The sequence below is a fragment of the Micromonospora antibiotica genome, assembly GCF_017599305.1.
Classification (GTDB): domain Bacteria; phylum Actinomycetota; class Actinomycetes; order Mycobacteriales; family Micromonosporaceae; genus Micromonospora; species Micromonospora antibiotica.
This window is the reverse complement of the sequence record NZ_JAGFWR010000002.1, coordinates 113,653-228,995: the sequence shown is the minus strand read 5'-3', so window position 1 is coordinate 228,995 and position 115,343 is coordinate 113,653. Positions and strand designations below refer to the sequence as shown.

Here is a 115,343-nt window from a genome sequence, read left to right as displayed (position 1 = left end):
GTGCCGACGGCGGAGAGCAACTCGTGGTCGATGCCCCGCCAGCCGGCCAGGGCGGTCTCGTGCAGCCAGGACCGGGCTGCGGCGCGGGCGGGGGAGGGGTCACCCGCTGCGCCGGTCGGGGTCCACGGGGCCCGGTGCCGCCCGAGGGCGGTGTCGAGCTGGTCGAGCAGGGCGTCGTGGGCCGCGCCGAGCAGGGCCGACCGCGCCCCGGCCAGCGCGGCCAGGTGTTCCTGCCCGACCGACCCGGCGGTCACCTTGCCGACCGCCTCGGCCACCCGTTCGCCCAGCGGGGTGCCCACCACCGCGTCGGCCAGGGCGGTCAACGCGGCGGCGTCCTGCTCGCCGACCCGGGCGAAGCCCCGCAGCAGGGCGTCGTCGAATCCGGCGACCACGTCGTCGGCGTCGGTCAGCCCGGTGGGGGTGCCGTCGCGCAGCTGCGCCAGTTGCGTGCCGAGCATCAGCGACCCGCCCCGGTCGACGGGAACCAGTGCAGCTCGGGCAGCACGGTCGTGCTGGCCGGGAGCTCCAGGTAGGCCAGGTGGCGCAGGAAGCGGCTGAACACCACCGCGGCCGAGGTCGGCTCGTGCCGGGCGTCGAGCCGGGACAGCAGCTCGACGCCGGTCTGCGTGCCCTCACCCGCGTCGACCCGCAGGTAGCGGGCCACCCGGTCGACGCCGTACTGGAGCACGGCCTCGTCGGCGAGGGACTCCAGGTGCTTGCAGGGTGCGCCGCGCAGCCCGCCGCAGGGCCGGTTGTTGTTGGTGCTGCAGTGGTAGGCGTGGCTGCCGGCGGTCACCGAGGAGACGTAGACCCGCTCGATGTCGGATCCGCTGGACACCACCCCCTGCAACCGCCCGTCGGCCAGCTCGACGAAGGGCACCTTGGCCAGTTTGCGGGGCCGGGCCGGCGGCACCACCGCCAGCACGCTCCGCCGCCGCGCGGCCCCGTCAGTGTCCGTCACCGCACGTCCTCCCACCCGCCGCAACACGGCGTCGACCATGGTTGATGGCGTGCGCCGGCCGGGGCCGGCGTCGCCGTGACCACAAGATCATGGGTCACGGGTACGACAGTTCCCGGGGTTCCGACCACCCGGCGCGAAGCGGCATCCGACCCTCCCGGACGAGCCCGGGCCGGTGGTCGGCATCCGGGCCGGCCGCGGTGCCACCGGCGTGCACCCGCGTCGCGCACCCCCATCGCCACGGGCGTATCTGGAATGCTGCTCCCATGCCTGCCTTCCCGCCCACCTTCGCCGACCAGGTGGTCGCCCAGCCGCTCCGGGCCCAGTTCGAGGCGTTCCTTGACGAGCACCGCGGCGCGCTCGACAGGTGCCTGGACGGGTTGACCGAGGAACAGGCGCGGCGGTCGTTGGTGGCCTCCCCGACCACGCTGCTGGGTCTGGTGAAGCACGCGACATTCGTGGAGAGGGTCTGGTTCGACGAGGCCGTCACGGGCCGGTCGCGCGCCGAGCTCGGCATCCCCGCGACGTCGGATGAGTCGTTCGTCCTCGCCGACGACGACACGATCGCCACCGTGCGGCAGGCCCACCGGGCGGCCTGCGCCGCGTCGCGGCGGGCGACGGCCACGCTGGGTCTGGACGACATCCTGTCCGGGCACCGGCGGGGCCCGTTCCCCCTGCGGTGGGTGTACCTGCACGTGCTGCGGGAGTTGGCCCAGCACTGCGGGCACGCGGACATCCTGCGCGAGCAGCTCCTCGACGGCTAGCCCACGGGGTCGGTCCGCCCTCGGGGCACCCGCGCCCACCGGAGCGGGATGCGACGCCACCTGACCGTGGGGCGGTGCTAGCGGTCCCGGTTGCGGGGGTGCCGCTTGGCCGCGCGCTCGTTGCCGTGCTTGTAGTTGCCGGTGAGGCGGGCCATCAGCTCCTGCGGATCGTCGCTGTCCACGTCGACCAGGAACCGGGCTGCGGCGGCGCCGCGGAGCACCGAGGCGGGGCGGCCGTGGTGCAGCACTTCCACGTCCCCGTTCTTGCGGAGACGATAGGTGAATCCCTCGGGGGTGCCGGACATCGCCCCATCGTCCTCAAGGACCGGCCCGTACGCGACCGGATTAGTTGCTTCGAAGCGTCGTGGCCTCTATCACCGTCAGGTGGGGTCGGGCCACCGACCGCGACCCGGGATCGACATGTCCTCGCTGTCGACGACCGCCCGCGCCCCGGACCCGTCAGTCGTAGTACTGGACCAGGCAGAACTCGTTACCCTCCGGGTCGGCCATGACCGCGACCACACCCTGCTCGTGGTTGTGCCGCTCACCGGTGTACCTACCGCCGAGGTCGATGACCGTGGCCATGGCCTCGCCGACGTGGTCGACGGCGATGTCGAGGTGGAGCCGTACCTTGCCCGTCGGCGGCTCCGGCACCGGCTGGAACACCAGCCGTGGCTGTGGGTCACCCCGTTCGCCGAGGTAGACCCAGCCCTCCTGCGCCGGGCCGGGTTCCCGCCCGAGCAGGGCGCCCCAGAACCGGGCCACCCGCTCGGGGTCGAGGCAGTCGATCGTGACGCCGGACCAGACGTTCGCCATCTGCTGATCATGGCAGAACGCCGGTCGGCCATCCGGTCACATCACTGCCCGCCGGGCTGGCGGGTCGGTCCCGGTCAGTCGTCGCAGGTCGCCCTCGCCGGTCGACGTGGTCCCTTTCGCCGGTCTACGTGTCCCTCGCGCCGGTGCGTCGGGACAGCTCACGCCTGCCCCACCACCTGGCCGTGCCGGTGGGCGTGACCGCCCGGGTGGTCGCCGAGCAGATGGCGCGGGGGAGCGCGAACCCCGAAGCTCCTAGACCTCCAACCGCAGCCCGGCCCACCGGCCGCGCCACCCCTTGGCCGTCACGCGCTCGCGTACCTTCGCGTGGCCTGCGGGGTGGTCGAAGGCCGGTGAGGGGCGGACCACCATGCCGACCAGGTCGGCCACGCCGTGGCAGCACACCAGGTGGACCGAGTCACCCCGCAGGGTGACCGCGACGCAGGTGGCCGTCTCGGGCCAGCGCGAAATCGCGTCCAGAGTGCCGAGGTAGGGGCCGTCGCCGGTGCGCAGGTGCATCCGTGCCTGGTTGCGGATCTCCCACGGCACCCCGGGCAGGAGCGTCGCGGCCCGGGCCTCGGCGCGGGCGTCCGCGCGGGGGTCCCGCTCCTGCGGGTCGAAGTAGGCGACGTCCACGTCGCGCGGCGGCAGGGCCGGCAGCTCGCTGATCGCGTCCCAGACCCGGTTGCGGACGAAGCCGGCACCGATCCACCAGTCCGGCAGGCCGAGGCCGGCCGTGGCCCGGAGGACTCTCATCGCCTCCGGGTCGGACTCGATGAGCCCCACCACGTCCTGTGCGCATGACCATCCCGGGGAGCCTAGGGCGGCGCCCACCCGGCCGGGGTCACCGCGGGTCATCGCCGAAGGCCGCCGCGAGCGCCGTCGTGATCAGGTCGGCCAGGTCGGTGCGCCCGTCGTCCTGTGCCCACCGCACCAACGCGGTGTGCATGACGGCCAGGCAGGCGCTGGCCGCCGCCGTGGCGCGGAAGGCCGCATCGGGATCGGTGGCCTCGTCCCCGAGCCCGTCCACGATGGCCTGTTGCAGCAGGTGGTGGTTGTCCAGGTGTCGGGCGCGCAGGGCGGGCGTCGAGATCATCAGCCGGAGGCGGGCCAGCAGGAACCGGTCGTCACCGGCGGTGAGCGTACGTGCCGACTCGACGAGCGCGGTGCCGATCCGGCGTACGAGGGGCTGCCCGGCCGGTGTCGCGGCGATGCGTTCGGCGACCAGTGGCCCGTTCTGGTCGGCCAGCACGAGATCCTCCTTGGTCGGGAAGTGCCGGTAGACAGTCATCGGGGACACCCCTGCTGCCGCCGCGACGTCGTTCACCGTCGTGCCGTCGTAGCCGCGCCGGCCGAACAACCGCACCGCGTGCGCCTGGATCATGCGCTGCGTCTCGGCCCGTCGCTGGTCCCGCAGGGTGGAGTGCCGCTCATTCACGTGGTAGACACTACCGCAGCGATAGTGACTACCAAGTGGGGAGTGGCTCACACATGAGTGACCTGAGCGGCAGGACGGCTCTGGTGACCGGGGCGTCGCGGGGCATCGGACAGGCGATCGCGGTCCGGCTGGCCGCGCGGGGAGCGGCCGTCATCGCGCACTACGGCACCGACGAGGACGGCGCGCGGGAGACGGTCGACCGGATCGGGCGCGACGGCGGCACGGCGTACGCCGTCGGCGCGGAACTCGGCGTGGACGGCGATGTCGAGACGCTGTTCGCCGGGGTGGTGGCGAGCCTGGCCGGCCGGCCACTGGACATCCTCGTCAACAACGCGGCGGCACCGCCCGCCGGCCCGCTCGGCGGCACCACCCGGGCCGCCTTCGACCGGCTGTTCGCGGTCAACGTCCGCGCGCCGTACTTCATCATCGAACGGGCGTTGCCACTGCTGCGCGACGGCGGCCGGATCATCACGATCTCGTCCGTGGCGACCCGGATGGCCAACCCCGGGCAGACGTCGTTCGCCATGACCAAGGGGGCGGTGGAGACGATGACCCTGGCCCTGGCCAACCAGCTCGGGGCCCGGGGCGTCACGGTGAACGCGGTCGCGCCGGGTGCCACCCGGACCGCGACCAACGCACCGGCCTTCGCCGCACCGGGCCTGACCGAGCTGATCACCTCGATGACGGCCCTCGACCGGCTGGGCGCTCCCGGTGACGTCGCCGACGTGGTCGCGTTCCTCGCCTCCGACGCCGCACGCTGGGTCACCGGGCAGGTCCTCGACGCCAGCGGCGGCCTCTTCCTGGGCCCGCGCGCCTGACCACCGCGCGGTCCCGGTGCGCCCGCATCCCCGACCCACCGCGCGACCACGATGCGCCCGCGTTCCTGACCACCGTGGCGGTCGCGGCACTGCCCGTGTGCCTCACCACCGCGCGGTCGTGGCCCGCCCGCCAGCCGGTTCAGGCCGGGACGGGATGGTCCGCCTCGAACCGCTCCCGGGTGAGGAACGCCAGTTGGGCCCGCTTGTCGGGCATGTCGATCTCGTCGGCGAAGGTGAACCCCTCCCGTTGCAGCCGCAGCAGCGCGAACCGGTTGCGCACGTCGGGCTCGACCACGATCCGCAGTCGGGTGGGATCGCGGAACAGGAACCGGGCCAGCGCCGGGCCGATCGCGTCGGTGAGCCCGCGCGGCGGTCGGCGGCCCGGGGCGAGCAGCAGGTGCATCCCGATGTCGCCGGGACGGACCCGGTAGCGCTCCCCGACCGGGTCGGCCTCCGGCTGGTAGGTCTGGAACAGGCCCACCGGCGTGCCGTCCAACCCGATCAGGTACGCGTGGTGGGTGCTCAGGCCGTCGACGTACGTGTAGACCTCGCGTACCTCCTCGACGGTGTACGACCCCATCCCCCAGAACGTAGCGCGGGGCTCGGTCACCCAGCCGTGCAGCAGCGTGGCGTGGGCGGCCGGGTCGACCACGGTGAGGCTCAACTCACCGAAGCCGGGGATCTGCTCCTGGTAGGTCACGGGGTCCTCGTCTCGGGGTGCGGGGTGAGGGTGAGGGTGTGCCAGTCGGTGCCGACGGGGATCAGCCCACCGGTGGCCCACAGCGGCAACTGGTCGGCGAAGTGCGGGTCGTCGGGGCGGCCCGAGACACCGAAGGGGACGATCCAGCGGCTCGCCGCCCGGTCGGTGAGGTCCCACACGTACCGGGCGACCGGCCCGCGCCAGCACGCGTCGGAGACCCCCGGCACGCTGGAGGTGGACAGCACGCAGTTGGTGTCGCCACCGAGCGCGGTGCCGTCACGCATCGCGGCCACCCGGTCGGCGACCACCTCGGACACCCCGAGGTGCAGCGGGTGCAGCAGGTGCCGCCGCCCCCAGGGGCCGGGTGGGTCGCCGGCCGCGACCTCCTCCAGCGCGGCGACGGCGAGCGGTTCGACCGCACCGCCGAGGCGGGGCAGCCCGGCGACGACCCCTTCCACGGCGTGCCCGATCCGGGCCAGCGGGTCGGTCCACGGGGCGAAGAGCGGGTCGTAGCCGCCGGGGGAGTGCAACGGGGCCAGGGCGGGGTGCGCGGACAGGTGCCGGACCAGCGCGGCCCGCCAGGCGGCGAACGCCCCGGCGTCGGTGCTGTCGGCGGCCATCCGACCGTCCCAGCCGGTCAGCCGGTCGCGCAGCCGTCGGGCCGGCCCACTGAGTGGCCCCGGGTCGAGCCGGGCGAGCAGGCCCCGCAGCACCGTCGACCCGAGCAGCGTGTCGGTGTGGACGGTGGGCTCGGCGACGCCGTCGGCGAGCAGTTCACCGATCCGGTGGGCCCGGTGCGGCGGGGCGAAGTCGACGCCGAGGTGGGCGGTGTCGTCGCGGCGGTCGTTGGCGCAGACCACCGGCCCGCCGACCTCGACGGGCTTGGCCGTGGCGTGGTCGCCGCGCCACCGGTAGCGGGGCTCCCAGCCGGGCACCGGTTCCCGTCGGCACCGGTCGTCGCGCTGCGGCACCAGGCCGGCGACGAGTTGGAGCACCGTGCCGTGCCGGTCGGCGACGAGCACGCTGTTGACCGGTTCGACCCAGCCACGCAGCGCGTCGGCGACGTCGTCGGCGGTGCGGGCCCGCAGCAGCGGCAGCAGCGCCTCGAAGCCGAGGCTCTCCGTCACCCGGGCCGGGGTGCGCAGGCTGAGCGCCTCCCCGGTGTGCCGGTCGTGGTCGACCACCGGCCCGCGCGGGGTCTCGATCACCTCGACGGTCTCGGTCGCGCCGCCGCGTACCTCGATCCGCTCGACGTGCCGGTGGGCCGGCACCCAGCCGTCGGCGTCGCGGACCACCACCCGGTCGCCGTCGCGGCGCAGCTGTTCGCGGTAGAGGTCCTGGTAGTCGGCCATCGCGTTGGTGACCGCCCAGGCGACGTCACCGGCGTGGCCGAAGTGTGGCAGCCCCGGCACGCCGGGGAAGGCCAGCCCGACCACGTCGAACTCGGGGCAGGCCAGCCGGATCTGCTGGTAGATGCCGGGCAGTTCGAGCAGCCGGTGCGGATCACCGGCGATGACCGGCCCGCGACCGGTCGTCGGGTCGGCGGGCAGCGCCCAGGCGTTGCTGCCGGAGCCGCCGGGCCCCTCGACGGCGAACAGCTCGCGGGCGTGCGGGCCGAGGGTGGCGGCGACGTGGGCGTGCCACAGCTTCTGCGGGAAGGTGCCGAACAGGATGTGCTGGACCAGGAAGACGCCCAGCGGCGTCCAGGGTCGCCACCGGCCGGGGGTGCCGCCGGTGGCGGCGAACTCCGGGGCCGCCGCCGCGCCGGCCGGCAACGCGTCGTTGACCCCGTCGGCGTACGCGGTGACCCAGCGCCGGGCGGCCGGGGTGAGCCGGTCGAAGCAGCGTCGGGCGGTGTCGTCGAGGCGGGCCCGCCGGGCGAACCGGTCCCAGTCGAGTTCGGTGGGGCCGACGTGGGCGGCGAGTCGGCCCTCGGCCCGCCAGCGTTCGACCTCGAGCTGCCAGGCCCGGTCGGTGGCGGCCACCCGGCCCTGCCATCGGGCCAGCTCGTCGGCGGTGTCGGCCCACAGGTGCGGTACGCCCCACCGGTCGCGGTGCACGCCGCTGGTCGGACGGTCGCCCGGCGGCGTGCCGGTCCCACTCTCCACAGGACTCCTCGTTTAAGTTACCCTCGCCTAACTTAGGCGGACCTTACCTGGAGGGCGTGTGAAACGGAACTGGGAGGCCCTGGTGCTCAAGGCCATGGGCGGCCGGGACTTCCGGCTGACCGTGCGGGGCACCGAGTCGGTCGGCGGGCACTACCAGCGTCTGCTGATGGACGACGGCGGTCTGCTGGCGGCGGGCAAGGTGCACCCCACCATGTGGATCCGGCTCTGGTTCGACGACGCCGGCCGGGCGCACCAGCGGGCGTACACGCTGGTCGACCCGGAGCCCGAGGCCGGCCGGTTCACCCTGGAGTTCGCCCTGCACGACGGGTGCGCGGCCCGGTGGGCGAGTACCGCGCAGGTCGGTGACACCATCGTCGCCACCCTCCAGGGCAGCGCCTTCGCCCTGCCCGACCCGGCACCCGCCCACCTCTACCTGGTCGGTGACGCCGCTTCGCTGCCGGCGGTGAACAGCCTGCTAGACGCCGCGCCCGACACCCCCGCCACGATCTGGTTGGAGTACGCCCACGACGGGGAGCGGGCGCTGGCCCTGCGTACCCGTGAACAGCACCGGGTCACCTGGGTGCCGCGCGGCGACGACGGGCAGCAACTCGTCGACACCGTCCGCGACGCGCTCCCGGCCGCGCCGGACGCCCACTACTGGGTGGCCTGCGAGGCGGCCACCACCCGTGCCCTCACCAAGCACGTGCGGCGCACCCTCGGGGTGGGCAAGCAGCAGCTGACCTCGCTGGGCTACTGGAGCGCCCGGTGAAGGGACGGCTCGGCACGCTCACCGCGCTCTACGTCACGCAGTACCTCGGCATCGGGTTCATCACCGTCGGACTGACCGCCATCCTGCGCGACGGCGGCACCTCGCTGGACACCCTGGCGTTGCTGCAGTTCGTCGGCCTGGTCTGGCCGTTGAAGTTCCTCTGGGCCCCGCTGCTCGACAGGTACGGCTCCCGCCGGCACGGGCACTACCGGTCCTGGCTGCTGCCGTTGCAGGCGGGCCTGGTGCTGAGCCTGCTGGCGCTGCTGCCGTTCGCCGATCCGACCCGGCAGCTCGGCCCGGTGGTGGCGATCTGCGCGGCCTACGTCTTCCTCTCCGCCACCCAGGACATCGCCGTCGACGCGGTCGCCGTCCGGGTGCTGTCCGAGGGGACCCGGGGGGCCGGCAACGGCATCCAGGTCGCCGCGAGTTACCTGGGCAACCTGCTCGGCGGGGGCGCGTGCGTGCTGGTCTACGACCGGTACGGCTGGGTGCCGGCGATCGGGCTGCTGGCCGCGCTGACCGCCGTCGGGCTGGTGGTGGTGTGGCGGCTGCGGGAACCGGAGCGGGTCGCCCGGGTGGCCGGTGCCGGGCAGGCGTACCGGGCGTTGCTGTCGGTGTTCGGGCAGCCCGGCTGCCGCTGGTGGACCTTCGGCGTGGTGCCGCTGGTCTACACCGGAGCCGGCGCGGCCTATGCCCTGGTCACCCCGGCGCTGGTCGACGCGGGCTGGTCGCTGGCCCGCATCGGCGTGGTCACCGGCGTGGTGATCAGCGCCCCGGCGATCGTGGCGGGCCTGCTCGCCGGGGTCGGCGTCGACCGGTTCGGCCGGGGTCGGCTGCTCGTCGTCGGGGGAGCGGCCCTCGCGGTCTCCACGGCGCTGCTGCTGCCCCTGATGAACGGGCGGGCCCCGCTGGGGACGACGGTCGCCGCCCTGTGCTGCTTCATGGCGGCGTACACCGTGGCCAACGTGGTGCTCTACGTGGTCAACATGGACTACTCGCGGCCGGAGACCGGGGGGACCGACTTCACCGTCCTGTCGTCGTTCGGGTTGGTCTGTTCGTTCGTCGCGGCCTCGATCGGCCTCGCCGCGGCCGACCGGGTCGGCTATCCCGCCGTGGCGGTCGCCTCGGTCGTGCTGGTCGCCCTCGGCGTGGTGGTGGGGTTGGGTCACCAGCGTCGGTTCCGGGTCGCGCCGACCCGGACGGCCGAGCCGGCGGCGCAGTCGGTCGGGGTGCCCGGCTGACCCTCCACCCGGCTGCCCCCCGTCGCCTGCCGGCCGATCCGCCCTCCGCCCTCCGGCGGGTGTCGGCGTTGACAAGAGGTTAGGTTAGGGTAGCCTAACTCGCGAGATCAACTGGGCCGCCGGGACGACCTGCCCCTGCCCCACCGTCCCTGCCAGTGCGCCCGTCACCGACCGTCGAGGACTGCCCATGAGCCTGCCCGGATCCACCGTCGAGGCCCCCGTGACCGGGACGCACCCCCTCCCGCCCCGCGCCCACCTGCTCAACGCCGGCACCGTCGCGGACTACCGACGGGCCGTCACCCAGGGCATCGAACGGGTGGCCGCCCGGGTGACCGAAGTGGACCGACCCGCCACCGGCGTCACCCCCGACGAGTTGGCCCCCCGGATCGCCGGCATCGACCTGGACCGGCCGCTCGGCGACACCACCGCCGCCCTCGACGAACTGCACGACGTCTACCTGCGTGACGCCGTCTACTTCCACCACCCGCGCTACCTGGCCCACCTCAACTGCCCGGTGGTCATCCCCGCCCTGCTCGGCGAGGCGGTGCTCAGCGCGGTCAACTCGTCCCTGGACACCTGGGACCAGAGCGCCGGCGGCACCCTGATCGAACGCCGGCTGATCGACTGGACCGCCGAGCGGATCGGCCTCGGCCCGGCCGCCGACGGCGTCTTCACCAGCGGCGGCACCCAGTCCAACCTGCACGCGTTGCTGCTCGCCCGGGAGGAGGCGTACGCCCGGATCGTCGGCGGCGGCACCGACCGGCCCAGCCGGCCCGAGGTGCTGTCCCGGCTGCGGATCATCACCTCCACCGCCGGGCACTTCAGCGTCCAGAAAGCCGCCAAGCTGCTCGGGCTCGGCGCCGACGCGGTGCTCACCGTCGCCACCGACGCCGGCCGACGGATGCGCACCGACGAACTCGCCGAGACCCTCGACCGGTGCCGCCGCGACGGCCAGACCGTGCTGGCCGTGGTCGCCACCGCCGGCACCACCGACTTCGGCACCATCGACCCGCTGGACCGGATCGCCGAGATCTGCACCGCCGCCGGGGTCTGGCTGCACGTCGACGCCGCGTACGGCTGCGGGCTGCTGGTCTCGCCGACCCGGCGGCACCTGCTCGCCGGCATCGAACGGGCCGACTCGGTCACCGTGGACTACCACAAGTCGTTCTTCCAGCCGGTCAGCTCCAGCGCCCTGCTCGTGCGCGACCGGCGGGTGCTGCGCCACGCCACCTGGCACGCCGACTACCTCAACCCGGCCCGGATGGCCGAGCGGCGCATCCCCAACCAGGTCGACAAGAGCCTGCAGACCACCCGCCGCTTCGACGCCCTCAAGCTCTGGCTCACCCTGCGCATCATGGGCGCGGACGCGGTCGGCGCGCTCTTCGACGAGGTGGTCGACCTCGCCGCCGCCGCCTGGCGGCTGCTCGCCGACGACCCCCGCTTCGAGGTGGTCACCCGCTCACAACTGAGCACTGTGGTGTTCCGCTACCTGCCGCCGGGCGCCGGCCGCGACGTCGTCGACGACGCCAACCTGTACGCCCGCGAGGCGCTGGCCGCCTCCGGCACGGCCCTCGTCGCCGGCACCAAGGTCGACGGCGCCCACCACCTCAAAATCACCCTGCTCAACCCCGAGACCACCCTCGACGACATCGCCCACGTGCTCGACCTGATCGCCGAACACGCCGGCTGGTACGCCCGCACCCGGGCCACCGCCGAGCTGTCCAGCCCCGTCGGCTGACCACCCGCCCTGGAGAAAACCCCTGTGTCGACCCACGACTTCATCGCCATCGGGCTGGGCCCGTACAACCTCGGGCTGGCCTGCCTGACCGCGCCGCTCGACGACCTCGACGGCCTGTTCCTCGAAGCCCGCGACGAGTTCGACTGGCACCCCGGCATGCTGCTGGACGCCACCCGGTTGCAGACGCCGTTCATCGCCGACCTGGTCACCCTGGCCGACCCGACCTCGCCGTACTCCTTCCTCAACTACCTGAAGGAATCCGGGCGGCTCTACCCGTTCTACATCCGGGAGAGTTTCTTCCCGCTGCGCCACGAGTACAACGACTACTGCCGGTGGGCCGCCGCGAAACTGCCCTCGGTCCGTTTCGGTCACCGGGTCACCTCCGTGGAGTACAACCCCGCCGACGACCGGTACGTGGTGCACGCCGTGGTCGACGGCGAACGGGTCACCCACCGGGCCCGGCACCTGGTGCTCGGCACCGGCACCCCGCCGCACGTCCCGGACGCCTGCCGGGGCCTCGGCGGCGACGTCATCCACAACTCCCGCTACCGGGAACACCGGGCGGCGTTGCGTACCAAGCGCAGCATCACCGTCGTCGGCAGCGGGCAGAGCGCCGCCGAGATCTACCATGACCTGCTCACCGACCTCGGCACCCACGGCTACCAGCTCAACTGGGTCACCCGGTCGCCGCGCTTCTTCCCCCTCGAATACACCAAACTCACCCTGGAGATGACCTCACCGGACTACGTGGACTACTTCCACGCCCTGCCCGAGGAGACCCGCTACCGGCTGGAGGGCACCCAGAAGAACCTGTTCAAGGGGATCAACGCCGACCTGATCAACGACATCTTCGACCTGCTCTACGCCCACCGGGTGCACGGGCCGGTGCCGACCCGGCTGCTGACCAACACCGAACTCACCAGCGCCCGGTACGACGAGACCACCGGGACCTACACCCTCGGGCTGCGCAACATCGAACAGGAGCACGACCTGACCCTCGACACCGAGGGGCTGGTGCTGGCGACCGGCTACCACTACCGGCTGCCGGAGTTCCTCGCCCCGATCCACGACCGGCTGCGCTGGGACTCCCACGGCCGGTTCGACGTGGCCCGTAACTACAGCATCGACCACACCGGCCGGAGGGTGTTCCTCCAGAACGCCGGCACCCACACCCACAGCATCACCTCACCCGACCTGGGCATGGGCCCGTACCGCAACTCCTGGATCATCCGGGAGCTGACCGGGCGCGAGCACTACCCGATCGAGCAGCGGATCGCCTTCCAGGAGTTCGGCGTTCCGGCCGGCGGCGCCTCGTGACCCCCGTCGTCCACCACCGGCACGACCCCGCGCTCGGTGGGTTCGCGTTGCGCACCCTCGACCCGGAGGGCGACGCCGCGCTGCTGCACGGTTGGGTGACCCACCCGAAGTCGGCGTTCTGGCTGATGCAGGACGCCGACGTCGACCGGGTCGCCCGGGAGTACCGGGGCATCGCCGACCACCCGCACCACGACGCGTACCTCGGGCTGTGGCGTGGCGACCCGGCGTTCCTCGCCGAACGCTACGACCCGGCCCGGGTCGAACTGGTCGGCCTCTACCCCGCGCAGCCCGGCGACGTCGGCATGCACTTCCTCTGCGCCCCCACCGACCAGCCGGTGCACGGCTTCACCCGGGCCGTCATCACCACCGTCCTGGACTGGCTCTTCGCCGACCCGGCCACCCGACGGGTCGTCGTCGAACCCGACGTGCGCAACACCGCCGTGCACGCCCTCAACGCCGCCGTCGGGTTCACCGTCGTCGGTCCGATCCGCAAACCGGAGAAGGACGCCCTGCTCAGCGTCTGCACCCGCGACCAGTTCCTGGCCGCCACCCGAGGAGACCTGCCCGCGTGAACCCCGCCGCCGCCGTGGCCCACCTGACCCCCGCCACCTGGGCCCGCGCCAACCGGCTGCTGGTCGCCAAGGCGCTTGCCGAGTTCACCCACGAACGCCTGATCGAGCCCGCCGCCACCGGGGACGGCCGGTGGGCCGTCCGCACCGACGACGGCACGGTCGAGTACCGCTTCACCGCCCGCCGCTTCGCCCTCGACCACTGGCAGGTCGACCCGGACAGCATCATCCGGCGACGCGGCGACGAGGACCTGCCGCCCGACGCCGTCGACCTCTGCCTCGAACTGCGCGGCGCGCTCGGCCTCACCGACCAGGTGCTCCCCGTCTACCTGGAGGAGATCACCTCCACCCTGGCCGGCACCGCGTTCAAGCTGGACCGGCCGGCGGTGGGCGCGGCCGAACTGGCCCGCGCCGACTTCCAGGCCATCGAGACCGGTATGACCGAGGGCCACCCGTGCTTCGTGGCCAACAACGGCCGGATCGGCTTCGGCGTGCACGAATACCACGCGTACGCCCCGGAGACCGGCCGGCCGGTGCGGTTGGTCTGGGTCGCCGCGCACCGCGACCACGCCACCTTCAGCAGCGCCGCCGACCTCGACTACCCGACCCTGCTGCGCACCGAACTCGGCCCGGACACCCTGGCCCGGTTCACCACCACCCTGACCGACGCCGGCCTCGACCCCGACGACTACCTGCTCATCCCGGTGCACCCGTGGCAGTGGTGGAACCGGCTCGCCGTCACCTTCGCCGGTGAGGTCGCCCGGCAGCGCCTGGTCTGCCTCGGCGAGGCCCCCGACGAGTACCTGCCGCAGCAGTCCATCCGCACCTTCTTCAACGTCACCGACCCGCAGCGGCACTACGTCAAGACCGCGTTGTCCGTGCTGAACATGGGCTTCCTGCGGGGCCTGTCGGCCGCCTACATGGAGGCCACCCCGACGATCAACGACTGGCTCGTCGACCTGGTCACCGGCGACCCGGTGCTCGCCGGCACCGGACTGACCGTCATCCGGGAGCGGGCCGCCGTCGGCTACCGCCATCCGCAGTACGAGGCGGCCACCGACCGCTACTCGCCGTACCGCAAGATGCTGGCGGCGCTGTGGCGGGAGAGCCCGGTGCCCGGCCTGGCCCCCGGCCGGCGGCTGTCCACCATGGCCGCCCTGCTGCACACCGACCGCGACGGAGGGTCGCTGGCCGCTGCCCTGATCGCCGAGTCCGGCCTGCCCCCACGGGAGTGGCTGCGTCGCTACCTCGACGCCTACCTGGTGCCGCTGCTGCACAGCTTCTACGCCCACCGGCTGGCCTTCATGCCGCACGGCGAGAACGTGATCCTGGTGCTGCACGACGGCGCGGTCGAGCGGGTGATCTTCAAGGACATCGCCGAGGAGATCGTGGTGATGGACCCCGACGTCGACCTGCCACCGCTGGTGCAGCGGGTCCGTGCCGCCATCCCCGACGACGAGCAGCTGCTGACCATCTTCACCGACGTCTTCGACTGCTTCTTCCGCCACCTCAACGCCGTGCTGGCCGGGGCCGGGGTGCTCGACGAGGACGACTTCTGGCGCACCGTCGCCGACTGCGTGACCGACTACGCCGCCCGGGTGCCGCACCTGGCCGACCGGCTGCGCCGGCACGACCTGTTCGCCCCGGAGTTCACCCTGTCCTGCCTCAACCGGCTGCAACTGCGCAACAACCAGCAGATGGTCGACCTCGCCGACCCGTCGGCGGCCCTCCAGTTCGCCGGCACCCTGAGCAACCCGCTCGCCCGGCACGCCCCGCCCCGATGAGCACCGCGCTGTCCGCCGCGCGGCCCGGCCCGGCGACCCCGTTGCGATCCCGATGGCTGATCCTGGCGGTGCTCTGCCTCGCCCAGTTGACCGTGGTGCTCGACAACACGGTGCTCACCGTGGCGGTGCCGGTGCTCACCACCGAACTGGACGCCAGCACCACCGACATCCAGTGGATGATCAACGCGTATGCGCTGGTGCAGTGCGGGCTGCTGCTCACCGCCGGCAGCGCCGCCGACCGCTACGGCCGCCGCCGGATGCTCGTCGCCGGCCTGGTGCTGTTCGGCGTCGGTTCGCTGGCCGCCGGGCTGGCCCGCTCCGGCGACCAGCTGATCGCCGCCCGCGCCGGCATGGGCGTCGGCGGGGCACTGCTGGTCACCGCCACCCTCGCCGTCGCCATGCAGGTCTTCGACGGGGCCGAACGCTCCCGGGCGATCGGCCTCTGGGCGGCCACCAGTGCCCTCGGGTACGCCGCCGGACCGCCCATCGGCGGGATCATCCTCGCCCACCTGCCGTGGGGGGCGATCTTTCTGGTCAACGTGCCCATCGTGCTGCTCTGCCTGGTGGCCGGTCTCGCGCTGGTGCCGGAGTCCCGCGACCCGGTGGGTGGGCGGCCCGACGTCGGTGGGGTGCTGCTGTCCACCGCCGGCCTCACCGGCGTGGTCTGGGCGATCATCGACGGTCCCGAGCGTGGCTGGACGGCACCGGCGGTGCTCGTCGCGGCCGGCGGCGGGGTGCTGCTGCTGGCCACGTTCGTCTGGTGGGAACGGCGGATCACCGCACCCATGCTGGACATGCACTTCTTCACCGACCGCCGGTTCGTCGGCGCGGTCACCGGGGTCGTCCTGATCACCTTCGGGTCCACCGGCGCGCTGTTCCTGCTCACCCAGGACCTCCAGTTCGTCCGCGGCTACCCGGCCTGGGAGGCGGGGCTGCGGATGGTGCCGTTCGCGCTGTCCATCGTGCTGCTCAACCTCGGTGGGGTCGCCACCCGGCTGATCCGCCGGCTCGGGGTGCCCGGGGCCATCGCGCTGGGCATGGTGCTGCTCTCCGCCGGCCTGACCCTGATCACCCACGTGCGCACCGACGGCTACGGCGTGCTGCTGACCGGGTTGCTGGTGATGGGCTTCGGCTGCGCCCTGGCCAACCCCGCGATCGTCGAGGCGGTGATGAGCGCCATCCCGCCGTCGAAGGCCGGCGTCGGCGCGGGGATCGACGGCACCATGGCCGAGGTGGGGGGCAGCCTCGGCATCGCCGTGCTCGGGGCGGTGCTCAACGCCCGGTTCGCCGCGCTCGCGCCGGTCGCGGTGGCCGGCGTCGGATCGTACCCGGCCGCGCTGGCCGCCGCCGCAGACGACACCGAACGCGCGCAGGTGACCGACGCCTTCTCGTCGGCGCTGGTCACCGGGCAGACCGCCGGGGCGGTGGCGGTGCTCGCCGGAGGGCTGCTCGCCGCCGGGCTGCTGCGCCGCGCCGAACGCACCCGCTGAGCGTGTCCGCCGTCGGGCGCACCCGCCGAGCACGCCTGCCGGGTGTCGCGGCAGCTCAGCGGGCCGCCCGGCTGCCGGTTTCCGCCCCGCTCAGCGGGCCGCCCCGCTGCCTACCGGCCAGGCGGCCGGGATTCGTTCCAGCAGCCCACCGGCGAACACGTCGCGCAACCCGAGCGGCTTGAGGTGGACGTACCCGATGTGGCAGTCGCAGAGCGCGGCGTCGCAGGCCCGGGGCTTCAGGGCGGCCCGCCACGACCCGTCGTAGAGGTTGCCGATCGGCGTGGGCCGGAAGTGGCAGCGGCGCACCGTGCCGTCACCCGCGACGGAGATCGCCGTCTCCCCGGCGTGGCAGGGCCGGTCGAGCGACGGGTGCGGACGGACGCTCCAGCCAAACAGCGGGTCCAGCGCCGTCCAGGCCGCCTCCTGGTCGGCGGGGTAGTGGTGCCCGTCGGCCGCGTTGACCCACAGGTACACCTCCGGGGGCAGGGCGGCCCGTAGCGCCCGCGCCTCGGCCAGGTGCTCGGGCAGGCCGACCACCCCCACCGAGTAGCGCACGCCCAGCTCGGACAGCCGGGCGCAGCGGGCGAGGAACCGGTCCCGGGCGACCTGCCCCGGGTGGTACGTCGTCCACAGTGCCGCCGTGGCCCGGTCGGCGTCGGCCAGCCAGTCCACCCGGGCGGCCAGGTTGGTCTGGATGACCACCCGGTCGACGTGCGGCAGGTGCGACAGCGCCACCATGGCGTCGCGGTACCAGCTGCGGGTAAGCCCCTCGCCCCACGGGGTGAACAGCACCGACAGCCGCCGGTCGGTGGTGGCCGCCACCCAGCCGGTGAACCGGTCCAGCGCCGCCCGGTCGGCGCGCAGCAGCTCCGGCGGGTCGACCCGCTTGGCGAACGGGCAGTACGGGCAGTCGTAGTTGCAGCTCGCCAACGGCCCCCGGTAGAGCACCGCCAGCTCCGCCCCGACGTCGGCGGCCCCGGCCCCGGAACACCCCGGCTGCGCCGCCCGGGACGTGACAGGGCGCAGCGGCAGCGCCGCCCGGGGCGTGACGGGGTGCAGCGGCTGCGCCGCCCGGGGCGTGACGGGGTGTGGCAACGACGGCGGCCGGCCGGTCACCGGGGCACGTACCCGGTCATCGCCTGCTGGACCCGGGCGGAGGTCAGCCACGGGCCGACCGCGTCGGAGCGGGCCAACCCGGCCGGGGTGAGCCGCAGCCCGTCGGCGCTGGCCCACCCCCGGGCGACCAGGTGCCCCAGCTCGGGGAAGTCCTCGCCCGGCGGCCGGCCGAACCGGGCGGTGTAGGCCGCCGCGTCGACCCCCTCGGCGCGCAGCAGCGACTTGAGCAGCCACCGGCGGCGCTGCTCGGCGCCGTCGAGGGCGAAACCGAACTCGGCGTGGCGGAAGTCGTCGGCGGGGCGGGCCAGGTAGTCGTCCAGCACCAACCGGACCTGCGACACGGAGACCGCGTAGTCGAACGAGTAGTGCAGCGCGGTGGTGTAGGAGCGCGCCCCGCACCCGAGGCCCACCATGCCGTCGTCCTGGCAGCAGTAGTCCGGCCCGTCCGGGGCGGGCACGTCGGCGCGGCGGAACTGCCGCATCGACTCCTGCCGGTAGCCGGCCGCGCCGAGGACCTGCACCGCCTGCTCGTAGAGGGCCAGCCGGTGGGTGTCCCAGTCGGCCCGGCCGTGCGCCCGCCGACCCAGCCCGGTCAACGGCCGCACGTACAGCGGGTAGAGGTACAGCTCCTCCGGCCGCCAGGCCAGCGCCGCGTCCAGGCTCTCCTGCCAGGTCGCCGCCGTCTGCCCGTCGATGCCGTAGATCAGGTCGATGTTGAGCACGGGGACCGCCGCGGCCCGGATCGCGCCGAGCGCCGTCTCCACCTCCGCGCGCCGCTGCGGCCGGCCGGCGGCCCGCGCCTCGACGTCGAGGAAGCTCTGCACGCCGATGCTCACCCGGTGCACCCCGTGCGCCGCCAGCACCGCCAGCCGCTCCGGCGTCGCGGTGGCCGGCGAGGTCTCCACCCCCAGCGGTACGCCCGGCAGCCGCGCCCCGGAGGTGCCGGTGACGATGTCGAACAGGTCGGTCAGCTCGTCGGCGGTCAGGTAGGTGGGGGTGCCCCCGCCGAACGCCACCCGGGCGTACCCGGCGTCGTCGCCGAGCGCGTCGGCGACCCGTTCCGCCTGCCGGCGCAGTTGCCGCAGGTAGGCCGTCACCTGCTCCTGCGGGGCGTTGGCCCGGGTGAACAGGTTGCAGAAGCCGCAGCGCATCTCGCAGAACGGCAGGTGCACATAGAGGAACAACGCGTCGCGGGCCTCGGCCCGCCACACGTCGGCCAGCAGCGGCCGGGGCCGCAACGCCCGGTAGGAGGTCTTGTGCGGGTACGCGTAGAGGTACTGCTGGTACGGCGAGCCGTCGAGGCCCGTGTCGGTGCTGGTCACCATTCCCCCGGTCGCAGAGTGAAGTGGGCGTACGGCACGGTCCACACCACGTTGTGGCCGACCCGGTGGCCGGTGTGCCCGTCCTCGCCGTACGCGGTGCCGTGGTCGGAACAGATGATCGTGAACACCGGCCGCCCCCGCCCGGTGAGCAGGGCGAACAGCCGGTCGACCCGGGAGTCGACGTACTCCAGGGCAGCGGCGTGACTGTCCCGGCTGTCGTGTGCCGCGCCGGGCAGGTGGTGCCGGTTGGGTTGGTGCAGGGCGGCGACGTTGAGGAAGGTGAACACCGGCCGGTCGGCGGGCTGGCCGGGCAGCACCTCGGCCAGCCGGTCGAGCTGCGCGTCCAGGCAGGTGGGGGAGGTGACCCCGAACGCCGGCTCCCAGTGCGCCTCGGCGAACAGGCCGGGCAGCACCGACCCGAGCGGGCTGCGCCGGTTGAAGAAGCCCACCCCGCCCAGGCAGAGCGTGTGGTAACCCGCCCCGGCCAGCGCGGTCGGCAGGTCGGGGGCGTCGAAGACCCAGGTGTCGGCCCCGGCGGTCTCGCTGCCCGGGAACGCCGCCGCGTACAGCCGCTCGTGCCGACCCGGCCCCACCGGGGTGGGCAGGAAGCCGGCGAAGAAGGCGTGGTGCGCGGCGTAGGTGAAGCTGGCGGGGGAGTGCCGCCGCTCCCACCGCCCGCCCGGCAACACCCGGGCCAGCCGGGGTGTCCGACCGGCTTCGGCCATCTCGTCGGCCACGTCGAAACGCAGTGTGTCCAGGGTGACCAGGCAGATGTCGTGACTGCCGATCAGCGTGCGCATCCGACCTCCTCCCGTCGCGTCGTCGCCGGCCCGCCGGCCGTCGGGCGGGCCGACCCGGTCGCCGTGCCGGCCACCGCGTCGCGCCCCGTCGCCGCCGTGCCGTCTCCGGGCGGGCGGGCCGGCGCTGTCGCCCGCCACCGGTCCCACCGGCCGCTGGTCAGCGCGTGCACCTGCTCGGCGTAGGTGTCCCGACCGTCGGCCAGCACGCCGGGCAGCAGGTCGCCGAACGCGTTGACCTCGGCGACCGCGTGCCGCCGCCAGCCCACCAGGAACATCAGGTCGACCCCGACATGCAGTGACCGGGGGAAACACGCCGCCGCCCGCTCGCAGGTCCGCATCGCCGCCGCCCAGGACTCCGGGCCGGCCGCGACCCGCAGCGCGTCCAGGTCGCCGCGCGCGTTGCCCAGGTGCAGGTTGGTCAGCGGGCCCCGGGCGGCCCGGACCACCGCGTGGGTGGGCCGGCCGGCGACCACCACCACCCGCAGGTCGACCACCCGGTCGGCCAGCCCGGCCTTGGGTAGCCACTGCTCCACGTGCAGGCCTTCCGGCGCGAGCCGGTCGACCAGTGCCGCGATGGTCGCCTCGTCGTCGTAGCGGCGCAGCCGCAGCGAGTTGAACAGCCCGTCCGGGGTGATCTCGATCGGGGTGACCGCCTGCACCCGGCGCGGCCCGACGGCGAGCGCGAGCACCCCGGCCGCCGACGAGCCGTGTGCCGGCTTGACGAACACCCGGTGCCAGCCGGCCGCCGTCATCGCCGCCCGCAACTGCGGGTAGCCGCCGACCGGCGGGAGCGCCGACGGCACCGGCACGCCGGCGGCCGACAGCAGCGCGTGGCAGCGGCGCTTGTCGCACAGCACCGCCACGTCGTCGGGGTGGTTGAGCAGCGTCGCGCCCCCGGCGGCCACCCGGCCCATTCCGGCCACCAGCCCGGCGTACGTGTCGGCGAGGCCGATCAGCTCCCCGTGCCGGGCGGGGGTGGCCGCGCCGCGCAGCAGCCGGTCCACCTCCGCGTCCTCGCCGGGGGAGTCGACCCGGACCAGGGCGTCGGCGTCCGGCGGGGCCGCCCCGGTGAGCACCCGCGCCCAGGGCAGCACCGCCGGGTCGGGCAACCCCGCCTCGCGTACGGCCCGCCGGAGCAGCGCGACCCGCCGGTTGTCGGGGTTGCCCACCACGGTCAGTCGCATGTCACTCCGACACCGCCGTGTAGCGGTAGGTCTCCCCGTCGTCCTCGTCGGCTTCCTGCGGTTCGGAGACGTCCACCTCGACGTCGGGCAACGCGGCGACGACCCGGTCGGCGGCCTCCTCCGACAGGTAGTGGTGGTGCAGGTCGAGCGCGGACAGGTGGGTGAGGGGCTGCCCGGCGAGCAGTGCGGCGAGCCCGTCGTCGGACAGGGTGCCCAGCGACAGGTCGAGCCGCTCCAACCGGGGCACCACGGCGGCGGTGGCGAGCGCGGCGGCCAACTCGTCGGTGATCACGGAGTTGCGCAGCCCGAGCCGGCGCAGCGCCGGGAAGAGCTTGCCGGCCAGCAACGCGTCCAGGTCGGCCACGGTGGTGTCCCCGCCGTAGTCGTCGGTGCCCAGCCACAGGTCCAGGTGGTGCAGTGCGGGCAGCTGCGAGCCGAGCACCGCGGCGACGAACTCCCGGGGCAGCCCGCCGCTCTGTACGGACAGCGTCCGCAGCCGGTCGTGGCGCACCGGGGAGAAGCTGAAGTCCTCGCCGCCGCGTACCCGCAGCACCTCCAGCTGCGGGTACGCGGTCAGCAACGGGCTGACGTCGCCGACCCGCATCCAGGAGACCTCGCACTCCTCGGTGACCATGTCGCCGAGGAACAGGGCCCGCAGCCGGGGCAGCCGGGGGGCCGCCGCGCAGAGCTGGGCGATCGGGGCGTGGTGGAACGCCGCGTATCCCCAGGCCCCGACGACCATCGCCTCGGCCTGGTCACCGACCTGCTCGACGAACCTGTCGAACCGGTCCCGGAACTGTTCCGACAGGGTGTCCTGCCGGGTGTTGCCGTCGAAGTGCCAGTCGGCGACCCGCCAGCAGACCGGGCCGTCCACGGTGGGCAGCGGACCGTCGGCGGGGAACTCGACCACCGGCCGGCCGGCGAACGTCTGCGCGTGGGAACCGAACGTCATCGCCGCTCACTCCCCGACCGCGGTGAACCGGTAGACGGTGCCGTGGTACTCGTCGGGCGTCTGCGGGTCGTCCAGGTCGACCTGGACACCGGGCAGCGCGTCGGTCAGCCGCTGTGCGACCTCGGGGGAGAGGAAGTGGTGGTGCAGGTCGAGGCGGCGCAGGTGGGTCAGCGGCTGCCCGGCCAGCAGCGCCTCGGCGCCGGGGTCGGTGAGCACGCCCATCGACAGGTCGAGCACCTCCAGCCGGGCCACCACCGGGGCGGTGGCCACCGCCCGCGCGACGTGGTCGGCGAACTCGGCGTTGCAGACCGCCAGGTGCCGCAGCGCGGGCAGCCGGTCGCCGGCCAGGATCGCGGCCAGGTCGTCGACGCCGGTGTCGCCGCCGTAGTCCTGCCGGCCGAGCCACAGGTCGAGCCGGTGCAGGGCGGGCAGGTCGCTGTCGCCCACCGCCCGGGTCACCTCGGCCGGCAGGCCGCCGGTCTGGAAGCCCAGTTCCCGCAGCCCGGTGTGGCGTACCGGTTGCAGGGTCAGCTCGTTGGCCCCGCGCACCCACAGCGTCTCCAGCTGCGGGTAGGCGGTGAGCAGCGGGGTGAGGTCACCGTGGGTGAGCCAGGAGATCTCGCACTGCTCGCTGACCAGGTCGGCCAGGAACACCGCGCGCAGGGCGGTCCAGTCCTTCGCGGCGTCGGCCAGCAGGTCGACCGGCAGGGCCCGCTCGTATGCCGAGCCCCACTCGCCGATCACCAGGGCGTGGACCGCCTCGCCGGGCACCTCCGCCCGCAGCGCCGCGACCAGGCCGGCGAACTCCTCCGGCTCGGCCTCGAAGTCCTCGACCTCCAGCCGCCAGGCGACGGCCGACGGGTCGTCGGGCAGGGTCATCCCCGGTGTGAAGGGGAACACCGGCATTCCGGCGAACGACGACATGTGCGAACGGATCACGCCTACCTCCGGCTCGACTGGTGTGACAGCGGCGCGACCGTAACAGGCCCGACCGACAGGATGATCAGCACCGGATGACCGAACGGGCCCGCGCCCACCGGGAGTGCCCGGTCGGTGACGCTTTACAGCGGAGGTCGGGTATGCAAGGCTCATGTGAGCGCTCCCACGGCGGTCCGTGTTCGGATACCCCGGGGAGTTCGCTCGTGAGAAATCGCACCCGGCGGGCGGCGTCGATCGTCGCCACCGCCGTCACCACCACCCTCGTCGCCGGTGTCGTCACCGCCGTCTCGGCGCAGGCCGCCGCCGGCTGTCAGGTCACCTACCAGGTCGGTGCCCAGTGGACCGGTGGCTTCACCGCCGCCATCTCGATCAAAAACCTGGGTGACCCCGTCAACGGCTGGCGGCTCGGCTGGACCTTCCCCGCCGGGCAGACCATCACCAGCGCGTGGGGCTTCACCGCCAGCCCGGCCAGCGGCGCCGTCGTCGCCACCAACCTCGACTACAACGCCGCCATCGGCACCGGTGGCGTGGTGGACGTCGGGTTCAACGGCACCTGGACCGGCAGCAACCCCGACCCCGCCGGCTTCACGCTCAACGGCACGGCCTGCACCGGGACGACCACCCCCACCACCGCCGCGCCGACCACCCCGCCACCGCCGACCACCCCGCCCCCGACGACGCCGCCCCCCACTACCCCGCCTCCGCCGACCACCCCACCGCCGACCACGCCTCCGCCGACCAGCGGGACGCCGACGGTCGCCTCGGACGGCACCGGCAGGTACCGCACGGTGCAGGCCGCCATCGACGCGGTGCCGGCGAACAGTTCCAGCCGGACCACGATCACCATCAAGCCCGGCACCTACCGCGAGGTCGTCCGGGTGGCCTCGAACAAGACCAACGTCACCCTGCGGGGCCTCGGCTCGGCGCCGTCGAACGTGGTGCTCGTCTACAACAACTCCGCCGGCACCCGTAAGCCGGACGGCACCACCTACGGCACCTTCAACAGCGCGAGCATGTTCGTCGACGGGGCGAACTTCGTCGCCGAGAACCTGACCATCGCCAACGACTTCGTGGAGAACTCCTCGGGCGTCGACCAGCAGGCGGTGGCGCTGCACCTGAACGCCGACCGGGCGGTGCTGCGCAACGTCCGGCTCCTCGGTGACCAGGACACCTTCCTGGTCAACGACAAGACCCGCGCGTACGTGGTCGGCTCCTACGTGGAGGGCACCGTCGACTTTATTTTCGGCGGCGGCACGATCGTCGTCGACAGCAGCTCGATCTACGAGAAGCGGTCGACCGGTGGACCGATCACCGCCGCCCGGACGCCGGCCAGCAAGACGTACGGGATGCTGATCTACCGGTCGACGATCACCGGGGCGACGAACAACACCACCCAGCTCGGTCGCCCGTGGGGGCCGGACGCCCAGGTCCTCTACCGCGAGTCGACGCTCAGCGCGACCCTGAAGACCGCCCAGCCCTGGATCGACATGTCCGGCAACGTGTGGCAGAACGCGCGGTTCCGCGAGTACCGCAACACCGGGCCCGGTGCCGGCACCAACGGCAACCGTCCCCAGCTCAGCGACGCCCAGGCGGCCACCTACACGCCGCAGCGCTACCTGGCCGGCAGCGACGGCTGGAACCCGATGTGAGCGTCCGGCCGACGGCGGACGAACCTTACCCGGGGTGACCCCGGTCCCCGCGTCGGAACCGACGCGGGGACCGGGACGGTCCGCGCGGCAGTGGCAGGGCCTGGCTGACGACGTAGTCGACGATGCCGGCCCGCACCCACAGCAGCACCTGCGCGGCGATTATCCGGTCGGTGGGCAGCGCGGTGCGCGGCAGCAGCGCCGCGCCGGTCAGCAGGCCGGCGGCCAGGACCGGGGGCACGGTGAGCGCCAGGACGTCGCGCGCCCGCAGCTGCGGCGACGAGTACAGGCGCAGGCCCAGGTAGCAGCAGCGTACGGCGAGATAGCAGCCCACGAACCACGGCGGCGTGTCGATCCCGCCGGGTGGGTCCTGGAACGCCTCCCGGGTGGTGACGGCGAGCGCGAACATCACCGGGGTGGTGGCCAGCAGGGTGAGCCGGGCGATGCCGTAGTTGGCGCGTACCCGGTTGCCGAGCCAGGCGAACAGCGACCAGGACCGCAAGCCCCCCGATGCGGGTGATGGCGACGCAGGGTGAGCCCGCCGCGCCCAAGGGTGCAATGTTTTGCGGATCATTGCCGGCAGATGTCGAAAACTCTGCCGCAAGGCCTTGCAAAACCTTTCATCGATGCCGCATCGTCTTCTCCACCGGACGGCCGTCCCACCGCCCAGCGCCTCTTCGACCCCCGGAAGTAGGTCCACTCCCGATGTCCGCACCCCGCGTTTTCCGGGGAACCCGTCTGCGACGGGGCCTCCTCGCCCTCGCTGTCACCGCCTCCTCCCTCGCCGCGCTGAGCGCGCTGCCGGCCACCGCCCCCGCGACCGCCGCCGTAGCCCTCAACGACAGCGAGGTCACCGCCAACCTCTGGGAATGGAACTGGCGCTCCGTCGCCGCCGCGTGCACCGACCACCTCGGTCCGGCCGGCTACGGCGCGGTGCAGGTCGCCCCGCCGCAGGAGTCGGTCAGCCTGCCGAGCAGCGCCGACGGCGTCCACCCCTGGTACGAGGTGTACCAGCCGGTCTCCTACCGGCTGGAGAGCCGCTTCGGCACCCGGCAGCAGTTCGCCGACATGGTCACCACCTGCCACAACGCCGGCGTGCGGGTGTACGTCGACGCGGTGGTCAACCACATGGCCGGCGCCAACAACCCCGAGTCGGTCGTCGGGTACGCCGGCACCGACTTCTCCGGCCCCGGCTACAGCTTCCCGGCCGTGCCCTACGGCACCGGCGACTTCCACCGCCCGGGTGACAACTGCCCGACCTCCGGTGCGATCAACGACTGGAACAACGAGGCCCAGGTGACCAGCTGCGAGCTGCTGTCCCTGACCGACCTCTACACCGAGAAGGACAGCGTCCGTACCAAGGTCGCCGGCTTCCTCAACGACCTGGTCGGCCTCGGGGTCGACGGGTTCCGGGTGGACGCGGTCAAGCACGTCAAGAAGGACGACTTCGCCGCGATCCTCGGCAAGGTGCGCAACACCACCGCCGAGAACAAGCGCCCGTACGTCGCCCAGGAGATCTTCGACGGGGCCAGCAACGACGCCCTCAAGGCCCGCGCCTTCACCGGCAACGGCGACGTGCTCGACTTCGGGTACGCCAAGGGCCTGAAGTCGGCGTTCCAGGGCTCGATCGCCAACCTGGCCAACGTCGGCAGCTGGAACCTCGACGCGCCGAGCGCCAACGTGTTCGCCATGGTCACCAACCACGACCTGGAGCGCGACGGGGTGGTGCTGTCCTACCGCGACGGCAGCGACTACGTCCTGGCCAACTACTTCGCGCTGGCCTACCCGCACGGCAAGCCGTCGGTCTACGACAGCTTCACCTGGTCCAACCGCAACCAGTCGCCGCCCGCCGACGGCAACGGCTACGTCACCGACACCGTCTGCGGCAACAGCTGGAACTGCCTGACCCGGTCCACCGGGATCAAGGGCATGGTCGGCTGGGCGAACACCGCGAAGTCGGTCAAGACCGTCTCCGACTTCACCGTGGTCAACAGCAACGTCATCGGCTTCCACCGGGGCGACCGGGCCTGGATCGGGATCAACGACTCCGGTTCCGCCAGCACCGCCACCTTCACCACCGGCCTGGCCGACGGGTCGTACTGCGACGTGATCTCCGGGGCGCGCGGCGGGTCCGGCTGCACCGGCACGACGGTGACCGTCAGCGGTGGCCGGGCCACCGTGCAGATCCCCGCCAACGGCGCGGTGGCGCTGCACGTCAACGCGAAGAGCGGCCCGGCGACCACGCCCACCGCCACCCCGACGCCCACGGCCAGCGCCACGCCGACGCCGACCGCGCCGGCCGGCACGGTTGCCACCACCTTCACCGTCACCGCGTCCCTCGCCGGTGGGCAGGACGCCTACGTCGTCGGCAGTGTGCCGGCGTTGGGTTCGTGGGCCCCGGCCGCCGCGGTCAAGCTGACCGCGCTGGGCGGGGGGACCTACCGGGCGGTGGTCAACCTGCCGGCGGCCACGGCGGTGGAGTTCAAGTTCCTCAAGAAGACCACGGCCGGCGTGGTGAACTGGGAGTCGGGGAGCAACCGGACGTTGACCACGCCGGGCAGCGGCACCGCGTCGGTCACCGACACCTTCCGGGGCGACCCGGCCGGCACGCAGGGGGCGTCGTTCACGGTCAACGCCACCACCTCGTACGGGCAGAACGTCTTCGTGGTGGGCAGTGTCGCGGCGCTGGGCTCGTGGAACCCGGCGAACGCGGTGGCGCTCTCCTCGGCGGCGTACCCGCTGTGGCGGGCCACGGTCGCCCTGCCGGCGAACACGACGTTCGAGTACAAGTACCTGAAGAAGAACCCCGACGGCACGGTGACCTGGGAGTCCGGGGGCAACCGCAGCGCCACCGTCGGGTCGACCGGCTCGTGGAGCGCCACCGACACCTGGCGGTGACGCCGGGCGGGTGCGGCGGCCGGTCCCCTTCCCGGGGGTCGGCCGCCGCGCCGTCGGTGCCGGGGCACCGGCGCGGCGTCGATGGCGGTGGGGGCGGGCATCTCAGTTTGACGAATGTCGATGCGTGCTCGTATCGTCCGGGAAAGCGCTTTCTCTGAGCCGCCGCCCCGTCCGCCCACCGTCGGAGGTACGCCTCATGCGACCGTCCCGCCAGCGTCGGCTGGCCCTGCTGCTCGCCGCGGTGCTCGTGCCCGTGGTCGCCCTCCTGGTCGGACCGGTCACCACCGCCTCCGCCGCCACCGCGTTCAGCGACGACTTCACCGACGGCGACACCGTCGGCTGGTCGAAGTCGGGTGGCACCTGGACGGTCGTCACCGACGGCTCCCCGGCCGTCCGCCAGTCCAACGCCGGCAGCGAGAACGCCCGGCTCTTCGCCGGCAGCAGCGGCTGGACCGACTACCTCGTCCAGGCCAGGGTGAAACCGCTCAGCCTCGGCACCGGCGGCCAGGTCGGCCTGCTGGCCCGCGCGTCCGGGTCGACGCGCTACTACCGGCTGGCGCTGCTGCCCGGCAACCAGGTGCAGTTGCAGGCGGTGAACGGCGGCGCGGTCACCGTGCTGGCCGGCATCGTCCACCCCGTGACCACCGGCACCTGGCACACCCTCGTCGTCGAGGTCGTCGGCAGCACCGTGCGGGGCCGGGTCGACGGGGTCTTCGTCGGCGAGGTCACCAGCTCGCTGAGCGGAGCCGGCCGGATCGGGCTGCAGACCGCGTCCGCGTCGGCGTCCTTCGACGACGTCCTGGTCAGGGACAACGACGTCCCGCCGACCACCCCGCCGGCCCCCACCCACACCCCGCCGCCGAGCCCGACCACACCCCCGGTGACCCCGCCGGCCACCACCCCGCCGCCGTCGACCCCGCCGCCCGGGACCGTGGTGCTGGTGGTCGCCACCGACGGTGACGACGCCAACCCCGGGACGCTGGCCCGGCCGTTGCGCACCATCCAGCGCGCGCACGACCTGGCCGAGCCCGGCACCACCATCGCGGTACGCGGCGGCACCTACGCGCCGACCAGCACCATCAAGATCCTCAAGGACGGTACGTCGTCCCAACCGATCACCCTGACGAACTACCAGGGTGAGAAGGTGGTCATCGACGGTGAGAACATGCCGTACACGCCGGGCGCGGTGGGTTCCAGCATCCCCCGGGCCGACCGGGGCGCGCTGCACGTCGAGGCCGACTGGTGGCGGTTCGTCGGCCTGGAGATCGTCCATGGCCCGTACGGCATCTTCGGCGTCGACACCAACTACGGCAGGTACGAGCGCCTGGTCACCCGGGACAACTACGAGTCCGGGCTGCACCTGCAGGGCGCGTCCAGCGGCAACCGGATCATCAACCTGGACAGTTACGGCAACCGGGACCCCCGCAAGAACGGCGAGAGCGCCGACGGGCTGGCCATCAAGGAGGGCTCGGGCCTCGACAACCGGGTGAGCGGTGCGCGGCTGTGGCGCAACTCCGACGACGGGTTCGACGCCTGGCTGTTCCAGTCGCCGATCCTGATCGAGGACAGCGTCGCCTACGACAACGGCTACAACTACTGGAACCTGCCCGACTACGCAGGAGACGGCAACGGCTTCAAGCACGGCGGCGGCAACGACCCGCGCCCCGCCGTCGACCACGTCACCCGCAACAGCATGGCCTGGGGCAACTCGGCGGGCGGCTTCATCGACAACGGCAACCCCGGCACGCTGTTGTTCGACCGCAACACCGCGTGGCGCAACGGTAAGGCCGGCTTCGACGTGTCCCGTTCCACCTCCCAACTGCACCGTAACCTGGCGGTCGGCAACACCCCCGACGTGTCGCCCGGCTCCTCGACCGGGGCTGACAACTCCTGGAACCTCGGCGGCGACTGGCCACTGGTCAGCACCGACCCGACCACGATCACCGGTCCCCGGGCCGCCGACGGGTCCATCCCGCGGTCGAACTTCCTGCGCCCGGCCAACGGTGTCGACGTGGGTGCCCGGCTCTGAGCCACCCGACCCGGTCGTGCTCCCGCCCGCACCGGCGGGAGCACGACCGACCCGTCCGGGCGGACCGGCCCGCCGGCCCCGACCGGTGTGGTCGGGGCCGGCCGGGCGGCGCGGCGTCGCCCGACGGGGACTCAGCGGCCCTGGAGGCTGCGGACGTTGTCGCCGAACGTCCAGCCCTTGGACCCGTCCCAGTTCACCGACCAGGTCATCAGCCCCTTCAGGCCACCCCGGTAGGTGTTCCACGCCTGCGCCACCGAGGCCGGCGCGAGGTAGCCGCCGCCGGCGCCGGGCTGCGCGGGCAGGCCGGGGACCTGCTTGTCGTACGGGACGCGGATGGTGGTGCCCTGGATGACCAGGCCGGCGTTGAGGCAGTCGGTCTGGGCGGTGAAGCCGGCAACCGTCCCCGCGGGGTACGAGTCACCGGCGCAGCCGTACATGCTGCCGTTGTAGTACTGCATGTTGAGCCACCAGAGCCGCCCGTTGTCGACGTACCGCTTGATGACCGGCAGGTACGCGCCCCAGATGGAGCCGTAGGTGACGCTGCCGCCGGTGACGTACGCGGTCTCCGGTGCCATGGTCAGGCCGAAGCCGGCCGGCATCTGGGCCAGCACGCCGTCGATGATGCGGATCAGGTTGGCCTGCGAGGTGGACGGCCGGGTGATGTCGCCGCTGCCGGTCAGCCCGGTCTCGATGTCGATGTCGATGCCGTCGAAGTGGTACCGCTTGAGGATCGGCACGACGGTGGCGACGAACCGGTCGGCGACGGCGGCCGAGCCGAGGTCGATGCCGGCGGTGGCGCCGCCGATCGACAGCAGCACGGTCAGCCCGGCGGCCTTGGCCTGGCACATCTCGGTCGGGGTGGGCACCCGGACGGTGGCGTCCATGCCGTCCTCCCAGAGCACCGTGCCGTCGGCGCGGATCACCGGGAAGGCGGCGGTGACCACGTTGTAGCCGTGCCCGGTGATCCGGGGGTCGGTGATCGGGATCCAGCCCAGCGGCGGGTGGACACCGTTGGCCGCGCCGTCCCAGTTCTCCCAGTAGCCCTGGAGCACCTTGCCGGTCGGCCGGGGCTTCAGCGCACAGCCCGTGCCGTCGGGCGGCGGTGTCGACGTGCCGGGGGTGGCGGTGGGCGTGGGTGTCGGAGGACGGGTGGGCGTGACGCTCGGCGTGGGTGTCGGGGTGGGTGGGCGGGTGGGCGTGGCGGTGGGTGTCGGCGACGCGGTGGGGGAGGGGGTGCCGGTGCAGACGCCCAGGTCACGCCAGAGCGCCGGGACGGCGGCCGGGTTCCAGCCGGCACCGGCCGGCGGGGTGTGGGTCACCAGCGACTCGTAGAGGCGGCCGAGGTAGCTGACCCGGGTGCCGGCCGGGTAGGTGACGCCCTCGGACCAGGCCGGTGCGGAGCAGGCCGCCATGGTGGCGGCGTTGCCCGTTGCCGTGGTCGGCGCGGCGAAGCCGTTCGCGGTGGGCAGTGCGGCGGCGAGCACCACCGCCCCGGCCAGGATGGCCGTCGTCCCCGGTCGAAGTCGCATGGCATACCTCCTCGTCGATGGCGGGGAGGCTAGCAGTTAACTTTATTAAATGTAAATGCCTGCGCGTAGGTGCGCCGCCCGGCAGGGGTGGGGTCGGGCGGCGCACCCGGTCGACGTTGCGGTCGTAGCCGACCACCTCCTGACCGGCGGCCCTACGGGACCGGGCGGGCGGTGCCGTCGGGCAGCGGGGCGGGTCGCGGGGAGGGGCCGCCGTCAGGGGACCGGGTTCCAGCCGTCCGTGCCGGCCAGGTACCGCTGCGGGGTGTAGGTCGACGCCTGCGCGTCGGTCAACTGTGGCCGGTCGACGGTGACCGTCGACCCGGGACCGTCGTTGCGGTACTCGAAGAACCGGGCGTCACGCCAGGAGAAGCCGGACATGTCGCTCCACGGGGAGTCCTTCACGTGCGCACCGAGCACGCTGTCGCGGAACACCACCTGCCCGATCGCGTTGACGTCCCCGCTCGGGTGCCACGGCCGGCCCAGGTGCACGCTCTGCGCCGCCGCCGAGTCGGTGGTCAGCGTGCAGTCGGTGAAGAGCAGCCCGTACGGGTTGCCGATCATGGTGGACGGTGCGGTGACGTACCCGTTGTTGCTCGTCGAGCCCCGGCTGAGCGATCGGATCTCGCAGCGGTCGAAGACCCCGGTGCCCCGGCCGAAGACGAAGTCGACGTCACCCTCGACGTAGCAGTCCCGGAAGTACGCCCGGCCGACAGCGTCGACGGAGGCGCTGTTGTGGTAGAGCGTGTCCTGGTTGCCGAGGAACCGCACGTCGTCGAAGACCAGCCGGTCGGCCCGGGTCAGCACGGCCACCGCCTGCTCGGCGCTGTAGTCGTGCGCCGCCTCGTCGAAGTCGTTGGCGAAGGTCAGGTGCCGGGCGGTGAAGTCGTTGCCGTCGATGGTCACCGAGGCACTGCCCGACGTGCCGTACGTGCCACCGCCCGGCTTCGGGGTGCCCGAGGCGTTGTCATAGACGATCACCACGTCCCGGGCGTCCCCGGTCGACCCGACGAACGACACGTACGGCTTGGCCGCCGGGACCGTCACCGTCTCCCGGTAGGTGCCCGGCCGGATGGTGATGGTGTACCGGCTCGCGTTGCCCACCGGCACCGCGTCCACCGCCGCCTGCACGCTGGTGAAGTCCCCGCTGCCGTCCCGGGCGACCACCGAGGACCCCTCGGCCGGCCCGGTGGGCGTGGGCGTCGGGCCGGTGGGCGGCGGGGTGTCCGACGGGGTGGTGGTGGGGGTGCCGCCGGGGGCCGGCGTCGCGCCGGTCGGGGTGGTCGTGGGGCTCGGTGGCGCACTGGTCGGGGCGGGTTCGCCCCGGGTCACCAGCACGTCGTCGAAGCGGGCGGTGGCGTTGCCGGTCTGCACGCCGATCCGGCCGGTCGAGGTCAGGGTGCCGGTGCCGGTGCCGACCGCGACGCCGTCGACCCAGCCGCTTACCACCGTCCCGGCGACCTCGATCCGCAGGGTGTGCCAGCCGCCCGCCGTCACCGGGTGGGACACCGTGCCCAACGGGGTGACCCGGCCGCTGCGTACCGCCTCCAGCCGGACCTGATCGCCGGCCGACAGGGCGAGCCGGTAGTAGCTGGTCGCGCCGCTGGCGCGGGCCAGCAGCGCGACCATGCCGTTGCCGGGCAGGGCCAGCGGCTTCACCCGGGCCTGCACGACCTGGTCGGACCACGACGCGCTGCCGGCGAACAGCCGGGCGTCGCCGGTGTCGGCCCTGGCCTGCTGCAACGCCGGGCTGTCGTCGGCGGCCACCGACCAGGTGCCGCCGGACCTCGACCAGCCGGCGAGGTCGCCGTCGGTGAAGTCGTCGCCGAACAGGGTGGCGGCGTGGGCGACCTGCGCACCGCCGAGCGGGGTGAGGCAGAGCAGCGCGGTGGCGAGCGCCGCGACGGCGACGGCGAGCGGGCGGCGGTTTCTGCGCATGGCGGATGAACCTCCGGGGACGGGGTGGAGGCGGGCAACGGTGCGTGAAAGCGCTTTCCTGCCGCACCGTAACCCCGCCCACACACGACTGTCAATGCGCTTGGGGCTGGGGGAGAGGTGCTGTCCAGGGCCCGCACGCTCCTGCTGGGAGGTCTTCCTCAGCCCGCGCCGAGGGTGGCGGCGAGGCGGACGAGGCTCGCCGGGGCGGCGGGCTCCCGGGCGACCCGGGCGAGCACGTCCCGGCCCGCCGGCCGGTGGCGGATCTCGGCGGGGGCGATCCGGTCCGCGTCGACCAGGACCCGGCCGGCGCTGACCGGGTCCGCACCCTGGAGGTAGGCGCGGGCCGCGTCGACCAGGTGCGCGGCGCGGTGCTCGACGGGTAGCCACCGCCAGCCGTCGCACCGGGTGACCTCCTTGTGCCGGGTCACCGCGCCGTGGGTGTCGCCCAGTTCGATAGCGGCGGCGGCTCGCGCCACCGCCACCGCGGTCGGCCCGAAGCCGGTCCGGTGGTGGTCCTGCCCGTCGCCGACGGGGGCGGCCAGGGCGGCGGCCTCGTCGAGCAGGTCGACCGCCGCCGCGTCGTCCCCGTGGCTGGCGGCAGCCATGGCCGCCTGGAGGAGCAGCGTGCCGCACAGCGACAGCTCCGCAGGTGCGCCGCCCTCGATCTCCGGCGGGGCGATCCGGTACGCGGCAGCCAACATGGCCGACTTCGCGACCCGGGCCTGATCGGAGGCGCGCAGCACCTGGCCGAGCTGCACCGCTGCGGCGGCGACCAGGGCCGGGTCACCGGCGGCGGCGCTCATCGCCCGGTCCACCGCCAGCCAGGCCAGGTCCGGTACGGCCAGTTTGACAAGCAGCGATGCGGTGATCCGGTATGTCTCCACAAGTGCCGCCCGACCCGCCGGATCCGCCGCGTGGCTGCGCTCGACGTCGGCCAGCAGCTCAGGCAGCAGAGCTGCCAGGTCGGGGTACCGGGCATGCTGGAAGGTCGTCCAGGCGTGGGCGACCTGCCTTGCCGCCTGGCCGACGGGCGGCACCGGCCGCCCGCCCGTCGGTCGGGCCAGGGGAATGTCGTACCGGGACAGGGCCACCCGGATCCGCGCGACGTCCGCCGCTCGCCCGGTCACCTCGGCCGGCTGTACGTCCCGACCGAGCAGCACCGCCGGATCGATCCGCAGCACGGCGGCGATCTCCTGGAGCGTCGACATCTTGTCCAGGGTGCGGACACCCCGCTCCACCTTGTCCACCCAGCTCTTCGACTTGCCCAGCCGGTCGGCGAACACCTGCTGCGACAGGTTGCGCCGCCCCCGCCAGTACGCCACCCGCCGACCCACCGGCAACACCTCGCTACTGTCCACGCCGCCACCGCCGGTCGGGCACCGCCCGGGTAGTCTCCTCGGCCGGTATCCGTTCGGCCTCGGCCTGCGCGAGAAGCCGCTGCTTCGCCGCCTCGTGTTCGGCCGCCTGGATCTGCTCGCCCCGACTCGCCGCCGGCTCGTCACCCTGGTCCCGCATCCCCACCTCCGCTGGCAGGGGCGTGGCGGCATGTCTGTGGAGGGACATCCCGCCGCGCCCGACGTTGGTGACCGACATCGACGAGTAGGTCACCGGACCACAGGTTGGCGTGACCAAGGGTAATCAAACAGGTGCGAATAGTACGATCTGATGACGGCGTGTCACTGACTCGGACGGGATGTACCAGTCAGCGTGCACAACCCATCAGGTCGGCCAGCTCCGCCAACTCGTCCGTCATCGCTCGACGGCGACCGGTGGCGATCGATTCCACGATGTCCCGTGCGTACCGCTGCTGCCGTAGCCAGGTGGGTGCGGTGTCCCGCAACTGCGTCAGCACCGCCGTCGCCTTCCCGTACCGCCGCAGGTGGGCATAGGCCCAGGCCAGGTCGAGCCGGTGCCGCCGCCAGGCCGAGGTGCTGATGGTGGGCGCGGGCGGCACCAACGCCGACAGTTCCAGCACCCGGCCCGCGTCTCCCGCCACGGCCGCCGCCTCCGCCCGCTGCATCTGCACCTTGGCGGTGTCGAAGCCTCCCACCAGCATCAGGTGATCCGATGCCGGCACCCGGTCACCGATCCGAGTTGCGGCGGCAGCGGCGACGCCGATCAGGTCCGCCGCCTCCTCCGGCCGGTTGTCCCTGGCCTGTGCGGCGGCGGCGCTCAGTAGCAGCCATCCCCAGCCGGCCAGTTCGGCCGGTGCGGCTCGGGACAGTCGCGGCTCGACCTCGTCGGCGGTCGCCACCGCCAACTCGGCCGACTCGCCGATACGCCCCTGGCGCATCAGCAGCCAGCACATCGTCCGGATGACGGTGGCCGCCACCACCCGGTCCCCGGACCGCTGCGCGGCGTCGAGCGCTCCCGACAACGCGGTCTGCGCCAGATCGTCGGCCCGCAACTGGATCAGGAGTCCACCCGCCACGTGCTGGGTGCGGGCCAGCAGGTCGTACGCGGCATCCTGCCGCTCGTTGCCCGCAAGACCGACGGCGGCACGCACGTTCACCAGCAACGGCGGTACCACCCGCAGCGCGACCGCGTAGTCACCGGCGTTGTAGACCCGATCGGCGGCGTGCAGGTTCCGTCGTAGCGTGTCGAGGTCGGGCGGTTCGTCCGTCGGTAGCACGAGGGGAGCGCCGTCGATCCCCCGTACCGGGGCCACCACGCGGCGGATCTCCGCCAGCGACAACTGCCGGTGACCCGGTTCGCCCCGCGCGGCGGCCTGTGACGCGTCACCCAGCAGCGCGGACGTCGACACCTCCAGGGCGCGGGCGAGCGCATGCAGTGTGTCGAGGCGGGCCGTCCCCCGGCTGCCCTGCTCCAGCTTCCTGATCACCTCAACGCTGACGCCCGACCGCTCGGCAAGCTGCTCCTGGGTCAGCCTCGACTCACGACGGATCTCCGCGAGCCGCTCACCCACCGTCGGTACGGTCATACCCTCTCCCGCCCACGCCACGGGCAGCCACCAGCCGCGTGCGGCGGCTGCCACTTCGGACGGTACACCCAGCGTTGAGCGCAGGAAGTTTCCGGTCGACTACCCCCCGAATTGACCCGACGGGTATGGCGACCTGGTGGTCAGTCCTCGGTCTGGGGGCCGAGCAGGCGGATCTCCTCGATGTCCAACGTCGCCTGCACCTCCCGCAGCACGCTGTCGTCGATCTCGTTGTTGTCGCGCAACCGGGTCACCTCGCGGCGCTTGTGTTCCAGCACCCCCAGCCGCAGCCGGGTGTCCAACTCCTGGGCCCGGTCGGCCTCCGGCCCACCACCGGTCTCCGTCACCAGGTCCAGGTGCCGCTGGTAGTCGGCGCGCAACCGGTCCACGGCCGCCGCGTCGACGGCGAGGTCGGCGGCGACGTCCGGCAGTGCCGCCAACGCCACCTCGGTGGTCCGGCGACGGGCGTGCCGGACCTCGTCGCCACGCGCCTCGTCGCCGCGCAGGCCGGCCCAGCGGGCCACCGCCGGCAGGGTGGTGCCCTGCACCAGCATGATCGACACGATCGCCACGGCGGTGCAGAAAATGATCAGATCCCGTTCCGGCACCGGCGTGTGCGTGGTGGCCGTGGTCACCGGCACCGCGAGGGCGGCGGCCAGCGACACCGCCCCCCGGAACCCCGCCCAGCCGGCCGCCACCCGCACCCGCCGGCTCACCGTGGCGCCCCGGCCCACCACCGGCAGGCCGTAGGAGAACAGCTGCAACCACACCAGCCGGACGACCACCACCATCAGGGTGACCGAGGCGGCGATGGTCACCGACCGCACGAGGGACGTGCTGGTCACGTGGTTCACCGCCCGGGGGATCTGCATGCCGAGCAGCACGAACAACGCCCCGTTGATCAGGAAGGTGGACAGGTCCCAGAAGGCGTACGCCAACACCCGGGACCGGGCCCGGATGATCCTCGGGCTGGCGTACGACAGCAGCAGCCCGGCGACCACGACGGCGAGCACCCCGCTGGCGTGCACCACCTCGGCGAGCAGGAACGCGGCGAACGGGGTGAGTACGCTCAGCGCACCCTCGCGCAGCGGGTCGTCCAACCGGCGGCGGATCAGCACCACGACCAGGCCGACGACCAGCCCGGCGGCGACACCTCCGCCGGCCGAGCCGACGAACCGGCCCAGGAACCCGAACACTCCCGGCGCGGTGCCACCGACGATCAACCCGACCGTCACCGAGAACAGCACCAGCGCGGTGCCGTCGTTGACGAGGCTCTCCGCCCGCAGGGTGGTCAGGATGCGGCGGGGCATCCGTTTCGCCAGGCCGGCCACCGCCGCCGCGTCGGTGGGGGCGAGTACCGCGCCGAGCACCCAGGCCGCCTGCGGGCTCATCCCCAGCCCCTTGGCGACCAGCGCCACCGCCACCATGGTCACCACCACCAGCGCCACCGCCAGCGAGGCGATCACCAGCAGGTTCGCCCGGATCTCCCGCAGGCTGATCACCAGGCTCTCCCGGTAGAGCACGGCGGGCAGGAAGAGCAGCAGCACCACCTCGGGTTCGAGCACCACGTCCGACAGCGGCGGCAGCAGCGCCAGCAGGCCACCCATGGTGATCAGCAGCACCGGCGGGGCCACCCGGTACCGGCCGCCGATGGTGGTGCCGACCAGCACGGTGGCGGCCAGCACCACGATCAGGACCAGGACCTCCACGGCACCCCCCGCCTCCACCCGACATGCTGGTACGAAGTCGGCGGCGAGGCGGGGAGAATCCGGGAACTGCCCGGACCGGGTCAGGTGACCCGGGACGGCTCCGCCGGCACCTCGGTCCAGGCCCGCCGCTCGGCGAGGTCCCGCAGCCGGTCCATCGCGTCCCACACGTCGACGTGGCGGGTGTAGAGCGCCGCCGGGCCGAGCCGCAGCCGGTCGGGCACCCGGTAGTCGCCGACCACCCCGGCGTCGACCAGGGCCCGGGAGATCCGCAGCGCCTCCGGGTGGTGCAGCGACACGTGGCCGCCGCGCCGACGCGGGTCGCGGGGGGAGGCGAGCTGGAAGCCGTGCGGGACGAGCCAGGCGTCGGCCAGCTCGATGATCAGCTCGCCGAGGCGTAGCGACTTCTCCCGCACCCGGTCCATCCCGGCGTCGGCCAGCACGTCCAGGGCCGGGTCGAGGGCGGCCATCCCGAGCACCGGCGGGGTGCCCACCAGGAACCGCTCCGGGCCGGGCGCGGGATCGTAGCCGGCCCCCATCCGGAACTGGTCGCGCTGGCCGAACCAGCCCCAGATCGGCTGGCGCAGCGACTCCTGCAACTCCCGCCGGACATAGAGGAAGGCCGGTGCGCCGGGGCCGCCGTTGAGGTACTTGTAGGTGCAGCCGACCGCGAGGTCGACCCCGGCGGCGGTCAGCTCCAGCGGCACCGAGCCGACCGCGTGCGACAGGTCCCACAGCACCAGCGCGCCGACCCGGCGGGCCGCGTCGGTCACCGCCGCGACGTCCAGCAGGGCCCCGCAGCGGTACGACACCGCCGAGAGCACCACCAGCGCCACGTCCTCGGTCAGCGCCGCCGCCAGGGTGTCCGGGTCCAGCCCCTCGTCGAGGTCGGAGGGGAGCAGCCGCAGGGTGTGCCCGCGCTGGGCGGCCAGCCCCTCCAGCAGGTACCGGTCGGTGGGGAACTCCTCGGCGTCGGCCAGGATCGTGCCCCGGCCCGGCCGGGCGTCGAGGGCGGCGGCGGCCAGCTTGTAGAGGTTGACCGAGGTCGAGTCGGAGACGATCGCCTCGCCGTCGCGGGCACCCAGCGCGTGGGCGGCGATCCGGTCACCGATGCGGCGTGGCCACTCGATCCAGGTCGGCCAGCTGCGGACCAGTTCGGTGCCCCAGCCGTCGCGGACCAGGCCGGCCAGGTGGTCGCCGGTGGCGGCGGGCAGCCGGCCCAGCGAGTTGCCGTCGAGATAGAGCAGGTCGTCCACCACGAACCGGTCCCGCAGGCCGGCCAGCGGATCGGCGGCGTCCCGTTCCTGCGCGTCGTGCCGGGATGTCGGTACGGTCATGGTGTCCTCCCTCCGCCCGGGGACACCCGGGCCGATGCAGGCTAGCCGATCGTCTGGTCGGCCCACCCCGGCCGGTATGCCCGGCACCGCAGGCCAGCGCCCCGGCGCGGGGGAAGCGCCCGGCCGCCCCCGGGCCGTGCCGCGTACCCCGGGCGGGTCGGCGGTCGGTCAGCGGACCGGGACGGTGGCGGTGACGGTGGCCTGGTCGATGTCGCTGGTGCGGACGGTGAACCGGATCGTCCAGTCCCCGCGCGCCGGCAGGCTGATCTCGGCGCTGCCGTGGTGCGGCTCCGGGGTTTCCACCGGCACGGCCATCGGTTCGATCCCGGCCGCCGGCAGGGCGAGGCTGACCGTCCACTGGACCACCGGCAGCGGCTGCCCCTGCGGGGTGTAGACGTAGGCGTGCAGCGAGTTCGGCACCCCCACCCGTACCGGATAGATGTCGAACTGGAGGGTGTAGATGCCGCTGGTCAGGGTCTGCGCGACGCCCTCGCGGGTGGCGCGGGCGGCCTCGGTGTCGGCGGTCCGACCGGGCGGGGTCTGCACCAGCACTGCGGTCAGCGCCAGCACCACCGCCGTGGCGGCGAGTTCCACCCAGGCGGCCCGCGCGACCCGGCCCGGCCGGTCGGCGGCCCGGCCGTCGCGCACCGCCCGGCGTTGCCAGGCGGCGACGCCGAGCACGGCGGCGAGCAGGGCCGCCTTGGCGCACAGCAGCCGACCGTAGGTGGTGCCGACCAGCGCGCCGGGCCGGCCGAGTTCGATCGCGGCCTGCCCGACGCCGGAGGCGACCAGCCAGCCCACCGCGACGGTCGCCCACCGCGACCAGGCCGGCAGGATGCGGCCCAGCACCCGTCGGTGCGTGCCGCGCAGCACGAACACCGCCAGGGTGACCAGCCCGCCCAGCCAGACGCTCATCCCGGCCAGGTGCACCACGTCGGCGAGGATGCTCACCGGCGGCAGGGGCGTGGCCACCGGGTGCCCGGCCAGCGGCCAGGTCACCAGCCCGGCCAGACCCACCACCGCCAGCGCCGTCCGCCGTCCGCGCCCGGCCCGCCCGCCGGCCACCGCCGCCAGCAGCCCGGCGGCGATCGCGGCGAGCGCCAGCCGGGCCCCGAGCACCGGCCCGACGTCGCTGCCCGCCACCGCCGTCAGGTCACCACGCGACAGACCGCCCACCGGCACCCCGACCATGTCGGCGGCCTGCGCCACCCAGGTCCCGGCGGTGCCCACGGCCACCAGCGCCAGGCCGACGTACCCGGTGACGGTCACCGCGCGACGGCGGCGACGGCGCGGCCAGCGCACCGCGCCGAACAGGGTGGGGCCGACCGCCAGCACCAGGCCCAGGTAGCCGACGTACCGGGCGGCGGGGGTCCACCCGCCCGAGGGGCGCTCGTCCACGCTGACCGGCTCCGGGGGCGTCGCCGACGGCGCACCGGCCGAGTAGGCGAAGCTGCCGGCGACCGGGTGGCTGTCCGCCGAGATCACCCGGTAGCTGACCAGGTACGTGCCGAGCGGCCGGTCCGGCACCCGCACCGGGATGCGCAGCGTGGCCCCGTCCGCGACCGGCTCCCCGGCGGTGACCCGCCGCCCGTCCGGGCCGAGCACCTGCACCCGGCCGATGACCGGGGAGACCGACTCGCTGAAGACCAGCACCACCTCCCCGGGCGGGGCACCGATCACCGCGTCCCGGACCGGGCTGGTGGCGACCAGCGCGGCATGGGCGGCGGCCGGGGTCGCCGGGGTCAGCGGTACGGACAGCAGCGCGAGGAGCAACCCCAGCAGCACGGCGGAACGGGTGGTACGCACGCACAGTGGTTCGTATTTCGTGATCACATGGTTCAACCGTCGCCGGAACGATTCGGCTCACCGGTCGGGTGCTGGTGCAGGGCGAGGGTCAGCAGGAGGCGGGCGTCCGGGTCGTCGAGGGCCGGGCCGAACAGGCCGCGCAGCTGCCGCATCCGGTAGCGGACCGTCTGCGGGTGGGTGTGCAGATCCTCGGCGACGGCGACCACCTGCCCCTGCCGGCGCAGCCAGCCGTGCAGCGTCTCGGCCAGGGCCCGGCGGGTGGTGGGCCGCAGCCCGGCCAGCGGGGCCAGCACCGTGCCGGCGAGGTGCCCGGCCAGGCCCGGCTCCCAGGCGGTGAGCAGGGTGAGCAGGTGCTCGTCGCAGGACACCACCGGGTCCGGGCCGAGCGCGCCCTGCTGGTGCAGGGCCAGCGCCCGGCGGGACAGCCGGTACGACAGCCGCGCCCGCTGCCGCTGCACCGTCGGCCCGAGCGTGGCCCGTCGCCCGACCAGCGCCTGCCGGGCCCGGTCGAGCCGTCCCGGCGTACCGGGATCGGGCAGCACCACCCGGATGGCGTCGCCGACGACGGCGGCCAGCGCGCCCGCGCCGATGCCCCGGGCCACGTGTTCGGCGTCGGTGCCGTCGACGCTGCACACGGCGACGGTCGCCGGCAACGGCCAGCGGGCCGCGTCGGCGGCGGCGTGCAGCACCGCCCCGGTCGGCGGGTCGGGCTGCACGAGGAGGGTGACCAGCCGGCGTCGGGTGGTGGCCCAGTCCTGGGCGGTGTCCCGCTGCTCGGCGAGGAACCCCTCGGCGGCGGCCCCGGCCAGCGCGTCGACGTAGCCGAACAGCGCCCCGGCGATCACGTACAGGTCGGCCGGGGCCGGGCCGGGGTCCGCGCCGGCCGGCGCGGTGGCGTGTTCCACCAGGAAGGCCCAGATGTCGCGGGCCCCGAGGGTGAGCACGGCCCGCAGCGCGTCCACCCGGTGTCCCTCGCGGTACTCGGTGCGCCCCAGGGCGTGGAACACCTCCCGGGTGCCGGTCAGCTCCCGGGCCGGGTCGGCGACCGCGTCGACGAAGGTGTCGACGGCGGTCTGCACGCCCAGGGCGAGGCCCTGCCCCTGCCCACCGGTCAGCGACCGGCCCTGGGCGGCCATCGCGGCCCGGACGGTGGCGAGGATCCGCTCGTGCAGCGGCCCGCGCAGCCCCCGCAGACGGTCGCCGACCGACGGCGCGAGACCGGCGAGACCGGGCTCGATGTCGAGCAGGGCGTCGGACACGATCGGCCATCCTTTGTCATCCGGGTGACAATTCCGCTGGTGAATACTGCACACCGGCACGGATCATTTTGGCATCGCGCTACGTAGGGTCGGCGCATGGAGACGGATGTCATCGTGATCGGCGCCGGCCTGGCCGGTCTGGTCGCCGCCGCCGAGGCCGCCGACGCGGGCCGTCGGGTGCTGCTGCTCGACCAGGAGTCGGAGCACAACCTCGGCGGGCAGGCGTTCTGGTCGTTCGGCGGGCTGTTCTTCGTCGACTCGCCCGAGCAGCGGCGGATGGGCATCCGCGACTCGGTCGAGCTGGCCTGGCAGGACTGGACCGGCAGCGCCGCCTTCGACCGGCCCGAGGACCACTGGCCGCGCCAGTGGGCGCAGGCGTACGTGCACTTCGCCGCCGGGGAGAAGCGGGCCTGGCTGCGGTCGATGGGCCACCGGGTCTTTCCCGTGGTGAGCTGGGCCGAGCGGGGCGGGGGAGCGGCCCACGGGCACGGCAACTCGGTGCCCCGGTTCCACGTCACCTGGGGCACCGGCCCCGGCGTGGTCGAGCCGTTCGCCAGGCGGGTCCGGCAGGCCGTCGAGCAGGGCCGGGTGACGCTGCTGTTCCGGCACCGGGTCGACGAACTCGTCACCACCGTAGGAGCCGTCACCGGGGTACGCGGCACGCTGCTCGCCCCCGACGACGCGCCCCGGGGGCGCAGCAGCTCCCGGGAGGTCGTCGGTGACTTCCAGCACGACGCCCAGGCCGTGATCATCACCTCGGGCGGCATCGGCGGCAACCACGATCTCGTCCGGCGGGCCTGGCCGGCCCGGCTCGGCACCCCGCCCACCCGGATGGTCACCGGCGTACCCGCCCACGTCGACGGCCGGATGCTCGCCATCACCGAGACCGCCGGCGGGCAGGTGATCAACCCGGACCGGATGTGGCACTACACCGAGGGGTTGCGCAACTGGGACCCGATCTGGCCCCAGCACGGCATCCGCATCCTGCCCGGCCCGTCCTCGCTCTGGCTCGACGCCACCGGGGCCCGGCTGCCGGCGCCGCTGTTCCCCGGCTTCGACACCCTGGCCACCCTGCGGCACCTGCGCGCCACCGGCCACGACTACAGCTGGTTCCTGCTCACCCAGAAGATCATCGAGAAGGAGTTCGCGCTGTCGGGCTCCGAGCAGAACCCGGACCTGACCAACCGCAGCGTCCGGCAGGTGCTGCAACGCGTCCGGCCCGGCGCACCCGGCCCGGTCGAGGCGTTCAAACGGCACGGGGCCGACTTCGTCGTCGCCGACACCCTGCCCGAGCTGGTGGCCGGGATGAACACGCTGGCCGCCGAGACCGACGGCCCGCAGCTCGACACCGCCGCGCTGACCGCGCTGGTCGAGGCGCGGGACCGGGAGATCGCCCACCCGTTCGGCAAGGACGCCCAGCTCGCCGCGATCCGGGGGGCCCGCCGCTACCGGGGTGACCGGCTGATCCGGGTCGCCACCCCGCACCGGCTGCTCGACCCGGCGGCCGGCCCGCTGATCGCGGTGCAACTGCACGTGCTGACCCGCAAGAGCCTCGGCGGGCTGCACACCGACCTGTCCGCCCGGGTGCTGCGTCCCGACGGCGAACCGCTGGCCGGGGTGTACGCGGCCGGTGAGGTCGCCGGCTTCGGCGGCGGGGGCATGCACGGCTACAGCGCCCTGGAGGGCACCTTCCTCGGTGGCTGCCTCTTCTCCGGCCGCACCGCCGGCCGTGCCGCAGCGGCAGCCGTCAGCTGACCGGCACCGTGAGCCGACCGGCACCGTGAGCCGACCGGCACCGTGAGCCGACCGGCACCGTGAGCCGACCGGCCCGGGCGGTGCCCCCGGTAGGCTCTGCGGCCGTGGACGACGACGCGCTGACCGCGCTGGTGACCGTCGCGGCGGGGCAGGTGACCCTGTCCGACAGGCGTACCGAGCGCCGCTGGTCGGTCGGGGTGGCGGCGTACCGGCTCGGCGTCGTACCGGTCACCCAGGGGTGGTACGCCCGGGTGACCGGGGAACGGCCGGGCGCCATCGGGGGCGACCGGCTGCCCGTGGAGGGGGTGTCCTGGCTGGACGCGGTGCGCTTCTGCGACGCGCTGTCCCGGCAGGAGGGGCTGACCCCGGCGTACCGGCTGCACGACGACGGTGCGGGCGTGGACTGGGACCGGGGCGCCGACGGCTACCGGCTGCCCACCGAGGCCGAGTGGGAGTACGCCTGCCGCGCCGGCACCCCGGGCCCGCGCTACGGCCCACTCGACGAGATCGCCTGGTACCGGGGCAACTCCGGTGAGCGGCCGCACCCGGTCGGCGGACGCGCCCCCAACCCGTGGGGCCTGTACGACACCCTCGGCAACGTCTGGGAGTGGTGCTGGGACGTCTACGACGCCGAGGTGTACGGCAGCTACCGGGTGCTGCGTGGGGGTGGCTGGTTCGACGAGCACTGGAGCTGCCGGGCCTCGGTGCGCCGTCGCAGCCACCCGACGTTGCGCATCGACGACGTCGGTTTCCGGGTGGCGCGTTCCCTGCCGCGCTGACCATGACCCCCGGCACGGACCCTCCGGTCGGCCCGCGGGTCAGGGCACGCGTCGGGTGCTGTGCCGCGCGATCAGCGGGGTGGCCAGCTCGATCCGGTGGCTGTCCAGCCCCTCCCCGGCGATCAGGGACAGCAGCATCCGGGTCGCCATCCCGGCCATCTCGGCGAGCGGCTGACGGACGGTGGTCAGCGGCGGGGCGGCCCAGCGGGCGGAGTCGAGGTCGTCGAAGCCGACGATGCTGATGTCGTCGGGGACCCGGGCCCCGCGCTCGTAGAGCGCCTCGTAGGCGCCCAGGGCCATCTCGTCGGCGCAGGCGAACACGGCGGTGGGCGGCTGGGCGAGGTCCAGCAGGGCGTTCATCTCCCGGTAGCCCGACGGGGAGGTGAAGTCGCCGTGGCGGACGTACCCGGCGGGGATCTTGCGGTTGGCCGCGTTCATCGCGGCCCGGTACCCGTCGACCCGGGCCCGGCTGCACGGCACGTTCGGCGGCCCGCCGATCACCGCGATCCGGTGGTGACCCAGGTCGAGCAGGTGCTCGGCGGCGGCCACCCCGCCGGACCAGTTCGTCGCGCCCACCGACGGGATGCCCGCGCCGGGCTGGCCCGCCGGGTCGATGATCACCACCGGGATGCCCAGCTCGTCGAGCTGGCCCTGCTGGCTGGGGGACAGGTCGGACAGGACGAGCAGCACCCCGTCGCACCGGCGCTTGGACAGCTGCTCGATCCACCGCCGGTCGGGGCGGGTGCGGCTGCGGCCGTGTACGGCGGAGACGACCACCCCGACGCCCGCCCGGTAGGCCAGCTCTTCGACGCCGTCGAGGATCTGCATCGCCCACGGGCTGCCGAGGTCCCGGAAGACCAGGTCGATGAGGCCGGCGGCCCCGGGCATCGAGGGTGCCCGGCGGGCGGTGTACGACCGCCGGTCGAGCAGGTCCTGGATGCGCCGCCGGGTCGCCGGGGCGACGTCGGGTCGACCGTTGAGCACCTTCGAGACGGTGGGGACGGACACCCCCGCGGCGGTCGCGATCTCCGACAGCGTCGCCCGGTCCTCCGCCATGCCCATCTCCTTCGGTCGTGCGCCCGTCGGCAGCATAGCCCGAAAGTTTCGGAGGTCGGGGGTCGGGCCGGCCGGCGCGGCGGTCGGACCGCTCGTCATCGACGGTCGCCGCCGGCCCGTGTCGAGGGCCGCCGCCGCTCGACAGGGACTCGAAACTTTCTCGAAACGGAAGTATCCGGTACGTCCTGTCCCCGGTCGGCGGACCGGTCCGCCGAAATCGGGCCGGGGCGAACCGCCCACCCGGCCCGATTTCGACTCGGGCCGCCCATGCGGCATGCTGGTGCCCGGCGGCAGGAACCTCTGTCGGCGGCCGGCGACGACCCGCGGACACGCGGTCGTCCCTGCGCGGGACGTGCGGGAGGACAGGGCGGCGATGGCCGAGGCTCAGGCGAGGCGTTCCGTGTTCACCGGCACCAGTGAGATGGCCGGGCGGATGCGTGCCCACGACTGGTCCGCCACCTCCCTCGGCGCGGTCGAGAGCTGGCCGGCGAGCCTGCGTACCGCCACCCGGATCTGTCTGACCTCCCGCTTCCCCATGATCGTGTGGTGGGGGCCGGAGCTGCGGTTCCTCTACAACGACGCCTACGGTCCGCTGCTCGGCAGCAAACACCCCGCCCTCGGCAAGCCGGGCGACCAGGTGTGGGCCGAGATCTGGCACATCATCGGTCCGATGCTGCGGGGCGTGGTGGAGACCGGCGAGGCGACCTGGTCGGAGGACCTGCTGCTGCCGATGAACCGGCACGGCTACTGGGAGGAGACGTACTGGACGTACTCCTACAGCCCGCTGCACGACGACGACGGCGTGGTACGCGGCGTCTTCACCGCGGTCAGCGACACCACCGAGCGGGTGATCGGTGAGCGCCGGCTCGCCGCGTTGCAGGACCTGGGCGCCCAGGCCGGCACCGCCCGTACCGTGGGCGAGGCCTGTGACCTGGTCGTCGGTTCGCTCGGCCGGTCCGCGGTCGACGTGCCGTACGCGGCCGTGCACCTGCGGACCAGCGGCGGTGAGCTGCGCCCGGCCGCCAGCACCCTGGCCGGTGAGGTCCACCGGTCCGACCCGACCGCGCCGCCGGTGTGGCCGGTCGCCGAGGTGCTCGCCACCGGCCGGCCCGCCCACGTCACCGACGTCGTCGCCCGCATCGGTGACCTACCCACCGGCGGCTGGCAGACCGCGCCCACCGAGGCGGTGGTGCTGCCCCTGCACGGCGAGACCGGTGCCGAGGACATCGGTGTCATCGTCCTGGCCGCCAGCGCCGGACGGGCCCTCGACGACGGCTACCGCACCTTCCTCGACCTGGTCGCCCGGCAGGCCGCCGCCCTGATCAACGGTGCGGTGGCCTACGAGGTGCAGCAGCAGCGGGCCGAGGAACTGGTTGAGCTGGACCGGGCCAAGACGGCGTTCTTCTCCAACATCAGCCACGAGTTCCGCACCCCGCTCACCCTGATCAGCGGGCCGTTGCAGGAGCTACGGGCCCGCCTCGGCGACCAGGACGAGCAGGTCCGCGACGAGCTGGAGGTGATGCACCGCAACGCGTTGCGGCTGGGCAAGCTGGTCACCGCACTGCTCGACTTCTCCCGCATCGAGGCCGGCCGGATGCAGGCGAGCTACGAACCCGTCGACCTGGCCCGGTTCACCGCCGAACTGGCCAGTGTCTTCCGGGCGGCGGTCGAACGCGCCGGCCTCACCCTGGACGTCGACTGCCCACCGCTGTCCCGGCCGGTCCACGTCGACCGGACGATGTGGGAGAAGGTGCTCCTCAACCTGCTCAGCAACGCGCTGAAGTTCACCTTCCAGGGCGGTATCCGGGTGTCCGTCGCCGAGCGCGACGGCATGCCGACCGTGCAGGTCGCCGACACCGGCGTCGGGGTGCCGGCCGACGAGATCCCCCGGCTGTTCGAGCGCTTCCACCGGGTCCCGCAGGCCCGGTCCCGGTCCCACGAGGGCAGCGGCATCGGACTGGCCCTGGTGCAGGAGCTGGTCGGCCTGCACGGCGGCACCATCACCGTCGACAGCACCCCGGACGTCGGGACCGCCTTCACCGTGCGGTTGTCGTACGGCGTGGCCCACCTGCCCGCCGAGCACGTCGTCACCGGCCTCGGCACGGCGACGCCGTCGGACACCGCCGAGCCGTTCGTCCAGGAGGCGCTGCGCTGGCTGCCCGCCGACGACACCGACGACCGGTCGGCCGGACGACCACCGCCGGCCGACCGTCCCGGCCCGGACCGTCCCCGGGTGCTCGTCGCCGACGACAACGCCGACATGCGCGAGTACCTGCACCGGCTGCTGCGTTCCCGGTACGACGTCACCGCCGTGGGTGACGGGCTCGCCGCCCTGGCGCGGGCCCGAACCGACCTGCCCGACCTGATCGTCAGCGACGTGATGATGCCCGGCCTGGACGGCCTCGAACTGGTCGCCGCGCTGCGCGCCGAACCCCGCACCATGGGGGTGCCGGTGCTGCTGTTGTCGGCCCGCGCCGGTCAGGAGGCCGCCGTCGAGGGGCTGGAGGCCGGCGCCGACGACTACCTGGTCAAGCCCTTCTCCGCCGAGGAGCTGTTGGCCCGGGTCCGGGCCAACGTCGACCTGGCCCGGTTGCGCAACCACCACGCCAACTGGCGGGCTGCGATGATCAACTCACTGCAGGAGGGCTTCTTCGTCCTCGACGCCGACGGCGCGTTGGTGGAGATGAACACCGCCTTCGCCGACCTGTTCGGCTACGGCCCGGAGGGCCTGCCCTACCGCCCGCGCTATCCGTGGTGGCCCGACGACACCACCGACCCGTCGGCACACCGGCTGGTGGCCGACACGTTCTCCCAGGCCATGACGGTGACCCACGGCTCGTTCGTGGTGCCGCAGCGGCACCGCGACGGTCACCGGCTCTGGACGGCGGTCGCCTTCAACGCGGTCACCGACGACCACGGCCGGCGGCTGGTGGTCGGCACCATCCGCGACGTCACCGCCGAACGGTACGCGGTGCAGCGGGAGACCGCCCTCAGCGCGCTCAACCAGCGGTTGTCCCGGGCCGCCAGCACCACCGAGGTGTTGCGCGCCGGAGTGGAGGAACTGCGCCAGCTGTGGCAGGCGCACCGGGTGCTCGCCACCCACTGGCCGGCGGCCGGCACCCCGGCGGTGACCGGCACGCCGACCATCGACTGGGCGCAGCTGCCCGACCCGGTGCGCGACACCGTCACCGCGCTGCGGTCGCAGCCACCGCTGCGGATCACCATCGACCCGGCCACCAGTGTCCGGCCGGCCGGGGCCGGCACCACTGTCGACTCGCCGCAGGGTCCGCTGGTGATCTGGCTCGAACTCGACCCGGCGCGGGGTTTCGGCACCGAGGACCAGATGCTGCTGCTGCTCCTGTGCGGTGCCCTCGGGCAGGCGTTGCACCGGGCGCACGCCGCCGACCAGCAACGCGAGGTGGCGGTCGCACTGCAACGGTCCATCCTCGGCCCGGCCGAGCTGCCCGCCGGCTTCGCCGTACGCTACGAGCCGGCTACCCGCCCCCTGGAGGTCGGCGGCGACTGGTACGACGCGGTGAGCCTGCCCGACGGTCGGATCGGCATCGTCGTCGGCGACTGCGTCGGCCGGGGCCTGCCCGCCGCCGCGGTGATGGGGCAACTGCGCAGTGCCTGTCGGGCCCTGCTGCTGGAGGCTTCCGGCCCGGCCCAGGTGCTCACCGCCCTGGACCGGTTCGCCCGGATGCTGCCCGGGGCGTCCTGCACCACGGTGTTCTGCGGCATCCTCGACCCGGAGACCGGCGAGCTGACCTACAGCAGCGCCGGGCACCCCCCGGCGATCCTCACCCACCCGGACGGTCGCACCGAGCTGCTGGCCGCCGGTCGGGGCAGCCCGCTGGGCATCCCGTCCCCCGGTGGACGCCCCGACGCGACAAGCGTCGTACCGCCCCGGGCCGTGCTGCTGCTCTACACCGACGGACTGGTGGAACGCCGTCGCCAGTCGCTCGACAGCGGGATCGCCCAGGCCGCCTCCGCCGTGCGGGAGCACCACACCGCCGGGGTGCAGCAGCTCGCCGACCGGGTGATGGACCGGATGACCCCGCAGGGCGGCTACGACGACATCGCCCTGCTGCTCTACCGCCACCCCGCGCCGCTGGAGTTGTCGTTTCCCGCCGACCGGTTGCAGATGGCCCCGGTGCGTTCCACGCTGCGGCAGTGGCTGCGGCGTACCGGCGCCGACCCGCACGTCGCCCAGGACGTACTCGTCGCCACCGGGGAGGCCTGCGCCAACGCGGTCGAGCACGGCCACCGCGACGCCCGCCCCGGGCTGATCCGGCTGCACGCGGTGGCCGCCGGTGCGGACCTGTTCGTCACGGTGGCCGACTCGGGGCGGTGGAAGGTGCCCGAGATCGACCATGACCGGGGGCGCGGCATCAACCTGATGCGCGCGCTGATGGCACACGTCGACATCCGGACCACCGATGCCGGCACCACCGTCGAGCTGCACACGAGGATCCCCGCATGAACACGCCCCTGGGCCTGTCCACCGGCCTGCGGGCCGACGGCGCACCGGTGCTGACCGTCACCGGCGAGATCGACATGAGCAACGCCGACGAGTTCCGGGCGGCGATCGTCGACGCCGTCGTCGACGGGCACCGGCTGACCGTCGACCTGACCGCCGTGGAATACCTGGACAGTGCCGCCCTCGCCGCGTTGTTCGCCCACGTCGACCGCCTGTCGGTGGTGGCGAACCCGCTGCTGGACAGCGTCCTGACCATCTCCGGTCTGGCTCGACTCACCACGGTCACGATCCGCGACTGAGCCGCCCCGCCGGCGGGTCACCCGGCGCCCGGGTGATCAGCTCGCCGTCACGCAGAACTCGTTGCCGTCCGGATCGGCCAGCACGATGTCGCCGTCCGCGCCGGCATCCAGCCGGGTGGCCCCGAGGGCGACCAGTCGGTCGACCTCCGCCTGCTGGTCGCCCTCGGGGGTGAGGTCCAGTCGCTGCCGGTTGCGGCCCTGCCTGGGAGCCACGGGCGGACCACCCCAGGCGATCTTCGTGCCGCCGTGCGGTGACTGGACGGCGGTCTCCTGGTCCTGGTCCCAGACCAGCGGCCAGCCCAACGCCGCGCTCCAGAAGAGACCGACCGCCCGGGTGCCGTCGCAGGCGATTTCCCCGAGTGGACCGCAACCGGCGAGGAAGTTGTTGTCCGCCTCGATGACGCAGAACTCGTTGCCCTCGGGGTCGGCCAGCACGATGTGCCCCTCCTCGGGTCGCTGCCCGACGTCGAGGTGGGCGCCGCCGAGGTCCAGCGCGGTCGCCACCTGCCGCTGCTGGTCGTCGGGGCTGGTGCTGGTCAGGTGCAGGTGCATCCGGTTCGGGCCGGCCTTGCGGGTAGGGCTCGGGACGAACCGGAGGCCGAGCTGGGTGTCCGTGCCGGGCAGGAGCGCCCCACCGGTGGCGTCCTCGACGACCTCCCGGTCGAGCAGGCCGGCCCAGAAGCGCGCCAGTCGGGTCGGATGTCGGGCGTCGAGGGTCAACGTCAGGGGTCCCGAGAGCATCACCGCACCGTAGACACCGGCCGGTGCGGCGACAAGGCAATATCGCCGGGCCCCGACCGGAGCGCGCTACGGCCCGATCCCCGCCCGCCGTGCCAGCCCGGTCGCGCGCCCCAGCCCCGCCCGTCGCGTCGGTCTCGCGCCCTCAGCTGCCCGCCCCAGCCGCCGGCGCCCGGCGGGTGCCCGGTCAGTGGCCGTGCCAGGAACGCCACAGGGACGCGTAGACGCCGTCGCTGGCGACCAGGTCGTCGTGCCGGCCGATCTCGGTGATCCGGCCGTCCTCCAACACCGCCACCCGGTCGGCGTCGTGCGCGGTGTTGAGCCGGTGCGCGATGGCGACCACCGTCCGGCCGGCCAGCACCGCACCGAGCGCCCGCTCGGTGCGCCGGGCGGTCGTCGGGTCCAGCGCGGCGGTCGCCTCGTCGAGGATCAGGATGTCCGGGTCGGCCAGGACGAGCCGGGCCAACGCCAACTGTTGGGCCTCGGCCGGGCCCAGGTCGCGCACCCCGGCCCCGAGCGGGGTGTCGAGGCCGTCCGGCAGGTCGGCGAACCAGTCGGCCCCCACCGCCGCCAGTGCGGCCCGCAACTGCGCGTCGGTGCCGCCCGGCGCGGCGAACACCAGGTTGTCCCGCAACGTACCGAGGAAGACGTGGTGCTCCTGGGTGACCAGGGCGATCCGGCGGCGGCGTTCGGCCGGGTCGAGGTCGGTGACCGGGACCCCGCCGAGGCTCACCACCCCCCGGGCGGGCACGTCGATGCCGGCGAGCAACCGGGCCAGGGTGGACTTGCCCGCCCCGGACGGGCCGACCACGGCCAGCCGTTCGCCCGCCGCGACCGTCAGGTCGATGCCGTGCAGCACCTGCGGGCCGCCCGCGTACCGGAACGTCGCCCCCCGCACCTGCACCACGCGCCCGGTGGGCAGGGCCGCCCGGCCCCGGGGCTCCGGCGGCACCTGCCCCACCCCGAGCACCCGGGCGTACGAGGCGACGCCGCGCTGCGCCTGCTCCACCCACAGCAACAGCCGGTCCAGCGGGTCGATCGCCTGTTGCAGGTAGAGCGCGGCGGCGACCACCTCACCCAGGCTGACCCGTCCGCGCGACAGCAGGACACCCCCGGTGAGCAGCACGGCGGCGATCGGGAGCGGATAGCTGCCCTCCACCAGCGGAAAGAACACCGACCGCAGGGCGAGTGTGGCCCGCCGGGTGGTCCACACCGCGCCGATGCGGGCGGTGCCGTGGGCGACCCGGTCACGGCCCAGCCGCAACGCCTCGACGGTACGGGCACCCTCGGCGGTCGTGGTCAGCGCCTCGGTCAGCTCCGCCGTCGCCGCCCCCTCGGCCAGGTAGGCCGGGGTGGCCCGGCGCAGGTACCGGTGGACCGCCAACCCGATCGACGGGAACCCGGCGAGCGCGACCAGGCCGAGCAGCGGGTCCAGCAGGAACACCGCGCCGAACAGCAGCGTCAACTGGGTGCCCGCGATGACCAGCACCGGCACCACGTCACGCAGCATGGTGCCCACCGTGGACACGTCCACCGAGCTGCGGGTGGCCAGGTCACCGGTGCCGGCGTGCTCGACCACCGAGACGGGCAGCCCGAGCAGGCGGGTCACGAAGTCCTCGCGCAGCCGCGCCACGGCCCGCTCACCGAACCGGTGCCCGGCGTACTGGGCGTAGCGGGCGAGCAGCCCCTGCACCAGCACGCAACCGCCGATGGCCAGCGCCAGCCGGTCCACCGCGCCCGCCCCGGCCCCGGCGGTGACCTGGTCGACGATCCGCCCGATCAGCCACGGCGCGGCCAGCCCGGCGAGGGCGGCGGCGCTGTGCAACGCCAGCACCCCGACGACCGCCCACCGGTCACCGGCGAGCACGTCGCGGGCGGCCCGCCGGACCACCGCCGCACTCGCGACCGGGAGCTTCGTCATCGTCCGGCCCGCCCCACCGGCGTGTCGTCGGTGCCGCTGGTCCGCCAGACCAGCCGCCGGTAGTCCGGGTCGGCGGCCAGCAGCGCGGTGTGCGTCCCGGTGCCGGTGATCCGGCCGGCGCGCAGGTGGGCGACCGTGTCGGCGTGTCCGAGCAGCACCGGTGAGGTGCTCAGCAGCACCGTCGTGCGGCCCGTCCGGGCCTGCCGCAGGCGCTGCGCCACCCGGGCCTCGGTGTGCGCGTCCACCGCCGACGTCGGGTCGACCAGGATCAGCACCTCCGGGTCGGCGAGCAGGGCGCGGGCCAGCCGGACCCGCTGCCGCTGACCGCCGGAGAGGGTACGGGCCCGGTCCCCGACCGGGGCGTCGAGACCGTCGGGCAGCCCCTCGACGACGTCGCGGGCCGATGCCACGTGCAACGCCGCGTCGATCCGGGCGTCGTCGACGGTGCCGTGTGGACCGGCGAGGATCTGCCGCAGCGTCCCGGCGAAGAGGTACCCGTCGTGGTCGGCGACCAGGATGCGGGAGCGCACCTCGTCGAGGTCGACGGCCGTCAGCGGGACCCCGCCCCAGGTGACCGCGCCGGTGACGTACCGGCCCAGCCGGTCGGCCAGGGCCGCCGCGTCGCCCGGGTCGTCGGCGGCGACGCCGATCAACCGGCCCACCGGGACCGTCAGCCCGCTGTCCGGGTCGTGCAGCGGGGCCGGGCCGGCCGGGGCGGGACAGGTCGCCGGGCCGCCCACCGGGTCGGGGGCGAGCCGGAGCAGGTCGACGATCCGCCGGGCGGCGACCCGGCCCTGGATCAACTGGTAGCTGCCCTCCAGCAGGAACCAGACCGGCACGATGAGCACCGCCACGTAGCCGTAGACGGCCACCAGTTGCCCGACGGTGATCTCGCCCGCCGCGGCCGTGCGGGCGGCCAGCCACACCACCACGGCGAGGAACAGCCCGGGGATGACGGCGGTCAGCGCGTCGACCCAGCTGAGCACCGCACCGACCCGGTAGCCCTCGGCCCGCAGCCGTTGCGACCGGGCGGCGTACCGGCGGGCGAACAGGTGCCGGCCGCCCACCCCGGCGAGCACCCGCAGGCCGGCGACGATGTCGTCGGCCCGGGTGGTCAGCTCGCCCTGCTGTTGCCGGTAGACCGCCTCGGCCCGCTCCAGCCGGCGCAGCAGCGGGCCGACGACCAGCGCGATCACCGGCACCCCGAGCAGCGTCACCAGCGCCAGCACCGGGTCGATCGACCAGAGCACCACCGCCGCGACCGCGTACGCTAGCACCGCGCCCACCCCGGGGCCGGTCAGCGTCAGCACCTGTGAGGTGCGCACGATGTCGTACCCGCCGACGGTGGCGACGTCCCCGGCGGCGAGCCGGCGGGGTAGCACCGCCCCGACCCGGGCGAGTTGCCGCAGCAGCACGGCCGCCGAGCGGGCGCTGGCGTCCTCGCGGATGAACGTCATGGTCCGGTGCCGCATGATGCCCGCCCAGGCCAGCGCGGCCCCGGCGACGACGATCGCGGCGACCCAGCCGAGCAACGCCCCGGTGTCGCCGGTGCGCAGCCCGTCGTCGACGGCACGGGCGACCAGGAACGGCCGCACCGACAACCCCACCATCCAGACCGTGCCGAACAGTGACCCGCGCAGCACCCGCCACGGTTGGCAGCGGACCAGCCACCAGATGTACCGCAGCGGCCCCGCCGTGTCCGGGGTGCCCGGGTCCGGGTGGGGCAGGCGTGGAGGCACCGACCCAGGCTAGTCACCGGCCGTCGGCCGCACCGGCCCGTACGCGGCCACGGCGCGGTGGCGTACACCTCAGTGCCCGGCGGGGTGGCGGCATTGACGCGGCGTACGGCGACCGGCAAGCTCCTGTGCTCGGATCGTCGGCGGGGGGCCGCCGGCCAGGGCGGGGGAGGGGCGATGACGCGGCGGCCGGCAACCCGCTTGTCGTCGCTGCTCACCACGCTGCTCGTCGTCGGCACGGCGACGGTGGCCGTCCCCGACCCGGCGCGTGCGGCGGCACCGGCCACGGTGTGCCGGGTCCGCGACGGGCGGCTGACCGAGATCTCCGGCATGGTCGCCACCGACTCCGGGTTCGTGATGGTCAACGACGGCGCCGACGAGGCGTCCCGGCGGCGCATCTTCTTCCTCGACACCCGGTGTGCGGTGGTGCGCACGGTGGCCTACCCGTCGCGGCCCCGCGACACCGAGGACCTGGCGGTCGGCGCGGACGGCACGGTCTGGGTCGCCGACACCGGCGACAACGACCGGACCCGGTCGACGGTGGCGCTGTGGAAGCTCGCGCCCGGGGCCCGCCGGCCGGTGCTGCACCGCCTGGCGTACCCCGACGGGGCGCACGACGCGGAGGCGCTGCTGCTCGACGGGGCCGGCCGGCCGGTGCTGGTGACCAAGCAGGGCGGCAGCGCCGGCGTCTACCTGCCGGCCGGGCCGCTGCGGGCCGGCGCGACGGTGCCGTTGACGCTGGCCGGGCAGGTCCGGTTGCCACTCACCACGACCCCGAACCCGTACTCGTTCTTCGGCCGTCGGCTGGTCACCGGCGGGGCCGTCGCCCCGGACGGCCGCCGGGTCGTGCTGCGCACCTACGCCGACGCCTTCGAGTACGAGGTGACCGGCGGCGACGTGGTGGCCGCGCTGACCGGCGGCACGCCCCGGACCGTGGCGCTGCCCGACGAGCCGCAGGGCGAGTCGGTCAGCTACAGCCGCGACGGCCGCTGGCTGCTCACCGTCTCCGAGACCGCCGGTCAGCCACCCGGCACCCGGCCGACGGTGCTGCGTTACGCCCGCCCGGCGGCCCCCACGCCGGCCGTGTCGTCCCCGCCCGCCCCGACGGCGTCCGACGGAGCCCCGACAGCGGCGTCCAGTGGTGCCCCGACAGCGGCGTCCCCGGGCGCGACCGCCACCGCCGTTGCCCGGTCCGGCGTCGACGGGACCCGGTCGCTGCTGCTGGGGGTCGGGGTGATCGTCGCCGGCCTGCTGCTGGCGGCGCTGGTCGGGGTGGTCCGGGCGCGGCGGACCCGCCACTGAAGCGGGGGACGGCGACGGCCGGGTGTCCCGGTGAGGGATGCTGGACCCGTGCAGATCAGCATCCTCGGCCCGCTCGCCGTCGACGGCCGACCGGTCCGGGGCGAACGGCTCGCCGCCGTGATCCGCACGCTGGTCGACGCGCGGGGCCGGGCGGTCTCCACCCCGTTGCTGGTGGACGCGGTGTGGGACGGCACGCCCCCGGACGACGCGACCGGCGCGGTGCAGGCCCTGGTCTCCCGGGTACGCCGGCTCGGGCTGCCGGTGCTCGCGGTGCCGGGTGGCTACCGGTTGCCCGCCGAACAGGTCACCGTCGACGCGGTCCGGGCCCGGTCGCTGCTGGAGCGGGGCCGGGCCGCCCTGCGTGACGGTGCCGGGCCGGCCGCCCGGGACGCCGCCGACGCGGCCCGGGTGCTGTTCCCCGAGGTCCCGGCCTGGGACACCGAGGAGACCAGCCGGCTGTTCGTCGACGTCGTCGCGTTGCGCGCCGAGGCGGCGTTGACCGGCCCCGGCCCGTATGACGACAGTGACCTGCGGCGGCTCGTCGCGCGGACCCCGCCGGACGAGCCGTCGGCCGCCCTGCTGGTCCGGATGCTCGCCGCCCAGGGGCGCGACGCCGAGGCCCTGGAGGTGGTCGCGCGGTTGCGCACCGAACTGGCCGACCGCTACGGCACCGACCCGTCGCCGGTGATCAACCAGGTCCACCTGGCGTTGCTGCGGGGTGAACTGACCGCCCCGACCGGCCCGGCGTCGCCGGTCACGTCGACCCGCACCGCCCTGCCGGCCGCGTGGCGGCGGCCGGCGACGGCGCTCGTCGGCCGGGAGCACGACGTCGAGGCGGTGGAGGTGGCGCTGACCGAGGCGGTGCTGGTGACCGTCGTGGCCACCGGTGGCGCGGGCAAGACCCGGCTCGCCGCCGAGGTGGTACGCCGGGCGGTGGCGGCCGGACGACCGGCCCGGGTGATCGAACTCGCCGGCCTGCGGGCCCCCGAGGAGGTGCTGCCCACCGTCCTGGCTGCTCTCGGCGGGGCGGACACCACGACGGCCGGCGGCCCCCTGGGTCTCGACCGGCGGGTGCTCACCCCGCAGGAGCGGCTGCGTGCCCTCGCGCCGGACCTCGACGGCCTGGTGGTGCTGGACAACTGTGAACACCTCCTGGATCCGGTGGCGGCCGTCGTCGCGGACCTGGTCGCGGTGTGCCCACCGGAGGTGACCGTGCTGGCGACCAGCCGGGCGCCGCTGGGGCTGGCCGGTGAACGGGTGCACCGGTTGGCCGTGCTGCCCGACGCCGACGCGGTGGCCCTGGTCGAGTCCCGGGCCCGTGCCGGTGGTGCGGTGCCCACCGGGGACACCGACCGCACGTTGGCGCTGTGTCACCGGCTGGACAACCTGCCGCTGGCCCTCGAACTGGCCGCGGCGCGGCTGCGGCACATGCCGATCGACGACGTGCTCGCCGGGCTGACCGACCGGTTCGCCCTGCTCGACGCCGCTCTGCGTGGCCTGCCGGAGCGGCACGCGAGCCTGTGGGCGATGGTCGACTGGAGCCGGGAACTCCTCGCCCCCGCCGACCGGGACCTGCTCCAGCGGGTCGCGGTGGTCCCCGCCCCGTTCACCGCCGACCTCGCCGCCGCCGTCGCCGGTGTCCCCGACGTCCGGCGTGGGTTGGCGCGGCTGGTCGAACAGTCCCTGCTGAGCCTCGTCGAGAGCGACGGCCCACCCCGCTACCGGATGCTGGAGACCGTCCGCGAGTACGGCGAGGCCCGGCTCGACGCCGCCGGTGACCGCGCCACCGCCATGGCCGGCCTGGTCGGCTGGGCCCGACGGCAGGCGACCGGGCTGCTCGACCGGTTCATCGGCCCCGACCAGCTCGACGCGTTCGCCAGGTGCGCCGCCGAGCAGGACAACCTCGTCGCCGGCCTGCGGTGGGCGCTCGGGCACGACGACGAACCGGCCGTGGTGGACATCGCCACCCCGCTGTTCCACCTGTGGGCGGTACGGGGCCTGCACCTGGAGGTCTCCGGCTGGTCCCGGGGCCTGCTGCACCTGGACGCCCCCGGGCGGCGACGCGGCTCGGCGATCGTCTCCGGCCGGGGCGGCGGTCGGCCGTTGCCCGACGCCGACCGGCTGGCCTGGATGTGCCTGCTGGTGGTGGTCAACGCCGGCATCACCGGCCCGCTCCGGCTCGCCGTGCTCGCCCGCCGGGCCCTGCGCCGGCTGTTGACCGAGCGGCCCCGGGAGGTCTCCTCCCGGCACGCGGTGCTCGCCTCGGTGCTGCCGGCGTTCGACCATCTCGACCCGGAGTTGGCGCTGCCGGGCACCTTCACCCTGATCGAGCATCCCGACCCGTACGTGCAGGGCTTCGGCCTGTTCGCCCGCGCGGCGATCGGGGACAGCGGGGGTCTGCCGGCGGCCTCGGTGGCCGACGCCGAGCAGGCGTACCGTCGGTTCGAGACGGCCGGCGACCACTGGGGGATGGCGATGGCGGCGCAGGTCGTCGGACACGGCCTGACCCCCACCGACGGCAGGTCCACCGAGTGGCTGGCGTGCGGCGTGCACCACATGGAGCTGATCGGCGCCACCCAGGACGTCCGCGCCGCCCGGGTGGTGCTGGACGTGCAGCTCGCGCTGCGCGGTGACCCGGCGGCCGAGCGGCGGTTGGTCGAGACGGCGACCCCCGGTCAGGGCGAGGAGGTGGAGACCGCGCAGGCGGGCCTGGGGTTGGCCCGCCTCGCCTGGCAGCGCGGGCGGCACGCCGAGGCGCTCGACCACGCCGACGCGGTGGTCCGCGCGCTGGCCGGCTGGACCGGCCCGCCGCCGCAGCCCCGGGTCGTGCTGCGGGTCGCGGTGGCGGTGCTGCGCCTGCGGATCGCCGAGGTCTGGCCGGCCGCCCGGCGCGACGTCGACGGCCGCGCCACCGACCTGCTGGCCGCCGCCGGTGCGGAGGCGCTGTCGTCGCGGGATCTGCCGGTGATCGGGACCTGGGCGTTGGGTGGCGCCGAACTCGCCGCCTGGCGCGACGACGTCGGGACCGCCCGGGAGTTGTTCGCGCTCGGTACCCGGCTGGGCAGCAACTCGGCGGCGTTCTTCCCGTCGGGCATCGGGGAACGGCTCACCGCCGCCCTCGGTGACGAGGCGCGGCGGGAGCCGTTGCTGGCCGGGTGGCGGGCGCGGCCGGCCGCCGCGGCCGCCGCCCGCATCGGCGAGCTGATGGACGACCTGCTCGGCCGGATCACACCCGCCGACGGTACGCCCGCAGCGCCAGTGGCATGAACACCGCCACGAAGCCGGCGCACCACAGCAGCGTCCACCACACGTGGTTGCCGACCGGGGTGCCGAGGAACAGTCCGCGCATCGCCGTCACCAGGTGGGTCAGCGGGTTCACCGTCACCACCGCCTGCATCCAGCCCGGCAGGGTGCCGGCGGCGACGAACACGTTGGACGCGAAGCTCAACGGCATGATCAGCGCGAACATCACCCCCTGCACCGCGCCCGGCGTGCGGACCTTCATCCCGACGTAGACCGGCAGCCAGCTCAGGCAGAGCGCGAACAGCACCGCGAGCAGGCACCCGGCGAGGGCCTGCACCGGGCCGGACTCGACCCGGAAGCCGAGCAGGTAGCCGATCGCCAGCGTCGACACGGTCACGATCACGTACCGCACCACGTCGCCGAACACCGCGCCGACCAGCGGTGCGGACCGGGGGACGGGTAGCGAACGGAACCGGTCGAAGATGCCCTTGGCGATGTCGGTGTTGAGGTTGACACCGATCGCGATGCACCCGGTGGCGATGGTCTGCGCCAGGATGCCCGGCAGCAGGTACTGGAGGTAGTCGTGGGTGGAGCCGGCGACCGCGCCACCGAAGACGTACACGAAGATGACCAGGAACAGCACCGGTTGCAGGGTGACGTCGATCAACGCCTCCGGGGTCCGCCAGGTCTTGATCAGGCTGCGCTTGGCCAACGCCAGCGAGTGCCGCAGCAGCCGCAACGGCCGGGGCTGCGCCACGACCGTGGACAGCGTCGGCCCGGTGCGGGGCGGGGTACCGGTCAGGGTGCTCATGCGGCGACCTCCGTACGGGTGGTGTCGTCGTCGGCCGCGGTGCGGCCGGTGAGGGTGAAGAAGACCTCGTCGAGGCTCGGCAGGTGCAGCGAGAGTTCGGTGACCGCGATGCCGGCGGCGGCCAGCCGGGCGACGCTCTCGGTCAACGCGGAGTCGTCGGCGACCGGCACCGCGAGCACACCCCGGCGGATCTCGTCGGCGGGTGCGCCGGAGCCCACCCGGGACAGGATCGCCGCCGTCGGGGCCAGCTGTGCCGGGTCGGTCGGGCGTACCTCCAGGGTCTGTCCGCCGACGATCCGCTTGAGCCCGTCCGGGGTGTCGTGGGCGATGACCCGGCCGTGGTCGATCACCGTGATGGCGTCGGCCAGCGCGTCGGCCTCCTCCAGGTACTGCGTGGTGAGCAGCACGGTCGCCCCGTTGGTCACCAGCGACCGGACCACGTCCCACATGTCCTCGCGCTTGGCCGGGTCGAGGCCGGTGGTCGGCTCGTCCAGGAAGATCACGTCCGGTGAGCCGACCAGGCTGGCGGCCAGGTCCAGCCGGCGGCGCATCCCGCCGGAGTAGGTCTTGGCCGGCCGGTTCGCGGCGGCGGCCAGGTCGAACCAGTCGAGCAGTTCGGCTGCCCGCCGTCGCGCGCCGGCCCGGCCGAGTTCCAGCAGCGTCCCGAACAGTTCCAGGTTCTGCCGCCCGGTCAGGTCCTCGTCGACCGAGGCGTACTGGCCGGTGAGGCCGATGGACTGCCGGACCCGCTCGGCCTGGCGTACCACGTCGAGGCCGTTGATCCGGGCGGTGCCGGCGTCGGGGACCAGCAGCGTGGACAGGATGCGCACGGCGGTGGTCTTGCCGGCGCCGTTCGGGCCGAGCACCCCGAGCACGGTGCCCTGGGGCACGGCGAGGTCCACCCCCTGCAACGCCCGGGTGCGGCCGAAGGACTTGACCAGGCCCTCGGCCTCGATCATCAGTTCAGCTGTCATGCCGTGCAGCGTGCGCCGGTCGGCTGACACCGCGCCGACACGCCGCCGACACCGGCTGACATCCGCCGGCAGGGGGGTGCTTCGGCGGCCCGGGGGGTGCTTCGGCGCCCCGGGGATGTGCCGTGGCCCGGGGGATGGTGCGGCGCCCCGGGTATGGTGCCGTGGCCCGGCGGGATGGTGCGGCGGCCCCACCACCGGCGGTGGGGCCGCGCGATCGTCGGCGGGTCGGGTCAGCAGCGGACGATGGTCGAGTTGGTCAGGGTGATGTTGCTGATGGTCAGGTTGTCGGCGCAGGGGTTCTCCACGATCCGGTTGTTGACCAGGGTGAAGTTGCGCAGGGTGAGGTCCCGGTTGCCGGGGAACTCGGCGCGTTCGGCCAGCCGCACCTCGCCGCCGCCGCTGATCGTGCCGCCGTTGGTGGCCAGGCTCACCCCGTAGCAGTTCTCGATCAGCACGGCGTTGTTGCCGGTGTTGGCGATGTCGACCCGGTCGATCGTCGCCCCGCCGGACTCGGAGACGCAGAAGACACCCCGGCCGCCGCCCCGGGCCCGGACGGTGCCGACCCGGATGTTGGTCGGGTAGCTGTCGCCGATGCGGCCGTTGCGGTTGGCCATCCGGAACGCGGCGTAGCCGGTGCCGGTGCCGGCGTTCTCGGCGTCCACGGTGGACACGGTGGCGTTGATCGTCTGGTTGAGCAGCAGGCCGGACTCGCCGACGTTGCGGGCGGTGACGGTGCCCACGGTCAGCCCGTCCACCCCGTACGTCTCGACGGCGTGCGAGCTGGCGCCCGAGACGTACACGGTGTCGATGCGCACGTTGCGGGTCCACTGGCTGGTGTCGCCCCGGTTGTCGATGCGGACGCCGAGGCCGGCGGAGAGCCGCATGTCGAGCTGCCCCAGCACGACGTTGGTGACGTTGCGCAGGAAGACCCCGTAGAGCGGGGTGCCGGTGAGGGTGAGGTGCTGCACCTCGACCTGGGTGGTGCCCCGGGAGTAGACGGGGGCCTGGTCCCCCGAGCCGGTGCCGGTGACGTTGATCGTCCCGCACACGTCGAGGGTGGTGTAGCTGGGCAGCGAGATGCGGGAGTTGGCGCTCATCGTGCCCGAGCCGCGCACCACCACCCGCTGCTTGCTGGTCCGCCCGGCGGTGAGGCTGTTCACCGCGGCCTGCACGGCGGCCCGCAGGTCGGTGCCGGTGTGCACGGTCGTGCCACCGTTGCGGACGGTCCAGGTGCCGCCGGCCAGCACCGCCTCGGCCTGGAACGCGCCGCTGCCGCAGTCGGCCGTGCCGCCCGGCCGGACGAGCTGCCACTGCTGGTTGGCCCCGTCGAGGTCCTGGTACTGGGAGATGGTCGCCCCGTCGGCGGTGGACCGTTCCCACACGTCGAGGGCCTTGCCGGAGTGCCGGTTGAGCAGCCGGACGTAACCGCCCGTGGAGTCGACGAGCCGGAAGTGCTGCCGGGTGTTGCCGCTGGCGGCCGGGTTCTGCACCAGGGCGGTGCCGTCGAGGGCGTTGGGCAGTTCGAGGACCTTGCCGCTGTGCGCCGAGCGGATCTGGTGGTAGCCGCTGCCGACGTCGACGAAGCGCCACCGCTGCACGGCGAGGTCGTTGCGGGTGTACTGCTTGACCGGTGCGCCGTCGGCGGTGGACCAGTCGTACAGGTCCATCGCCTTGCCACTGTTGCGGTTGACGAGCACGTAGTCCACGCCGGGGTCGACGGTGGCCGCCGAGGCGGCCGGTGGGGCGACGGTGGTGGCGGTGGCGACCAGGGCCAGGACGGTGACGGCCAGCAGGCCGGGTCGCCGGGCGCGGGCTCTCCGGGTGGGGGTGACGGGTGGCATGGGGCTCCTTCTGCGGGGGTGTGGTGCCGGGACGGGCGGCCTCCGGCTGTACCGTATCGACAGGGGTAGATTCGGGCAATTGCTCGCCGATCAGTGCCGATCCGGGCAGGCCGGGACACCGTCCCGTCCGCCGACCGGGGCACCCGTGTGGCCGTCGTGCCGACCGGCCCGCCGGTGCCGGTGCGGTGCGGGGCGCTGTTATCGTCAGCGGCCGGGCGGCGACCGGGCCGCCTGCTCGTCTCCGGACAGGTGGTCGCCGTGACCCGGGCCCGTACGCTCGTCCCGCCCGTGCTGCTGGGCCTCGTCGTCGTGGCGCTGCTGCTGTCCGGTCTGCACCCGTACGACCGGCTCACCTGGCTGCTGGAGACGGTCTGGGTGATCGTCGGGGTGCCGGTGGTGCTACTGGTGTGGCGGCGGTTCCCGTTGACCACCCTGCTGTGCTGCCTGCTGGCGGCGCACGCGCTGATCCTCATCGTGGGCGGGCACTGGACCTACGCACGGGTCCCGTTGGGCGACTGGGTACGCGACGCGCTCGACCTCTCCCGCAACCCGTACGACCGGCTCGGGCACTTCGTGCAGGGCTTCGTCCCGGCGATCCTGGTCCGCGAGATCCTCGTCCGCCGGTCCCCGTTGCGGGGCAGCCGCTGGCTCGCCCCGCTGGTGGTCTGCGCCTGCCTGGCCTTCAGCGCCTTCTTCGAGATGATCGAGTGGTGGTCCTCGGTGGCCGGTGGCTCCGCCGCCGACGACTTCCTCGGCACCCAGGGCGACGTCTGGGACACCCAGTGGGACATGTTCCTCGCGCTGGTCGGGGCGGTCACCTCGCTGACCCTGCTCAGCCGGTGGCACGACCGTCAGTTGCCGGCCGCGACGCCCGCCCGCCCGGCTCCCGCCGTCGCCGTGGGCTGACCGGCCGGGCAGGTCACGGTCGGTCGGCCCAGTCGTCGAGGACGGTGGCGACGTCCAGCGGGTCCGCCGGGTCCGGTGCCGGGCGCGGCGCAGCGGCGGGCGTCCGGGCGAACCGGGGTGCCGGTGCCGGCTGCACCTCGCCGCCCACCGCGACGAAGGTGCCCCGGGCGGCGTTGTGCGGATGGCGGTGCGCCTCGGTGGGGGCGAGCACCGGCGCGACACAGGCGTCGAGGTCGGCGAAGACCGCCGTCCACTCGTCGCGGGTGCGTTCGGCGAACCGGGCGGTGAACCGGCGGCGCAGCTCCGGCCAGCCGTCCGGGTCGTGCTGGGCGGGCAGCGTCGGGTCGTCGGCCAGGCCCAGCCCGGTCAGCAGGGCGGCGTAGAACGCCGGCTCCAACGCGCCCACCGCCACGAACCGGTCGTCGGCGGTGCGGTAGGTGTCGTAGAACGGGGCGCCGCCGTCGAGCAGGTTGGCACCGCGGGGCGCGGACCACCGACCGTCGCCGAGCATCCCGTGCAGGAACGCGGTGAGCAGCGCCGACCCGTCGACCATCGCGGCGTCGACCACCTGCCCGAGGCCGGAGCGTTCCCGTTCCAGCAGCGCGGCCAGCACGCCGGTGGCGAGCAGCATCCCACCCCCGGCGAAGTCGCCCAGCAGGTTCAGCGGGGCGTGCGGGCGTTCACCGGGACGGCCCAGCGGTTCCAGCGCGCCGGACACCGCGATGTAGTCGATGTCGTGCCCGGCGCGGGCGGCCAGCGGACCGTCCTGACCCCAGCCGGTCAACCGGGCGTACACCAGGCGGGGGTTGCGGTCCCGGCAGTTCCGGGGCCCGAAACCGAGCCGCTCGGCCACCCCCGGCCGGTACGCCTCGACCAGCACGTCGGCCCGTTCGACCAGGCGCAGCAGGTCGGCCACCCCGGCGGGGGTCTTCAGGTCCAGGGTGGTGACCCGGCGGCCCCGCTGCAGCGGCCCGGTCGTCGGGGCGGCCAGGCGTCCCGGGCCGGGGCCGCCGGGCCGGTCGACGCGCACCACGTCCGCGCCGAGGTCGGCCAGCACCATGCAGCCGAAGGGGGCCGGGGCCAGGCTCGCCAGCTCCACCACCCGCACCCCGGCCAGCGGCCCGGTGGCGTCGGGCCGGCGGTCAGAGGGCACGGGCGATCAGCTCCTTCATGATCTCGTTGGTGCCGCCGTAGATCTTCTGTACCCGGGCGTCGGCGTACATCCGGGCGATCGGGTACTCGGTGGTGTAGCCGTAGCCGCCGAACAGTTGCAGGCAGCGGTCGACGACCTCGCACTGCCCCTCGGTGAGCCAGGCCTTCGCCATCGCCGCGGTGGCCACGTCCAGCTCGCCCCGGTCGTGCCGGGCGATGCAGTCGTCGAGGAAGACCCGGCTGACCCGGGTGCGGGTGGCGCACTCGGCCAGCACCATCCGGGTGTTCTGGTGGCCGATCAGCGGTTTGCCGAAGGCGGTGCGTTCCTTGACGTACGCGGTGGTCAGCTCCACCGCCCGCTGCATCGCCGCGACCGCCCCGACGCCGATGACCAGGCGTTCCTGGGGCAGTTGCCGCATCATCTGGCCGAAGCCGAGCCCTTCGGCCCCGCCGAGCAGGTGCGTCGCCGGCACCCGCAGGTCGTCGAAGAACAGCTCGGCGGTGTCGTTGCCGTGCAGCCCGATCTTGGACAGCAGCCGGCCCCGCCGGAACCCGGCCCGGTCGTCGGCGACCTCGCAGACCAGCAGGGAGATGCCGGCGGCCCGTTGCGTCGGGTCGGTCTTGACGGCCAGGATGAGCAGGTCCGCGAGGCCGCCGTTGCTGATGAACGTCTTGGCCCCGGTGACCAGGTAGTCGTCGCCGTCGCGGACGGCCCGGGTCCGCATCGCCTGCAGGTCGGAGCCGCCGTCGGGTTCGGTCATCGCGATCGCCCCGACCAGTTCGCCGCGGCACAGGCCGGGCAGCCAGCGGCGCTTCTGTTCGGCACTGCCGTAGGCGACCAGGTAACCGGTGACGATGCCGCTGTGCACGCCGAGGCCGAGGGTGCTCTCCCCGACGTGCGCCTGCTCGTGCAGCAGGACCGCCTCGTGGGTGAAACCGCCGCCTCCGCCGCCGTACTCCTCGGGCACGGACAGGCCGAGCAGGCCCAGCTCGCCGGCACGCCGGTAGTGGTCGCGGTCCGGGTGGCCCTGCGCCAGCAGCCGTTCGGTGTGCGGCAGCACCTCCCGGGTGAAGAAGTCACGGGCCAGGTCGGCGAGGTCGTCGTGCTCGGGCGCGCGCCACGGTGGGGAGTAGTCGTGGAGTCCAGGCGTCGGCATGGATACACCCTCACGCCCTGTTGGCGGCGTGTCAACAATTCCTGATCATCGTCCGGTGGCCCGCCCGGTCTGCCCGAGCGGACCGGTGCCGCACCGGGTCGGGGACACCGGCGCAGCCGCCGCCGCCCGGCTGACGGGACCCGTCGTCGGCCCGGGGTGTGTCGCGCCGACCTGCCGATAGGGTGCGGCGGGTGAGCGTTGACACGGAATCACGGCGACGGCGGCTGGAGCCCGACGCCCGGCGCGGGCAGATCCTCGCCTGCGCGGTGCGGCTGTTCGGCGCGCGCCCCTACGCCGACGTGTCCACCACCGACGTCGCCCGCGAGGCCGGGGTGGCCCGGGGCCTGATCAACCACTACTTCGGCACCAAGAAGCAGCTCTACCTGGAGGTCGTCCGGGTGATGGTGACCGTGCCCGGGGTGGCCGTCGAGCGGCTGCCCGCCGGTGACCTGCGCACCCGGGTCGACGCCAGCGTCACCTGGTTCCTCGACGTGGTGTCCCGGCACCGCGATTCCTGGCTGGCCGCGGTGACCGCCGGGGGGATGGGCCACGACGCCGACGTCGCCCGGGTGCTCACCGAGGCCGAGGAGGTCGCGGCGGACAGCGTCCTGGTGGCGGTGGGGCTGGCCGACGTGACCGTCCGCCGGGCCGAGCTGCGCGCCATGATCCGGGCGTACGGCGGGCTGGCCACCGCGACCGCCCGGGAGTGGCTCCAGCGGGGCGCGTTGGACCGTGACCAGGTGCACCTGCTGCTGACCGCCACCCTGCTGACCATCGTGGAGCAGGTCTATCCGGCGGTCGTCGGCCCGGCCGGGGCCGCTCAGGCGGGCGGAGCCGGATCGGGCCGTTGCACCGCCATCGGCACGGTGTCGAGCCGGGCCCAGTCCTGACTGATCCCGGCGGCGGTGCGCAGCAGGCGGGGCAGGTGCTCGTCGGTGAGCCGTTCCAGTGAGGTCTCGGCGGCGTGCACCGTGACGTTGAGCGCGGCCACCACCCGGCCGTCGCCGTCGCGTACCCCGGTGGCGATCGACCGGATGCCGGCGGCCAGGTCCTGGTCGGCCAGGGCCCAGCCGCGTGCCCGCACCTCACGCAGCTCCCGGTCCAGCTCGTCGCGGTCCGGCCGCCAGCGGGCGGTGATCCCGGAACGGCCGGGCACGGCCAGTACGGCGGTGAGTTCCGCCGGGGTGAGGGCGGCCAGCAGCACCTTGCCCATCGAGGTGGCCACGGCCGGGAACCGGGTGCCGATGGTCACCGCGAGCGTGACGATCTTGGGCACCGCGACCCGGGACACGTAGACGATGTCGCTGCCGTCGAGCTGGGCCAGCGACGTCGACTCGTCGGTCTCGGTCACCAGCTGTCGCATGTGCGGGCGGGCCACGTCCCAGATGCTCAACGAGTTGACGTAGGCCACGCCCAGCTCCAGCACCCGGGGGGTGAGCGCGAAGCCCCGGTCGGCGGTGCGGACGTAGCCCAACTCCTCCAGGGTGAGCAGGATGCGCCGCACGGTGGGGCGGGCCAGCCCGGTCACCGCCGCGATCTCGCTGAGGGTCATCGTCGGCTGGCCCGGACGGAAGCAGCGCAGCACGTCGAGGCCGCGCGCCAGTGCCTCGATGAAGTCGGTTCCGGCCTCGCGCCCCATGGAGTCCCTTCGCTGGCTGCCCCGCGCCCGGCGAGTGGTCACCCGCCGGGCGCGTCGGATGGCTATTGTTTCCACTGCGCCGAGCCGGCGTCCCACTGGGTGTAGGTGTACGGGTTGTCCAGCACCGCCGTCTCGGGGACGTCCGGGTTCATCCCCTTCTCCCACGCGTCGACGCCCATGGTGTCGGTGAGGTGTTCGACGGTGCGTCCGACGGCGGCGCGGGCGGCGGCGAGGTCGACGCCGACCAGCCGGTGCTCGTGCTTGACCAGCCGGCCGTCGATCAGCACGGTGTGCACGTCGCCGCGCTGGGCCTGGAACACCACGTGGCCGTAGGGGTGCAGGATCGGGAACATCACCGGGGAGTTGTCGTTCTTGATCAGCACCACGTCCGCCTTGCGGCCCGGGGTGAGGGCGCCGACGAGGTGGTCGAGGCCCAGGGCCCGGGCGCCGCCCCGGGTGGCCCACTCCACCACCTGCTCGGCGCGCAGGTGGCAGTGGGTGACGGTCTCCTGCCGACCGTGCGCCTCGAGGTGTTCCCGGGACCGGTCGGCGCTCAGCGTGGCGCGCATCGCGGAGAACAGGTCCCCGCTCCACCAGACGCTGGTGTCCATGGACAGCGAGACCGGGATGTCGTGGTGCCGTAGCTGCCAGGTGGGCGGGTAGCCCTGGCCGGCGCTCTGCTCGCTCTCGGTGGACACCGAGACCGAGCCGCCGGTGGCCGCGATCCGGTGGTACGAGTCGCGGTTGAGGGTGGCGGCGTGCACGTAGACCGTCGAGTCGGTCATGAACCCGTGCTCGTGCATCAGCCGGATGCCGTCGTCGTTGGTGGCCCCCCACACCCCGGCGTGGGTGGTGACCGGCACGCCGAGGTCCCGGGCCACCTCGAAGGCGGCCCGCTCGGGGAAGGCCGGGTCGCCGGTGACGTCGAAGGCCATCTGGAAGCCGAGCCGGTCACCCCGGCCGTGGATGCGACGGGTGACGAAGTCGCGGAACTCGGGGGTGGTGGCCCACTCCCACGGCCCCTGTTGCAGGTTGCCGTAGGCGAGCACGAACCGGCCCGGCACCGCCTCCAGGGCGTCGACGGCGGCGTCGGCGTGCTGCGGGGTCTGTAGGCCGTGTGACCAGTCCACGGTGGTGGTGACGCCGGCGTCGACCGCTTCGATGGCGGCGAGCAGGTTGCCGGCGTGGACGTCCTCGGGGCGGAACAGCTTGCCGGACTCCAGGTAGTACCAGACGAAGTACTGGGTCAGCGTCCAGTCGGCACCGTAGCCGCGCATCGCGGTCTGCCACATGTGCCGGTGGGTGTCGATCATGCCGGGCATGACGATGCCGCCGGCCGCGTCGATCTCCCAGGTGCCCTCCGGCACGGCCAGTTCCGCGCCGACGGCGGCGATCCGGTCGTCGATCACCAGCACGTCGGCGCGGGGGAGCACCGTGTGGGTGTCGTCCATGGTCAGCACCAGGCCGTTGCGGAAGACCACCGGCTGGCCTGCCGCCGGTGTCCGCCCCTCGTTCGCACTCATCGCCGCCACTTCCGTTCCGGGGTGCCTGCGGACGCTTGTCCGCTCTACGGTCAGATCAGGTTTTCGCCAGTGTGTTCCCGGTCACCGGCCATGTCAAGAGCACGTTACCGTCGTGTCTCCGGTTGCTTTCTAACGCGTGGAACTGGGAGTTTCCCTCGAATTTAGTCGAGGTGTTGACGTCTCATAGAGTCATCGGGAAACTGATCGAGCGGACACTCGTCCGCCTGGCGGTCAACGAGAGGGTGGATCATGGCGGAGGAGACACCGGGCCGGACCGGCCCGCTGCACGGCGTCGTGGTGGCCGACTTCTCCCGCATCCTCGCCGGGCCGTACGCCACCATGCTGCTGGCCGACCTCGGCGCCGAGGTGATCAAGGTGGAGGGGCCCGGCGGCGACGACACCCGCACCTGGATGCCCCCGGTCCGCGACGACGTCTCCACCTACTACCTGGGCATCAACCGCAACAAGCGGTCCATCGCCCTCGACCTGAAGGACCCCGACGACCTGGCCGTGGCCCAGCGGCTGGCCGCCCGGGCCGACGTCCTGATCGAGAACTTCAAGCCCGGCGGGCTGCGCCGCTTCGCCCTCGACTACGACACCGTGGCCGCCGGCAACCCCCGGGTGGTCTACGCCTCGATCAGCGGGTTCGGCACCGGCGCGGGCGCGGCCTACCCCGGATACGACCTGATGGTGCAGGCGATCTCCGGCCTGATGAGCCTCACCGGCGACCCGGACGGCTCGCCCTACCGGGCCGGCATCTCCGTGTTCGACGTGATGGCCGGGCTGCACGCGTCGATCGGCATCCTGGCCGCCCTGCACCACCGCCACGACTCGGGGCGCGGCCAACACGTCGAGGTCAACCTGCTCTCCTCGGCCCTGTCCGGGCTGGTCAACCACAGCAGCGGCTACGTCGCGGGCGGGGTGGTGCCCTTCCGGATGGGAAACGCCCACCCCAGCCTCTTCCCGTACGAGCCGTTGCCCGTCGCCGACGGCGAGCTGATCGTGATCGCCGGCAACGACGGGCAGTTCCGCCGGCTCTGCCAGGTGCTCGACCTGCCGGAACTGGTCGACGACCCCCGGTTCACCCGCAACCAGGACCGCACCGCCAACCGGGAGGCACTGCGCCCGCTGCTGGTTGAGCGGCTGCGCCGGCGCACCCGTGACGAGTGGTTCACCGACCTGATGGCCGCCGGGGTGCCCTGCGCCCCGATCAACACCATCGACGGCGGCGTCGCGTTCGCCGAACGCCTCGGGCTGGACCCGGTGGTCACCGTCGGCGAGGGCCCCGCCGCGGTCCCCGGCATCCGGCACCCGATCACCCTTTCGGACACCCCCGCGCGGTACGGCACCCCGCCGCCCGCGCTCGACGAACACGGCGAGGAGATCCGCGCGTGGCTGACCGGCAGCTAGACTTCCCGACCTCGATCGGCACCTCCGACCCGACCACCATCCGGCTGCTCGGTCAGGACCTGGCCGGCGACCTGATGGGCCGGGTGGGCTTCGGTGAACTGGCCTTCTGGCTGGTCGCCGGGCGTCGCCCCGGCCCCGGCGAGGTCCGCGTCTTCGAGACCGTCCTGGTGGCCCTGGCCGACCACGGCTTCACCCCCACCGCGATCGCCGCCCGGCTGACGTACCTCAGCGCGCCGGAGGCGTTGCAGGGCGCGATCGCCGCCGGACTGCTCGGCGGCGGCTCCCGCTTCCTCGGCGTCACCGAGGACTGCGGCCGGTTCCTCGCCGACACCCTCGCCGGTCTCACCGAGACACCCACCGACGACGCCGGCTGGGACGCCGTCGCCCTGGACGCGGTCCGCGCCGCCCGCGCCGCCAAGCGCCTGGTGCCGGGGCTCGGCCACCCGGTGCACAAGGAGACCGACCCGCGCACCCCGGTGCTGATCGCGATCGCCGAGCAGGAAGGGCTGCGCGGGCCGCACCTGCGGCTGTTCGAGGCGATCGGCCGGGTCCACCCGCAGGTGCTCGGCCGCACCCTGCCGCTCAACGGCGCGGGGGTGTGCGGCGCGGCCCTGGCCGACCTCGGCCTGCCCATCGACCTGCTGCGCGGCTTCGCGCTGCTGGCCCGCACCGCCGGCCTGCTCGGCCACCTCGCCGAGGAACGCCGCCGCCCGCTCGGCATGGACATCTACCGCACCGTCGACCGCAACGCCCGGTACGTGCCGGACGACGCCGACTGATCCCCACCCCACCGTCTGCGAGAGGAGCGGCCATGGCCCAGGTCGTCGCGGTCATCGCCTCCACCCACCACCCGTTCTACTACCGCGCCACCACCGCCACCGGCGAGGACCGGCCCCCGTTCGCCGACGAGTGGGCCCGCAAGATCCTCGCCTTCCGGGAGACCCTCACCCGGGCCAGACCGGACGTGCTGGTCATGGTCGGCTCGGACCACTTCCACCAGCTCTGGCTGGACAACATGCCGCAGTTCCTGGTCGGCAAGGCCCCGTTCTACGACGCCAACTGGTACAACGAGGAACGCGAGTTCGGGCTGCCCCGGATGCTGCTGCGCGGCCAGGAGGACCTCTCGGCCCACGTGCTGCGGGCCGGCCTGGACGCCGGTTTCGACCTGGCGTTCAGCAACGAGCTGCGCATCGACCACAGCATCACCTGCCCGATCATCACGCTGCGGCCCGAGGCGGACCTGCCGATCGTGCCGATCTACACCAACATCTTCGCCCCGCCGCTGCCGCAGCCGAAACGGTTCGTGCAGCTCGGCGCGGCCATCCGGGAGATCGTCGAGAGCTGGCCCAGCCACCTGCGGGTGGCCGTCATCGGCACCGGCCACCTGTCGTTGGAGCTGGGCGGGCCCCGCCAGTTCGGCCCGCAGGGCCCCGACCCGGAGTTCGACCGCCGGGCGGTGGAGTGGATCGCCAACGGCGACCTCGACGGCTGCCTGTCCGAGGTGACCCTGGACAGCCTGCACGCCCCCGGCAACGCCACCCACGGCTTCATGGACTTCATGCTGATGATGGGGGTGGCCGGTGCGGGGGCCAAGGCCGACCACGTGGACACCCTGGACCTGTTCCACACCATGGAGGCGTACTTCACCTGGTATCCGAACGGAGCGCCGGCATGAGCCGCTACCTGGTCGACAAGTTCCTCTACACCGTCGACCGCGATCCGGAGCTGGTCGAGCGCTACCGCACCGACCCGCACGCCACGGTCGCCTGGTGGGAGGCCGAACGCGCCAATGCCGTGCTGAACTGCACCACCGGTGAGGCGAGCACCTGGCTGCGGTTCACCGACGAGGAACGCGACGCGCTGGCCAGCCACGACCACGTCCGACTCTTCGCTCTCGGCGCCCACCCGTTCCTGACCTTGACCCTGTTCATCGCCATGTTCGAGCGGGACCACGACGAGCCGATGGCCTACCAGAAGCAGTACGGCCTGCGGTTGGCCCACTTCTCGCTGCCCTACCCGGACATCGCCACCTGATGACCGCCGGACCCGACGCCGCATCGATGCCCGCCGTCGTCGTCACCGGTCACGGCGAGCCACCCGAGGTGGTCACCCGCCCCCGCCCGGTGCCGGCCGAAGGCGAGGTGCGGGTACGGGTCACCGCCGCCCCGCTGACCCCGCTGGACCTGCTCTGCGCCTCGGGCACCTCCTACCTGGGCGCCCCGGCGCTGCCGTACGTCCCCGGGGTGCAGGGCGTGGGCACCCTCGACGACGGCACCCCGGTCTGGTTCCCGACCCGGGCGGGACTGGCCCCCGGTGACGGCAGCCTGGCCGGGTACGCGGTGGTTCCCGCCGCCGACCCGGTCGTGCTGCCGGACGACGCCGACCACTGCCTGGTGGCTGCCCTCGGGCTCTCGGCGGTCGCCGCCTGGGCGGCGTTGACCCTGCGGGGTGGCCTGCGCCCCGGTGAGGTGGTGCTGGTGCTGGCCGCCGGTGGCACGGTCGGTCAGGCCGCGGTGCAACTCGCCCGGCTCGCCGGGGCGGGCCGGGTGGTCGCGGCCTGCCGGTCCGACGCCGCCGTCTACTCCGCCCGCCGCTGCGGCGCGGACGCGGTGGTCCGGCTCGCCGACACCGACGAGCCGGAGACCCTTGCCCGGCGGTTCCGGCAGGCCGCCGCCGGCCCGGTGGACCTGGTGCTGGACCCCCTGTTCGGGGTGCCCGCCGCGGCGGCCCTGCGCGCCCTGGCCCCGGGTGGCCGGCTGGTCAACCTCGGCGGCTCGGCCGCACCGACCGCGACGATCGACTCGGCGACCCTGCGCGGCGGGTCGTTGCGGATCCTGGGCTACACCAACAACGAGCTGACCGCCGCCGAACGCGCCACGGCGATCGCCCTGGTCGCCGGGCACGCCGCCGCCGGTCGGCTGACCGTCACCCACCAGGTACGGCCGCTGGCCGAGGCGGCGCAGGCCTGGGCCGACCAGCGCGCCGGCACCACCGCCGGCCGGTTCGTGCTGGTGCCCCCGGGCTGACCGTCCGCTCCGTGCAGCCCGTCGGCGGCGGCGTCGGCCGGTCGGCTTCCATCCGGCCGACCGGCGATGCCGTCGGCTGCGGGCGGGAGCAGGTCGCTGACCGATTCCCGACCGCCGCTGCCGCCGGGTTGCCCACCGGCGTGAGGATGAGGCGGTGCTCGAGCTATCACCGCGGGTCGCCGTCCTCGTCGTCGATGCCGCCCGTACGGCCGTCGCCCGTTACGCCCCGGAGGAGCTGGAGGTCTTCGACGCGGTCGCCGCCGACTGGCGGGCCGGCACCGGGCGACCCGCCCGGACGTCGAGGGCACCGGGCAGCGCCGTCGGCTTCGGCATCGACACGTCACTGGTCGGCGAGCTGTTCCTGCAGGCGGTCGCCGCCGCCACCAGCGAGGTGCTCGTCCTGGGTGCGACCGGGATCGGCACCGGGATCCTGGCCGGCTGGCGTCGCCGCCGTCGCCCGGCCGAACCGTCCCCGGGCACCGAACCGTCCCCGGGCACCGAACCGTCGTCGACCCCGCCGGCCGGGGACCGGGACGGCACGTCGGCCGATCCTCGACCGGCCGTCTCCGCGTCCGCCGCCCCGCTTCCCGGCACACCGGCACAGCAGGACCGGCTGGAGCTGACCGCCGAGCAGGCGGTCCTGCTGCGGGCGGCCTGCCGGCGGCACGCGCTCGCGCTGGGCCTGTCTCCGGAGGCGGCCGACCTGCTCGCCGACGCCACGATCGGCGCGACGGTCACCCCGGACGACCGGTGACCGGACCCGCCACCGGACCGCCCGGTCCGGTCGACGCGGCCGGTCCGGGCGCCACCCGTCCCGCCGGGGCACCCGCCTCGGCGTCGGGCGCCGGTGGGCCTGCCCCGGCGTCGAGCGCTGCTGGTCCCGCCTCGGCGTCGGGTGCCGGTGGGCCCGGCCCTCGGCACCCCGTCGGGGCGGTCGGCGCGCGATCCGGTCCCGCACCGGACCGGCTGGGCTGGTGGTACCTGCTCGTGGTGGCGGCGCTCGGCGCGGTGGGTATCGGTGCGGGAGACCTGTACTTCCTCGCCGACCGGTCGCTCAGCCTGCCCTGGGCGGTGGCGTTCGACGCCTGCGAGCGGGCGTTCGGGGCGACCACCGTCGACCCGGTGCCACCCGGGTTCACCGACTGCCTGGCCGAGCCGACCCGACAGCGGGCCCTGGTGCTGCTCGTCGCGGTCGCCGTCGTGCTGGGCTGCGCGGCGGTGCTGCTGGTGGCGGTGCCGGCGGTCGACCTGTGGCGGCTACGTCGGCACCGGCGTTTCACCGTCGGCGCGGCGGCGCAGCGGTTCGCCGTGCTCTGCGCCGCCGAGGGACTGACCGGCCGGGATCGACCGCGCCTGCTGATCGCCGGTCCACCGGTGCGGCAGGCGTTCACCGTGGGGGTCGTCGGTCGACGGCCGATCGTCGTCCTCCCGGTCGGGCTCGCCCTGGCCCACCGGGACCCGCGACGGTTCGACCCGGTGGTGCGCCACGAGCTGGCCCACGTCCGGGCCCGGGACGTGGTGTGGGTGGCCGCCGTCCGCGCCCTGGTCTGGTTGCCCCTGCCGGCCGTCGCCGTCGGTGGGCTGCTGGAGGTCGGCGTGTTCGGACCGAACCGGACCGTCGCCGGGGCGTTCCTGCGGGCCGGGCTGCTGGCCACCCTGGTCGCCGTGCTGTCGGCGGCTTTGCTGCGGGCGCGTGAACGGGCGGCGGACCGGCAGGCGGCCCGGGACGACCAGGCCGGGGCACTGACCGCCCTGCTGCGCACCGACGGCGGACGGGCGCGCGCCGACGGCGGCGGACGGGTGCGCGGCGGGCCGGCGCGGGCAGCGCTGCGGACGGTGTTCGCCCGGCATCCGACTCCTGAGCAACGGATCAGGTCGCTGCGGGAGCCGTCGGACCGGCGCGGCGGTGAGTTCACCCAGGGGGTGGCGGTCGGCGCGGTGACGGTGGTGAGCATGGCCGCCGTCCACGAACTCGTCGCGAACGCGCACTACCCGGCGCTGGGCTGGCTGCCCCGGCTGGTCGACGTCTGGGTCGCCGCCGTGCTGCTCGTCGGCGGGCTGTTTCCGTCGCTGCTGCGGCGGGCGACCACCGCCCACCGGTCCGCGACCGCGCCCGGCTGGTGGCGTCCGGTCGCCGGTACGGGCCTGGGTCTGTTCGGCGCGACCCTGGTCGTCGCCATGCTGCCACTGCCCGGCAGTGCGGGACTCTTCCTCGCCGAGGGAGCGGTCGCCGGTCTGGTCTTCGCCGCGGTGACCGGCGTGCTCGGCGCGGGCGCGGTGGCGCTCTGCGTGCTCGTCGCGTCGGCGCTGGCCGACCTGACCCGACCTCGCACCGGCAGCTGGCGGTACGCCGGGCATGCCACCGCCCTCGCGGTGACGGTCGCGGTGTTCTGGCCGGTGCCGGGGCTGCCGCCGCTCTGGTCCGACCCGGAGCTGGTGCGGATCTGGCTGGCCTACGACCTGCCCGACACCGGTTGGCTGTTGCTCGCCCTCGGGCTGCCGGTGCTGCTGGGCGTGCGCTTCCTGGTGACCGTCCGACGCGCCGACCGGCACCACGCCGGCTCCCTGGCCCGCCGGATGGTCGACTCGACCCGGGTCCGGGTGGTCGCGGTCGCCGTGCTGGTCGGCGCCGGTGGTGCGGTCGGGCAGCTGCGGTTCGCCCCGCCGGGCACCCTCGACGAGGCGGTCGGTGACGCACAGGCCCGTGGGCTGCTCACCGGGCTCGTCGGCGTCGTCGTCCTGGTGATCACCGCAGCCGGGAGCGACCCTGGTCCGACGAGCGATCCCGGTGCCGCGTCCCCGTCGGATCCCGGGGCCGGTCATTCACCCGCCCCGGGCAGTCGGGGCGGGGTCGCGGACCGGCTCGGTGGGGCGTTGCTCGCCGCGGTCGCGGCGACCCTCGGGTCGGCGCTGGTGCAGTACCTGGACGCGGTCCTGGCCGGGCGGTCCGCCGACGGGTCGGCGTTGCGGCTGACCGTGGGCAACCCGCTGGTCTGGCTGCTGTATCTGGCGGCCCTCGTCGTGCCGGTGCTGCTGCTGCCCCGGGCCGTACCCCGCCGGTGGGTGCTGCCGACCCGGCTGGTGCTGCCGACGGTGGCGTCGATCGTGCTGACGGTGACCGTGCTGGTGCTCGGGCCGGGGGTACCCGGCGTCCGGGTCCCGGTGCCGACGGCCGGCACCTCGTCCGCCTCCCGCGCAGCCCCTGACGCGCCGACCCCGTCGGCACGGGTGGTCCCCGACCCGACGTCCGCCGCCGCCCCGACATCCGCCGTCAGCCCGCTGCCCGCCGCCGGGCGACGACTCACCATCGCCGAGGCGCGGGTCGCCGTCGATGCCGTCCGGTCGGCGCTACCGACGTCGTGGGAGTCCCGACCGGTCACCGCCGCCGGCAACGATCGGATCGAGCCTACCGAGTGTGTCCCGCTGGCCCGCGACAGCTACCTCGACCGGCTCCGACCGAGGGAGCGGGCCCGGGCGGCGGCGCGGTACGCCACCCCACGCGGCCGACTCGGCATCGCCTCGACCACGGTGGAGGTCGGTGTCACCTCGTACGTCGGGCCGGTGGGCGGGGGCGTGTTCGCCGCCGCCGAGACCGCCCGGGCCGCCTGTCGGCGGTTCGTCAGCGGTGGCGTGCGGTTCACCGTCGGGGGTCGACCCGCCCCGGCCCTGGGTGAGCAGTCCTGGCGGGTCGACTATGCGCTGACCGTCGGTAGCGGGCGGAGCCGGATCACCGGTGTGACGGCATTCGTCCTGGTGCGGGTGGGACACAACCTGGTCGCCGTGTCCATGGTCGTGACGGCACAGCCGTTGGACGAGCGGCTGCTCACCGCTGTGGTGACCACCGTGGTCGGTGCACTCGGTCCGCCCTGACCGTCCACGACCCACACCGGGCGGCCGATCGGACGGCGTCCCGCCCGATGCGGAACCGTCTGCCACTTTACTGTTAACAAACTTTAAATTACCGTGGGGGCAGTCACCGGGTTCGATCCGAGCGGCGCGGCGCAGGGACGTCCGGCGCCCGCCGTCGACCGCACGTCCCGCCCCGAGGAGGGTCCCCATGCGTCGAACCGTCACCGTCCCCCTGCTGGCGACGGGTGCCGTCGTCACCTCCCTGGGTCTCGCCGCGCCCGCCCAGGCCCACGGCTACGTCTCCGCCCCGCCCAGTCGCCAGGCCCTCTGCGCCCAGGGGACAGTGCCCGACTGCGGTCAGATCCGGTACGAGCCGCAGAGCGTCGAGGGTCGTAAGGGGCTGCGCAGTTGCAGCGCCGGGATCGCCGGGTTCGCCGTCCTCGACGACGACAACCGGGGCTGGCCGGCCACCCCGGTCGGCAGCACACTCACCTTCACCTGGGTGAACACCGCCCGGCACGCCACCAGCAACTGGGAGTACTTCGTCGGCGACACCCGGGTCGGTGTCGTCGACGGCGGCGGCCGGCAACCCGAGGCCACCGTCTCGCACACCGTCAACCTGGGTGGCCTCACCGGTCGGCAGAAGATCCTCGCCGTCTGGAACATCGCCGACACCGCCAACGCCTTCTACTCCTGTGTGGACGTGCAACTCGGCGGCGGTGGCCCGACCCCCACGCCGACCCGTACCCCGAGCCCCACACCGACGCCGACCCGTACGGCCACCCCGCCCCCGACCACTCCCGGGCCCTCGCCGACCGCCGGCGGCACCTGGACGGCCGGCCGCAGCTACCAGGTCGGCGACCTCGTCACCTACCAGGGGGCGAGCTACCGGTGCCGGCAGGCGCACACCGCGCTCCCGGGCTGGGAACCGCCGTACGTGCCCGCCCTGTGGACCCGGGTCTGACCGGCGTCGACCGTGCCCGTCCACCGAATCCGGGCCGTGCCGGTACCCCGGCAGGCGGATGGCGTAGCGCCACCGTCCACCATCGACCGCACCCGGTCCGACCGCCGCCGTCCCGGCCTGCGCCGGCTGGGTGTCGTGGTCGGCGCGGTCGTGCTGCTCACCGGGTGCGCGCCCGCCGTGTCCCCGGCCACCCCGGGGCCGCCCCCGTCGAGCGGGTCCGGCCCGCCGCCCGTGATCGGCGGATCCGACCTGGTGTTCCTGCGCACCATGACGGCCCACCAGGAGCGCACCCTGGTCATCGTCCGGGTCGCGCCGCAGCGGATCCGCCACCCACGACTGCGTACCCTGGTCGCCGCCATAGACGCGACCGAGACCGACGAGGTCGCCCAGGCCCGCGAGTGGCTGCGCGCCGCCGGGGCGGAGCCCGGCGGGCACCGGCACGAGCATCCTTCCCCGGGCGGCGGCGCACCCGACCCGGGCGGCGGCGCACCCGACCCGGTGTCCCGGCTGCGGGACACCCCCGTCACCGGGTACGACGCCGCCCTGGTGGCGGTGCTGGTGGTGCAGCAACGGCAGGCGGCCGGGCTGGCCCGGGCCCACCGGGCGTCGGCGGTCTCCCCGACCGTGCGCGACCTGGCCCGGCGCATCGACGAGTCCCGTACCGCGCAGGTCCAGCTGCTCACCGAGCTGCCGGTGGCCCGGGTCGCGCCCTGACCGGGCGGGCAGCCGGCCGGCCCCGCCAGCCGACGTCGGCAGTACGGTGGGGTGCCGGAGCCATAGCGCAAGCGGCTGAAATAACCACCCGTACGGTCAGCGGGTGGGAGTCGTTCGGCCACCCCGACGGAATCGATGTTCCTCGTCTTCCTCGGTCCCCGGTATAGTCCCGTCAATCCTCATTGGAGTGTCGCAGGGAAAGCACGTGATCTGCGTGATGGCAGCTGGGCTGGAGAACGCGGTGGCCGGCCCACCATTCGTCGGGCGGCACCCGGAGATCGCGCGTCTGCGCGCCGCGCACGTCGACCGCGTACGCACCGCGACGCAGGTGGTCTGCGAGGTGGTGGGCGACCCCGGCATCGGCAAGACCCGCTTCGTGCACGCGGCGTTGGACCGCTGCGCCCCGGCCCTGCCCCTCGTCGTCGGCACCGGCGCGGAGGCCGAACAGGGCATCCCGTTCCACGTCTTCCGGCACGCCTTCGGCACTGCCCGGCCAGCCCGGGCCGACCCACGGCGACCTCCCACCGGTGGAGCCGAACCCGACGGAGCGCTGCTGCCCCGCTTCGCCGGCCCGGTCGACGTGCGGCTGTTCCGCACCTATCAGCTGGCCCGCCGGCTGCTCGCCCTGGCCGCCCGGGACGGGCTGACCCTAGTCCTGGACGACCTGCACTGGGCCGACACCGCCTCCATCGGGCTCGTCACCCATCTGCTGCGTTACCCGGTGCCCGCGCCGCTGCTGCTGATCCTGGCCTACCGGCCCCGGCAGATGGCCACCGCGATGCCGTTCGGCCCACCGGCCACCGGCGTCCCGGCGGGTCGGTGCCGGGAACGCATCGAGCTGGAGCCGCTCAGCCTCGCCGAGACCGTCGAACTCTACCCGGACGACGACCCGGATGAGCTGGACGAACGCCACGAGTGGGCCGCCGGTGTCCCCGGCTACCTCACCGCGCTGGCCGGCGTCGTGCCGACCGGTGACCGTAACGCCCCGTCGACCGGCCCACCCCGGCTCACCGACCGGGCGGTGGCCACCCTGCGTGCCGAGTGGGCCGGCCTGCCCCCGGCCGACACGGCGTGCCTACGCGCCGCCGCAGTGCTGGACACGCCGTGCGCGGTGGAACTGCTCGCCGAGGTGGCCGGCCTGCCCCCACCGCTGGTCAACGAGTCCGCGTGGCGTCTGGTCCGCCGTGACCTGCTGCGGGTCGTCCCGGCGACCTCGCGGTTCACCTTCCGACATCCGCTGCTGCGCTCGGCGGTCCGCCAGGACACCGACCCGGCCTGGCGGGCCGAGGCCCACCACCGGGCGCTGACCGCGTTGCTCGCCGGGGACGCGCCTCCGGCGGAACGGGCGGGGCAGGCCGAACAGCTGCTCGGCCTGCCCCACGACCGGCCGGTCGAACCGTACGTCGAGGTGCTCTGTCGGGCCGCGAGGGAGATCCGCCGCGAGGCCCCGGAACTGGCCGTCCGTTGGCTGCGGGCGGCGTTGCGCGCGTTACGCCCACCGGCCGGCTCTCCCGACAGCCGGCACGACGTCACCCTGCTGTTGGCCCGGATCACCGGGGAGGCGGGCGACCTCGCCGAGAGCCGGACGTTGCTGCGGGAGGTCGTCCCGGAGCTGCCCGCCGACCCGGCGGGTCGGCGGGCAGCCGCCGTCGCCCAGTGGGTGCGGGTGGAACGACTGTTGGGCAACTACGCGGAGGCCGCCGCGATCAGCCGCCGGGAGCTGATCAGGATGCCGACGCCGAGCGCCGGGGCGTACCAGCTCGCCACCGAACTCGGTGCCGTCGGCATCCTGTCCGGCCACCCCGCGCCGGTGCCCGGCGGCGCACCCGACGGTGATGCCAGCGGCATCGACCGGGCCGGTCTGCTCGCGGTACGGGTACTCGCCGCCGCCCACGACGGTGACGTCGCCATCGCCCGGGACCTGCTCGCCACCGCGACGCCGATCGTCGACGCGCTGCCCGACCGGGACCTGCGCGACCACCCCGACTGTCTGCTGGCCCTGGGCCTGGCCGAGCTGTTCCTGGAACGCCCCGCCGACGCCAGCCGGCACCTGGACCGCGGCATCGCCCTGGTCCGTGACGCCCACCGCGACGACGGCCTGTGCCAACTGCTGCTCGGCCGCAGCCAGGTGGCCTACCACCGGGGGCAGCTCGGCACGGTGATCGCGCTGGCCACCGAAGCCGGGACCGTCGCCCGCCGGATCGGCAGCCGTTCCCTGCTCAGCTTCGCCCTCGCGTTCGAGGCGCAGGGCACCGCCTGGCGGGGCGGCCCCCGCGACGACGAACGCGCGGTGGCGCTGGCCCGCGGCGCGGTGGAGTACGCCAGTGACCTGGACAGCTGGTCCGGACGCACCGCGGCGACCGCGTTGGCCACCGCGACCCTGCTCGCCGGTGACCCGGTCACCTGCCGGGAGATGCTCACCGACGCCGGTGGGGACAACCGACTGACCCGCCTCCAGGCGTCCCTGCGTCCGATGTGGCACGAGCTGCTCTGCGCCGCGGCGCTGGCCGCCGGGGAACTGCCCGAGGCGCAGCGCCGGGCCGAGGCCGCGTTGGTGGCCGCCGACCTGATCGACCTGCCCGGGCAGCGCGCCTTCGCCGAGTCGGCGTACGGGGAGGTGCTGCTCGCCCGTGGGGAGGTGGCGGCGGCCATGCCCTACCTGCGTGCCGCGGCGGACCGGTTCCGGGCCGCCGGCATGGTGTTGCGGCACAGCCTGGCCCTGGTCTCGATCGCCCGCGCGGCGGACGTGGTGGACCAGGGCGGTCCCACCGCCGCCCGGGCCCGCCACCGGGCGTTGGAACTGGCGGCCCGGTGCGGCACCGACCGGGTCGGCCTGCGGCTGGCCCGACCGCTGCGGGCGCTCGCCGAGACCGCGCTGACCGACCGGGAGTGGCACATCGCCCGGCTGGCCACCACCGGTGTCACCAACCGGCTGATCGGCCGTCAGCTCCACATCAGCCCCCGCACCGTGGAGGCGCACCTGACCCGGATCTACCGCAAGGCGGGGGTGGAGTCCCGGTCCGGTCTGGTCGCCTGGGTGTCCCGCTTCGACGACACGGACCGCTGACCGGCCTCGCGACGCACCACCGGCCCACGAGTCGGTCACGACGCGGTCAGCCGTTGTCGACGGGCCGCTGCGGGCCGGGCGGATTCTCCAGCAGGTCCGCGATGTAGGCCTCCGCCTGCTCCTCCACCGCCAGCCGGAACGCCTCGGTGAGCACGTTGACCACCCCCTGGGTCAGCAGGATCGTCTCCCGGTCCACGTCGGACCACGACGGACGGTCACCGGTGCCACCCAGTTCGGGGGCGAGGGCCAACATCCGGGCGGTGACGGCCGCGACCAGCTCGTCGGCGAGGGGCCGGACGCTGTCCAGCACCTCGCTGAGCGCCTGCAACGCCGGCACCGTGCCCATCCGTACCCGGTGCAGGTCCAGCGCGGCGCGCAGCGGCCGGGGCCGCACCGTGCGGACCGTGCCGTCGGGGGCACGTCCGAGCACCCCGTGCCGGGTCAGCGCGTGGGTGAGCGCGGGCCGTTCGGTGGCCAGCCGTTGCAGCATCGCGGTCAGGCCGTCGGGTGCCTCGTCGCCGCTGCGCACGCCGAGCATCGCCTCGATGGAGACCAGGTTGAAGCCCTGCCGTTGCAGGGTCAGGATGGCCTCGAGGCGGCGGACGTGGGAGTCGTCGTAGAGCGCTACCCGACCCCGGCGCACCGGTGGGGCCAGCAGCCGGCGGGCCTGGTGGGCGCGGATGTTGCGCGCCGACATCCCCACCTTGCGGGCTAGCTCCTCCACGGTGTATCCGACCGCGGTGCCGGCGGTAGCCGGCCCGGTCGTCACCCGGTCGATGGTCACGGTGGCCTCCGCAGGCGTCGGGGACGGGGTACGGCGACCTGCCAACCGGTTGCGGCGGACGGCGGGACTCCCCGGGCCGAGCGTATGACCGGGTAACTGCCGGGCGACAGGAGGGGAACCACTACTTGTCCCCGTCGGCGATCAACCATTATCCTCCGTGAGCGCGCGATCACTGTCCCGTATCGCCCGGTCTCTCCACTCCTGTCCCACCGGACAGCCTGTCTTGCCGGTCAGCCAGCGCGGGCGGGCGCGGTGAACGGCAGCAGCACCCGGAACACGGTCGCCCCCGGCACGCTGTCCACCCGGATGTCGCCGTGGTGCTTGTTGACCACGATCCGGTACGAGATGTCCAACCCCAGACCGGTGCCCTCACCGACACCCTTGGTGGTGAAGAACGGCTCGAAGATGCGTGGCCGTACCGCCTCGGGAATGCCGGGTCCGGTGTCGGCCACCTCGACCGTCAACAGGTCGCCGGCCCGCCCGGTGCGCAGTGTCAGCACGCCCTGCGCGCCCATCGCCGACAGGGCGTTGTCGATGAGGTTCGTCCACACCTGGTTCAGCTCAGCCGCGTACGCCGGCAGGGGCGGCAGGTCCCGGTCGTAGTCGCGGACCACCCGTACCCCCGGCGGGATCTTGGCCTTGAACATCACCAGGGTGGCGTCGAGCAGGTCGTGCACGTCCACCACCTGGTGCGGGGCCCGGTCCAGCTGCGAGTACTGCTTGGCCGCGCCGACCAGGGTGGAGATCCGGGTGACCGCGTCGTCGATCTCGGCCATCAACTGCTCGGTGTCCAACGTGTACGTAAGCCACCGCACCGCCGACTCCAGGTCCTGCGGGCCGACCACCTCGCGGACCTGCTCCAGCCAGGCGACGTCCAGGCCGGCGGCGACCAGTGTCGGCGCCAGGTCCCAGCCGGCGGTGAGCCGCTGCCCGTCCAGCCAGTCGGCCAGCTCGTCCTCGGCGTCGCTGACGGCCATCGGGGACAGTTGCGGCGCGCGGGCGGCCCGCTTCACCGCCTCCTCCTGCAACTCCACCAGGGCGTGCAGCCGGCTGCCGTCGAGCCGGCCGTCGGCGATCATCGCCAGTTTGTGCCGCATCCCGGCGACCCGGTCCCGCAACGCCGAGGTGGCCCGTACGGCCGCGCCGGCCGGGTTGTTCAGCTCATGGGTGAGCCCCGCCGACAACGAACCGAGGGCGAGCAGCCGTTCCCGCTCGCCGACGATGCTCTGGGTGTCGCGCATCCCGAAGAACAGCCCCTCCAGCAGGTGCATCGCCATCGGGAACCAGGTCCGCACCGCGTGGGCGAACGTCTCGGAGGGCAGCACCAGGAACTCGGCGTCGGTGACCGCCCGCAGGGTGTTCAGGTAGACCTGGTCGACCTGCCCGCCCAGGTACGCCTGGGTGGCCCCGCCGTACACCCCGCGCTGGTCGGTGCGGTTGACCTCCAGGTCGTCCCCGTGCACCCGCCGGCTCATCGACACGGTGCCGGACAGCAGGGTGAAGAAGCAGGTCGCCGGCTCGCCCTCGGCGTAGACGACGGTCCCGGCGGCCCGCTGCTCGACCCGGCCGTGCTCGGCCAGCCAGTCGAGCTGCCCGGCGTCGAGGGCGGCGAACAGGAACAACTCCCGCAGCTGGTCCGGGGTGAGTCGTTCGTCGGAGTCGCTCACTGTGCCTCCAGATAACGGTGTACCAGCGAGACGGCCATCGCGCCCTCACCGACCGCCGAGGCGACGCGCTTGACCGACGAGGCCCGCACGTCCCCGGCGGCGAACACCCCCGGCAGGCTCGACTCGAGGTGGTACGGGTCACGGGCCAGGGTCCAGCCGGGTGGTCGCCGGCCGCCTGCGGTCAGGTCCGGGCCGGCGACGATGAAGCCCCGCTCGTCGCGGACCAGCACCCCGTCCAGCCACTCGGTGCGTGGTTCCGCGCCGATGAAGATGAACAGCCAGCTGGCGTCCGTCTCGCGGACGTCGCCGCTGCGGGTGTCGCGCAGCCGCAGTCGTTCCAGGTGCCCGTCACCGTCGCCACCGACCACCTCGGTGTGCGGGTGCACGACGATCCGGTCGTTGCGTTCCAGCTGCTGGATCAGGTACGACGACATCGAGGCGGTCAGGTCGGCGCCCCGGATCAGCAGGTGCACCTGGCTGGCGTACCGGGAGAAGTACACCGCCGCCTGGCCGGCCGAGTTGGCCCCGCCGACGATCCACACGTCCTGGTCGACGCAGCTCGGGGCCTCGGTCGACGCCGCGCCGTAGAACACCCCCAGCCCGGTCAGGTCGGCCAGGCCGGGCGCGTCGAGCACCCGGTAGGACACCCCGGTGGCCAGCACCACCGTGTGGGCGGCGATGGTGCTGCCGTCGCCGAAGTGCAGCAGCCGGGCCGCCCCGGCGCTCTCCAGCCCCACCACCTCGCGGGTGCTGAGCAGTTCCGCGCCGAACTTCAACGCCTGCCGGCGGGCCCGGTCGGTGAGCTGGGCGCCGGAGACCCCGTCGGGGAAACCGAGGTAGTTCTCGATCCGGCTGCTCTGCCCGGCCTGGCCGCCGGTGGCCCGCCGCTCCACCAGCACGGTGCGCAGCCCTTCCGACGCCCCGTAGACGGCCGCGCCGAGCCCGGCCGGCCCGCCACCGACCACCACCAGGTCGTAGAAGTCGGCGGACGGGGCGACGGTGAGCCCGGCCACCGCCGCCAACTCCGCCTCCGTCGGGGCGATCAGCGCCTTGCCGTCCGGGGTGACCACCAGCGGTACGTCGGTGGCGTCGGCCCCGGCGGCGGCGAGCAGCCGGCCACCCTCCGGGTCGTCGGTGAGCAGCCAGCGGTAGGGCACCAGGTTGCGGGCGAGGAAGTCCCGGACCGCGAACGACGGGGCCGACCAGCGGTGCCCGACCACCCGGATCTCGTCGCTGGCCTGGTCGGGGCTGGCCGCCCAGGCCTCCAGCAGGGTGTCCACCACCGGGTAGAGCTTCTCCTCCGGCGGGTGCCACGGCTTGAGCAGGTAGTGGTCCAGGTCGACCACGTTGATCGCGTCGATCGCCGCCTCGGTGTCGGCGTACGCGGTCAGCAGCACCCGGCGGGCGGCCGGGAAGAGGTCCATCGCGGCCTCCAGGAACTGGATGCCGTTCATCTCGGGCATCCGGTAGTCGGCCAGCAGCACCGCCACCCGTTCGCCGCGCAGCTTGATCTCCCGCAGCGCCTCCAACCCGCCGGAGCCGGAGTCGGCCCGGACCACCCGGTAGCGGTCGCCGTAGCGGCGGCGGATGTCCCGGGCGACCGCCCGGGAGACGGCGGGGTCGTCGTCGATGGTGAGGATCACCGGCTGTGCCATGGTGCCCATGTAAGCACAGTCGTCGGGCCGGTCGTCCGGGCCGCCGACGGCGGCCCGGCAGTGGTCGGCCCGACGGTGGTTATCCGTTGGTTTTCCCCCGGACACGGCCTATGGTGGGCCCCATGTACCCGGCCGTCAGCCCCCGCCTGACCGCCACCGGTTCCCCGGTGGCGGTGGTCGTGGTGGGCCGGGGGCGGCCGAGCCCGATCCCCGCCGGGCGTGGCCCACCCGGAGACCGCGCATCCTCCGTAACGGCCACCAGGGCGAAGCCAGCAGGCTTCGGCCCTTTTTCTTTTCCCGAAAGGACCCGTCCATGAGCACCGATCTGCACGACCAGGCCGACCAGCACCGGCTGACCATGCTCCGCGAGAGCCTCACCGACCAGTTCGCGTCGCAGACCGCCCGGTTGACCGAGTTGACCGCCGACACCGGCGACCCGGCCGAGGCGCACACCCGGGGCGCGCTGATCGCGGCCACCCGGCAGAGCCTGGACCACCTGGCCGGCGCGCTGCGCAGGATCGCCGAGGGGAGCTACGGCCGCTGCGAACGCTGCCAGGTGGCGATCCCCGCCGAACGGCTGGAGGTGCTGCCGCAGGCCCGCTTCTGCGTCCCCTGCCAGCAGAAGGCCCACGGCTGACCCGTCCGACCCGGACCCGGCGCGGCGGTGGCGTGCGCCACCGCCGGCTCCGGCCGGCGGGGTGGTCGGCCGGAGCCGGGCCCCTGCGGCGACGGGGAGCAGACGGTGGGGCCCGGACCGGCGGGCGGGACTGGTGGGTGGTTCGCGTCCTTTCGAGCTGATGACGTCGACGCATCATCCGCCGCAACGTGTCCACCCGCGCCGATGCCACACCCGCCCGTGCCGGACGACATCGGCTGACCGGTGCCGCAAGCGCCTTGAGTCGGCCGTCAGCGGGCAGGCTGCCCGGACCTGGCGACCCCGTGGGAACCGTCGCCCGGCAGCGCCGACACTCCGACCGGTCGCCGCGCGACCGGGGCACGCCGGTGCCGTCGGTGCCCCGGGGCGGGACCCTCGCCGCGGTCCCCGCCGAGGGCTGAGTCGTTGACGTCATCAGATCGAAAGGACGCGAACCGACCATCCTTGCCCCGTACGTTCGGTCCGTGAGGAATCTCGGAACGAATGGTGACGCCGAGGATGATCTCGGCGTTCCTGACGTTCGACGCACGTGCGGAGTGCCCCGGCCAACATGGCCGGGGCGGTGGCGGACTGACTGTCCGGCGTGACGTCGCTGACGCGGATCACCCGGACCCGCTTCACGGTGTGACCGTGTGGACCGCGCCGACCCGCAGGAACTCCAGGCGCTCGGCGGCGGCGCTGCCGGCCGCCGCGGTGTAGACGGTGATCCGCAGGTCGGAGCCGGCGACGGTCAGCACGTCACAGTCCAGCTCCAGATCACCGACCAGCCGGTGGTGCATCGTCTTGCGGGAGCTGACATGCCGTCCGGCCGCACCCGACCTCCACAGGCGCCGGAAGCGCGGGCTGGCCGCGCAGACCTCGTCGACGAGGGTACGCAGCTCCTCGTCCTGCGGATAGGTGGTGACGGCCTGACGCAGGTCGGCGACCAGCGCCCGGTCGATCTCCTCGTCCGGCCCGTGGCTGTTCGCCCAGTTCGGGGGAGCGCAGAAGGTCGCCCGGATCACGTTGCGGTCGGCGGGCGGGCTGCCCGCCGGGTCACCGCAGAGGGCGCTCCACATGGTGTTCCAGGTGATCAGGCTCCAGTCCGCCGCGTAGACCGCCACCGGGTAGTCGATCATCCGGGTGACCAGCCGCTGGACCCCGGGCGGAATGTGCACCGGCACCATCCGGCCGGTCGGCACCGGCAGCCCGGCGGCCTGGTGCAGAAGGGCGTTCTCTGCCTCGTCGAGGTGCAGCGCGCGGGCCAGCGCGGCCACGATCGGCTGACTGGGCCGCCGCGACCGGCCCTGCTCCAGGCGGACCAGATAGTCGACGCTCACCCCGGCCAGACCGGCCAGCTCCTCACGGCGCAGCCCCTGCGCCCGGCGTCGCCCGTGCCCGGACAGGCCCACGTCGGCGGGGGAACACCGGTCCCGCCACGCCCGCAGAAGACTGCCGAGATCGTTCGTCATGGCCCCATGATGGCCGGGCTCCCGGCGGGTTGCCTGGTAACGCCGTTCCTACCGTAGCGGCGGGCCCTGGCTGACCGGCCGGCACCGGACGACCCTCGACGTATGACACCATCTCTCGCCGGGCGTACCGTCGTGATCACCGGAGCCAGCAGCGGCATCGGCCGCGCCACCGCCCGTACCCTGTCCGCCCGGGGCGCCCGGGTCGTTCTCGCGGTCCGCGACCTGGGCCGGGGCCGCGCCACCGCCGCCGACCTGCCCGGCCGGGCCGAGGTGCGGCGTCTCGACCTGGCCGACCTGTCCTCGGTCCGCGCGTTCGCGGCGGCCTGGACCGAACCGGTCGACGTGCTGATCAACAACGCCGGGGTGATGATGCCACCGCCGGGTCTGACGGTCGACGGCTTCGAACCGCACTTCGGCATCAACCACCTGGGCCACTTCGCCCTCACCAACCTGCTGCTCCCGCGGATCACCGGCCGGGTCGTCACCGTGTCCGCCGGCGGGCACCAGGCCGGCACCCTGGACCTGGACGATCCGCACTGGCGGCGTCGCCCCTACCGGCCGTTCGCGGCGTACGCCCAGTCCAAGCTCGCCAACCTGCTCTTCACCGCCGAGCTCCAGCGCCGCCTCACCGCGGCCGGCTCGGCCGTCCTCGCCACCGCCGCCAATCCCGGCCTGGCCGCCACCGACCTGCTCAGTCACGGCGGCAGCCGGGCGGTCCGCTGGACGAACGCCCTGTTGCGCCCGCTGTCGCAGTCCGATGTGGGCGGCGCCCGAACCACCGTGCACGCCGCCACTGCCGACCTGCCCGGCAACAGCTACATCTCACCGAGTGGCGTGACCCAGTCCCGGGGCCGGCCCAGGGTCACCACCCCGTCGAAGGCGGCCCGCGACCCCGAACGTGCCCGCCAGCTCTGGACCCTCTCCGAGAGCATGACGGCCACCACGTTCCCCCTGCCCCGGTCACCCCACCTAGCAGCCTAGGATGCTTTAGGGGTGGTGGCTCGGCCCGCACAACCCGTCGAAGGGGGATCGGGGGTCAACCCACGGGACGGTCGAGCCGGTACGGTGCTCGCCGTGACCGCAGACGATCGCCGGCCGGCCGGTCCGGTCGCCGTGCTCGCCAACCCCGCCGCCGGCCGGGGGCGGCACCGGGCGCTGCTGCCCCGGGTCCTCGACGGCCTTGCCGCCGCCGGCCACCCGGTGGAACTGCTCACCGCGCGCGACCCCGCCGGGGCCGAGGCGGCCTGCCACGCGGCGGTCGCCGCCGGTGCGTCCGCGCTGGTCGCCGTCGGTGGCGACGGCACCGTCCACCGGGCGCTGCAGGCGGTCGGTGGTACGCCGGTGCCGTTCGCACCGGTCCCGGTCGGCACCGGCAACGACTTCGCCGCCGACGCGGGGTTCCCGGCCGATCCACTCGCCGCCGTCGCGGTGATCGCCGCCGCGCTGCGGGCCGGCCGGGCCCGTGCGGTCGATCTGGCCCGGATGACCGGCGGCGACGGCACCGACCGCTGGTACGGGGCGGTCCTCGCCGCCGGCTTCGACGCGATCGTCAACGAGCGGGCCAACCGGATGCGCTGGCCGCGCGGCCCCCGCCGGTACGACCTGGCGATCCTCGTCGAGCTGGCCCGGTTGCGCCCGCGCCGCTACACGTTGCGACTCGACGGCGTCGCGCACGAGGTGGACGCGGTGCTGGTGGCGGTGGGCAACGGTGCCCGTTACGGGGGCGGCATGCGGATCTGCCCCGCCGCCGACCTCACCGACGGGCTGCTGGACGTGGTGGTCGGCGGTCGTTTCGACAGGCGCACCCTGATCCGGGTCAAACCGCGCATCTACGCCGGCACCCACGTGACGCATCCGCTGGCGAGCAGCTTCCGGGCCCGCACCGTCGAACTGGCCGCCGAGGGCATCACCACCTACGCCGACGGGGAACGGTCCCTGGACCTGCCGGTACGGATCAGTGCGGTGCCTCGGGCGGTGCGTCTGCTGCGGTGAGCGGCCCCCGGGGTGCGGCGGCCCGGACCGCGCCGATGCTGGCGACGACCACCAGGCCGATCGCCAGCACCTCGACCGGGTGCAGGTCCTGGCCGAGGATCAGCCAGCCGGCGAGCGCGGCGAGCGCCGGCCCGAGACTCATCAGCACCGCGAAGGTCGAGGTGGCCAGCCGGCGCAGGGCCAGCAGTTCCAGGGTGTAGGGCAGCACCGAGGCGAGCAGGGCCAGCCCGGTGCCGAGGGCCAGCACCCCCGGATGCCACAGTCGCGGCCCGGCGTCGGCCAGACCGAACGGCAGGGTGAGCACGGCGGCGAGGGCGAGGGCGAGGGCCAGTCCGTCGGCGCGGGGGAACCGGCCGCCGACCCGGGCGGAGCAGACGATGTACGCCGCCCACAGCGCGCCCGCCCCGAGTGCGAGGGCGGCGCCGACCGGGTGCAGCCGGTCGAATCCGCCCTGGCCCAGCAGGGCCACCCCGGCGAGCGCGAGCCCGGCCCAGCACCAGGCCGTCCACCGGCGGGCGGTCAGCACCGACAGGGTGAGCGGCCCGAGCACCTCCAGGGTCACGGCCGGGCCGAGCGGGATGCGTTCGATGGCCTGGTAGAAGACCGAGTTCATGCCGGCCAGGGCGAGGCCGAAGGTGCCGACGGCCAGCCAGTCCGCCCGGTCGTGCCCGCGCCACCGGGGACGGCACACCAGCAGCATCAGCAGCGCCCCGATGGCCAGCCGCAGGGTGACCGTGCCGGCCACCCCGACCCGGGGGAAGAGCAGCGCGGCGACGGCGGAGCCGAAGTGCACCGACAGCGCCCCGCCGAGCACCAGTCCGACCGCCGCCGCCCGGCCGGAAGTGTCGATCATGGGGAGGGCAGGGCCAGGTCGAGCACGGCGCCGAGGCCGTTGGGGCGGCCGGGGCCGGCGGCCGGCAGCACCAGCGCGCCGCACCCGGCGGCGACCGCCCCGGCGTCGGCGGGGGTGTCGCCGACCATCAGGGTCCGCTCGGGGTCCACCCGCAGCATCCCGCAGGCCCGCAGGAAGATGCCCGGGTCCGGTTTGCACCGGCCCACCTCGTACGACAGTGCGTACGCGTCGACGAGGTCGGCCAGCCCCCAGGCGGCGAAGAACGGCCGCAGGTCGAAGCCGATGTTGCTCACCACCGCCACCGGAATCCCGGCGGCCCGCAGTGCGGTCAGCACCGGCGCGGTGTCCGGGTAGGGCACCCAGCCGTGCGGCACCAGCACCCGTTCGTAGAGCGCCTCGGCGAAGCCCTCGATCCCGGCGTCGACCGTATCGGCCAGCCCGGTGTACGCGGCCCGGTGGGCGTGCTCGTAGAGATCCCGGTCGGCCCACAGCTCGGCCAGTCGGGGTGGCACCCGGGCCGGCAGCGGTCCACCGGCCCGGCCCGCGGTGAGCAGCCGGTCGGCCAGCGCGGTGGCCCGCATCCGCTCCAGGCTCACCCCGCACGTCGCCGCGGCGGCGACCACCCAGTCGTGGGCGGGTTCGACCTGGGCGAGGGTGCCGTGGAAGTCGAAGAGCACGGCCTGCACGGGGCGGCGGGACGCGTCGGTTCGGGGGGTGTCCCCGACGCCGTTCGTGGCTTCGGGCGGTTCGACGTGATCCGGCACGTCGTGCACCCTACCGACCCGCCCCGACCCCGCTGCCGGACGGCCTTGGCGGGTGGCCGTCGGGGGTACCGATTAATCTTGCTGACATGTCGAGCCCCGCCGAGCGGTACGCCGAGGCACGCCGCCGGGCTGCCCAGGCCGCCCAGTTCCCGGCCCTGGAAGAGTTCGCCCTCGACCTGGGGTTCGATCTCGACGATTTCCAGCGCGAGGCGTGCCAGTCGTTGGAGCGGGGCAGCGGGGTGCTGGTCTGCGCCCCGACCGGGGCGGGCAAGACGGTGGTGGGTGAGTTCGCCGTCCACCTGGCGTTGCGGGGCACGCCTGCGGCGGTGTCGGCGGCGGCCGACGAGCCGGCGACGCCACCGGTGCGGCGCAAGTGTTTCTACACCACGCCGATCAAGGCGCTGTCCAACCAGAAATACCACGACCTGGTGCAGCGTTACGGGGCCGCACAGGTCGGCCTGCTCACCGGCGACAACGCGATCAACGGGGACGCCCCGGTGGTGGTGATGACCACCGAGGTGCTGCGCAACATGCTCTATGCCGGGTCGACCACCCTGGCCGGCCTGGCCTACGTGGTGATGGACGAGGTGCACTACCTCGCCGACCGGTTCCGGGGCGGGGTCTGGGAAGAGGTGATCATCCACCTGCCCTCCTCGGTGACCCTGGTGTCGCTGTCGGCGACGGTCTCCAACGCCGAGGAGTTCGCCGACTGGCTGGTCACCGTGCGCGGTGAGACGGCGGTGGTGGTCAGCGAGCACCGGCCGGTGCCGCTGTGGCAGCACATGCTCGTCGGCAAGCGGATGTTCGACCTGTTCCACGACGCCGACGCGGCCCGCAAGCACGACGTGCATCCCGAGCTGCTGCGCTACACCCGGGAGCAGACCCGGCGGCTGGAGCTGGGGGAGGGGCGCAGCGCCGGCCCCGGCGGCGGGCGGCGTGGCCCGCGCTGGCGGGGCCCGATGCGCCCCGACATCGTCGACCGGCTGGACCGGGAGGGGCTGCTCCCGGCGATCCTGTTCATCTTCAGCCGGGCCGGCTGCGCCGCCGCCGTGCAGCAGTGCCTGGCGGCCGGCCTGCGGTTGACCTCGGCGGAGGAACGCGCCGAGATCCGCCGGGTGGTGGAGTCGCGGGTCACCGCGATCCCCGGTGAGGATCTCAGCGTCCTGGGCTACTGGGAGTGGCTCGACGGGTTGGAGCGTGGTCTGGCCGCCCACCACGCCGGGATGCTGCCGGTGTTCAAGGAGGTCGTCGAGGAGCTGTTCGTCCGGGGCCTGGTCAAGGCGGTCTTCGCCACCGAGACCCTGGCGTTGGGCATCAACATGCCGGCCCGGTGCGTGGTGCTGGAGCGGCTGGTCAAGTTCAACGGCGAGGCCCACGTCGATCTGACCCCGGGGGAATACACCCAGCTCACCGGGCGGGCCGGTCGACGGGGCATCGACGTCGAGGGGCACGCGGTGGTGGTCTGGTCGCCGGAGACCGACCCCCGGCACGTGGCGGGCCTGGCCTCCACCCGCACCTATCCGCTGCGGTCGAGCTTCCGGCCGTCGTACAACATGGCGGTGAACCTGGTCGGCAGCGTCGGAGTCGAGCCGGCCCGCGCGTTGCTGGAGTCGTCGTTCGCGCAGTTCCAGGCGGACCGCTCGGTGGTCGGGCTGGCCCGCCAGGTGCAGCGCAACACCGAGACCATCGAGGCGTACGGCGCGGAGGCGGTCTGCCACCAGGGTGACTTCGACGAGTATTTCGCGTTGCGGGTGGCCATCGCCGACCGGGAGCGGGCCATCGCCCGGCAGGGGCAGACCCAGCGTAAGGCCGCCGCGGTGGCGGCGTTGGAGCGGTTGCGGGTCGGTGACGTGATCCGGGTGCCGTCCGGGCGGCGGGCCGGGCTCGCGGTCGTCCTCGACCCGGCGACCGGGGGGTTCGGGGAGCCCCGGCCGCTGGTGCTCACCCAGGACCGTTGGGCGGGGCGGATCAGTCCCGGCGACTTCACCACCCCGGCCGAGGTGCTCGCCCGCATCCGGGTGCCCAAGCACTTCAACCACCGCTCGCCGGCCGCCCGGCGGGATCTCGCGGCGGAGGTGAGCAGCACCGGGCTGGACCGGCACGGCGGTCGGCGGGGCGGGCGTTCCCGGCAGGCCGCCGGTGAGGACCACCGGCTCAGCCAGCTCCGCACCGAGCTGCGTCGGCACCCCTGCCACGCCTGCCCGGAACGGGAGGACCACGCCCGTTGGGCGGAGCGGCGACGCCGGTTGGAGAACGACACGGAGGAGCTGCGGCAGCGGGTGTCGGGGCGGACTGGCTCGTTGGCCCGGACCTTCGACCGGATCGTCGCGTTGTTGACCGCCCGGGGCTACCTGTCCGCCGACGGGCGGGTGACCGACGCCGGGCGGATGCTCGGCCGGATCTGGACCGAGGCGGACCTGCTGGTCGCCGAGTGCCTGCGGCGGGGCGTCTGGGACGGGCTGTCCCCTGCGGAGTTGGCCGCCGCCGTGTCGGTGGTGGTCTTCGAGGCCCGCCGGGACGTCGACGAGCGGGCGTCGTTGCCGCGCGGGCCGGTCGCCGACGCGGTCGACGAGACGCTCAAGTTGTGGAGCGAGATCGAGGCCGACGAGGCGCAGCGGGGGTTGACCGTGACCCGGGAACCGGATTTCGGGTTCGCCTGGCCGATCTACCGCTGGGCGCGGGGGGAGACCCTGGCCAAGGTGCTCGCCAGCGGGCACCAGATCGACGGTGAGATGCCTGCCGGGGACTTCGTCCGGTGGGCCCGGCAGGTCGCCGACTTGCTCGGTCAGCTATCCGACTCCGGTGGGGCGTCGATCGAGCTGCGGGCCACCGCGCGGCAGGCGATCGCGGCCGTGAACCGGGGCGTACTCGCCCATTACACCTCCGCCTGATCATCACTTTCGGTCACCGACGGGCGGTGAATCGACGCATCGCACGGTCACCGTGACGGCACCCGCCAGGAAACCGGGGGGCCGATGTTGCGCCTGCTCGGAGCCTCCCCGATCATTGCTCGGGCGCGGTCTCCTACGCGCCGGTAATGAGTGGGGGGAAGGCCGCCGTGGCGGAGATCAATCACTTTGAGTACGGGTGGATCACACCCGCGTTGAGTTACGCACTGTCCGTGCTCGGTTCGTTCCTCGGTCTGGTCTGCGCCGGGCGGATCCGTACCGCCTCCAGCTCCGGGCAGCGCTTCTGGTGGGGTCTGCTGGCGGCCTGGGCGATCGGCGGCACGGCGATCTGGGCGATGCACTTCATGGCCATGCTCGGCTTCGCGGTCACCGGCACCCGGATCCGCTACGACGTTCCGCTCACCGTCGCCAGTACGGTGATCGCCGTCACCGCCGTCGGGATCGGCCTGGCCATCGTCGGCACCGGTCGGCTGGGTGCCGCGAAGGTCCTCGGCGGTGGCCTGTTCACCGGCATCGGTGTCGCCGCCATGCACTACACGGGGATGGCGGCGATGCGGCTCAACGGCGACCTGAGCTACGACGCCACCCGGGTCGGGCTGTCGGTGGCCATCGCCGTCGTCGCGGCCACCGTGGCGCTGTGGCTGGCGATGACCGTCCGCCGGGGGCTGGCGATCGCCGGGTCGGCCCTGGTCATGGGGGTCGCCGTCAACGGTATGCACTTCACCGGGATGAGTGCCCTGTCGGTGCACCTGCACGAGCGGCGCGGCGAGCTGACCGGCGCGGGGGTGAGCACGCTGCTGGTGCCGATCGTCCTCGCGGTGATCCTCGTGGTGGTCGGGCTGGTCTACGCGTTGCTCGCCGCCCCCACCGACGACGACCGGGCCGCCGCCGCCTACCTGCACGCCCGGCAGGCCAACGCGCCGGTGGTCGAACCGGAGACCGCCCCGGACCCGGTGGGACTGCGCAGCCGGTCGGCCACCCTGGGTCGGCCGGGCACCCCGTTCCCGTCCCGCCGCGACGTCCCACCCCCGCGCTGACCGGGCCCGCACCGGCAATGTTCCCCGCCGCGCGTACCGGGCGTGCGGCGCGCGTACCGGACCCGGCCCGGCCGGGACGTCCCCCGGCCGGGCCGGCACAGCCCGCGCCGGCCGGGTCAGGGCTGCGCGGCGAGGGCGTCGACCAGCCGTCGGCAGGAGCCGGCCAGGTTCCACCGTTGGGCCAGCTCCAACAGCCGGTCGGGGTCGGCGGGCGCGGTGGGTAGCGTGGTGACCAGCGTCGGCAGCGGCACGTCGGTGGCGACCCGGACCACCTTCGGGGCCACCGCCAGATAGTCGCGGGCGCCGTCGAGCTTGGCCCGCAGCCCCGGGGCGAAGCCGGAGCCCGGGTCGTCGAGTGCGGCGAGGATGCCGGGCAGGCCGCCGTAGCGGTCGATCAGCCGGGCGGCGGTCTTCTCGCCGACCCCGGGCACCCCGGGCAGCCCGTCGCTCGGGTCGCCGCGCAGCGCGGCGAAGTCGGCGTACCGGTCGGCGGGGACACCGTAGCGGGCCCGGACCGCGGCGTCGTCGCAGTCGTCGAGCTTGGCCACCCCGCGACCGACGTAGAGCAACCGGACCCGGCGGGCGTCGTCGATGAGCTGGAACAGGTCCCGGTCGCCGGAGACCACCTCCACCGGGCCGGGTTGGGTGACCGACAGGGTGCCCAGCACGTCGTCGGCCTCGTAGCCGGTGGCCCCGGTGGCGGTGATGCCGATCGCGGCCAGCACGTCGAGGATCACCGGCACCTGCGGGGAGAGGGTGTCCGGCACCTCCTCACCTCCCTCGGGGGCGACCCGGTGCGCCTTGTACGACGGCAGCAGCTCCACCCGCCAGGCGGGCCGCCAGTCGTGGTCGAGCGCGCAGACCATCCGGTCGGGCCGGCGGGTGCGGACCAGGTGGGCGAGCATGTCGAGGAACCCGCGCACGGCGTTGACCGGCTGGCCGTCGTCGGTCCGCGCCGCCGACTCGGGCACCCCGAAGTAGGCCCGGAAGTAGAGGCTGGGGGCGTCGATCAGCAGGATCGGGGGTTGGTCTGCCACGCCCGACAGCCTGGCACACCCCACCGACGGGATGGGGGACGGCACGACGGTCGACCCGGGCCGCAGCTCGGGCCGGCCGGTGACGCGGTGTTCTCCCGCACCCGTCGGGTCACCAGCGCACCGGCACGGTGGCCACGATGAGGGTGTCCCGGCCGTACCGGACCCGGAGCCGGTCGAGTAACCGGTGGTGGGCGGGAAACCGGCGTGACACCCACCGGCCGGCGGGGCGAGACTGCGGGTATGGAGTTCGTGCCCGGTCTGGTGCTGTGCCGCCGCTTCCACGACGAGGTCCTCGCGCCGCTGCTGGCGAGCCGACTGCCGGGCCTGCGGTACTCGGCGGGGTTGCTCGACGGCGGTTCGGAGCTGCTGGGTCTGGACACCGAGCGCTCCACCGACCACGACTGGGGCCCCCGGGCGCAGATCTTTCTGGCCGAGCCGGCCGACCTGGCGTCGGTGCGGGCGGCGTTGGTCGACCTGCCGACCCGGTTCCTGGGCCGACCGACCCGGTTCCTCAGCTGGCCGACCGCGCGGCTGGGGGTGCCCGATGCCGCCGGGGACCGTAGCGGGGTCGAGGTGGCGGGCTGGCGGGACTGGCTGCGGGGCCGGCTCGGTTTCGACCCCACCGTCGCGGTCACCACCGACGACTGGCTCGCCACCCCGACCCAGCGGCTGGCCGAACTGACCGCGGGTGCGGTCTTCCACGACGGGCTCGGCGGCGCGGTCGGCGCGGTCCGCGCCCGCCTGGCCTGGTATCCGGACGACGTGTGGCGGCACGTGCTGGCCGCCGGGTGGACCCGGGTGGGGCAGGCCGAGCATCTCGTCGGCCGGTGTGCCGAGGTGGGCGACGCGTTGGGCAGCCGCCTGGTGGCTGCCCGGGTGGCCCACGACCTGATGCGTCTCGGTCTGCTGCTGCACCGGCGCTGGCCGCCGTACGACAAGTGGCTCGGCACCGCGTTCGCCGCGCTGCCGGATGCCGGGCCGGTGGTGGCGGCGCTGGCGGACACCCTCTCTCCGGGCGACTGGCCGCACCGGCAGGCGGGCCTGGTGCGGGCGTTGGAGACGGTCGGGGAGTGGACCAACGCGACCGGGCTGGCCGCGCCGGTCGTCACCACGGCCCGGCCCTTCCACGGGCGGCCCTTCCTGGTGCTCGACGCGCCCCGCCTCGCCGCCGCGCTGCGGGCCGCGGTCGCAGACCCGGCACTGCGGGACCGGCCGCTGGTCGGGGCCGTGGACCAGTACGTCGACAGCGTGGACGTGCTGACCCACCCCGATCGTGCGCGCCGGGTCTGCGCCGTCGTCGCCGGCTGACGGCACCGCCGGGGGGACGTGGCGTCGCCGGGCGGCGGTCTGCGTCGGGGTGGGTCGCGGCCACCGACGGTCGGCCCCGCCGCGTGCGGCGACGCCGACCGTCGTCGTCCAGCCGGGTCAGCCCCGGATCCGGCTGCGGATGAACTCCCCCGACTCGGTCAGCACGGCGGTGCCGGTGAAATCGGTACCGGCGCAGGTGCCCCGCCGGAACACCGAGTTGCTCTCCGGCCCGTCGGAGAAGCTCCACATCGCATAGCTGATCTTCAGGCTCTTGAGCAGGTCCAGCCAGGTGGTGGCGCTGTCGAGGTCGTTGGGGCCGTCGCCGGTGAAGGTCTGGGTGCCGAACTCGCTGACGAACAGCGGCAGGCTCCGGGCGGCCCGGGCCACCGTGGCCCGTTGCAGGTCCCGGTGGGACGCGGCGTAGAAGTGGAACGTGTACATGATGTTGGTGGCGTCGACCGGGTCGTCGATCACCTCGGTCTCGTCGGCGCCCTCGGAGACGCCGAGGGAGGAGAAGCCCCGGGTGCCGACCAGCACCACGCTGTCCGGGTCGGCGGCCCGGATCACCGGGATGACCTGCTCGGCGTAGCTCTTGATGTCGGCCCAGCCGACCCCGTTGGGTTCGTTGGCGATCTCCCAGAGCACGTTGGTCCGCTCGGCGTGCCGGGCGGCGACGTCGGCGAAGAACGACTGTGCCCGCTCCAGGTTGAACCGGGGGTCACCGGGGGTCAGGATGTGGAAGTCGACCACCACGTAGAGGCCGAGCGCGCTGGCGGTCGCCACGGCCTCGTCGACCCTGCGGGTGAAGCCGGCCGGGTCGGTCTCGAAGCCGCCCTCCTGGACGTACATGGCCACCCGGACGAAGTCGGCCTGCCAGTCCGTGCGCAGCGCGGCCAGCGAGTCCGGGTTGAGGCAGTTCGGGAAGAACTGGAGACCGTGGCTGCTCATCCCGCGCAGTTGGACCGGTTCGCCGGCCTCGTCGCACAGGTTCACCCCGCACACCCGTAGCCGGCCGTGCACGGCCACCGGGGACCCGGCGGGCGCGGTGGCCGGGCCCGCGGTGGGCCCGTCGGTGGCGGTGGCCGGGGGACCGGTGGTGCCGGTGGTCGGGTCGGTGGCGACGGGGCCGGCCGTGGCCGGTGGCGCGGGCTCGGTGTCGGCACTCGCGGTGGGGACGGCCAGGGCCGCCCAGCCGGTGACCAGGGCGGCGAGGGCCACCCCGGTCCAGGTCAGTGCTGCGCGTCGGTGCATCGGAATCTCCGGTCGGGCTCGTCGGGACCCGGGGAAGGCATCCGGTGGTACGAGATCGACGCGGCCACGGTTCACCCCGGGACGTGGTCGCGTCCCGACCGCCGGACTGGGCCCTGGCCCAAACGACCGTTAAGCTGACGGGGTGGCGCCCGACGACGGGCAACGGCTCACCACCCTGGAGTTCATCGCGCTATGACTGTCGACCGGATCCTGCCCACCGACGAGGCCCACGACCTGCTCGACCTCGCCACCGAACTCGCCGACCGGGAGCTCGCGCCGAGGGCCGCCGGCTTCGAGGAGCGCGCCGAGTTCCCCCGGGACGTGCTGCGCACCCTGGGCCGGGCGGGCCTGCTGGGCCTGCCCTACGCCGAGGAGCACGGCGGCGCCGCCCAGCCGTACGAGGTGTACCTCCAGGTGCTGGAGATCCTGGCCGGGCGCTGGCTCGCGGTCGCCGAGGCGGTCAGCGTGCACACCCTGTCCTGCTACCCGCTGGCCGAGTTCGGCACCGACGCCCAACGCAAACTGCTGCCGGACCTGGTGGGCGGGGAACTGCTCGGGGCGTACTGCCTCTCCGAGCCGCAGGGGGGCTCGGACGCGGCGTCGCTGACCACCAGGGCGGTCCGCGACGGCGACGACTACCTGGTCACCGGGGTCAAGGCGTGGATCACGCACGCCCGGGTGGCGGACTTCTACAACGTCTTCTGCCGCACCGGCGAGCCGGGCCCGAAGGGCATCTCCTGCCTGTTGGCCGACCGGGACACGCCGGGCATCGTGCCGCAGGCGGCCGAGCGGACCATGGGGCTGCGCTCCTCGCCGGTGGCGCAGGTCGCCTTCGATGACGCCCGGGTGCCGGCCGACCGGCTGATCGGCGGCGAGGGGGCGGGGTTCACCATCGCGATGTCCGCGCTGGACTCGGGGCGGCTCGGCATCGCCGCCTGCGCGGTGGGCCTGGCCCAGGCGGCGCTGGACTACGCCGTCGGTTACGCCCGGGAACGGCAGCAGTTCGGCCGGTCGATCATCGACTTCCAGGGTCTGGGCTTCCTGCTGGCCGACGCGGCCACCCAGATCTCCGCCGCCCGGGCGCTCACCCTGGCCGCCGCCCGGCTGCGCGACGCCGGCCGGCCGTACTCGATCGAGGCGGCCAAGGCGAAGCTGTTCGCCACCGACGTGGCGATGCGGGTGACCACCGACGCGGTGCAGGTGCTCGGCGGGGCCGGTTACGTGTCCGACCATCCGGTCGAGCGGTACATGCGCGAGGCGAAGGTGCTCCAGATCGTCGAGGGCACCAACCAGATCCAACGGCTGGTGATCTCCCGGGCGTTGGCGAGGGACTAGCCTGTGCCGGTGACCTTTCCCCGGATCACCATCGACCCCGAGGTGATGGGTGGCGCACCCTGCGTGCGGCAGTCCCGGATCCCGGTGGCGACCCTGCTGGCGATGATGGCGGAGGGGATGTCGGTGACGGACATCCTCACCGATCTGCCCTTCCTCGACGAGGACGATCTGGCCGAGGTGTTGAACTTCGCCGCGGACGCGGTGCGCGACCGGGCGGCCCGCTGAGCGTCACCTCCGGCGGGACGTCGTCGCCAGGGGAGCGCTCCACCGGGTAGGTTGCACGCGTGGAGGAGATCGACCGTGCCATCGTCGCCGCGCTGACCGCCGACGGCCGTCTGTCGTACACGGATCTGGCGGAGCGGGTCGGCCTGTCGGTCTCGGCCGTGCACCAGCGGGTCCGCCGGCTGGAACAGCGCGGTGTGATCAACGGGTACACCGCCCGGGTGTCGTTCGAGGCGCTGGACCTGCCGATGACGGCGTTCGTGGCGATCCGGCCGTTCGACCCGTCCCAACCGGACGACGCGCCGGAGCGGCTGGCCCACCTGCCCGAGATCGACTCCTGCTACTCGGTGGCGGGGGAGGATTTCTACCTGCTGCTGGTGCGGGTGGCCGGGCCGGCCGACCTGGAACGGGTGCTCCAGGAGATCCGTACCGCGGCGAACGTCACCACCCGCACGACGGTGGTGCTGTCGACGCCGTACGAGGGGCGACCGCCGAAGATCACCGTCGGCGAGTTGCGGCCCCGGGCCCGGGGTGGCGCGGAGGCGTCGGCCTGACACCCCCGGTGGTGCCCCGTCGGCGGGTGGCGTGACGCGGGGCCCGCTCAGCGGCCGTTCCAGCGCAGGAGCACCGGTCGGCCGTGTTCGTGGCCGAGCACGCTGACGGTGGCGGTGTCCAGGCGGAGTTTGCCGCCGCCGGACGGGGGCAGCCCGATCCACCGGGCGCCGACCACCCGCAGCTGGTGGGCGTGCCCGACCAGGCCCACGTTGCCCCGCTCCAGCAGGGGAGTGAGCCGGGCGAGCAGCCGGTCGACCCGGGCGCCGATCTCGTCGGGGGCCTCCCCGTCGGGGCAGCCGTCGGTCCAGATGTCCCAGTCCGGCCGGTCGGTGTGGATGTCGGCGGTGGTGCGGCCCTCGTACCGGCCGTAGTTCCACTCCACGAGGTCGTCGTCGGTGTGGTCGACGGTGAGGCCGGCGAGCTGCGCGGTGCGCAGCGCCCGCCGCCGGGGGCTGGCGAGCACGGTGGCGAGGCGCTGGCCGGTCAGCACCCCGGCCAGCGCGCGGGCCTGCCGCTCGCCGTCGGGGGTCAGCTCCAGGTCGGTGTACGAGGTGTGCCGCCGGCTGGCGCTCCACGTCGTCTCGCCGTGCCGGATCAGGATGATCTCGCTCATCCCCCCAGTCAACCAGCATCCGCCGGGCCCGGCCCGGCTCCGCCCGCAGTTCCCGGCGCGGAGACACCGGTCCGTTCGCCGGTTTCCGCCACCGCCACCGGCGCCCGCACCGGGACCGCCACCGGGACCGGGACCGGGACCGGGACCGGGACCGGGACCGCAGAGCGTGCCGTCGTTCTGCGGGGTTCCCACCTGCGGCGGGAGCGGATCGTCACCCCGCCGGTCGGGTGAGTCTGGCGGCCACGGCGTCGAGGACCCAGTCCAGGCCGGTGGCGAAGGAGACCTCGGCGGCCACCTCGGTGCCGTCGTGCACGGCCCTGCTCAGCGCCGGGAAACGGCCGGTGGCCAGCATCTTCGTCACGTGCGGGCCGGAGGCACGCTGCCACTCGCGCTTGGACAGGCCGGTGGCGCGTTCGGCCCGCAGGTCGGCGACCTCGCGCCTGATCGCGCCGGTGAAGTAGGCGCTGACCGTCTCCACGGCGCGCATGACGGTGTCGACGTCGGCGAGGCCGTCGAGGGCGGCCAGCGTGGCTTCGGTGACGGCGAGGCCGTTCGGGCCCAGGGCCGGGCGGCCGCCGAGCAGGTCGGCCAGCCATTCGTGCCGCAGCGCGGCCTGTCTGGTGCGGTGGGCGAGGCCGCGCAACGCCTCCCGCCAGTCACCGGGTCGCTCCCCGGGGAGGATCTCGGCGTACACCTCGTCCACCATGAGGTCGAACAGTTGGTCCTTGGTGGAGATGTAGCCGTACAGCCGCATCGGGCCGGCGTTCAGTCGGGCGGCGACCTTACGCACCGAGACCGCCGCCAGCCCGCCCTCGTCGGCCAGCGCGATGGCGGCGGCGATGATCTGCCCCCGGTCGAGCGGTACGGGGGGGTTCGGCGGGGCGGGCCGGTCCCAGACACTCATGGTCACTCCCTGTCGTTGCGCTGAATTGTAGGGGAGCTATACGGTGTATCGCCATGAGACATCGTATAGCTGTGGTCGGGGGCGGCCCGGCGGGTCTGACCTTCGCCCGGGTCCTGCACCGCCACGGCCACCGGGTCGCCGTCCTCGAACGTGATCCCTCGCCCGACTCCCGCCCCCCGGGCGGCACGCTGGACCTGCACGAGGGGCTGGGGCAGCGGGCCCTGGACAAGGCGGGGTTGCTGGCGGAGTTCGAGGCGCTGTCCCGTCCCGAAGGACAGGCCATGCGCATCCTGGACGCCGCGGGGACCGTGCTGCGGGACTGGAAACCCGCCCCGGACGAGCGGGCCAATCCGGAGATCGACCGCGGGCAACTCCGCGATCTGCTGCTCGGCTCGCTGGACGTGCGGTGGGGGCGGGAGGTGACGCGGGTGGTGCCGGGGGCGGGGGAGGGCGTCCTGGTGCATTTCGCCGACGGGCCGCCGGAGGCGTTCGATCTCGTGGTGGGCGCCGACGGCGCCTGGTCCCGGGTCCGTCCGGCGGTCTCGTCGGTGACGCCGCAGTACACCGGTGTCACCTCGGTCGAGACCTCCCTCGACGACGTCGACACCCGCCACCCTGACCTCGCCCGGCTCATCGGTGCGGGTTCGGTGTCCGTGTACGGCGTGAACCGGTCTCTCGTCGCCCAACGCAACAGCGGCGGTCACGTCAAGGTGTACGCCAGGCTCCGCGCGCCGCTGGACTGGCACGCGCACCTGGACCTGGCCGATGTCGAGGCCACCCGGTCGGGTCTGCTGGCGCTGTTCGACGGCTGGGCCGCTCCCGTGCGCGACCTGCTCGGCCACGGCACCGCCTTCGCCCACCGACCCGTCTACGTCCTACCCGCGTCCCACACCTGGGACCATGTCCGGGGGGTGACGCTACTGGGCGACGCCGCCCACCTGATGCCACCGTTGGGGGCGGGCGCGAACCTCGCGATGCTGGACGGTGCCGAGCTCGCGGAGGCCATCGCCGCCGACCCGGAGAATCTGGACGAGGCGGTCCGCGCCTTCGAGGAACGGATGTGGGCCCGGGCCGCCACCTGGTCGAGGATCACGACGGCCGGTCTGGAACGCCTGGTGAGCCCGGACCCCGCCGAAGCCCTCGCCCTCTTCGACCAGGTCCAGCCCTCCTGATCACCGGCGGCAGGCCACCGCTCGCCGCCCATTGTCCTAGGATGGCTTACCGGTGGTGTGCCACGGCACACCACGAACAGCAGCGCCTACGGCGCGAATTCGTTTCGAGCCGGACGGAGCGGGGACGCCACGGGTGCGGGGCATCGGCCCCGTGACCGCCGCAGCGACAGGAGGCGACATGAGCTTCACCGACAAGGCGAAGAACAAGGCCCAGGAGCTGACCGGCGCCGCGAAGGAACGGATCGGCGACGTCACCGACAACGAGCGGATGCGCGCCGAGGGTGCCACCGAGCAGAGCGAGGCGCGCGCCCGGCAGGCCGGTGAGCACGTCAAGGACGCCGGTCGCGACGTCCGGGACGCCATGCGCTGAGCGGATCACCCGTGCGGACAGCCCCCTGAGCATGCTCAGGGGGCTGTCCGGGTTAGCGTGCGGGCATGTTGGTCGCCCGGTCGTTGGTGTTGTTCGTCCTGGCCGCGTTCGCCGAGATCGGTGGGGCGTGGCTGATCTGGCAGGGCTGGCGGGAGCACCGGGGGCTGTGGTGGATCGCCGCCGGGGTGCTCGCGTTGGGCGTGTACGGCTTCGTGGCGACCTTCCAGCCGGATGCGAACTTCGGCCGGATCCTGGCCGCGTACGGCGGGGTGTTCGTGGCGGGATCGCTGGCGTGGGGGGTGCTGGTGGACGGTTTCCGGCCGGACCGGTGGGACCTGACGGGCGCGGCGATCTGCCTGCTCGGCGTCGCCGTGATCATGTACGCCCCGCGCGGGGCGTGACGCGCGCCGCCCCCGGGACCGGTCGGGTCGTCGGGGGCGGCGGGGTGGGTGTGTCGTGGGGTCAGTCGTCGCGGTGTGCGGCCCACCACTGCTGGCCGGCCTCGGGGAGGGTGTCGATCGGGTCGTAGTAGGCGTAGCGCTTGTTGAGCGCCTCCAGGTCGGCCGACTCGATGGAGGTGCGGTAGTTCTTGGTCCAGTAGGAGATGCCGCGTTCCCGGTCGTACTCGGTGAGCATGTGCACCCAGCGCTTGCCGACGAAGGGCACGTCGCAGACGATCCGGGGGGTGGCGTAGCCGGGCAGGTAGCCCATGATGTCGTGTTGGAGCTGCTGGGCGTGCCAGACGGGGACCCGCCAGTGTTCGGCGTTGGGGATCATGTCGCACATGTAGAAGTAGTACGGCAGGATGCCGGCCTCACCCTGCAGGGCGAAGCACAGGTCGAGCAGGTCGGGGGTGGTGGCGTTGACGCCGCGCATGAGTACGCCCTGGTTGCGCACGTCGCGGACGCCGACGTCGAGGGCGGTCTGGGTGGCCTTCGCGACCAGCGGGGTGATCGACTGGGCGTGGTTGACGTGGGTGTGGATGGCCAGGTTGACGCCGCGGCGGGCGGCGGTGCGGGCGACCCGTTCCAGGCCTTCGACGACGTCGTTCTGGAGCCAGTGCTGGGGCAGGCCCATGAGGGCCTTGGTGGCGAGCCGGATGTCGCGGACGGTTTCGAGTTCGAGAAGCCGCATGAGGTACGACTCAAGGTTGCGCCACGGGACGTTGGCCACGTCGCCGCCGGAGACGACCACGTCGCGGACGCCGGGGTGGGCCTTGAGGTAGCTGATGTGGGCGTCGTAGCGGTCGACGGGCTTGAGGGTGAGCTTGAGTTTGTCGACGGCGGGGGTGGAGTTGCCGACGAGGTCCATCCGGGTGCAGTGTCCGCAGTACTGGGGGCAGGTGGAGAGCAGTTCGGCGAGGACCTTGGTGGGGTAGCGGTGGGTGAGGCCCTCGGCGACCCACATGTCGTGTTCGTGCAGTGAGTCACGGCTGGCGTAGGGGTGTGACGGCCAGTCGGTGCGCCGGTCGGCGGCGACGGGGATCATGTAGCGGCGGATCGGGTCGGCGCGGAACGCCTCGGTGGTCATCGGGGCGAACGGCACCATCGTGTTGATCATCTGGGGTGGCACCAGCATCGACATGGTGGCCAGGGCCTGCTGGTCGGCGGCGAGGTCGGTGTAGAAGGTCTCGTCGACGGTGTCGCCGAGGACGGCGCGCAGCTGCTTGATGTTCTTGACGCAGTTGACGCGTTGCCACTGGGCGTTCTCCCACTGCTCGCGGGTGACGTGACGCCAGCCGGGGAAGCGGGTCCAGTCGGGCTCGACCAGGGGGCTGCGGCGGTATTCGTAGGGCTGGCCGGCGGTCGGTACGGCGACCGGGGCGGGGCGGGGCCCAGGGATGGTCGCCATCGGTTGGGTCTGGGTCACGGCCCCTCCTCGTGGTGTGCGTGGCCGGGGTGGCCGGCGGGTGCGAGCCGGGTGGCCGGCGGTTGATGATCGGTAGATCCGAAGGCTACTGGAAAATATCCGGCGAAGAAATTAGTCTGCCGTAAGTTTTCCCGCGATGCGAGTCCTGGTCGGGGCTTCGGGCGGTGGAGGGGGGAGGTTGGTGTGACGTCACCGGTGGGCCTGCACCGTGTCGTGGAGCCGGCGGGGGTGCTGCCGCAGGCGGCCTGGCGGCTGGATGCCGACCCTCGGATCGCCCCGAACGAGGTGCGCATCCGGGTCGAGCGGTTGAATCTCGACGCGGCGAGTTTCCGGCAGTTGGCGCAGAAGCACGACGGGGACGGGGAGAAGATCCGCGCCGAGGTGCTGGAGATCGTGTCGACCCGGGGCAAGATGCAGAATCCGGTGACCGGGTCGGGCGGGATGCTGATCGGCACCGTGGAGGAGGTCGGCCGTCGGTCGCCGTTGGGGTTGGCGGTGGGTGACCGGGTGGCGACGCTGGTGTCGTTGACGTTGACGCCGTTGACGATCCTCGACGGGTTGGCCCGCTGGGACGGGCGCAGCGAGCAGGTGCCGTGTGACGGGTACGCGATCCTGTTCGCCCGGTCGATCGCGGCGGTGCTGCCGGGGGACCTGCATCCGGAGTTGGCGTTGGCGGTGCTGGACGTGTGCGGGGCGCCGGCGTTGACGGCCCGGGTGGTCGCCGAGCAGGTGGCGCGGCGGGAGCGCGCCGGTGACGGGTCGGCGGTGACGGTGGCGGTGATCGGTGGGGGCGGTAAGAGCGGGTCGTTGTCGTTGGCGGCGGCGCGGCGGGCGGGTGCGGGTCGTACCGTCGGGGTGGTGCCGGTGGCGGCGGAGCGGGACGCGCTGGTGGCGGCTGGTCTGGCGTCGGTGGTGGCGTTGGCCGATGCCCGGGATCCGGTGGGGTTGTCGTCGGCGGTGACCACGGCGTTGGGTGGGCCGGCGGACGTGACGGTGGTGTGCGTGGACGTGCCGGGGTGTGAGCACGGTGCGGTGTTGGCCACGGCGGACGGCGGCACGGTGATCTTCTTCTCGATGGCGACGAGTTTCGCGGCGGCGGCGTTGGGTGCGGAGGGGTTGGCGGCGGACGTGACGATGCTGGTGGGTAACGGGTTCGTGCCGGGGCATGCGGATCTGGCGTTGGGGTTGTTGCGGTCGGAGCCGGGGGTACGTGGTCTCTTCGAGTCCCGGTTGGCGGCAGACTGAGTGCCATGACGAACCCCTCGACGTTGTATCGCGGTGGAGTGCTGCACTGTCCGGCGGAGCCGAGCGCGACGGCGCTGTTGGTGCGGGACGGGCGGATCGCCTGGTTGGGTGGGGCGGCGGATGCGCCGGCCGCCGATCGGGTGGTGGAGCTGGACGGGGCGTTGGTGACGCCGGCGTTCGTGGACGCGCACGTGCACGCGACGGATACCGGGCTGGTGTTGTCGGGTCTGGAGCTGTCGTCGGTGCGGTCGGCGGGGGAGTTGCTGGCGGCGGTGTCGGCGTTCGCGGCGGGTCTGCCGGGTGACGCGGTGGTGTTGGGACACGGTTGGGACGAGTCGGCGTGGGGGGATCCGCGGCTGCCGGATGCGGTGGAGCTGGATCGGGCGGCGGGTGGCCGGCGGGTGTACCTGTCGCAGGCGTCGATCCATTCGGCGTTGGTGTCGCAGGCGTTGCTGGCGGCGTGTCCGCAGGCGGCGGTGGTGCCGGGTTTCGATGCGTCGGGGTGGTTGCGGCGCGACGCGCACCATGTGGTGCGGGCGGCGGCGCAGGGTTCGGTGGGTCGGGTGCAGCGGGTGGCGGCGCAGCGGGTGGCGTTGGCGCATGCGGCGTCGTTGGGGATCGCGGCGGTGCACGAGTGTGGTGGTCCGCAGATTTCCGACGAGGAGGACTTCACCGGGTTGTTGGCGTTGTCGGGGGCGGGGTTGCCGGAGGTGTACGGGTACTGGGGTGAGTTGTCGGGGGCGGCGCGGGCGCGGGAGTTGGGTGCGGTGGGTGCGGGTGGTGATCTGTTCGCGGACGGGGCGTTGGGGTCGCGGACGGCGCACGTGTCGCGGGATTACCTCGACGGTGAGGGTTGCGGTCACGGTTATCTGAGTGCCGGTCAGGTTCGTGATCATTTGGTGGATTGTGCGGCGCACGGGATGCAGGGCGGGTTCCATGCGATCGGTGATGCGGCGATCGCGACGGTGTTGGAGGGGTTCGCGGGGGCGGCGGCGGTGTTGGGCACGGACCGGGTGCGGGCGGCGCGGCACCGGGTGGAGCATGCGGAGATCATGAGCAAGCGGTTGATCGCGGGGTTCGTGGAGTACGGGGTGGTGGCGAGTATGCAGCCGGCGTTCGACCGGTTGTGGGGTGGTGCGGGTCGGATGTACGAGTCGCGGTTGGGTCTGGCCCGGTCGTTGGAGTCGAATCCGATGGGGGCGATGCATGCGGTGGGGGTGGCGTTGGCGTTCGGGTCGGATTCGCCGGTGACGCCGTTGGATCCGTGGGGTTCGGTGCGGGCGGCGGCGGCGCATCACAGTGTGTCGCAGCGGATGAGTGTGCGGGCGGCGTTCGCGGCGCACACCCGGGGCGGGTGGCGGGCGGTGCATCTGGACAACGAGGGGGTGATCGCGTTGGGTGCGCCGGCGACGTTCGCGGTGTGGTCGAGTCCGGCGGGGGTGGAGCGGGGGTTGCCGGTGGTGCAGGCCGGGGATCCTGAGTTGCGGGGTCCGGCGGATCCGACGCCGTTGCCGGTGTGTCGGCGCACGGTGTTGCGTGGTGAGGTCATCTATGAGGAAGGCGTTTCGTGAGCGAGCGATCCATCGGTACGGCGCGGCAGGGCGGGTCGGGCAAGCTTGGTCTTGATCCGGTGTTGGTGGGTCGGGCGCGGGAGTTGGCGCGTCGGGCCGGGCAGCCGGTGGTGGATCTGGCGCGGAGTCACACGACGGTGTCGGTGGAGCGGGCGGTGTTGCGGCTGGCGGGGGTGTCGGGGGCGGATCCGGACGGCATTCCGTGGGTGAACCGGTTGGTGGATGCGGTGGTGGCGGATGTGGGGCTGGGGCACGGGGTGGCGTTGCCGGTGTTCGACGCGTTGGCGCGGGAGGGTGTCGACGATGTGACGGTGTTGGCGCAGGAGGCTGCGGCGGGGTCGGTGCGGTTCGTGGTGCCGTCGGGGCGGGCGGCGACGGCGGCGCGGCGGGTGTCGCGGCGGGCGGTGGCGGCGGGGGTGCGGCGGGTTGATCGGCGGCGGGTGGAGCGGGAGCGTCTGGTCAGGCGGTACGGGGATCCGGTGCGGCGGCCGTGGATCTATCTGATCGTGGCGACCGGGGACATCTATGAGGACATTCCGCAGGCGCAGGCGGCGGCGCGGGCGGGTGCTGATGTGATCGCGGTGATCCGGTCGACGGGGCAGTCGTTGTTGGACTATGTGCCGGAGGGGGCGACCCGGGAGGGTTTCGCGGGGACGTATGCGACGCAGGAGAACTTCCGGTTGATGCGGGCGGCGTTGGATGAGACGTCGAAGGAGTTGGGTCGGTATGTGCGGTTGACGAATTATGCGTCTGGTTTGTGTATGCCGGAGATGGCGACGTTGGCGGGTCTGGAACGGCTGGACATGATGCTCAACGATTCGATGTACGGGATTTTGTTCCGGGACATCAATCCGATCCGGACGTTCGTGGACCAGCGGTTTTCGCGGCAGGTGCACGCGCGGGCGGGGATCATCATCAACACCGGTGAGGACAACTATCTGACCACGGCGGATGCGGTGGACGAGGCGCACACGGTGACGGTGTCGCAGTTGCTCAACGAGTTCTTCGCGCATGAGGCGGGGTTGGCCGACTGGCAGTTGGGGTTGGGGCACGCGTTCGAGATCAATCCGGATGTGCCGGAGTCGTTCCGGTTGGAGTTGGCGCATGCGTTGTTGGCGCGGGAGTTGTTTCCGGATGCGCCGTTGAAGTGGATGCCGCCGACGAAGCACATGACGGGTGACGTGTTCCGGGGGAACCTGTTGGACGGGTTCTTCAATCTGGTGGGCACGATGACGGGGCAGGGGATCCTGTTGGTGGGGATGATGACGGAGGCGGTGGTGACGCCGTGGTTGTCGGATCGGGACATCGCGTTGCAGAACGTGCGGTACGTGTTGGGTGCGGCGGGTGGGTTGCACGAGGATTTCGTGCCGGCGCCGGGTGGGTTCATCCAGCAGCGGGCGAACCGGGTGTTGGGTGAGGCGGTGCAGTTGTTGGAGCGGATCGGGGACCAGTCGTTGTTGACGGCGATCGCCGAGGGCACGTTCGGCATCATGAAGCGCCCGGCGGACCGGGGTAAGGGGTTGGCGGGGGTGGCGCGGCACGAGGCCGGCTACTACAACCCGGCGACGGAGATCCTGGAGCAGCCGGCATGAGTGAGCGCACCGAACGCAGTGAGGGCCGCGAAGGCGTGCCCGGCGGGAATGGCATGAGTGAGCGCACCGAACGCAGTGAGGGCCGCGAAGGCATGCCCGACCGGAATGGCATGAGTGAGCGCACCGAACGCGGTGCGGGCCGCGAGAGCATGCCCGGCGGGAACGGCACTGGTGTCGTGGGGGCTGGCGCGGTCGCCGGGAAGCGGGTCGTGCGGCCGTACGGGGACACCACCGGTGACGGGATGGTGCAGGTGTCGTTCACGTTGCCGGTGCCGCACGACAAGCGGGCCGAGGGTGCGGCGGTGCAGTTGGCGAACCGGATGGGTATCGATCCGGCGATGCTGGTGCACGCGAAGCCGATGAGTGACGGGTTCACGTTCTTCGTGGTGTACGGGCGGGTGAACCATCTGGTGGATCTGGATCAGGTGCAGGTGGTGGAGCGGGACTTTCCGTTGCTGGGCGCCAAGGAGGTCAACGCGGTGGTGAAGCAGCGGTTGCGTCGGAAGTTGTCGGTGGTGGGGGCGTGTATCGGCACGGATGCGCACACGGTGGGTATCGACGCGATCCTGAATGTGAAGGGTATCGCCGGGGAGAAGGGGCTGGAGTATTACCGGGAGTTGAAGGTGACCAATCTGGGTGCGCAGGTGAGTGTGCCGGAGCTGGTGGAGGCGGCGCGGCGGGAGCGGGCGGATGCGGTGTTGGTGTCGCAGGTGGTGACGCAGCGGGATGCGCATCTGCACAACACGCGGGAGATGTCGGCGGCGTTCCGGGAGGCGTTGCCGGCGGGTAAGCGGCCGTTGCTGATCGTGGGTGGGCCGCGGTTCGACGAGACGATGACCGCGGAGTTGGGGGTGGACCGGATCTTCGGTCGGGGCACCACGCCGGGTGAGGTGGCGTCGTATCTGGTGCACGCGTTGGTGACGAGCAGGAAGGCGGGGGCATGAGCGATTCGCGGGTCGGGTTGACGGTGACGCATCGGCGGTATGTGCCGTATTCGCACGCCCATTACGCGGGGAACCTGGTGGATGGGGCGTACACGTTGGGGTTGTTCGGGGACGTGGCGACGGAGGTGTGTATCCGTACCGATGGTGACGAGGGGTTGTTCGCGTCGTACGCGGACGTGCAGTTCCTGGCGGCGGTGCGGGCGGGTGACGTGCTGGAGGTGACGGCGACGGTGGTGCGGGTGGGTACCCGCAGCCGGACGGTCGATTTCGTGGCGCGGGTGGTGTGTCGGGGTCGGCCGGAGCGGGGTGGGTCGGCGGCGGAGGTGTTGGCGGAGCCGGTCGTGGCGGTGACGGCGACGGGCACCGTGGTCGTTCCCGGGGCGGCGTGAGTCTGGCGGTCTGCGCCGACGTCGGGTCGACCTGGACGAAGGCGGCGGTGGTGGACCTGGCCGTGGGGCGGTTGGTGGGGGCGGCGTCGGCGCCGACGACGGTCGGTACGGACGTGCTGCACGGGTTGGACGCGGCGGTGGGTGCGGCGGTCGACGGGGCCGGCGTGGGGCGTGCGGGTGCTCTGCCGTGGTACGTGTGTTCGTCGGCGGGTGGTGGGTTGCGGTTGGCGGTGGTGGGTTACGAGCCGTTGGTGACGGCGCAGGCGGGTCGGCGGGTGGGGTTGTCGGCGGGGGCGAACGTGGTGCACGTGGCGGCGGGCCGGTTGGCGGCGGCGGAGCTGGCGGCGGTGCGGGCGGCGCGGCCGGATGTGGTGTTGCTGGTCGGTGGCACCGACGGTGGGGACGTCGACACGGTGACGCACAACGCGACGCGGTTGGCGCGGGCCCGGTGGCGGGTGCCGGTGGTGTTGGCCGGCAACGTGGACGTGCGGGAGGGGTTGCGGGAGGTGTTGGCGGCGGCGGGGGTGCCGGTGACGGTGGCGGACAACGTGTTGCCCCGGATCGGGGTGTTGGCGCCGGTGTCGGCGCGGGCGGCGATCCGGGAGGTGTTCCTGCGGCACGTCATCGGGGGTAAGCGGTTGTCGCGGGGGTCCCGGTTCGCCCGGTTGGTGCGGGCGGCGACCCCGGATGCGGTGTTGACCGGGGTGGAGGTCCTCGCCGACGTGGTGGGGGGTGATCTGGCGGTGGTGGACGTGGGTGGGGCGACGACCGACGTGTATTCGGTGTTGACGCCGGACGAGCGGGCCGGTGGGCCGGGTCGGGAGGTGGCTGGGGCGTTGTGGCGGGCCCGCACCGTGGAGGGTGACCTGGGGATGCGGTGGAGCGCGCCGGGGGTGGTCCGGGCGGCGGTGCAGGAACGGTTGCTCGATGCGGTCGGGCAGGAGGAGTTGGCGGCGGCGGCGGCGGTGCGGGCGGCTGATCCGGGGTTCCTGCCGGTTGACGCGGCGGGTCGGGCGGTGGACGGGCGGATCGCGGTGTTGGCGGCGACGGTGGCGTTGCGGCGGCATGCCCGGGGTGCGGCGACGGGGGAGCGGGCGGGTCGGGATCTGCGGGATGTGCGGCTGCTGGTGGGTTCCGGTGGTGTGCTGCGTCACGCGTCGGCCGGTGCCGGGGTGGGGGTGTTGGCGCAGGTGCTCGCTGATCGTGCGGGTGGGTGGCCGTTGCCGCGGGCGGCGCGGCCGGTGGTGGATGTGGATTATGTGCTGGCCGCCGGGGGGTTGCTGGCGGGGGAGCATCCGGTGGCGGCGACGGCTTTGTTGCGTCGGCATCTCGGTGGGGATTGAGACCCGCCGACGCGACACGCCGGGTTGGTGGACGTGACTGGCCGGTGGTGGGTTGACAGCGGCGGGGGTGTAGGCCGTACCGTCTTTGAGTCCTACTACGGGAAGCGGCTGTTGTTCGCTTCGTCCCTTCGTCCGCTGGCCGAGCGACATTGTTGGTGCGTATTTGTCGCGGCGGCCAGGTCCAGCGGGCGGGGGTCGGCGGGGCGGCGCGAACCGGCCGCGGTTACCGGTGTACGGGCAGGGTGAGTGGTACGGCCAGTAGACAACGGCCGGGCGGGGGCAGCCAGTCCACCGTCGGGTCGGTCCGAAGGTCGGCGTCGCTCATTGTGTCCCACCGGCCGGGAAGGGCCTGGGAGCATCGGGGCGCGGCTGAGGCCGCGCCCCGATTTCGTGTCCGCCCGCTGCGGGGGTCGGTGTCACCGGTGTTCCCCGGGGTGGGCCGGCCGGCGTCGCGTTGTCCGGGGCGGGTCGGTGTCGGGTGGGCTCGGGCCTGCGGCTCGGTGGTTCGGGGGTGCCGGGGTGGGGCGGGTAGCCTTCGGCCCGTGATCGTGGTGAGGTGCCGGTGACGACGCTCGACCGGGATGAGACGCGTACCCCGGTGGTGGTACGACCGACCAGGGGGCCGGTGCCGTTGCGGGTGGCGGTGCCGGTGGCGGTGGCGGCCGGGTTGGCGCTGCTGGTGGCGTTCCCGCCGTACGGGTGGTGGCCGTTGGCGCCGGTAGGGGTGGCCGGGTTGGCGGTGGCGGTGCACCGGCGGCGGTTGCGGGCCGGCGCGGGGTTGGGGTTCCTGACCGGGGTGGCGTTGTTCGCCCCGTTGTTGGCGTGGACGAATCTGCACACCGGGCTGCTGCCGTGGGTGTTGTTGTCGTTGTTGCAGGCCGGCTATCTGGCGTTGCTGGGGGCGGCGTCGGCGTGGGTGTCGCCGGTGATCGACCGGTGGCGGTGGGCGTGGCCGGTGGTGACCGGGGTGTTGTGGGTGGGGCAGGAGGCGCTGCGCGACCGGACGCCGTTCGGGGGGTTCCCGTGGGGGCGGTTGGCGTTCAGCCAGGACGCGTCGCCGCTGCTGGGGTGGGCGTGGCTCGGTGGGGCCCCACTGGTCACCGGGGTCGTTGCGGTGGCCGGTGGGTTGCTGGTGGTGGGGTCGTGGCGGCGGTGGCCGGGCCCGGACGGGGCGTGGCGGCCGGTGGCCGGGGTCGCGGTCGGGTTGTTGCTGCTGGTGGGGGTGGGGTTGGCGGTCCCCACGGGTGCCGGCGGTGGCCGGTCGGTGCGGGTGGCGATCGTGCAGGGCAACGTGCCGCGGTTGGGGTTGGATTTCAACGCCCAGCGGCAGGCGGTGCTCAACAATCACGCCGATGCGACGGTGGAGTTGGCCGGGCGGGTCGCCGCCGGTGCGGTGCCGCGTCCGGACCTGGTGGTGTGGCCGGAGAACTCCTCGGACATCGACCCGTTGCGCAATGCCGCCGCCGGGGCGCGGATCTCCGCGGCTGCGGACGCGATCGGTGCGCCGATCCTGGTCGGTGCGGTGCTTGCCGGTCCGGGTGACGGTGAGGTGCGCAACGCCGGCATCCTGTGGCGGCCGGGCACCGGCCCGGACATGGCCCAGTTGTACAC

Annotated in this window: 95 protein-coding genes (2 of these 95 only partly in view); 49 read left to right on the top strand and 46 right to left on the bottom strand. The window is 73.7% G+C overall.

Annotation, left to right across the window (positions count from 1 at the left end; all coding sequences use genetic code 11):
* Together JQN83_RS05975 and JQN83_RS05970 are read right to left on the bottom strand one after the other, a co-directional pair.
* Nucleotides 1–458: the 5' end (the start) of a hypothetical protein gene (locus JQN83_RS05975; protein WP_208566035.1), read on the bottom strand. Its footprint begins 931 nt before the window's first position; 458 of the gene's 1,389 nt are visible here — the first part of the coding sequence; its start codon is at nt 456–458; the stop codon falls past the left edge of the window.
* Nucleotides 458–925: a hypothetical protein gene (locus tag JQN83_RS05970; protein WP_208566460.1), complete on the bottom strand. Its 468-nt coding sequence runs from the start codon at nt 923–925 to the stop codon at nt 458–460. The genes JQN83_RS05975 and JQN83_RS05970 overlap by 1 nt, the downstream gene beginning before the upstream one ends.
* A 299-nt stretch (nt 926–1,224) precedes the next feature.
* On the opposite strand from JQN83_RS05970, the gene JQN83_RS05965 reads away from it, so the two are divergent.
* A complete protein-coding gene (locus JQN83_RS05965) occupies nt 1,225–1,722 on the top strand; it encodes a DinB family protein (protein ID WP_208566034.1) in 498 nt (165 codons plus the stop codon).
* A gap of 77 nt (nt 1,723–1,799) precedes the next feature.
* Here the strand turns inward: JQN83_RS05965 and JQN83_RS05960 are convergent, their stop codons facing one another.
* The 4 genes from JQN83_RS05960 to JQN83_RS05945 form a co-directional block, all read right to left on the bottom strand.
* A complete protein-coding gene (locus JQN83_RS05960; RefSeq protein ID WP_208566033.1) occupies nt 1,800–2,027 on the bottom strand; it encodes a hypothetical protein in 228 nt (75 codons plus the stop codon).
* 154 nt (nt 2,028–2,181) lie between these two features.
* Nucleotides 2,182–2,538 (bottom strand): VOC family protein, encoded by a 357-nt coding sequence (locus JQN83_RS05955; RefSeq protein ID WP_208566032.1) that lies wholly within the window; start codon nt 2,536–2,538, stop codon nt 2,182–2,184.
* 252 nt (nt 2,539–2,790) lie between these two features.
* A complete protein-coding gene (locus JQN83_RS05950) occupies nt 2,791–3,291 on the bottom strand; it encodes a nucleotidyltransferase family protein (protein ID WP_244251844.1) in 501 nt (166 codons plus the stop codon).
* Between the two features lie 88 nt (nt 3,292–3,379).
* Nucleotides 3,380–3,973, bottom strand: a complete 594-nt coding sequence (locus JQN83_RS05945; protein ID WP_208566030.1) for a TetR/AcrR family transcriptional regulator — start codon at nt 3,971–3,973, stop codon at nt 3,380–3,382.
* Nucleotides 3,974–4,026: 53 nt separating this feature from the next.
* Here JQN83_RS05945 and JQN83_RS05940 point away from each other — a divergent pair, with 53 nt between their 5' ends.
* The gene (locus JQN83_RS05940; protein ID WP_208566029.1) at nt 4,027–4,791 is read left to right on the top strand and encodes an SDR family oxidoreductase; all 765 of its coding nucleotides are present in this window, start codon (nt 4,027–4,029) and stop codon (nt 4,789–4,791) included.
* Between the two features lie 139 nt (nt 4,792–4,930).
* On the opposite strand, the gene JQN83_RS05935 is transcribed toward JQN83_RS05940, so the two are convergent.
* Nucleotides 4,931–5,491, bottom strand: coding sequence for a GNAT family N-acetyltransferase (locus tag JQN83_RS05935; RefSeq protein ID WP_208566028.1), 561 nt, complete (start codon nt 5,489–5,491; stop codon nt 4,931–4,933).
* The gene (locus JQN83_RS05930; RefSeq protein ID WP_307799048.1) at nt 5,488–7,599 is read right to left on the bottom strand and encodes a penicillin acylase family protein; all 2,112 of its coding nucleotides are present in this window, start codon (nt 7,597–7,599) and stop codon (nt 5,488–5,490) included. The genes JQN83_RS05935 and JQN83_RS05930 overlap by 4 nt, the downstream gene beginning before the upstream one ends.
* A gap of 58 nt (nt 7,600–7,657) precedes the next feature.
* Between JQN83_RS05930 and JQN83_RS05925 the strand changes: the two genes are divergently transcribed.
* From JQN83_RS05925 to JQN83_RS05895, 7 genes are all read left to right on the top strand, one after another.
* Nucleotides 7,658–8,368 (top strand): siderophore-interacting protein, encoded by a 711-nt coding sequence (locus JQN83_RS05925; RefSeq protein WP_208566027.1) that lies wholly within the window; start codon nt 7,658–7,660, stop codon nt 8,366–8,368.
* Nucleotides 8,365–9,609, top strand: coding sequence for an MFS transporter (locus JQN83_RS05920; RefSeq protein ID WP_208566026.1), 1,245 nt, complete (start codon nt 8,365–8,367; stop codon nt 9,607–9,609). The genes JQN83_RS05925 and JQN83_RS05920 overlap by 4 nt, the downstream gene beginning before the upstream one ends.
* Nucleotides 9,610–9,796: 187 nt before the next feature.
* Nucleotides 9,797–11,347 carry a pyridoxal phosphate-dependent decarboxylase family protein gene (locus JQN83_RS05915; protein ID WP_208566025.1) on the top strand — a complete coding sequence of 517 codons (1,551 nt, stop codon included), beginning with the start codon at nt 9,797–9,799 and terminating at the stop codon, nt 11,345–11,347.
* Nucleotides 11,348–11,371: 24 nt separating this feature from the next.
* A complete protein-coding gene (locus JQN83_RS05910) occupies nt 11,372–12,664 on the top strand; it encodes a lysine N(6)-hydroxylase/L-ornithine N(5)-oxygenase family protein (RefSeq protein WP_208566024.1) in 1,293 nt (430 codons plus the stop codon).
* Nucleotides 12,661–13,236, top strand: a complete 576-nt coding sequence (locus tag JQN83_RS05905; RefSeq protein ID WP_208566023.1) for a GNAT family N-acetyltransferase — start codon at nt 12,661–12,663, stop codon at nt 13,234–13,236. The genes JQN83_RS05910 and JQN83_RS05905 overlap by 4 nt, the downstream gene beginning before the upstream one ends.
* Nucleotides 13,233–15,017 carry an IucA/IucC family protein gene (locus JQN83_RS05900; RefSeq protein ID WP_208566022.1) on the top strand — a complete coding sequence of 595 codons (1,785 nt, stop codon included), beginning with the start codon at nt 13,233–13,235 and terminating at the stop codon, nt 15,015–15,017. Before JQN83_RS05905 ends, JQN83_RS05900 begins: the two co-directional genes overlap by 4 nt.
* Nucleotides 15,014–16,507: an MFS transporter gene (locus JQN83_RS05895; protein ID WP_208566021.1), complete on the top strand. Its 1,494-nt coding sequence runs from the start codon at nt 15,014–15,016 to the stop codon at nt 16,505–16,507. Before JQN83_RS05900 ends, JQN83_RS05895 begins: the two co-directional genes overlap by 4 nt.
* A 90-nt stretch (nt 16,508–16,597) precedes the next feature.
* Here the strand turns inward: JQN83_RS05895 and JQN83_RS05890 are convergent, their stop codons facing one another.
* From JQN83_RS05890 to JQN83_RS05865, 6 genes are read right to left on the bottom strand one after another with little or no spacing between them, the layout of a single operon-like run.
* Entirely contained in the window at nt 16,598–17,623 is a 1,026-nt protein-coding gene (locus JQN83_RS05890; RefSeq protein WP_307799047.1) for an STM4011 family radical SAM protein, read from the bottom strand.
* Nucleotides 17,620–18,945, bottom strand: a complete 1,326-nt coding sequence (locus JQN83_RS05885; RefSeq protein ID WP_307799046.1) for an STM4012 family radical SAM protein — start codon at nt 18,943–18,945, stop codon at nt 17,620–17,622. Before JQN83_RS05885 ends, JQN83_RS05890 begins: the two co-directional genes overlap by 4 nt.
* Nucleotides 18,942–19,745 (bottom strand): STM4013/SEN3800 family hydrolase, encoded by an 804-nt coding sequence (locus tag JQN83_RS05880; protein ID WP_208566019.1) that lies wholly within the window; start codon nt 19,743–19,745, stop codon nt 18,942–18,944. Before JQN83_RS05880 ends, JQN83_RS05885 begins: the two co-directional genes overlap by 4 nt.
* Nucleotides 19,733–20,929 carry an STM4014 family protein gene (locus tag JQN83_RS05875; protein ID WP_208566018.1) on the bottom strand — a complete coding sequence of 399 codons (1,197 nt, stop codon included), beginning with the start codon at nt 20,927–20,929 and terminating at the stop codon, nt 19,733–19,735. Before JQN83_RS05875 ends, JQN83_RS05880 begins: the two co-directional genes overlap by 13 nt.
* A gap of 1 nt (nt 20,930) precedes the next feature.
* Entirely contained in the window at nt 20,931–21,881 is a 951-nt protein-coding gene (locus JQN83_RS05870; protein ID WP_208566017.1) for an STM4015 family protein, read from the bottom strand.
* Between the two features lie 6 nt (nt 21,882–21,887).
* Nucleotides 21,888–22,820 (bottom strand): STM4015 family protein, encoded by a 933-nt coding sequence (locus JQN83_RS05865; protein WP_208566016.1) that lies wholly within the window; start codon nt 22,818–22,820, stop codon nt 21,888–21,890.
* Nucleotides 22,821–23,023: 203 nt separating this feature from the next.
* On the opposite strand from JQN83_RS05865, the gene JQN83_RS05860 reads away from it, so the two are divergent.
* A complete protein-coding gene (locus JQN83_RS05860; protein WP_307799044.1) occupies nt 23,024–24,469 on the top strand; it encodes a pectinesterase family protein in 1,446 nt (481 codons plus the stop codon).
* Between the two features lie 25 nt (nt 24,470–24,494).
* Here JQN83_RS05860 and JQN83_RS05855 read toward each other — a convergent pair whose 3' ends face one another.
* On the bottom strand, nt 24,495–24,968 hold the full coding sequence (locus JQN83_RS05855) for a low temperature requirement protein A (RefSeq protein WP_208566014.1): 474 nt from the start codon (nt 24,966–24,968) through the stop codon (nt 24,495–24,497).
* 203 nt (nt 24,969–25,171) lie between these two features.
* Between JQN83_RS05855 and JQN83_RS05850 the strand changes: the two genes are divergently transcribed.
* Together JQN83_RS05850 and JQN83_RS05845 are read left to right on the top strand one after the other, a co-directional pair.
* Nucleotides 25,172–27,364, top strand: a complete 2,193-nt coding sequence (locus JQN83_RS05850; RefSeq protein ID WP_208566013.1) for a carbohydrate-binding module family 20 domain-containing protein — start codon at nt 25,172–25,174, stop codon at nt 27,362–27,364.
* Between the two features lie 196 nt (nt 27,365–27,560).
* Entirely contained in the window at nt 27,561–29,393 is a 1,833-nt protein-coding gene (locus JQN83_RS05845) for a right-handed parallel beta-helix repeat-containing protein (protein ID WP_208566012.1), read from the top strand.
* Between the two features lie 131 nt (nt 29,394–29,524).
* On the opposite strand, the gene JQN83_RS05840 is transcribed toward JQN83_RS05845, so the two are convergent.
* From JQN83_RS05840 to JQN83_RS05805, 9 genes are all read right to left on the bottom strand, one after another.
* Nucleotides 29,525–30,922, bottom strand: a complete 1,398-nt coding sequence (locus JQN83_RS05840; protein ID WP_208566011.1) for a carbohydrate-binding protein — start codon at nt 30,920–30,922, stop codon at nt 29,525–29,527.
* Nucleotides 30,923–31,135: 213 nt separating this feature from the next.
* A complete protein-coding gene (locus JQN83_RS05835) occupies nt 31,136–32,857 on the bottom strand; it encodes a pectinesterase family protein (RefSeq protein WP_244251843.1) in 1,722 nt (573 codons plus the stop codon).
* A gap of 158 nt (nt 32,858–33,015) precedes the next feature.
* Nucleotides 33,016–34,215, bottom strand: coding sequence for a helix-turn-helix domain-containing protein (locus tag JQN83_RS05830; protein ID WP_307799043.1), 1,200 nt, complete (start codon nt 34,213–34,215; stop codon nt 33,016–33,018).
* Nucleotides 34,205–34,372, bottom strand: coding sequence for a hypothetical protein (locus JQN83_RS32800; RefSeq protein WP_244251842.1), 168 nt, complete (start codon nt 34,370–34,372; stop codon nt 34,205–34,207). Before JQN83_RS32800 ends, JQN83_RS05830 begins: the two co-directional genes overlap by 11 nt.
* A gap of 187 nt (nt 34,373–34,559) precedes the next feature.
* Nucleotides 34,560–35,798 (bottom strand): helix-turn-helix domain-containing protein, encoded by a 1,239-nt coding sequence (locus tag JQN83_RS05825; RefSeq protein WP_208566009.1) that lies wholly within the window; start codon nt 35,796–35,798, stop codon nt 34,560–34,562.
* Between the two features lie 140 nt (nt 35,799–35,938).
* Nucleotides 35,939–37,504 carry a Na+/H+ antiporter gene (locus tag JQN83_RS05820; RefSeq protein ID WP_208566008.1) on the bottom strand — a complete coding sequence of 522 codons (1,566 nt, stop codon included), beginning with the start codon at nt 37,502–37,504 and terminating at the stop codon, nt 35,939–35,941.
* 80 nt (nt 37,505–37,584) lie between these two features.
* Nucleotides 37,585–38,838 carry a kynureninase gene (gene kynU, locus JQN83_RS05815; RefSeq protein WP_208566007.1) on the bottom strand — a complete coding sequence of 418 codons (1,254 nt, stop codon included), beginning with the start codon at nt 38,836–38,838 and terminating at the stop codon, nt 37,585–37,587.
* Nucleotides 38,839–39,006: 168 nt separating this feature from the next.
* A complete protein-coding gene (locus JQN83_RS05810) occupies nt 39,007–40,644 on the bottom strand; it encodes a copper resistance CopC/CopD family protein (protein WP_307799042.1) in 1,638 nt (545 codons plus the stop codon).
* A 32-nt stretch (nt 40,645–40,676) separates the two neighbouring features.
* On the bottom strand, nt 40,677–41,903 hold the full coding sequence (locus tag JQN83_RS05805; RefSeq protein WP_208566006.1) for a PucR family transcriptional regulator: 1,227 nt from the start codon (nt 41,901–41,903) through the stop codon (nt 40,677–40,679).
* Between the two features lie 96 nt (nt 41,904–41,999).
* On the opposite strand from JQN83_RS05805, the gene JQN83_RS05800 reads away from it, so the two are divergent.
* A complete protein-coding gene (locus JQN83_RS05800) occupies nt 42,000–43,658 on the top strand; it encodes an FAD-binding dehydrogenase (RefSeq protein ID WP_208566005.1) in 1,659 nt (552 codons plus the stop codon).
* A 104-nt stretch (nt 43,659–43,762) separates the two neighbouring features.
* On the top strand, nt 43,763–44,437 hold the full coding sequence (locus JQN83_RS05795; RefSeq protein WP_307799041.1) for a formylglycine-generating enzyme family protein: 675 nt from the start codon (nt 43,763–43,765) through the stop codon (nt 44,435–44,437).
* 39 nt (nt 44,438–44,476) lie between these two features.
* Here the strand turns inward: JQN83_RS05795 and JQN83_RS05790 are convergent, their stop codons facing one another.
* On the bottom strand, nt 44,477–45,493 hold the full coding sequence (locus tag JQN83_RS05790; RefSeq protein ID WP_208566004.1) for a LacI family DNA-binding transcriptional regulator: 1,017 nt from the start codon (nt 45,491–45,493) through the stop codon (nt 44,477–44,479).
* Nucleotides 45,494–45,866: 373 nt separating this feature from the next.
* Here JQN83_RS05790 and JQN83_RS05785 point away from each other — a divergent pair, with 373 nt between their 5' ends.
* A complete protein-coding gene (locus JQN83_RS05785) occupies nt 45,867–49,976 on the top strand; it encodes a SpoIIE family protein phosphatase (protein WP_208566003.1) in 4,110 nt (1,369 codons plus the stop codon).
* Nucleotides 49,973–50,272, top strand: coding sequence for an STAS domain-containing protein (locus JQN83_RS05780; RefSeq protein WP_208566002.1), 300 nt, complete (start codon nt 49,973–49,975; stop codon nt 50,270–50,272). Before JQN83_RS05785 ends, JQN83_RS05780 begins: the two co-directional genes overlap by 4 nt.
* 36 nt (nt 50,273–50,308) lie before the next feature.
* Here JQN83_RS05780 and JQN83_RS05775 read toward each other — a convergent pair whose 3' ends face one another.
* From JQN83_RS05775 to JQN83_RS05765, 3 genes are all read right to left on the bottom strand, one after another.
* Nucleotides 50,309–51,013, bottom strand: coding sequence for a VOC family protein (locus tag JQN83_RS05775; protein ID WP_208566001.1), 705 nt, complete (start codon nt 51,011–51,013; stop codon nt 50,309–50,311).
* Nucleotides 51,014–51,197: 184 nt separating this feature from the next.
* A complete protein-coding gene (locus tag JQN83_RS05770; protein ID WP_208566000.1) occupies nt 51,198–52,931 on the bottom strand; it encodes an ABC transporter ATP-binding protein in 1,734 nt (577 codons plus the stop codon).
* Entirely contained in the window at nt 52,928–54,574 is a 1,647-nt protein-coding gene (locus tag JQN83_RS05765) for an ABC transporter ATP-binding protein (RefSeq protein ID WP_208566454.1), read from the bottom strand. The genes JQN83_RS05770 and JQN83_RS05765 overlap by 4 nt, the downstream gene beginning before the upstream one ends.
* A 270-nt stretch (nt 54,575–54,844) precedes the next feature.
* On the opposite strand from JQN83_RS05765, the gene JQN83_RS05760 reads away from it, so the two are divergent.
* Together JQN83_RS05760 and JQN83_RS05755 are read left to right on the top strand one after the other, a co-directional pair.
* On the top strand, nt 54,845–55,969 hold the full coding sequence (locus tag JQN83_RS05760; protein ID WP_244251841.1) for a hypothetical protein: 1,125 nt from the start codon (nt 54,845–54,847) through the stop codon (nt 55,967–55,969).
* Between the two features lie 48 nt (nt 55,970–56,017).
* A complete protein-coding gene (locus JQN83_RS05755) occupies nt 56,018–59,236 on the top strand; it encodes an ATP-binding protein (protein WP_208565999.1) in 3,219 nt (1,072 codons plus the stop codon).
* Here JQN83_RS05755 and JQN83_RS05750 read toward each other — a convergent pair.
* The 3 genes from JQN83_RS05750 to JQN83_RS05740 all read right to left on the bottom strand — a co-directional run bounded on the left by JQN83_RS05750 (nt 59,196) and on the right by JQN83_RS05740 (nt 62,838).
* Nucleotides 59,196–60,023: an ABC transporter permease gene (locus tag JQN83_RS05750; protein WP_208565998.1), complete on the bottom strand. Its 828-nt coding sequence runs from the start codon at nt 60,021–60,023 to the stop codon at nt 59,196–59,198. The two genes, JQN83_RS05755 and JQN83_RS05750, sit on opposite strands and share 41 nt — an antisense overlap.
* The gene (locus JQN83_RS05745; protein WP_208565997.1) at nt 60,020–60,997 is read right to left on the bottom strand and encodes an ATP-binding cassette domain-containing protein; all 978 of its coding nucleotides are present in this window, start codon (nt 60,995–60,997) and stop codon (nt 60,020–60,022) included. The genes JQN83_RS05750 and JQN83_RS05745 overlap by 4 nt, the downstream gene beginning before the upstream one ends.
* 230 nt (nt 60,998–61,227) lie before the next feature.
* Complete coding sequence (locus JQN83_RS05740; protein ID WP_208565996.1) at nt 61,228–62,838, bottom strand: RICIN domain-containing protein; 1,611 nt, start codon at nt 62,836–62,838, stop codon at nt 61,228–61,230.
* Between the two features lie 258 nt (nt 62,839–63,096).
* Between JQN83_RS05740 and JQN83_RS05735 the strand changes: the two genes are divergently transcribed.
* Nucleotides 63,097–63,744, top strand: a complete 648-nt coding sequence (locus JQN83_RS05735; protein ID WP_208565995.1) for a DUF2238 domain-containing protein — start codon at nt 63,097–63,099, stop codon at nt 63,742–63,744.
* Nucleotides 63,745–63,757: 13 nt separating this feature from the next.
* Here JQN83_RS05735 and JQN83_RS05730 read toward each other — a convergent pair whose 3' ends face one another.
* Nucleotides 63,758–64,897, bottom strand: a complete 1,140-nt coding sequence (locus JQN83_RS05730; RefSeq protein WP_208565994.1) for a CaiB/BaiF CoA transferase family protein — start codon at nt 64,895–64,897, stop codon at nt 63,758–63,760.
* Nucleotides 64,887–66,053: an acyl-CoA dehydrogenase family protein gene (locus JQN83_RS05725; protein ID WP_208565993.1), complete on the bottom strand. Its 1,167-nt coding sequence runs from the start codon at nt 66,051–66,053 to the stop codon at nt 64,887–64,889. Before JQN83_RS05725 ends, JQN83_RS05730 begins: the two co-directional genes overlap by 11 nt.
* Before the next feature lie 191 nt (nt 66,054–66,244).
* Here JQN83_RS05725 and JQN83_RS05720 point away from each other — a divergent pair, with 191 nt between their 5' ends.
* Complete coding sequence (locus tag JQN83_RS05720; protein ID WP_208565992.1) at nt 66,245–66,943, top strand: TetR/AcrR family transcriptional regulator; 699 nt, start codon at nt 66,245–66,247, stop codon at nt 66,941–66,943.
* On the opposite strand, the gene JQN83_RS05715 is transcribed toward JQN83_RS05720, so the two are convergent.
* A complete protein-coding gene (locus JQN83_RS05715; protein WP_208565991.1) occupies nt 66,874–67,692 on the bottom strand; it encodes an IclR family transcriptional regulator domain-containing protein in 819 nt (272 codons plus the stop codon). The genes JQN83_RS05720 and JQN83_RS05715 overlap by 70 nt on opposite strands.
* 62 nt (nt 67,693–67,754) lie before the next feature.
* Nucleotides 67,755–69,215, bottom strand: coding sequence for an amidohydrolase family protein (locus JQN83_RS05710; RefSeq protein WP_208565990.1), 1,461 nt, complete (start codon nt 69,213–69,215; stop codon nt 67,755–67,757).
* Between the two features lie 249 nt (nt 69,216–69,464).
* On the opposite strand from JQN83_RS05710, the gene JQN83_RS05705 reads away from it, so the two are divergent.
* From JQN83_RS05705 to JQN83_RS05660, 10 genes are all read left to right on the top strand, one after another.
* Nucleotides 69,465–70,625: a CaiB/BaiF CoA transferase family protein gene (locus JQN83_RS05705; protein WP_208565989.1), complete on the top strand. Its 1,161-nt coding sequence runs from the start codon at nt 69,465–69,467 to the stop codon at nt 70,623–70,625.
* A complete protein-coding gene (locus JQN83_RS05700) occupies nt 70,607–71,404 on the top strand; it encodes a citryl-CoA lyase (protein ID WP_208565988.1) in 798 nt (265 codons plus the stop codon). The genes JQN83_RS05705 and JQN83_RS05700 overlap by 19 nt, the downstream gene beginning before the upstream one ends.
* A 32-nt stretch (nt 71,405–71,436) precedes the next feature.
* Complete coding sequence (locus tag JQN83_RS05695) at nt 71,437–72,300, top strand: DODA-type extradiol aromatic ring-opening family dioxygenase (protein WP_145920058.1); 864 nt, start codon at nt 71,437–71,439, stop codon at nt 72,298–72,300.
* A complete protein-coding gene (locus tag JQN83_RS05690) occupies nt 72,297–72,659 on the top strand; it encodes a hypothetical protein (RefSeq protein ID WP_208565987.1) in 363 nt (120 codons plus the stop codon). The genes JQN83_RS05695 and JQN83_RS05690 overlap by 4 nt, the downstream gene beginning before the upstream one ends.
* Nucleotides 72,659–73,651, top strand: coding sequence for a quinone oxidoreductase family protein (locus JQN83_RS05685; protein ID WP_244251840.1), 993 nt, complete (start codon nt 72,659–72,661; stop codon nt 73,649–73,651). The genes JQN83_RS05690 and JQN83_RS05685 overlap by 1 nt, the downstream gene beginning before the upstream one ends.
* A 154-nt stretch (nt 73,652–73,805) precedes the next feature.
* Nucleotides 73,806–74,405: a hypothetical protein gene (locus JQN83_RS05680; protein WP_208565986.1), complete on the top strand. Its 600-nt coding sequence runs from the start codon at nt 73,806–73,808 to the stop codon at nt 74,403–74,405.
* Between the two features lie 233 nt (nt 74,406–74,638).
* Entirely contained in the window at nt 74,639–77,521 is a 2,883-nt protein-coding gene (locus JQN83_RS05675) for a M48 family metalloprotease (RefSeq protein ID WP_208565985.1), read from the top strand.
* A gap of 187 nt (nt 77,522–77,708) precedes the next feature.
* Entirely contained in the window at nt 77,709–78,464 is a 756-nt protein-coding gene (locus JQN83_RS05670; RefSeq protein ID WP_208565984.1) for a lytic polysaccharide monooxygenase, read from the top strand.
* A gap of 36 nt (nt 78,465–78,500) precedes the next feature.
* Nucleotides 78,501–79,178 (top strand): DUF305 domain-containing protein, encoded by a 678-nt coding sequence (locus JQN83_RS05665; RefSeq protein ID WP_307799037.1) that lies wholly within the window; start codon nt 78,501–78,503, stop codon nt 79,176–79,178.
* A gap of 187 nt (nt 79,179–79,365) precedes the next feature.
* Complete coding sequence (locus JQN83_RS05660; RefSeq protein WP_208565983.1) at nt 79,366–82,245, top strand: AAA family ATPase; 2,880 nt, start codon at nt 79,366–79,368, stop codon at nt 82,243–82,245.
* Between the two features lie 46 nt (nt 82,246–82,291).
* Here JQN83_RS05660 and JQN83_RS05655 read toward each other — a convergent pair whose 3' ends face one another.
* From JQN83_RS05655 to JQN83_RS05645, 3 genes are all read right to left on the bottom strand, one after another.
* Nucleotides 82,292–83,029, bottom strand: coding sequence for a MerR family transcriptional regulator (locus tag JQN83_RS05655; protein WP_208565982.1), 738 nt, complete (start codon nt 83,027–83,029; stop codon nt 82,292–82,294).
* Nucleotides 83,030–83,259: 230 nt separating this feature from the next.
* A complete protein-coding gene (locus tag JQN83_RS05650) occupies nt 83,260–84,696 on the bottom strand; it encodes an ATP-binding protein (protein WP_208565981.1) in 1,437 nt (478 codons plus the stop codon).
* Nucleotides 84,693–86,351, bottom strand: a complete 1,659-nt coding sequence (locus tag JQN83_RS05645) for an NAD(P)/FAD-dependent oxidoreductase (protein ID WP_208565980.1) — start codon at nt 86,349–86,351, stop codon at nt 84,693–84,695. The genes JQN83_RS05650 and JQN83_RS05645 overlap by 4 nt, the downstream gene beginning before the upstream one ends.
* 313 nt (nt 86,352–86,664) lie before the next feature.
* Between JQN83_RS05645 and JQN83_RS05640 the strand changes: the two genes are divergently transcribed.
* The gene (locus JQN83_RS05640; protein ID WP_208565979.1) at nt 86,665–86,988 is read left to right on the top strand and encodes a TraR/DksA family transcriptional regulator; all 324 of its coding nucleotides are present in this window, start codon (nt 86,665–86,667) and stop codon (nt 86,986–86,988) included.
* 635 nt (nt 86,989–87,623) lie between these two features.
* On the opposite strand, the gene JQN83_RS05635 is transcribed toward JQN83_RS05640, so the two are convergent.
* On the bottom strand, nt 87,624–88,457 hold the full coding sequence (locus JQN83_RS05635; protein WP_208565978.1) for an MmyB family transcriptional regulator: 834 nt from the start codon (nt 88,455–88,457) through the stop codon (nt 87,624–87,626).
* Between the two features lie 102 nt (nt 88,458–88,559).
* Here JQN83_RS05635 and JQN83_RS05630 point away from each other — a divergent pair, with 102 nt between their 5' ends.
* On the top strand, nt 88,560–89,438 hold the full coding sequence (locus JQN83_RS05630) for an oxidoreductase (RefSeq protein WP_208565977.1): 879 nt from the start codon (nt 88,560–88,562) through the stop codon (nt 89,436–89,438).
* A 93-nt stretch (nt 89,439–89,531) separates the two neighbouring features.
* On the top strand, nt 89,532–90,449 hold the full coding sequence (locus tag JQN83_RS05625) for a diacylglycerol kinase family protein (protein WP_208565976.1): 918 nt from the start codon (nt 89,532–89,534) through the stop codon (nt 90,447–90,449).
* Here JQN83_RS05625 and JQN83_RS05620 read toward each other — a convergent pair.
* Both JQN83_RS05620 and JQN83_RS05615 read right to left on the bottom strand, forming a co-directional pair.
* Entirely contained in the window at nt 90,412–91,302 is an 891-nt protein-coding gene (locus JQN83_RS05620; protein WP_208565975.1) for an EamA family transporter, read from the bottom strand. The two genes, JQN83_RS05625 and JQN83_RS05620, sit on opposite strands and share 38 nt — an antisense overlap.
* Nucleotides 91,299–92,066, bottom strand: a complete 768-nt coding sequence (locus JQN83_RS05615) for an HAD family hydrolase (protein WP_372443976.1) — start codon at nt 92,064–92,066, stop codon at nt 91,299–91,301. Before JQN83_RS05615 ends, JQN83_RS05620 begins: the two co-directional genes overlap by 4 nt.
* A gap of 86 nt (nt 92,067–92,152) precedes the next feature.
* On the opposite strand from JQN83_RS05615, the gene JQN83_RS05610 reads away from it, so the two are divergent.
* Nucleotides 92,153–94,957 (top strand): DEAD/DEAH box helicase, encoded by a 2,805-nt coding sequence (locus JQN83_RS05610; protein ID WP_208565974.1) that lies wholly within the window; start codon nt 92,153–92,155, stop codon nt 94,955–94,957.
* Between the two features lie 167 nt (nt 94,958–95,124).
* Nucleotides 95,125–96,012 (top strand): MHYT domain-containing protein, encoded by an 888-nt coding sequence (locus JQN83_RS05605; protein ID WP_208565973.1) that lies wholly within the window; start codon nt 95,125–95,127, stop codon nt 96,010–96,012.
* Between the two features lie 116 nt (nt 96,013–96,128).
* On the opposite strand, the gene JQN83_RS05600 is transcribed toward JQN83_RS05605, so the two are convergent.
* Nucleotides 96,129–97,049: a 5'-3' exonuclease gene (locus JQN83_RS05600; RefSeq protein ID WP_208565972.1), complete on the bottom strand. Its 921-nt coding sequence runs from the start codon at nt 97,047–97,049 to the stop codon at nt 96,129–96,131.
* 240 nt (nt 97,050–97,289) lie between these two features.
* Here JQN83_RS05600 and JQN83_RS05595 point away from each other — a divergent pair, with 240 nt between their 5' ends.
* A complete protein-coding gene (locus JQN83_RS05595; protein ID WP_208565971.1) occupies nt 97,290–98,357 on the top strand; it encodes a DUF4037 domain-containing protein in 1,068 nt (355 codons plus the stop codon).
* Nucleotides 98,358–98,474: 117 nt separating this feature from the next.
* Here the strand turns inward: JQN83_RS05595 and JQN83_RS05590 are convergent, their stop codons facing one another.
* Complete coding sequence (locus tag JQN83_RS05590) at nt 98,475–99,608, bottom strand: glycoside hydrolase family 5 protein (protein ID WP_208565970.1); 1,134 nt, start codon at nt 99,606–99,608, stop codon at nt 98,475–98,477.
* A 192-nt stretch (nt 99,609–99,800) separates the two neighbouring features.
* Here JQN83_RS05590 and JQN83_RS05585 point away from each other — a divergent pair, with 192 nt between their 5' ends.
* Genes JQN83_RS05585 through JQN83_RS05575 form a run of 3 tightly spaced genes read left to right on the top strand, consistent with a single transcriptional unit; the run spans nt 99,801 to nt 101,719 of the window.
* A complete protein-coding gene (locus JQN83_RS05585; protein ID WP_208565969.1) occupies nt 99,801–100,943 on the top strand; it encodes an acyl-CoA dehydrogenase family protein in 1,143 nt (380 codons plus the stop codon).
* A gap of 9 nt (nt 100,944–100,952) precedes the next feature.
* Nucleotides 100,953–101,168, top strand: coding sequence for a DUF433 domain-containing protein (locus JQN83_RS05580; protein WP_208565968.1), 216 nt, complete (start codon nt 100,953–100,955; stop codon nt 101,166–101,168).
* Between the two features lie 59 nt (nt 101,169–101,227).
* Nucleotides 101,228–101,719, top strand: a complete 492-nt coding sequence (locus JQN83_RS05575) for an Lrp/AsnC family transcriptional regulator (RefSeq protein WP_208565967.1) — start codon at nt 101,228–101,230, stop codon at nt 101,717–101,719.
* Nucleotides 101,720–101,766: 47 nt separating this feature from the next.
* Here the strand turns inward: JQN83_RS05575 and JQN83_RS05570 are convergent, their stop codons facing one another.
* Together JQN83_RS05570 and JQN83_RS05565 are read right to left on the bottom strand one after the other, a co-directional pair.
* Nucleotides 101,767–102,333, bottom strand: coding sequence for a histidine phosphatase family protein (locus tag JQN83_RS05570; protein ID WP_208565966.1), 567 nt, complete (start codon nt 102,331–102,333; stop codon nt 101,767–101,769).
* Between the two features lie 211 nt (nt 102,334–102,544).
* Nucleotides 102,545–103,237, bottom strand: a complete 693-nt coding sequence (locus JQN83_RS05565) for a TetR/AcrR family transcriptional regulator (protein WP_208565965.1) — start codon at nt 103,235–103,237, stop codon at nt 102,545–102,547.
* Nucleotides 103,238–103,290: 53 nt separating this feature from the next.
* Here JQN83_RS05565 and JQN83_RS05560 point away from each other — a divergent pair, with 53 nt between their 5' ends.
* The 3 genes from JQN83_RS05560 to JQN83_RS05550 all read left to right on the top strand — a co-directional run bounded on the left by JQN83_RS05560 (nt 103,291) and on the right by JQN83_RS05550 (nt 105,180).
* Nucleotides 103,291–104,409: an FAD-dependent oxidoreductase gene (locus JQN83_RS05560; RefSeq protein ID WP_208565964.1), complete on the top strand. Its 1,119-nt coding sequence runs from the start codon at nt 103,291–103,293 to the stop codon at nt 104,407–104,409.
* Between the two features lie 178 nt (nt 104,410–104,587).
* Nucleotides 104,588–104,779 carry a CsbD family protein gene (locus JQN83_RS05555; RefSeq protein WP_208565963.1) on the top strand — a complete coding sequence of 64 codons (192 nt, stop codon included), beginning with the start codon at nt 104,588–104,590 and terminating at the stop codon, nt 104,777–104,779.
* 65 nt (nt 104,780–104,844) lie between these two features.
* Nucleotides 104,845–105,180 (top strand): YnfA family protein, encoded by a 336-nt coding sequence (locus tag JQN83_RS05550; protein ID WP_208565962.1) that lies wholly within the window; start codon nt 104,845–104,847, stop codon nt 105,178–105,180.
* 61 nt (nt 105,181–105,241) lie between these two features.
* Here the strand turns inward: JQN83_RS05550 and JQN83_RS05545 are convergent, their stop codons facing one another.
* Nucleotides 105,242–106,648 (bottom strand): KamA family radical SAM protein, encoded by a 1,407-nt coding sequence (locus tag JQN83_RS05545; protein WP_372443975.1) that lies wholly within the window; start codon nt 106,646–106,648, stop codon nt 105,242–105,244.
* Nucleotides 106,649–106,831: 183 nt separating this feature from the next.
* Here JQN83_RS05545 and kdd point away from each other — a divergent pair, with 183 nt between their 5' ends.
* The 7 genes from kdd to lnt all read left to right on the top strand — a co-directional run.
* Nucleotides 106,832–107,893, top strand: a complete 1,062-nt coding sequence (gene kdd / locus JQN83_RS05540; RefSeq protein WP_504739788.1) for an L-erythro-3,5-diaminohexanoate dehydrogenase — start codon at nt 106,832–106,834, stop codon at nt 107,891–107,893.
* Between the two features lie 5 nt (nt 107,894–107,898).
* Complete coding sequence (locus JQN83_RS05535; protein WP_208565961.1) at nt 107,899–109,464, top strand: amidohydrolase; 1,566 nt, start codon at nt 107,899–107,901, stop codon at nt 109,462–109,464.
* Nucleotides 109,461–111,056, top strand: coding sequence for a lysine 5,6-aminomutase subunit alpha (gene kamD / locus JQN83_RS05530; protein ID WP_307799036.1), 1,596 nt, complete (start codon nt 109,461–109,463; stop codon nt 111,054–111,056). The genes JQN83_RS05535 and kamD overlap by 4 nt, the downstream gene beginning before the upstream one ends.
* Nucleotides 111,057–111,205: 149 nt before the next feature.
* Nucleotides 111,206–112,000, top strand: coding sequence for a lysine 5,6-aminomutase subunit beta (kamE, locus tag JQN83_RS05520; protein WP_208566444.1), 795 nt, complete (start codon nt 111,206–111,208; stop codon nt 111,998–112,000).
* Entirely contained in the window at nt 111,997–112,389 is a 393-nt protein-coding gene (gene kal / locus JQN83_RS05515; RefSeq protein WP_208565960.1) for a 3-aminobutyryl-CoA ammonia lyase, read from the top strand. The genes kamE and kal overlap by 4 nt, the downstream gene beginning before the upstream one ends.
* The gene (locus tag JQN83_RS05510; protein WP_208565959.1) at nt 112,386–113,732 is read left to right on the top strand and encodes a glutamate mutase L; all 1,347 of its coding nucleotides are present in this window, start codon (nt 112,386–112,388) and stop codon (nt 113,730–113,732) included. The genes kal and JQN83_RS05510 overlap by 4 nt, the downstream gene beginning before the upstream one ends.
* Before the next feature lie 562 nt (nt 113,733–114,294).
* Nucleotides 114,295–115,343: the 5' portion of an apolipoprotein N-acyltransferase gene (lnt, locus tag JQN83_RS05505; protein WP_372443987.1), read on the top strand. It continues 550 nt past the right edge of the window; only the first 1,049 of its 1,599 coding nucleotides appear in the window; the start codon lies at nt 114,295–114,297; its stop codon lies beyond the right edge, outside the window.

Coding starts and splice junctions, on each gene's coding strand:
- JQN83_RS05965 (WP_208566034.1), top strand. CDS start 1,225: ATGCCTGCCTTCCCGCCCACCTTCGCCGACCAGGTGGTCGCCCAGCCG.
- JQN83_RS05960 (WP_208566033.1), bottom strand. CDS start 2,027: ATGTCCGGCACCCCCGAGGGATTCACCTATCGTCTCCGCAAGAACGGG.
- JQN83_RS05955 (WP_208566032.1), bottom strand. CDS start 2,538: ATGGCGAACGTCTGGTCCGGCGTCACGATCGACTGCCTCGACCCCGAG.
- JQN83_RS05950 (WP_244251844.1), bottom strand. CDS start 3,291: ATGAGAGTCCTCCGGGCCACGGCCGGCCTCGGCCTGCCGGACTGGTGG.
- JQN83_RS05940 (WP_208566029.1), top strand. CDS start 4,027: ATGAGTGACCTGAGCGGCAGGACGGCTCTGGTGACCGGGGCGTCGCGG.
- JQN83_RS05915 (WP_208566025.1), top strand. CDS start 9,797: ATGAGCCTGCCCGGATCCACCGTCGAGGCCCCCGTGACCGGGACGCAC.
- JQN83_RS05895 (WP_208566021.1), top strand. CDS start 15,014: ATGAGCACCGCGCTGTCCGCCGCGCGGCCCGGCCCGGCGACCCCGTTG.
- JQN83_RS05880 (WP_208566019.1), bottom strand. CDS start 19,745: ATGCGCACGCTGATCGGCAGTCACGACATCTGCCTGGTCACCCTGGAC.
- JQN83_RS05875 (WP_208566018.1), bottom strand. CDS start 20,929: ATGCGACTGACCGTGGTGGGCAACCCCGACAACCGGCGGGTCGCGCTG.
- JQN83_RS05870 (WP_208566017.1), bottom strand. CDS start 21,881: ATGACGTTCGGTTCCCACGCGCAGACGTTCGCCGGCCGGCCGGTGGTC.
- JQN83_RS05850 (WP_208566013.1), top strand. CDS start 25,172: ATGTCCGCACCCCGCGTTTTCCGGGGAACCCGTCTGCGACGGGGCCTC.
- JQN83_RS05845 (WP_208566012.1), top strand. CDS start 27,561: ATGCGACCGTCCCGCCAGCGTCGGCTGGCCCTGCTGCTCGCCGCGGTG.
- JQN83_RS05840 (WP_208566011.1), bottom strand. CDS start 30,922: ATGCGACTTCGACCGGGGACGACGGCCATCCTGGCCGGGGCGGTGGTG.
- JQN83_RS05835 (WP_244251843.1), bottom strand. CDS start 32,857: ATGCGCAGAAACCGCCGCCCGCTCGCCGTCGCCGTCGCGGCGCTCGCC.
- JQN83_RS32800 (WP_244251842.1), bottom strand. CDS start 34,372: ATGCGGGACCAGGGTGACGAGCCGGCGGCGAGTCGGGGCGAGCAGATC.
- JQN83_RS05825 (WP_208566009.1), bottom strand. CDS start 35,798: ATGACCGTACCGACGGTGGGTGAGCGGCTCGCGGAGATCCGTCGTGAG.
- kynU (WP_208566007.1), bottom strand. CDS start 38,838: ATGACCGTACCGACATCCCGGCACGACGCGCAGGAACGGGACGCCGCC.
- JQN83_RS05800 (WP_208566005.1), top strand. CDS start 42,000: ATGGAGACGGATGTCATCGTGATCGGCGCCGGCCTGGCCGGTCTGGTC.
- JQN83_RS05790 (WP_208566004.1), bottom strand. CDS start 45,493: ATGGCGGAGGACCGGGCGACGCTGTCGGAGATCGCGACCGCCGCGGGG.
- JQN83_RS05785 (WP_208566003.1), top strand. CDS start 45,867: ATGGCCGAGGCTCAGGCGAGGCGTTCCGTGTTCACCGGCACCAGTGAG.
- JQN83_RS05780 (WP_208566002.1), top strand. CDS start 49,973: ATGAACACGCCCCTGGGCCTGTCCACCGGCCTGCGGGCCGACGGCGCA.
- JQN83_RS05775 (WP_208566001.1), bottom strand. CDS start 51,013: ATGCTCTCGGGACCCCTGACGTTGACCCTCGACGCCCGACATCCGACC.
- JQN83_RS05770 (WP_208566000.1), bottom strand. CDS start 52,931: ATGACGAAGCTCCCGGTCGCGAGTGCGGCGGTGGTCCGGCGGGCCGCC.
- JQN83_RS05760 (WP_244251841.1), top strand. CDS start 54,845: ATGACGCGGCGGCCGGCAACCCGCTTGTCGTCGCTGCTCACCACGCTG.
- JQN83_RS05750 (WP_208565998.1), bottom strand. CDS start 60,023: ATGAGCACCCTGACCGGTACCCCGCCCCGCACCGGGCCGACGCTGTCC.
- JQN83_RS05745 (WP_208565997.1), bottom strand. CDS start 60,997: ATGACAGCTGAACTGATGATCGAGGCCGAGGGCCTGGTCAAGTCCTTC.
- JQN83_RS05740 (WP_208565996.1), bottom strand. CDS start 62,838: ATGCCACCCGTCACCCCCACCCGGAGAGCCCGCGCCCGGCGACCCGGC.
- JQN83_RS05725 (WP_208565993.1), bottom strand. CDS start 66,053: ATGCCGACGCCTGGACTCCACGACTACTCCCCACCGTGGCGCGCGCCC.
- JQN83_RS05715 (WP_208565991.1), bottom strand. CDS start 67,692: ATGGGGCGCGAGGCCGGAACCGACTTCATCGAGGCACTGGCGCGCGGC.
- JQN83_RS05710 (WP_208565990.1), bottom strand. CDS start 69,215: ATGAGTGCGAACGAGGGGCGGACACCGGCGGCAGGCCAGCCGGTGGTC.
- JQN83_RS05705 (WP_208565989.1), top strand. CDS start 69,465: ATGGCGGAGGAGACACCGGGCCGGACCGGCCCGCTGCACGGCGTCGTG.
- JQN83_RS05695 (WP_145920058.1), top strand. CDS start 71,437: ATGGCCCAGGTCGTCGCGGTCATCGCCTCCACCCACCACCCGTTCTAC.
- JQN83_RS05690 (WP_208565987.1), top strand. CDS start 72,297: ATGAGCCGCTACCTGGTCGACAAGTTCCTCTACACCGTCGACCGCGAT.
- JQN83_RS05685 (WP_244251840.1), top strand. CDS start 72,659: ATGACCGCCGGACCCGACGCCGCATCGATGCCCGCCGTCGTCGTCACC.
- JQN83_RS05670 (WP_208565984.1), top strand. CDS start 77,709: ATGCGTCGAACCGTCACCGTCCCCCTGCTGGCGACGGGTGCCGTCGTC.
- JQN83_RS05645 (WP_208565980.1), bottom strand. CDS start 86,351: ATGGCACAGCCGGTGATCCTCACCATCGACGACGACCCCGCCGTCTCC.
- JQN83_RS05640 (WP_208565979.1), top strand. CDS start 86,665: ATGAGCACCGATCTGCACGACCAGGCCGACCAGCACCGGCTGACCATG.
- JQN83_RS05635 (WP_208565978.1), bottom strand. CDS start 88,457: ATGACGAACGATCTCGGCAGTCTTCTGCGGGCGTGGCGGGACCGGTGT.
- JQN83_RS05630 (WP_208565977.1), top strand. CDS start 88,560: ATGACACCATCTCTCGCCGGGCGTACCGTCGTGATCACCGGAGCCAGC.
- JQN83_RS05620 (WP_208565975.1), bottom strand. CDS start 91,302: ATGATCGACACTTCCGGCCGGGCGGCGGCGGTCGGACTGGTGCTCGGC.
- JQN83_RS05610 (WP_208565974.1), top strand. CDS start 92,153: ATGTCGAGCCCCGCCGAGCGGTACGCCGAGGCACGCCGCCGGGCTGCC.
- JQN83_RS05595 (WP_208565971.1), top strand. CDS start 97,290: ATGGAGTTCGTGCCCGGTCTGGTGCTGTGCCGCCGCTTCCACGACGAG.
- JQN83_RS05590 (WP_208565970.1), bottom strand. CDS start 99,608: ATGCACCGACGCGCAGCACTGACCTGGACCGGGGTGGCCCTCGCCGCC.
- JQN83_RS05585 (WP_208565969.1), top strand. CDS start 99,801: ATGACTGTCGACCGGATCCTGCCCACCGACGAGGCCCACGACCTGCTC.
- JQN83_RS05570 (WP_208565966.1), bottom strand. CDS start 102,333: ATGAGCGAGATCATCCTGATCCGGCACGGCGAGACGACGTGGAGCGCC.
- JQN83_RS05565 (WP_208565965.1), bottom strand. CDS start 103,237: ATGAGTGTCTGGGACCGGCCCGCCCCGCCGAACCCCCCCGTACCGCTC.
- JQN83_RS05560 (WP_208565964.1), top strand. CDS start 103,291: ATGAGACATCGTATAGCTGTGGTCGGGGGCGGCCCGGCGGGTCTGACC.
- JQN83_RS05555 (WP_208565963.1), top strand. CDS start 104,588: ATGAGCTTCACCGACAAGGCGAAGAACAAGGCCCAGGAGCTGACCGGC.
- JQN83_RS05550 (WP_208565962.1), top strand. CDS start 104,845: ATGTTGGTCGCCCGGTCGTTGGTGTTGTTCGTCCTGGCCGCGTTCGCC.
- JQN83_RS05535 (WP_208565961.1), top strand. CDS start 107,899: ATGACGAACCCCTCGACGTTGTATCGCGGTGGAGTGCTGCACTGTCCG.
- kamE (WP_208566444.1), top strand. CDS start 111,206: ATGCCCGGCGGGAACGGCACTGGTGTCGTGGGGGCTGGCGCGGTCGCC.
- kal (WP_208565960.1), top strand. CDS start 111,997: ATGAGCGATTCGCGGGTCGGGTTGACGGTGACGCATCGGCGGTATGTG.